A 113,839-nucleotide genomic window follows, 5' to 3' on the forward strand; every position below is an offset into this window, starting at 1 on the left:
GAAGCAGATCATCATGCCCAGCGCAGTGATAGTGTCTGCCAACACGTTCTCGCTAAGGGTGCGCATGGTCACGTAGAACAGGCCCGCAGCCACACCAGCGCAGATGGTGGCGTAACGCGGGGTCTGCGAACGCGGGCAGACGCTGGCGAACTTCTGCGGCACCGCACCGTAGTAACCCATGGCCAATAGGGTGCGCGCAGGCGACACGAAGGTCGACTGCAGCGACGCCGCGGTGCTGGCCAGCACCGCGATGGACATCAGAATCGCCAGCGGCCCCATGACCGGGCCGGCCAGGTGAGCAAAGACGTTTTCCTGGATGCGCGGGTTGTTCAGGCCCAGGCCCTGTTCGCTGATACCAGCAAACTGCAGGGTGGCAATGGCGGTGAACAGGTACAGGCCGAGGATCAGCAGCACGGTCCAGGTGGCCGCCTTGCCCGGCACCTCGTCACTGCCGACCGATTCCTCGCTGACGGTCAGGCATACATCCCAACCCCAGAAGATGAAGATCGACAGCGACAGCCCGGCGGCAAAGGCCGAGAACGATTCGACGCCGAACGGGTTGAACCAGGCGAAATCGAATTCCAGCGGTGGCGGCGCCGTGGTTTCGCCGAAAGCGGCAAAGGCAAAGCCGATCAGCACCAGCAACTGCAGGGCCACCAGGCCGTATTGCACGGTCATGGTGGTGGTCATGCCGCGACAGCAGATCCACACCGCCAGGGCGATGAACACGCAACAGGTGGTTATGTTGATGAGCAGGTTGTCGGCCAATGCCGCCAGCTCATGCTTGCCGGTGATCTGGCCAAGGAACAGGTAGAAGAAGTCGACCGCTACCCCTGCCAGGTTCGACAACACGATGGTGGTGGCGACCACCAGGCCCCAGCCACCGATCCAGCCGATCATCGGGCCGAAAGCACGCGCCGACCAGGTAAACGAAGTACCGCTGTCCGGCTCCGCCGAGTTCAGTTCGCGGTAGCCCAGGGCCACCAGCAGCATCGGCAGGAAGCCGACGATGAACACCGCCGGCAGGTGCGCGCCCACTTCACGCACGGTCGGGCCAAGGGCGCCGGTCAGGGTGTAGACCGGGGCGATTGTGGAAATGCCCAGCACCACGCTGGCCAGCAAGCCCAGCCGGCCCGTGGCCAGGCCCTTGCTGCGCTGGGTGTTGCCCGCGTCGGCCGCCACATCGGGTGGGCGGCCGGCTTCTGTGTAATTGCTCATGAGTATTTGCCGTAAATTTTGGAATTGTTTTCACGGGCCTTGCGTACAAGGCCCGCTTTCACTCATTGAAAGCTTGCTGCTGGGAACAAGTCATCCGAGACCTTCGGGTGACGTCAGAATGCCTCCTGCCGTGCGCCCTCCCGTGTAGCGTAAGCAATGCAGGCCTCGCGAAACGCCTGGAACAGGCGCAGCGAGACCGGGTTTTCGGTAAATCGCCACTCCGGGTGCCACTGCACGCCGAGCACAAAGCCCGGCGCCGCAGGCATGGACACCGCTTCGATCAGGCCATCCGGGGCCCGTGCCTCGACGCGCAGGCCCGGGGCCAGGCGGTCGATGCCCTGACTGTGCAGCGAGTTGACCTCGAACTGCGCAGCCAGGCCCAGGCGCTCGAACAACCCGCCAGGCTCGATGCCGACAAGGTGACGAGCGCCGTATTGCACCTCCAGGGGTGCGTCCTCAGGTTCACGGTGGTCAAGGTGGCCGGGTAGTTCCTGCACACGCTGGTGCAGGCTGCCGCCCAGGGCCACATTCAATTCCTGGTAGCCACGGCAAATACAGAACACCGGCACACCGGCGGCAATGGCCGCCTGCAACAGCGGCAGGGTCAGGCGATCGCGTGCCAGATCGTGCCGGGTACCCGCCGCGCTGGGGGCGCCATTGTAATGATGCGGTTCGATATTTGAAGGTGAGCCGGTAAAAACAATGCCGTGCAGACGAGCCAGCAACGCCTGCGTGTCACTGCCCCCGTCGCGGGCCGGCAAGATCAATGGCAAGCCGGCAAATCCGGCCGCCTCGACATACTTGTCGCCTACCGTATGCGACGAGTTCTTCCCCACCTGCTGGCGGCAGGCGCTGACACCGATCAAGGGGACCGCATTTGCGCTCATGGGCTTACACCGTGTGCAGGTACCAGTTGTACTCGAGGTCGGAAATCGACACTTCGAACTCGGCCAGTTCGCTTTCCTTGCAGGCCACGAAGATATCGATGTAGTCCGGGCTGATGTATTGATTGAGGACTTCGCTGTCGTCCAGGGCGCGCAAGGCATCGCGCAGGTTGTTCGGCAGGCTCTGCTCCAGCTGTTCGTAGGAGTTGCCTTCGATCGGTGCCTGCGGCTCGACCTGATTGGTCAGGCCATGGTGAACACCGGCGAGGATCGCCGCGAGCATCAGGTAGGGGTTGGCGTCGGCGCCGGCCACGCGGTGCTCGAGGCGCACGTTGTCGCTGCTGTCAGTGGGCACGCGCACGGCCACGGTGCGGTTGTCCAGGCCCCAGCTTGGCGCATTGGGCACGTAGAACTGCGCGCCGAAGCGGCGGTAAGAGTTGATGTTCGGGCAGAGGAAGGCCATCGAAGCGGGCATGGTCTCCAACACACCACCGATGGCGTGGCGCAACGCGTCGCTTTGCAGCGGATCGTCGCTGGCGAAGATGTTCTTCCCGGTTTTCTTGTCCAGCAACGAAATGTGCACGTGCAGGCCGTTGCCTGCCTGGCCTGGGTAAGGCTTGGCCATGAAGGTGGTGTCCATTTCATGGTCGTAGGCAACGTTCTTGATCAGGCGCTTGAGCAGGATCGCGTAGTCACAGGCCTTCAGCGGGTCAGCCACATGGTGCAGGTTGACTTCGAACTGTGCCGGGGCGCTTTCCTTGACGATGGCATCGGCGGGCAGGCCCTGCTCCTTGGCGGCTTCGAGCATGTCCTGCAGGCAGTCGGCATATTCGTCGAGGTCGTCGATCAGGTATACCTGGGTCGACTGCGGGCGCTTGCCGGAAATCGGCGAGCGCGGCGGCTGCGGGCGACCGTTGAGGTTGTCCTGGTCGATCAGGTAGAACTCAAGCTCGAACGCGGCGCAGATATCCAGGCCCAGGTCATCGAACTTGCTCACCACCTGGCGCAGCACTTCGCGCGGGTCGGCGAAGAACGGCTGGCCATCGAGCTCATGCATGGTCATCAGCAGCTGGGCGGTGGGGCGCTTCTGCCACGGCTCGTCCGACAGCGTGCCGGGGATCGGGAAGCAGATGCGGTCGGCATCGCCGATGTCCAGGCCAAGGCCGGTGCTCTCGACAGTGGACCCGTTGATGTCCAGGGCGAACAGCGATGCCGGCAGGTTGATGCCCTTCTCGTACACCTTGTGCAGGCTGGCCCGCTCGATGCGCTTGCCACGTACCACGCCGTTCATGTCGGAGATCAGCAGGTCGACGTACTGCGTGTCCGGATGGGCCTGGAGGAAGTCATTCATCTCGCTGGAAGAACTGGCGCACGGGGTTACCGACGTCATGGCTGTACATCCTTTGATTTGCTGCGGCGATGTGGGGGATACGGCTGGCGCCTCACGGGCGACGATGGTTGCAGCTGTTGTTCTTTTCACTTTCCCATCGTGGGGATTGGTTACCCGACCGGGCGCATTGATTCCCGGGGGCCGTTCCACTATAAAATGGCCAAAACGCAACAGACATTGGCAATTCGGCAAGCAGAGCGTGCACCAATGCAATATCAGATTACCCATGCCGACCTCTCCCTGGTCCTGGCCCTGGAACGTGGCCGCTCGCTGGCCAAGGCCGCCGAGCTGCTCAAGGTCGATGTGTCGACGGTCTTCCGCTCGATCCGCCGGCTGGAGTCGGCGCTGGGCACCGCCTTGTTCGTCAAGAGCCGCAAGGGCTACCTGCCGACTGACACCGCCCAGGCCTTGGCCGAACAGGCCGAGCGCGCCGAGCAGGCGCTGGAGGCGGCGCGCATCGCCATGACCAGTGGCGAGCAGGTGGTCAGCGGCACGGTGCGGCTGACCTGTACCGAGGCGGTGATGCATAGCCTGCTGCTGCCGGCTCTGGCCGAGTTCATGCCCAACTACCCGGCCTTGTCGCTGGAGATGGGCACCTCCAATACCTTCGCCAATCTCAGCCGGCGCGATGCCGACATTGCCCTGCGCCTGACCAACACGCCACCAGAGCACCTGGTGGGCCGCAACCTGGGGTCCACCTCCTACGTGGTCTGCGGCCAGCCGCAATGGCGCGAACGCCTGGCAGAGTCACCTGCCAGCGTGCCGTGGATCGCCCCCGACGACTCGATGCAGGACCACCCCACGGTGGTCTGGCGCAACCAGCAGCACCCGGGGTTGAGCCCGCGCTACCAGTGCAGCGGCATGTCGACCATCGCCCAGCTGGTCACGGCCGGGCTCGGCGTGGCAGCGTTGCCGGACTACATGGTGCACGCGCTGCCCGGGGTGGATGCGCTGAGCGGGCCGCTGCCGGGTTGTGACACCCAGCTGTGGCTGCTGACCCGGCCGGACTGCCGGGCGTTGCGCTCGGTGCAGACCCTGTTCGAGGAGCTGACCCCGCGGTTGCGTGACGCGATGCTCTGAGGTTATCGTCAGGCTCACGTATCGAGGGTGTCTGTTGCGGCCCTTTCGCGGCTGAAGCCGCTCCCACAGGGTGCGGTGATGGACCTGAGGACAATGCGGTCCCTGTGGGAGCGGCTTTAGCCGCGAAGAAGGCAACACAGGGCTTGAAGGTAACCACCCGACAAAACAGCGCTTCCCTATTGGCTGGTGATTTTTTAAACTATCGAGTCCGCCTGCCCATTATCGGGCTGCACGCCCACCGCAATTGCTACTGAGGAAGACCATGGCCCGCGTAACTGTTGAAGACTGCCTGGAACACGTGGATAACCGCTTTGAGCTGGTCATGCTCTCGACCAAGCGCGCTCGCCAGCTGGCGACCGGCGGCAAAGAGCCACGCGTTGCGTGGGAAAACGACAAGCCGACCGTTGTTGCCCTGCGTGAAATCGCCGAAGGCATCGTCACCAACGAGTTCATCGCCGCTGAAGAGATCGTCACCGAGGATCCGGTGTTCGCCGCGTTCGAGGACGAGAACAACGAGGCTGTCTGATTGATGCCAGGTCGACGTCGCACGGCGCAAGGCCCCCTTCCTCGGCAGGAGGTAAACCCATGCCGGGTATAGAAGCCTTGGCCGAACGGCTGTCGACCTATCTTGGCCCCGAACAGGTCAACCTGGTCCGGCGTGCCTATTTCTACGCCGAACAGGCCCACGATGGGCAGCGCCGCCGCAGTGGCGAGCCCTACGTGACCCACCCGCTGGCCGTGGCCAGCATCCTCGCTGACATGCACATGGACCATCAGAGCCTGATGGCGGCCATGCTGCACGATGTGATCGAAGATACCGGCATCGCCAAGGAAGCACTCAGCCAGCAGTTTGGCGAGACCGTGGCCGAACTGGTCGACGGGGTCAGCAAGCTGACCCAGATGAACTTCGAGACCAAGGCCGAGGCGCAGGCCGAAAACTTCCAGAAGATGGCCATGGCCATGGCCCGCGATATCCGCGTGATCCTGGTCAAGCTGGCCGACCGCCTGCACAACATGCGCACCCTGGAAGTGCTGTCTGGCGAAAAACGCCGGCGCATCGCCAAGGAAACCCTCGAGATCTACGCCCCCATCGCCAATCGCCTGGGCATGCACACCGTGCGCGTGGAGTTCGAGGACCTCGGCTTCAAGGCCATGCATCCGATGCGTTCGTCGCTGATCCACCGTGCGGTGAAAAGCGCTCGCGGCAACCGCAAGGAAATCGTCGCCAAGATCGAGCATTCGCTGGCCAACTGCCTGGCTGCCGACGGCATCGAGGGCGAGGTCAGCGGCCGACAGAAACACCTCTATGGCATCTACAAGAAGATGCGCGGCAAGCGCCGCGCCTTCAACGAAATCATGGACGTGTACGCCTTCCGCATCGTCGTCGACAAGGTAGACACCTGCTACCGCGTACTCGGTGCGGTGCACAACCTGTACAAGCCGCTGCCTGGCCGCTTCAAGGATTACATCGCGATCCCCAAGGCCAACGGCTACCAGTCGTTGCACACCACGCTGTTCGGCATGCACGGCGTGCCCATCGAAATCCAGATCCGCACCCGCGAGATGGAGGAGATGGCCAACAACGGCATCGCCGCGCACTGGCTGTACAAGTCCAATGACGACGAGCAGCCCAAGGGCAGCCACGCCCGCGCCCGCCAGTGGGTCAAGGGCATCCTCGAGCTGCAGCAACGTGCCGGCAACTCGCTGGAATTCATCGAGAGCGTGAAGATCGACCTGTTCCCGGACGAGGTCTACGTGTTCACGCCCAAAGGCCGCATCATGGAGCTGCCCAAAGGCTCCACGGCCGTCGACTTCGCCTACGCGGTGCACACCGACGTCGGCAACAGCTGCATCGCCTGCCGCATCAACCGCCGCTTGGCGCCGCTGTCCGAACCGCTGCAAAGCGGCTCGACGGTGGAAATCGTCAGCGCCCCGGGCGCACGGCCGAACCCGGCCTGGCTCAACTTCGTGGTTACCGGCAAGGCGCGTACGCACATCCGCCACGCGCTCAAGCAGCAGCGTCGCTCCGAGTCCATCAGCCTGGGTGAACGCCTGCTGAACAAGGTGCTCACCGGCTTCGACAGCAGCCTGGAGATGATCCCCCAGGAACGTATCCAGGCGATTCTCGCCGAGTACCGCCTGGAACTGATCGAAGACCTGCTCGAAGACATCGGCCTGGGCAACCGCATGGCCTACGTGGTCGCACGCCGCCTGCTGTCGGCCGAAGGCGAGCAGTTGCCAGCACCGGAAGGCCCGCTGGCGATCCGCGGTACCGAAGGCCTGGTGCTGAGCTACGCCAAGTGCTGCACGCCGATCCCGGGCGACCCGATCGTGGGCCACCTGTCAGCCGGCAAGGGCATGGTCGTGCACCTGGAAAACTGCCGCAACATCAGTGAAATCCGCCACAACCCCGAGAAATGCGTACAGCTCTCCTGGGCCAAGGACATCACCGGTGAATTCAATGTCGAGCTGCGTGTCGAACTGGAGCACCAGCGCGGCCTGATTGCCTTGCTGGCCAGCAGTGTCAACGCTGCCGACGGCAACATCGAGAAAATCAGCATGGACGAACGCGACGGCCGTATCAGCGTGGTCCAACTGGTGGTCAGCGTGCACGACCGCGTGCACCTGGCGCGTGTGATCAAGAAGCTGCGTACCCTGACCGGTGTGGTCCGCATCACCCGCATGCGTACGTAGTCCGCCAACCGCAAGGAGTCATCATGAGCAAGACCGTCATCAACAGCGACAAGGCCCCTGCCGCCATCGGCACCTACTCGCAGGCGATCAAGGCCGGCAACACCGTGTACATGTCGGGCCAGATCCCGCTGGACCCGAAGACCATGGAACTGGTCGAAGGCTTCGAAGCCCAGACCGTACAAGTGTTCGAGAACCTCAAGGCCGTGGCTGAAGCTGCTGGCGGTTCGTTCAAGGACATCGTCAAGCTGAACATCTTCCTCACCGACCTGAGCCACTTCGCCAAGGTCAACGAGGTGATGGGCCGCTACTTCGAGCAGCCTTACCCGGCCCGCGCCGCCATCGGCGTTGCCGCGCTGCCGAAAGGCGCCCAGGTCGAAATGGACGCCATCCTGGTCATCGAATGATGCCCCGGTGACGGGCGCCCTGCCCGTCACCTTCCCTTCTCTGCAAGGTTACCCCGTCATGCGTCAAGCACTGCCCCTAGCGCTGGCAGCCCTGCTTCTGGGCGGCTGCGCCAGCCACAAACCCGAAGATTTCAACGGCACCTGGATCAACCAGGACGCCATCAATGCGGCCGTCAAGGGCGGCAGCCTGCGCCAGGCGCTCAATGAGCACGGGCCGGTGTTCGAGTGGAAGCTCGACGTTGCCAGCCAACAGGCCAGCTACAGCAATGGTTTCGAAGCGGCCGACGGCCAGCTGAGCGCCACCGACAAGCAATGGCAGGCCAGCTTCCAGGGCGGCCAGACCGAACAGCTGTCGCTCGATGGCGACGAACTGCAGGCTGTCGATCAAAACGGCGGCAAGCAGACCTTCGTGCGCGCCAAAGCGCCGACGGCGGCCAATGCGCCACTGGGCAGCAGCTTCGAGAAAGCCCTGTACCAGGCCTATCTGGGCGGCAACTGGAAGATTGTCGAAGGCCAGGGCAAAGGTGCCAGCGTGCGCTTCGGCGACACCGGCAACGTCACCGGCCTGCCGGGGCCGGACCGTTTCGCCCTGTGCCTGGCGGGTGATTGCGCGACCATGGGTGGCAGCAACGACAGCCTGTGGCTGGAGCGCAACCAGCGTGGCGCGCCGTTCATCCTCAAGCGCGATGGCGACAAGCTGGAGATCTTCCAGGCGGTGAACCGTGCGCAGCCGGATGAAATGCCAGTGTTGGCGGCCGGTAAGCGCCAGTGGGTGCTGGAGCTGGATTGATACTTGCTGAATCGCGGCCGAACACACCGGCCTCTTCGCGGGTAAACCCGCTCCCACAGGTACACCGCCAGGCTTGAAACCAGTGGTATATCTGTGGGAGCGGGTTTACCCGCGAAGAGGCCATTAGCCTCAGCACAGGCCTTTCAGGATGGCCGCATAACCTTCCTTGTAGCTCGGATACACCGGCGCCCAGCCCAACGCCCGCGCCCGGGCATTGCTGCAGCGCTTGCTGCCGGTACGGCGCACTCGCTGCTCATCCGACCACTCCGTTACTCCCATGTACGCCCGCAGCCAAGCCACCACATCGGCCAGTGGCGCCGGGTCGTCGTCGACGCCGATGTAGCAGTCGTCCAGCACCTTGCCGTCGGCATCCGCCTGCAACAGGAACGCCAACAGGCCGGCAGCATCCTCGGCATGGATGCGGTTGCCATACAGCGGCGGCTCCTCGGCCACGCGGTAGCCCTGGCGCACCTGGCTGAGCAGCCACTCGCGGCCGGGGCCATAGATGCCGGTCAGGCGCACCACGCTGGCCGGGAGGCCGCTGGCCAGTGCCAGCCGTTCAGCCTCCAGCATCAACCGCCCGGAATAACCTTCAGGCTCGGTGGCCGCGCCTTCTTCGATCCACTCGCCGTCCTTCTGTGCATAAACGCTGCTGCTGGACACGAACAGCAGGCGCCGTGGGCGTTGGCCACGCTCGGTCAGCCAGGCCAGCACATGGCGCAAACCGTCGACATAGGCTGCCTGGTAACCCGCCTCGTCGTGCTGGCTGGCCGCCACGCAGTACACCAGGTAGTCCGGCGCGCGCTGCGGCCAGGCGTCGGGAACCGATGGCACGGACAAGTCCGCTGCCACCGGCACGACACCCGCAGGCAACTGCCCGACCGATCGACGCAGGCCGCTCACCTGCCAACCGCGCGCAAGCATCTGCCGGGCAAGGCGCCCGCCTACATCACCACATCCCACCACCATCACGGAAAGGCCTGACATCTCTAAACTCCCTAGACCAATTGATCAGCCCGACCACGCTACACGATGGATGGCTAGACCATAGGCGAAAAAAGCAACAAGATTACTTTTGTTAACAAGAATTACTTGCAATAATGCTCGCCAAATTGTTCTCGGCCTACCTCGAGGCCTTGGAGAACGCTCACTTCATTCTTCATCAGGTCCGGCCAGCATGACACGTACTCAACCTTCCGCTTCGCCAACCCCGTCGCGCACCTGGCGCGCCATTGCCGCGCTGACACTCAGCCTGGTGCTGGCCCCGGTGGCCATGGCCGATGAGCCAACTGCCAATGCTGCCACGCCTGCAGCCGCTACTGCACCAGCTGCCCCGGCAACTGCTCCAGTCGCAGCACCGGCTGACGGCGCAGTTGCCGCCACCCCGGCTGATGCCCCGGTCGCGGTAGACCCGAGCGTCGAAGCCCTGGTCGAAGACACCTCGCTGGGCATGGCCCACGACCTGTCCCCATGGGGCATGTACAAGAACGCCGACGTGGTGGTGAAGGCGGTCATGATCGGCCTGGCCATCGCCTCCATCATCACCTGGACCATCTGGATCGCCAAAGGCTTCGAGCTGATGGGCGCCAAGCGTCGCCTGCGTGGTGAAATCGCCCTGCTGAAGAAATCCGCCAGCCTCAAGGAAGCCAGCGAGGTTTCCAACAAAGAAGGCACCCTGGCCCACACCCTGGTCCACGATGCCCTCGAAGAGATGCGCCTGTCGGCCAACGCCCGCGAAAAAGAAGGCATCAAGGAGCGCGTCAGCTTCCGCCTGGAGCGCCTGGTACACGCTAGCGGCCGCACCATGAGCAGCGGCACTGGCGTACTCGCCACCATCGGCTCCACTGCGCCATTCGTCGGCCTGTTCGGTACCGTATGGGGCATCATGAACAGCTTCATCGGCATCGCCAAGACCCAGACCACCAACCTGGCCGTGGTTGCCCCGGGTATCGCCGAAGCCCTGCTGGCCACCGCACTGGGCCTGGTCGCAGCAATTCCGGCCGTGGTCATCTACAACGTCTTCGCCCGCTCCATCGCCGGCTACAAGGCCCAGGTGTCCGACGCCTCCGCCCAGGTGCTGCTGCTGGTCAGCCGTGACCTGGACCACCAGGGCAGCGATCGCGTTGCCCCGCACATGGTGAAAGTGGGGTAAGCCATGGGCCTGCATCTCAACGAAGGTGGCGACGACCTCGCCGAAAACCACGAAATCAACGTTACGCCGTTCATCGACGTAATGCTGGTGCTGCTGATCATCTTCATGGTCGCAGCCCCCTTGGCCACGGTCGACATCAAGGTCGACCTGCCGGCCTCGACCGCCAAGCCGGCACCGAGGCCCGAGAAACCTGTGTTCGTCAGCGTCAAGGCCGACCAGAAGTTGTACGTCGGTGACGATCAGGTCCCTGCCCCCGACCAGCTTGGCCCGATGCTCGATGCCAAGACCAAGGGCGACAAGGAAACCACCATCTTCTTCCAGGCTGACAAAGGCGTGGATTACGGTGACCTGATGGACGTGATGAACAACATGCGCACGGCCGGCTACCTGAAAGTCGGTCTGGTAGGTCTCGAGACGGCAGCCAAGAAATGACAAGAACGCGCTCTAACATGGCGCGCTACGGTGGCAGTCTGGCGATCGTGCTGGGCGTGCACGTGGTCGCCGTGCTGCTGACGCTCAACTGGTCGGTGCCCCAGGCCATCGAGCTGCCCCCGGCAGCCATGATGGTCGAACTGGCGCCGTTGCCAGAGCCTGCGCCACCACCGCCCCCTAAAGCGGCGCCGCAGCCACCGGCACCGGTCGAGGAACCGCCGCTGCCGAAGCTGGCCGAGGCCCCCAAACCCAAGATCGCCATTGCCAAGCCGCCCAAGCCGAAGGCCAAGCCGCAGCCGCCGAAGCCCGAGAAAAAGCCTGAGCCGCCGAAGGAAGCTCCACCGACCGAACAAACGGTTGACGCACCGCCCAGCAACACGCCACCGCAGAAGTCCGCGGCACCGGCGCCGAGCATTGCGTCCAACAGCAACGCCCTGCCGACCTGGCAGAGCGACCTGCTGCGTCACCTGGCCAAGTACAAGCGTTACCCGGAAGACGCGCGCCGTCGCGGCCTGCAGGGCATCAACCGCCTGCGCTTCGTGGTCGACGCCGAAGGCAAGGTGGTTTCGTACTCCATGGCCGGTGGCTCGGGTAGTGCCGCCCTGGACCGGGCGACACTGGAAATGATTCGTCGGGCCGGCACGGTACCCAAGCCGCCACCCGAGTTGCTGAACAATGGCACGATCGAAGTCGTGGCACCGTTCGTCTACTCGCTGGACCGCCGCTGAGACTTTTGCTTCTGTCACAAATCGGCAAGTCTGATAACGTGCGTCTATCGATTGCAGCCGCTATGCTGGGCTCGCAACTTCATGGACGCACGTTATGACCCTCACAGAATTACGCTACATCGTCACACTCGCCCAGGAACAGCACTTCGGCCATGCCGCCGAGCGCTGCCATGTGAGCCAGCCGACCCTGTCGGTCGGTGTGAAGAAGCTCGAGGATGAGCTTGGCGTGTTGATCTTCGAGCGCAGCAAGAGCGCGGTCCGCCTGACCCCGGTCGGCGAAAGCATCGTCGCCCAGGCACAAAAGGTGCTGGAGCAGGCCCAGGGCATTCGCGAACTGGCCCAGGCCGGCAAGAATCAGCTCACCGCCCCGCTCAAGGTCGGTGCCATCTACACCGTCGGCCCGTACCTGTTCCCGCACCTGATCCCGCAGCTGCACCGCGTGGCGCCGCAGATGCCGCTGTACATCGAAGAGAACTTCACCCATGTACTGCGCGAAAAGCTGCGCAACGGTGAACTGGACGCGGTGATCATCGCCCTGCCGTTCAACGAAGCCGACGTGCTGACCCTGCCGCTGTACGATGAACCGTTCTGCGCCCTGATGCCGGCCGACCACCCGTGGACGGCGAAAAAGACCATCGACACCGCCATGCTCAACGACAAGAGCCTGTTGCTGCTTGGTGAAGGCCACTGCTTCCGCGACCAGGTACTGGAAGCCTGCCCAACGCTGAACAAGGGCGGTGAAGGATCCAAGCACACCACGGTGGAGTCCAGCTCGCTGGAAACCATCCGCCACATGGTAGCCTCGGGCCTTGGCGTGTCGATTCTGCCGCTATCGGCGGTGCACAGCCACCATTACGCCCCCGGCGTCATCGAGGTTCGCCCACTGACTGCACCGGCTCCATTCCGCACCGTGGCCATCGCCTGGCGCGCCAGCTTCCCGCGGCCAAAGGCCATCGAGATCCTCGCCGACTCGATCCGCCTGTGCTCGGTCGCCAAAACCCCAGCGGAACAGCCGGCCTGAGTCATGAGTGAGCTGTCGAAGGTCCCGGTCACGGTACTCAAGGGGGTTGGCGAGGCCATGGCGGAGAAACTCGCCAAGGTCGGCCTGGAGAACCTGCAGGATGTATTGTTCCACCTGCCCCTGCGCTATCAGGACCGCACCCGCGTGGTGCCGATCGGCCAACTGCGCCCTGGCCAGGACGCGGTGATCGAGGGGGTAGTCAGCGGCGCCGACGTGACCATGGGCAAGCGCCGCAGCCTGGTGGTGCGCCTGGGTGACGGCACCGGTGTACTGAGCCTGCGCTTCTACCACTTCAGCAACGCGCAGAAGGAGGGCCTCAAGCGTGGCACCCACCTGCGCTGCTACGGCGAGGCCCGCCCCGGCGCTTCGGGCCTGGAAATCTACCACCCGGAATACCGCGCGCTGAACGGCGACGAACCACCGCCACCGGTCGAGCAGACCCTGACACCGATCTACCCGTCCACCGAAGGCCTCACCCAGCAACGCCTGCGCCTGCTGTGCCAGCAGAGCCTGGGCCTGCTCGGCCCGCGCAGCCTGCCGGACTGGCTGCCCGACGAACTGGCCCGGGACTACCAGCTGGCGCCGCTGGACGATGCCATCCGCTACCTGCACAACCCGCCGGCCGATGCCGACCTCGACGAGCTTGCCGAAGGCCAGCACTGGGCCCAGCACCGCCTGGCCTTCGAAGAACTGCTGACCCACCAGCTGTCGCAGCAACGCCTGCGCGAAAGCCTGCGCAGCCTGCGCGCGCCGGTGCTGCCCAAGGCCCAGCGCCTGCAGGCGCAATACCTGGCCAACTTGGGCTTCCAACCGACCGGCGCGCAGCAGCGGGTGGCCAACGAAATTGCCTACGACCTCAGCCAGCACGAGCCGATGATGCGCCTGGTGCAAGGCGATGTGGGTGCCGGCAAGACCGTGGTCGCCGCCCTAGCCGCGCTGCAGGCCCTGGAAGCCGGCTACCAGGTGGCCTTGATGGCGCCTACCGAGATCCTCGCCGAACAGCACTACATCACCTTCAAGCGCTGGCTCGAACCGCTGGGCATCGAAGTGGCCTGGCTGGCCGGCAAGCTCAAGGGCAAGGCCCGGGCAGCCGCCCTGGAGCAGATCGCCAACGGTGCGCCAATGGTGGTCGGCACCCACGCGCTGTTCCAGGAAGAAGTGAAGTTCAAGCACCTGGCCCTGGCGATCATCGATGAACAGCACCGTTTTGGCGTGCAGCAACGCCTGGCCCTGCGCAAAAAGGGCGTGGCCGGCGAATTGTGCCCGCACCAGCTGATCATGACCGCCACGCCAATTCCGCGCACCCTGGCCATGAGCGCCTATGCCGACCTGGACACCTCGGTGCTCGACGAGCTGCCGCCCGGGCGCACACCGGTGAACACCGTGCTGGTGGCCGACAGCCGCCGCTTCGAAGTGGTCGAGCGGGTGCGCGCCGCCTGCGCCGAAGGGCGCCAGGCCTATTGGGTGTGCACCCTGATCGAAGAATCCGAAGAACTGACCTGCCAGGCCGCCGAAAGCACCTATGAGGAGCTGGGCAGCGCCTTGGGCGAGTTGCGGGTGGGGCTGATCCACGGGCGCATGAAACCGGCGGAAAAGGCTGAGATCATGGCCGAATTCAAAGCCGGCAACCTGCAGTTGCTGGTCGCCACCACGGTCATCGAGGTGGGTGTGGACGTGCCCAATGCCAGCCTGATGATCATCGAGAACCCCGAGCGCCTGGGCCTTGCCCAGTTGCACCAGCTGCGCGGCCGGGTTGGTCGGGGCAGCGCCGTCAGCCATTGCGTGCTGCTGTACCACCCGCCACTGTCGCAGATCGGCCGCGAGCGGCTAGGGATCATGCGGGAAACCAACGACGGCTTCATCATCGCCGAGAAAGACCTGGAGCTGCGTGGCCCGGGCGAGATGCTAGGTACCCGCCAGACCGGCCTGTTACAGTTCAAAGTCGCCGACCTGATGCGCGACGCCGACCTGCTGCCGGCCGTACGCGACGCCGCCCAGGCCCTGATCGCACGCTGGCCAGAGCACGTCAGCCCATTGCTTGATCGCTGGCTGCGTCATGGCCAGCAATATGGCCAAGTGTGACGCTAGTCCCATAATGGATCCAGTTTTGCCCCTAGGCTGGTTATACTTCGCGTTTAAAAGAATCAGTGGATACGGACCATGACTGAAGTTGCCCTGGACACCGCAACCCCACACGCTCCCTCGGTCATCCGGCTGCTGCTCGACAAACTCGGCGTGGCCTACCGCGAGGTGGTCGAACATCCGCACCTGCCGGCAGCGGCGCGGGTACAGACCGTGCTGCTCGACGACGAGGTCGGCGCCATGATGGTGCTGTTCCCGCAGAGCCAGCTGCTGGACCTCGATCGCCTGGCGGAACTGACTGGGCGCAAGCTCACCGCGGTGTCGGTGCCGCGCCTGAAGCAGATGCTGGACAAGCACCAGCTCAAGGCATTGCCAGGTATCCCGGCGCTGACCAGCTCGCCGTGCCAGTACGAAAAAAGCCTGCTCGACGCCGAAACCGTGTTTATCCAGTCTGGCGAAGCCGGCCTGCTGCTGGAAATCGAACGCGCGCACTTCAAGCGCATGCTGGCCAAGGCAAGCGCCAGCAGCTTCGGTCAGGAAGTCGAGGCGATCAGCCCCAACCTCGATCGCCCCGATGATGACACTCGGGAAATCACCAATGCCGTCCAGGCCTTCACTGCCCGGCGCATCCACAAGCGCCTGGAAGAAACCATCGAAATTCCGCCGCTGGCCGACACCGCGCAAAAGATCATCAAGCTGCGGGTAGACCCCAACGCGAGCATCGACGATATCACCGGCGTGGTCGAGACCGACCCGGCGCTGGCTGCGCAGGTGGTGAGCTGGGCGGCATCACCCTACTACGCCTCACCGGGCAAGATCCGCTCGGTGGAAGATGCCATCGTGCGCGTGCTGGGCTTCGACCTGGTGATCAACCTGGCCCTTGGCCTGGCGCTGGGCAAGACCCTGAGCCTGCCGAAAGACCACCCGCAGCAGGCCACGCCGTACTGGCAGCAGTCGATCTACACCGCCGCGATCATCGAAGGCCTGACCCGCGCCATGCCACGGGCCGAGCGCCCCGAGGCCGGCCTGACCTACCTGGCCGGGCTGCTGCACAACTTCGGCTATTTACTGTTGGCGCACGTGTTCCCGCCGCACTTCTCGCTGATCTGTCGCCACCTGGAGGTCAACCCGCACGTTTGCCACACCTACGTGGAACAACACCTGCTGGGCATCAGCCGCGAGCAGATCGGTGCCTGGTTGATGAAGCTGTGGGACATGCCGGAAGAACTGTCCACCGCGTTGCGCTTCCAGCACGACCCGGCCTATGAAGGCGAGTTTTCGGCGTTCCCCAACCTGGTATGCCTGGCCACCCGCCTGCTGCGCTCGCGGGGGATTGGCTCTGGGCCGCAGCAGGAGATTCCGGACGAGTTGCTGGAGCGGCTGGGTATTACCCGGGACAAGGCCGAGGATGTGGTGAACAAAGTGCTCGAGGCAGAGAGCCTGTTGCGTGAGCTGGCTTCGCAGTTCCACGCACCGCACTGAGCATAAACGCGTAACCTGTGGGAGCGGGCGTGCCCGCGAACACCGGCGAAGCCGGTGCCATACACCGCGTCGTTTGTTTCGCGGGCACGCCCGCTCCCACAGGTAAAGCGCCAACATCCCCGTTGGGTTTCAGCCCTTCTTCTTCGGCTTCAGGTACTTCATCAACCCCTGGAACCACATCACCAGCGCCGGATTGCCCTTGATCTGGATGCTCTTGTCCTGAATCCCCTGCATGAACGCCAACTGCTTGTTACCTGCCTGCATGGTGGCGAAGCCATAGGCGGCGTCCTTGAAGGCAATGGCAAACGCCGGTTGCGGGTGCGCGCCGCCCTTGCTGCTGACGCGTTCGTTGCTGACGATGAAGTGCCGGGCGACCTTGCCGTCCAGGGTCTGCATCTGAAACACCAGGTCCTTGCCCTTGAGCTGCTGCTGGAACGCCGGGTTGTTGCGGCTGGCCCTGGCCATCAACAGCCCCATGGCCCAGAGAAGAAAGCGGAACTTCATCAACGCGCCTCGAATTAAAAGTGACTAAGGCGCGCAGTCTATCCTTTTCCAGAACTATTTATGCAAGTTCGAAACATTTTGCCTGCAGAAAGCACAACGGGCGCTCTAAGGCGCCCGCTTGGCTGACACTGGGGGTTGTCAGGGAGTGATCACTTGCCTTTCTTGGCCGGCTTGACGGGGGCGTTGACGCTGTCACGCAGGTTCTTGCCTGGCTTGAAAGCCACGGTATTGCTGGCCTTGATCTTGACCGGTTCACCGGTTTGCGGGTTCTTGCCGGTACGCGCACCGCGATGACGTTTTTCGAATGTGCCGAAACCGACCAGGGTCACGGTGTCCTTGTCCAGGGCACCCGTGATGCTGTCGAGAATCGCGTTCAAAACCTGATTGGCCTTTTCCTTGGTCAGATCGGCCTTTTCGGCGATGACGGCGGCGAGTTCTGGTTTGCGCATAGTGAAGCCTCTTTGACGGAATTCTTGTTGTTATGCCGTGCTGCCCTTGGAGCAGCGCTCAAGGCACCGCAGGCTCTAATCTGCGGCAGACGGAAGTGAGGATGGCACGTGCACAGGGGCCGCGCCAGTATCTGGGCGGCCATTGTGCAAGCAACAACAGGATAAATCCGACAGAACGCCCGCTATTTACGCCATCACGGCCGGCAGCTGGCGATTCAGGGCCAGCTTTTCCATCACGGCCGCCCCGGTGAGGGCGTAGCCCAGCAGCTTGCCGTCTGCATCAAGGCAAAGCACCTTGAGGTCACTGCCCTGTCCCTCCACCTGCCAGGTGCCTTCGTGGCCCTGGGGCGGCGGCGAGACCACCAGTGGGCAGGCCGGGGTTTTCACGGTGATCGGCATCGGCCCGTAGGCGACCGTTGTCGGCTTGCCGGCCAAGGTTTGCGCCAAGGCCCGGGCACAGCTCATCAGCGGCATCACATAGAGCAGGTTGATGCCATCGACTTCGGCACAGTCGCCAAGGGCAAAGATGTTGGCGTGCGACGTACGCAAGTGGCGGTCCACGCAAACGCCGCGGTTGGTCTGCAGGCCAGCGGCGGCGGCCAGGTCGGTGCGCGGGCGCAGGCCGATGGCCGAAACCACCAGGTCGCAGGCGATCACGCTGCCGTCGGACAGGTGCGCCTCAAGGCCCTTCGCCACCTGCTGCAGGCGGGTCAGTACCGGGCCCAGGTGAAAGCGCACGCCCAGGCCTTCCAGCCCGGCCTGCACGGCAGTGGCAGCGGCCGGGTGCAGCAGGGTCGGCATGATTTGCTCGCACGGCGCCACCACATCGACCTGAAAGCCGCCCAGGCTCATGTCGTTGGCGAATTCGCAGCCGATCAGGCCGGCGCCGAGGATCAGCACACGCTGTTTGCCGGCGGCAGCGGCACGGAAGCGCGCGTAATCTTCCAAGTCGTTGATCGGGAACACCTGTTCGCCGCCGTCGCCTTCGATCGGTACCTGCACGGTCTGCGCACCCCAGGCCAGCACCAGATCGCGGTATTCCACCGCCTCTTCACCAATCCACAAACGCTTGTGGCCCGGGTCGATGCCGCTGATACGGGTATGGGTGCGAATTTCGGCATTCAGTTGCTCGGCCATGGCGCCCGGCTCGGCCATGCACAGGCCGTCGGCGTCCTTCTGCTTGGCAAAGCCGGTAGACAGCATGGGCTTGGAGTAGGAACGACCGTCATCGGCGGTGATCAGCAGCAGCGGCGTCTGCGCATCAAGCTTGCGAAATTCACGGGCCAGGTTGTAGCCCGCAAGGCCGGTACCGATGATTACCACAGGGGACGTCATGTCGTGCTTTCCTCGATTAGCCGATGGAGATCATTTCAAAGTCGCTCTTGCCCACGCCGCAGTCGGGGCACAGCCAGTCTTCAGGCACATCTTCCCAGCGGGTGCCGGGGGCGATGCCGTCGTCGGGCCAGCCTTCGGCTTCGTCGTAGATCAGGCCACAGACAATACATTGCCACTTTTTCATGGGGGTGGGTTTCCTCGGTTCAGGCTGGGGCTTTGTGTTGCTGCTGATGGCCTCTTCGCGAGCACGCCCGCTCCCACAGGAGTCGTGCATAACCTGTGGGAGCGGGCGCGCCCGCGAAACGGCCAGCGCGCAATGCGTGGGGCTTTGTAGCGGCCCTGTCGGCAGTATGCAAGCAGTCAGGGCAATCATGCTAAGCTCGCCGCCTCTCTGGTTGTAACAAGCAGACCGACGTGTCGTACGAATCCCCGCAAGCAGCCGCTGTCGCGTGGCTGCCGTATTCACAGCTGGCGACCGATCTCGACCAGCCCACCCTTGACTGGCTGTTCGACGAGGGCTCGCTGACCCGCCGCCTGACCCGCCTGTCCAACGATCACTTCTCCGTCACCCCGCTGTTCGAGGGCTGGCAACCGCTGCGCGATGACGAATGCCAGGCACTGGGTATCGCCGCCGGCGCCGAAGGCTGGGTACGCGAGGTGTACCTGCGCGGCCATGGCCAACCTTGGGTGTTCGCCCGCAGCGTCGCCAGCCGCAGCGCCCTGGAGCGCGGCGGGCTGGACCTGGAAACCCTGGGCAGCCGTTCGCTGGGCGAGTTGCTGTTCTGTGACCAGGCGTTCATCCGCCACCCCATCGAGGTGTGCAGTTATCCCCAGGCCTGGCTACCGAGCGAAGCGGCCCACGCGGCGCTGTGGGGCCGCCGTTCGCGCTTTGAACGTGGCGGCCTGGACCTGCTGGTGGCAGAGGTGTTTCTGCCAGCATTGTGGCAAGCGGCCAAGGAGGAAAACCGCTGATGTACCTGCAACTGCTCAAGTCGCTCAACCACCTGCACCCGCGGGCCTGGGACTTCGTCCAGCTCAGCCGCATGGATCGACCGATTGGTATCTACCTGCTGCTGTGGCCGACCTTGTCGGCGGTGTGGATTGCCGGCAACGGGTCACCGACCCTGGCCAACGTGCTGATCTTCGGCCTCGGTGTGGTGCTGATGCGCGCCGCAGGTTGCTGCATCAACGACTTTGCTGACCGCAAGGTGGACGGCCATGTCAAACGCACCGCCGACCGCCCCCTGGCCAGCGGCCGGGTCCGCCCGCGCGAAGCACTGGCGCTGTTCGCCATCCTGGTCGGCGTGAGCTTCCTGCTGGTGTTGTGCACCAATAGCCGCACGGTGTGGCTTTCGTTCGGTGCGGTAGCACTGGCGTTCTGCTATCCGTTCATGAAGCGCTACACCTATTACCCGCAGGTGGTGCTTGGGGCAGCGTACTCCTGGGGTATTCCCATGGCCTTCACCGCAGCGGGTGGCGAACTGCCGGCCAGCGCCTGGCTGCTGTACATCGCCAACTTGCTGTGGACGGTGGGCTACGACACCTACTACGCCATGGTCGACCGTGATGACGACCTGAAGATCGGCGTGAAGTCGACCGCTATCCTGTTCGGCGACGCCGACCGCACCATCATCCTGACCTTGCAGCTGCTGTCGCTGGGCTGCCTGTTGCTGGCCGGCAGCCGCTTCGAGCTGGGTGGCTGGTTCCACCTGGGGCTGCTGGGCGCGGCGGCGTGCTTTGCCTGGGAGTACTGGTCGACGCGCAAGCTGGACCGGGAGTCGTGCTTCAAGGCGTTTCTGCACAACCACTGGGCGGGGATGCTGGTGTTCATTGGTGTGGTGCTGGATTACGCATTGCGCTGAGGATTCAGGGGGCTGCTTTGCAGCCCTTTCGCGACACAAGGCCGCTCCTACAGGGGATCGCGCATTCCTGTAGGAGCGGCCTTGTGTCGCGATGGGCCGCAACGCGGCCCCGGGATCTCAAGGCTTGGCAACGTGCCAGACGTCCTTCATGCCGTCACCGGTCATATCGCCGGCCTTCTTGTCCTTGATGAAGGTATACAGCGGCTTGCCGTCATAGGCCCACTGCTTGCTGCCGTCATCACGCATCACCACCGTCCACTTGTCCTTGGCCGGTTCGTCATTGGCCTTGACCATCAGCGGCGGCCAGTTGGTGGCGCATTCGCCATTGCACATGGACTTGCCGCCCGCATCCTTGTCGAAGGTGTACAGGGTCATGCCGGCATGGTCGACCAACATGCCGCCCTTCTCCATCGCATGGTCGGCAGAGGCCACCCCCGGTAGCGCCAGCGCAGTGAAAAGGGCCATCCAGCTCAGCGTTTGTCGTGTCATTGGATTCACCATTGTTTCGGGGGGATTGGGTTGAAATTGCCGCGATTGCGGCCCTTTCAAGCCTAGTTCAGTCATGGAATGTCGCCAGAACAGCCAACACCCTGTCACACAGCTGCAATAATTCCGTTATCTAATGCGGGCCAAGACACCGTATCCAGGAGAGGTTTTGAGCATGGTTGGCAGGAACATTCTGATCGTCGACGACGAAGCACCGATTCGCGAGATGATCGCCGTTGCCCTGGAAATGGCCGGCTATGACTGCCTGGAAGCGGAAAACTCCCAACAGGCCCACGCGATCATCGTCGACCGCAAACCGGACCTGATCCTGCTCGACTGGATGCTGCCGGGCACCTCCGGCATCGAATTGGCCCGCCGCCTCAAGCGCGACGAACTGACCGGCGACATCCCGATCATCATGCTCACTGCCAAGGGTGAAGAGGACAACAAGATCCAGGGCCTGGAAGTAGGCGCCGACGATTACATCACCAAGCCGTTCTCGCCGCGCGAGCTGGTCGCCCGCCTGAAAGCCGTGCTGCGCCGCACCGGCCCGAGCGACAGCGAGGCACCGATCGAAGTCGGCGGCCTGCTGCTCGACCCGATCAGCCACCGCGTGACCATCGACGGCAAGCCAGCCGAGATGGGCCCTACCGAATACCGCCTGCTGCAGTTCTTCATGACCCACCAGGAGCGCGCGTACACTCGTGGCCAGTTGCTGGACCAAGTGTGGGGCGGCAATGTCTATGTCGAAGAACGCACCGTCGACGTGCACATCCGCCGCCTGCGCAAGGCGCTGGGTGAAGCCTACGAAAATCTGGTACAAACCGTCCGGGGCACCGGCTACCGCTTCTCGACCAAGAGCTGATCGAGCCGAAAAGCGCCAAGCTGCACGTCGTTGTACAAGGACCGTCAATTGAACCAGAACCGGCACGCGACCCTGATTCGCCACCTGCTGCTGCTGATTACCGTCTGCCTGATCGGCGGGCTGGTCAGCGGCTACTATGGCTGGAGCCTGGCCATCGGCCTGGCGCTCTATCTGGGCTGGACCCTCAAACAACTGCTGCGCCTGCATGACTGGCTGCGCAACCACCAGCCCGACGAAGCACCGCCCGATGGCTACGGCCTGTGGGGCGAAGTGTTCGACAGCATCTACCACCTGCAACGCCGCGACCAGCGCGTGCGCGGCCGCCTGCAAGCGGTGATCGACAGGGTGCAGGAGTCTACCGCCGCACTGCGTGACGCGGTGATCATGCTCGACAGCGACGGCAACCTGGAATGGTGGAACCGCGCCGCCGAGACCCTTCTGGGCTTCAAGACCCCACAGGACGGCGGCCAGCAAGTGACCAACCTGGTGCGCCACCCGCGCTTCAAGGAATACTTCGAGGCGGAAAACTACCTCGAACCGCTGGAAATCCCCTCGCCGATCAACGACCGCATGCGCGTGCAGTTGCACATCACCCGCTATGGCAACAACGAGCACCTGATGCTGGTGCGCGATGTTACCCGCATCCACCAGCTGGAGCAGATGCGCAAGGACTTTGTCGCCAACGTTTCCCACGAGCTGCGCACACCGCTGACGGTGATCACCGGCTACCTGGAAACCCTGCTGGATAATGTCGAGGACGTGAATCCGCGCTGGAGCCGAGCCCTGCAGCAGATGAGCCAGCAAGGCTCGCGCATGCAGACACTGCTCAACGACCTGTTGCTGTTGGCCAAGCTGGAGGCCACCGACTACCCGTCGGACAACCAGCCGGTAGCGGTCGATGCCCTGCTCGCCGCGATCAAGAACGACGCCCAGGCCCTGTCCGGGCCCCGCAACCAGCGCATCACCCTGGAAGCCGCGCCCGGCGTGCAGTTGAAGGGAAGCGAGTCGGAGCTGCGCAGCGCCTTTTCCAACCTGGTGTTCAACGCGGTCAAGTACACCCAGGACGAAGGCAGCATCCGTATCCGCTGGTGGGCCGATGCCCAGGGCGCGCACCTTTCGGTGCAGGACTCGGGGGTGGGCATCGATGCCAAGCACCTGCCGCGCCTGACCGAGCGCTTCTACCGGGTCGATTCCAGCCGTGCGTCGAATACCGGCGGCACCGGGTTGGGACTGGCGATCGTCAAGCATGTGCTGATGCGCCACCGCGGCAAGCTGGAAATCAGCAGCGTGCCGGGGCATGGCAGTACCTTTACCTGTCACTTCGCGCCGGCACAATTGGCCAACGGCAAGGGTTGAGGGCCTCGGGGGCCGCTTCGCGGCCCCAAAAAATCCATCGCCCTTTGCTTTTACGGCCCCAGCCGCTACATTGGACCCCCTGTGCCAGCAAGAGCTGGCTCTTTTTTTCTCTCTATCTCGAAGACGGACCCCGTAAAAACTCCATCATGGACCCTTCCCCTGGTATCAGCCTCACCTCGTTATTCGCCGATTTCGGCATGATCATCTTTGCCTTGCTCCTGGTGCTGCTCAACGGCTTCTTCGTTGCCGCCGAGTTCGCCATGGTCAAGCTGCGCGCCACCCGCGTCGAGTCCATCGCCGAGCTGCACGGCTGGCGTGGCAGCATCCTGCGCAAGGTACACAACCAGCTCGACGCCTACCTGTCGGCCTGCCAGCTGGGCATCACCCTCGCCTCGCTGGGCCTGGGCTGGGTCGGTGAACCGGCGTTCGCCCACCTGCTCGAGCCGCTGCTGGCATACCTGGGCGTGGATACGCCCGAGCTGATCAAGGCCATCTCGTTCTTCGTCGCCTTCTTCGTCATCTCGTACCTGCACATCGTGGTCGGCGAGCTGGCGCCCAAGTCCTGGGCCATCCGCAAGCCCGAACTGCTGTCGCTGTGGACCGCCGTGCCGCTATACCTGTTCTACTGGGTGATGTACCCGGCCATCTACCTGCTCAATGCCAGTGCCAACGCCATCCTGCGCATCGCTGGCCAGGGCGAGCCCGGCCCGCACCACGAGCACCACTACAGCCGTGAAGAGCTCAAGCTGATCCTGCACTCCAGCCGTGGCCAGGACCCGAGCGACCAAGGCATGCGCGTGCTGGCCTCGGCCGTGGAAATGGGCGAGCTGGAGGTGGTCGACTGGGCCAACTCGCGCGAGGACATGGTCAGCATCGACGCCCATGCGCCGTTGAAGCAGATCCTGGCCCTGGTGCGCCGTCACAAGTTCAGCCGCTACCCGGTGTACGACGCCGAGCGTGAGGAGTTCACCGGCCTGCTGCATATCAAGGACCTGCTGCTGGAACTGGCCGAACTCGAGCACCTGCCTGAAACCATCGACCTCGACGACCTGGCCCGGCCACTGGAGCGCGTGTCGCGGCACATGCCACTGGCGCAGTTGCTGGAGCAGTTCCGCAAGGGCGGCGCGCACTTCGTGCTGGTGGAGGAAGCCGATGGCAAGGTAATTGGCTACCTGACCATGGAAGACGTGCTGGAAGTGCTAGTAGGCGACATCCAGGACGAACACCGCAAGACCGAGCGCGGCATCCTCGCCTACCAGCCGGGCAAGCTGCTGGTGCGTGGCGACACGCCGCTGTTCAAGGTCGAACGCCTGCTGGGCGTCGACCTTGACCATATCGAGGCGGAAACCCTGGCGGGGCTGGTTTACGAGTCACTCAAGCGAGTGCCTGAAGAAGAGGAAGTGCTGGAGGTTGAAGGGCTGCGCATCATCATCAAGAAGATGAAAGGGCCGAAGATCGTGCTGGCCAAGGTGCTCAAGCTGGATTGATGGCAAGGGGGCTGCTTTGCAGCCCATCGCGACACAAGGCCGCTCCTACAGGGGTTCGCGTATCCCTGTAGGAGCGGCCTTGTGTCGCGATAGGGCCGCAAAGCGGCCCCAAAAATCTCAAGGGTTACCCGCAGTGAAGTCAGGCAACCCTCCGATCGGCCTGTCGAACCGATAAGGTATCGACTCCAGCGCCAACCCCACATTGCGCTGCACCACGAAATGCAGGTGCGGCCCGGTGCTGTTGCCGGTATTGCCCGACTTGGCCAGCATCTGCCCCTGGCGCACTCGTTGCCCCTCCGCTACCACCACCGAACCGCGCATCAGGTGCAGGTACACGCCCATGGTGCCGTCCGGGTGCAGGACCCTGACGAAATTGCCTGACGGGTTGGGGCCGCGCCCGCTCTGGCTGTTCTCCGTCTTCACCACCACCCCTTCCCGCGCCGCGATGATGGTGGTGCCTTCGGGCATGGCGATATCCATGGCATAGCGCCCCTTGGGCCCAAAATGACTGACCCGGCCATTGGGGCCCTGGGTCACGCGGAACGGCCCGCCAATCCAGGGGAATGCATAGCGAAAGCCCTGGGGCCGCTTGCCCGGGTCGCCCATGGCCTGCAGCAGAGTCGAGCGGTAGTTCAACAGCAGCCCGGGCCGCCCCCGGAGCACGCTGAGCATTTGCGTGGTGCGCGGCGGCAGCACCCGGCGCACCGTGCGCGGGGCATTGCCACCTTGTGCGTTCACCAGATTGTCGAGGCGCAACTCAACCTCCACTGGCACATGCAGCTGGTTGCGGGCCGAAAAGCTCACGCCGCCGTTGAAGGTTATCGCGTTCAGCAGCACCTGGCCTTCGGGCACTTCCACCATGGGTACGCGCCGCACAAAGGTTTTGGCACCGGGGCCGGGCCGGTCGGAATAGGAGGTCACACGGCCATCATCGGTGATCTCGTAAATGGTCATGCCCAGGCTCGACGCCGAGGCCATGAGCAATGCACAGAACAGCAGCAGGCGGGCGGGCATGATAGTGGCTTTTTGACAGGTATGATCTGTCGAAGACTAGCAGCGGGTTTTGCGGCGGGTATTGCAGTTGGTCGGATGGCCGTGGGCTTTTGTAGGAGCAGCCTTGTGCTGCGAATGGGCTGCGAAGCAGCCCCGACATTTCTTGCGGCGGCATTGATACTTGGGGGCTGCATTGCAGCCCATTCGCAGCACAAGGCTGCTCCTACGAAAAGCGCGGTGTGAGGCTTGAGTCAGGCGCCGGGGGTGAAATGCTTCTGCGCCGTCCCACGAGCAATCAGCCGCGACAGGTAGTCGAGCTTCTGAGCATCCTGGTCGACGAACTTGAAAGTCAGTTGCAACCAGTCACTGTCGGGCTTGGGTTCCAGTGCCGCGACGGCATGCAGGTAGCCGTTTAGGCGCGCAACTTCGGCGTTCTCGCCCTGCTCCAGGTCCAGCACCGCGCCTTCCAGCACCTGGGGCAGCGCTTCGCCTCGGCGCACCACCAGCAGGGCCTCTTTAAGGCTCAGCGCCTTGATCACGCACGGCTGCATGCCACCGGCCAGGCGCAACTGGCCCTGGCCACGGCCGGTCGGCGCGGAAATGGCGGGCCGGGGGGCGTTGGCCACTGGCCGGGCGGGAGCCGGTGCAGGTGCCGGCGCCGCGACCTTTACCGCTTCAGGCTTGCCGGCTGTCAGCGCATTCAGCGAGTCATTGGCGAACGCCGAGTTGACCCGTGCCTGGCCGCTGGCCATGAGGCTGTCGAGCTTGCCGATCCTGGTCAGGGCCTTTTTCACCTTGGTCAGCAGCTGCTCGTTGGTGAACGGCTTGCCGACAAAATCGGAAACACCCGCCTGGATCGCCTGGATGACGTTTTCCTTGTCGCCACGGCTGGTCACCATGATGAACTGCAGGTTCTTCAACTCAGGCTGCTGGCGGCACCAGGTGAGCAATTCCAGCCCGGACATTTCCGGCATCTCCCAGTCGCACAGGACCAGGTCGAACGCTTCCTTGCCCAGCATGGCCATGGCCTTGCGACCGTTGACGGCGTCGTCGATGGTCATGCCCGGGAAGGCATTGCGCAGGCATTTGCGGACCAGATCACGGATAAACGGGGCGTCATCCACGACCAGCACATTCACTTTACTCATCGATACTCCTTCTGAATCCCGACTAGCCTACCGCCGAATAATGGCCACTTGCTACAACTTGGTCACGCCGGGACTTCTTCACATCGTTCGCGGGTGCCTGCCGGCTCCTCGACCGCAAACGAAAACGCCCGGCCAAGGCCGGGCGTCGATGCTCGGGAGCAACCTTATTTATCGTCAGGTTCGGTCGGAACATTAGCGTTTTCGCCATCGGAAACAGCTGTGCCCTGCACTTCTGCCGTCATGCGCTTGAGGCCCATGTGACGCACGTCGGTGCCGCGCACCAGGTAGATCACCAGCTCGGAGATGTTGCGCGCATGGTCACCGATACGCTCCAGCGAACGCAGGACCCAGATCACGCTCAGTACCCGCGAGATCGAGCGCGGGTCTTCCATCATGTAGGTCACCAGCTCACGCAGGGCGGTCTTGTATTCACGGTCGATAGTCTTGTCGTACTGGGCCACCGACAGTGCCAGGTCGGCGTCGAAGCGGGCAAAGGCGTCCAGCGCGTCGCGGACCATGTTGCGCACCTGGTCACCGATGTGGCGCACCTCGACATAGCCGCGCGGCGACTCGCCTTCCTCGCACAACTGGATGGCGCGACGGGCGATCTTGGTCGATTCGTCACCAATGCGCTCCAGGTCGATCACCGACTTGGAGATGCTGATGATCAGGCGCAGGTCGGAGGCCGCCGGCTGACGACGGGCGAGGATGCGCAGGCATTCCTCGTCGATGTTGCGCTCCATCTGGTTGATCTGCTCGTCGACTTCGCGCACTTGCTGGGCCAGGCCCGAGTCGGCTTCGATCAGCGCAGTGACTGCGTCGTTGACCTGCTTTTCGACCAGGCCGCCCATGGCCAGCAGGTGGCTGCGCACCTCTTCGAGCTCGGCGTTGAACTGCTGGGAAATGTGATGGGTAAGGCTTTCTTTGTTGATCATCGTTCGCTCCGCGAAGAAGCTGCAAGCTTCAAGTAATTCGTGTCGTTCCCTGGTCCACCCTGGCAAACACATCCTGTGGGAGCGGGTTCACCCGCGAACACCGGCGAAGCCGGTGCCAGACACCGCGGCGCCTGCTTCGCGGGTAAACCCGCTCCCACAGGGGCCAGGTACTGTCCCGAGCGGCGATCAGCCGTAGCGACCGGTGATGTAGTCTTCGGTCTGCTTCTTCGCCGGGTTGGTGAACAGGGTGTCGGTATCCCCGAATTCGACCAGTTTGCCCATGTACATGAACGCGGTGTAGTCCGAAACACGGGCCGCCTGCTGCATGTTGTGGGTCACGATGACGATGGTGTACTTGGATTTCAATTCGTAGATCAGTTCCTCGACTTTCAAGGTCGAGATCGGGTCCAGTGCCGAGCACGGTTCGTCGAGCAGCAGCACTTCCGGCTCCACGGCGATGGTGCGGGCAATGACCAGACGCTGTTGCTGGCCACCGGAAAGGCCCAGTGCCGACTCGTGCAAGCGGTCCTTGACCTCGTCCCACAGGGCCGCACCCTTCAGCGCCCATTCAACCGCTTCGTCGAGCACGCGCTTCTTGTTGATGCCCTGGATGCGCAGGCCGTAGACCACGTTTTCGTAGATGGTCTTGGGGAACGGGTTGGGCTTCTGGAACACCATGCCCACACGGCGGCGCAGCTCGGCCACGTCTTCGCCCTTGCGGTAGATGTTGTTGCCATACAGATTGATGGCGCCTTCCACGCGGCAGCCATCAACCAGGTCGTTCATGCGGTTGAAGGTACGCAGCAGGGTCGACTTGCCGCAGCCGGACGGGCCGATGAAGGCGGTCACACGCTGCTTGGGGATGTTCATCTGCACATCGAACAGCGCTTGCTTGTCGCCGTAGAACAGGCTCAGGCCTGGCACTTCGATGGCTACGGTTTCTTCGGCCAGGCGCAGGCTCTGCTTGTCGCGGCCCAGGGCAGACATGTCGATGCCGTGGGCATGGGATTCTTGCTGCATGGTCAACTCCATACGCTAACAATTCGTTTCAAAGGGCCGCCCGGCTCGTGGGCGGCACGCTTGCAATCAGGTTCAGCTGTCGAGGGCTTTGTACTTCTCGCGCAGGTGGTTACGGATCCACACGGCCGAGAGGTTGAGGGCCGCGATCACCAGCACCAGCAGCAACGCGGTGGCATAAACCAGCGGCCGCGCGGCCTCGACGTTGGGGCTCTGGAAGCCGACGTCGTAGATGTGGAAGCCCAGGTGCATGATCTTCTGGTCCAGATGCAGGTACGGGTAGTTCCCGTCCACCGGCAGCGACGGAGCCAGCTTCACCACGCCCACCAGCATAAGCGGCGCCACTTCACCGGCGGCGCGGGCGACGGCGAGGATCATGCCGGTCATCATCGCCGGGCTGGCCATCGGCAGGACGATCTTCCACAGGGTTTCGGCCTTGGTCGCGCCCAGGGCCAGCGAGCCTTCGCGCACGGTGCGCGGGATACGCGCCAGGCCTTCCTCGGTGGCAACGATCACCACCGGCACAGCCAGCAGCGCCAGGGTCAGCGATGCCCACAGCAAGCCCGGGGTACCCAGGGTTGGCGCCGGCAGTGCTTCGGGGAAGAACAGGCGGTCGATCGAGCCACCCAGCACGTAGACGAAGAAGCCCAGGCCGAACACGCCGTAGACGATCGCCGGTACACCGGCCAGGTTGTTCACTGCGATACGGATCAGGCGGGTCACCGGGCCCTGCCTGGCGTATTCGCGGAGGTACACGGCAGCCAGCACACCGAACGGGGTGACGATCACGGCCATGATCAGGGTCATCATCACGGTACCGAAGATGGCCGGGAAGATACCGCCCTCGGTGTTGGCTTCACGCGGATCGTCGCTGAGGAACTCCCAGACCTTGGTGAAGTAGGTGCCCAGCTTGGTGAACCCCGACATGGCATTCGGCTGGATGGCGTGCACCACCTTGCTCAGGTTGATTTCCACTTCACGGCCGTTGCCATCGCTGGCCACCAGGCTGTCGCGGGCGAAGGCCTGGTGCAGGCCAGTCAGACGGTCTTCGATGGCCTTGTAGCGGCTGTTCAGCTCGGCGCGATCAGCGTCCATGTCGGCCTGGGCAGCGGCGTCCAGCTTGCCCTCCAGCTCCAGCTTGCGGGCCTGCAGGCGCAGGCGCTCGAGGCCATGGTTGATGGCACCGATGTCTTTCTTCTCGAGGCTTTGCAGTTCGCTGTTGAGCTGGTTGGCGCGCTTCAGGCGGGCCTGCAGTTCGTTCCAGGCAGCAGCGCCTTCGGCGACCACGCGGCCTTCTTCCTTGACGCTGACCAGGTAGCCGTAGAAGTTGCCCCACTCGCGGCGCTCCAGGGCGATCAGGTCAGTCGGGTGCTTTTCGTCGATCAGCCAGTCGCCGACCACCCAGGTGAAGTCGCTGCCGTTGAGATCTCGGTTGCCCACCTTGATCAGCTCACGGGTCATGAACTCCGGGCCTTGGTCAGGCACTGGCAGGCCGGCGCCCTTCAGGCGGGCACGGGGTACTTCCTCCTTTTGCACCACTTCGCCAATGACAACGTGATCGGCCTGGCCCGGCACCTTGTAAGTGGCCTGGACAAGATCGGCCGGCCAGAAGTGGCCCAGCCCGCGCACGGCAATCACCGCCAGCAGGCCAACGGTCATGATCACTGCCATGGCCACCGCGCCGCCGCTCATCCAGACGCCTGGGGCGCCGCTCTTGAACCAGCCTTTGAGGGAATCCTTTTTCACGGATCGCTACCTTTCTATCAAAGCGACGAGTATTTCTTGCGCAGACGCTGGCGAATCAGCTCGGCCAAGGTGTTCATGATGAAGGTGAACATCAGCAGCACCAGCGCGGCCAGGAACAGCACGCGATAGTGGCTGCCGCCGACTTCCGACTCCGGCATTTCGACGGCCACGTTGGCGGCCAGCGTGCGCATGCCCTCGAACAGGTTCAGCTCCATCACTGGGGTGTTGCCGGTGGCCATCAGCACGATCATGGTCTCGCCCACAGCACGGCCCATGCCGATCATCAGCGCCGAGAAAATACCCGGGCTGGCGGTGAGGATTACCACGCGGGTCAGGGTCTGCCAGGGCGTCGCACCCAGGGCCAGAGAACCCAGGGTCAGGCTGCGCGGCACGCTGAACACGGCGTCTTCGGCGATGGAGTAGATGTTCGGGATGACCGCGAAGCCCATGGCGATACCCACCACCAGGGCGTTGCGCTGGTCGTAGGTTATCCCCAGGTCGTTGGTGATCCACAGGCGCATGTCGCCGCCGAAGAACCAGGTTTCCAGGTGCGGGCTCATGGTCAGAGCGAACCAGCCGGTGAACAGGATGACCGGGATCAGGATCGCCGCTTCCCAGCCATCCGGGATGCGCAGGCGAATCGACTCGGGCAGGCGGGTCCAGGCGAAACCGGCCAGCAGGATACCGAGCGGCATCAGCAGGAACAGGCTGAACACGCCTGGAAGGTGGCCTTCCAGGTACGGGGCGAGGAACAGGCCGGCGAAGAAGCCGAGGATCACCGTCGGCATCGCTTCCATCAGTTCGATCACCGGCTTGACCTTGCGGCGCATGCCCGGGGCCATGAAATAAGCGGTGTAGATGGCTGCGGCAATTGCCAGCGGGGCCGCCAGGATCATGGCGTAGAACGCGGCCTTGAGGGTACCGAAGGTCAGCGGCGACAGGCTCAGCTTGGGCTCGAAGTCGGTGTTCGAAGCGGTCGACTGCCAGACGTATTTCGGCTCGTCGTAGTTCTCGTACCACACCTTGCCCCACAGCGCGCTGAAGGAAACCTCCGGGTGCGGGTTGCGCAGGCTCAGCGGCAGCAGCTTGCCGCCCTCTTCGATGATGATGCGGTTGGCACGTGGCGACAGGGCCAGGATGCCGGGGCCTTCGGCGGCCGGCTCGACCAGCAGGGTACGGTGCGCAGTGCTGTGGAACACGCCCAGCTCGCCTGCGGCGTCGAGGGCGACGAAGCCCTTGCGGCGCTCTTCGGCGTCGATCTGCACGACCGCGGCCTTGCCCATCTGGAAGGTGCGAATCAGCTTGAAGCGCGATTCGCCATCCGGGTCACGGGCCATGAACCACTGGGCCAGACCGCCCTTGGAATCGCCGATGATCAGCGAGATGCCACCGACCAGCTGGGCGGTGGCGGTAATTTCGGTGTCGGCGCTTTCAGACAGCTTGTAGCGGCCGTTGAGGCTCTTGTCGCGCAGGTTGAAGACGTCCGCGGTGGCACGGCCGTTGATCACGTACAGCCACTGCTGACGCGGGTCGATGAAAATGTTCTTCACCGTTTCGGTCATCTGCGGCAGTTCGATGCGGTTCTGCTCGGTGGTGACCTCTTCGGTCATCATGTTTTCGGTGCGGGTCAGCTCGACCACCTGTAGGTGCGCGCCGGTGGAACCGGCCATCAGCAGGGTGTCGCCATTGGCGTTGACGCTGACATGCTCCAGCGCACGGCCCTGCTCGTCGAGCACGAACGGCTGTTCGCCATACGGGTAGTCGATGCCGGGAGCGATGGTTTTCTTGTTGTCCGGATAGGTGACCTTGTAGGTGTGATGGAACACCAGCGCCTGGCCGTTGGACAAGCCCAGCACCACCAGCGGGCTGCCCGGCTGGTCGGCACTGATCGAAGTGACCTGGGTGTCTGCCGGCAGCGGCAGGTCGACACGCTTGAGCTCGTTGCCGGTCTTGGTATCGAAGAACAGTGCCTGGCCCTTGTCCGAAACGCGCATGCCCACCAGGTTCTGCTCTTCAAGCGCGATCATCAGCGACTTGCCGGCATCCTGTTGCAGCCAGGTCGGCTCCAGGGCTTTCTTGCTGGTCAGCTCGGCGCCCTGGAACAGCGGCAGCACCACATAGGCCAGATAGAAGAAGATCAGGGTGATCGCCGCCAATACGGCAAGCCCGCCCACCAGTACATACCAGCGGGTCAGGCGATCCTTGAGCGCGCGCATGCGGCGCTTGCGTTGCAACTCCGGCGTATTGAAATCAATCCGCACGGGCGGGGAGTTTTGGGTCATGTTGGAGTTGGCCAGATCATTCATGCGCACACCCTAGCGGTCCCGTGTGACAAAAACATTACAAAGTGGTGACGCACGAAAGCCCGCCGCTCAGTAAACCTGGCTTCGGACTGGAAATTTCGTGGAAGAGGCCGGGCAGCAGCACCGGCCTCCTCCTCAGTTACTTACTTTTTTGCAACGTTACCCGCGTGGGACAGGCCCAGGTCAGCCAAGGTCTTGTCGACGACTTTGGCCGGCAGCGGGATGTAGCCGTCCTTCACCACTACCTGCTGGCCAGCTTGCGACAGCACCAGCTTGACGAACTCGGCTTCCAGCGGCGCCAGAGGCTTGTTCGGGGCCTTGTTGACGTATACGTACAGGAAGCGCGACAGCGGGTAGGTGCCGTTCAGGGCGTTGGTTTCGTTGTCTTCAACGAACTCGCCGCCTTCCTTCTTGGCCAGGGCCACGGTCTTGACGCTGGCGGTCTTGTAGCCGATACCCGAGTAGCCGATGCCGTTCAGCGAGGAGCTGATCGACTGCACGACCGAAGCCGAGCCAGGTTGTTCGTTGACGTTAGGCTTGAAGTCGCCTTTGCACAGGGCTTCTTCCTTGAAGTAGCCGTAGGTGCCCGATACCGAGTTACGGCCGAACAGCTGCACTGGCTTGTTGGCCAGGTCGCCGGTCACGCCCAGGTCACCCCAGGTCTTGACGTCGGCTTTGCCACCGCACAGGCGGGTGGAAGAGAAGATGGCGTCGACCTGGGCCATGGTCAGGCCTTTGATCGGGTTGTCCTTGTGCACGAACACAGCCAGGGCGTCTACGGCGACCGGGATGGCGGTCGGCTTGTAGCCGTACTTCTGCTCGAAGGCCTGCAGCTCGACGTCCTTCATCTTGCGGCTCATCGGGCCGAGGTTGGCGGTGCCTTCGGTCAGCGCGGGTGGCGCGGTGGAGGAGCCGGCAGCCTGGATCTGGATGTTTACGTTCGGATATTCCTTCTTGTAGGCCTCGGCCCACAGGGTCATCAGGTTGGCGAGGGTGTCCGAACCGACGCTGGAGAGGTTGCCCGAAACACCGGTGGTCTTGGTGTAGGTCGGGATCGCAGGATCGACAGCGGCTACCGCGTTGGCGGTTGCAACGCCAGCGGCGGCAAAGGTGAGGGCCGCCATCAAACGCTTCAGTTTCATGCCTTGCTCCTAGCAGGAATATTGGGGTGTTGGATGGAACGGGCCCAAGTATCTGCAGGCCGCATGAATACGATATGACTTGAATATGACAATTGGATGAAAGGCCATCACTGAAGAGCGCACGCTTTCTCGCCACAGACGCCGATCCTTGTGGGAGCGGCCTTGTGTCGCGAAAGGGCTGCAAGGCAGCCCCGGCAATTCATGCTTCTACACTGAGCACTTGGGGCCGCGCTGCGGCCCTTTCGCGACACAAGGCCGCTCCCACAATGACTGTGTCAGCCATGCCGATCAGCGCTTGTTGGCGAGCAGGTACAGACCCACGGCCAGACCAACGGCACACAGCCCCGCCACATAGTAGGCAGGCGCCATCGGGCTCACTTTCAGCAGCGCAGTCACCACCATCGGCGTCAGCCCGCCGAAGATCGCGTACGCCACGTTGTACGAGAACGACAGCCCGCTGAAGCGCACCACCGCCGGGAATGCCTTGACCATCACATAAGGCACCGCACCGATCACGCCCACACACAGGCCAGTCACCGCATACAGCGGGAACAGCAGCTCGGGCCGGGTCGGCAGGCTGTGGAAGAAGGTCCAGGAACTTGCCAGCAGCAGCAGGCTGCCGACCACGAACACCCGCCCCGCACCGAAGCGGTCTGCCAGGCTGCCAGCACCGATGCAGCCAAAGCTGAGCAGCACGATCGCCATGCTGTTGGCCTTGAGCGAGTCGATAGGGCTGATGTGGTAGATGCTCTGCAGCAGTGCCGGGGTCATCAGGATGACTACCACGATGGCGGCCGACAGCATCCAGGTCAGCAGCATCGACAGGATGATTGCACCACGATGGTCGCGCAGCACCGCGCGCAACGGCAGCTCCTCGGCCAGCGCCTTGCGCTGCTGCATCTCGGCGAACACCGGGGTTTCGTGCAGCCAACGGCGCAGGTACACCGAGAACAGGCCGAACACACCGCCAAGCAGGAACGGGATACGCCAGGCGTAATCGGCCACTTCTTCGGCGCTGTACACGCTGTTGATCAAGGTGGCCACCAGCGAGCCCAGCAGAATGCCCGCGGTCAGGCCCGCAGTCAGGGTGCCGCAGGCGTAGCCGGTGTTGCGCGCCGGCACGTGCTCGGACACGAACACCCAGGCGCCCGGTACCTCGCCACCGATTGCAGCGCCCTGGATCACGCGCATCAGCAGTAGCAGGATCGGCGCCAGCATGCCGATCTGTGCATAAGTCGGCAGCAAGCCCATGATCAGCGTTGGCAGGGCCATCATGAAGATGCTCAGGGTGAACATCTTCTTGCGCCCGAGCAGGTCACCGAAGTGAGCCATGATGATGCCGCCCAGCGGCCGCGCCAGGTAGCCGGCGGCAAAAATGCCGAAGGTTTGCATCAGGCGCAGCCATTCGGGCATGTCGGCCGGGAAGAACAGCTTGCCGACCACCGTGGCGAAGAACACGAAGATGATGAAGTCGTAGAACTCCAGCGCGCCGCCCAGGGCGGACAGTGAGAGGGTCTTGTAGTCACTGCGGGTCAGCGGCCGCGAGGGCTGCTCGATACTGCTCGGCACGGAAGTCATCGCTGATTGTTCTCTTTGTAGGCATGCAGGCCGCTTGGCACGCGGCTTCTGGATTGGGGAGACAAGCGAAGATAGCAAATTGCTGAGCTGCGCCGAAAGCGATACAAAATCCCTACACATATTCATGAATGCACGGTCGTCGCTGGCCGTTATGCTCTATATACTGGCAGTTCGTAGGAAAAGGTTGCTGCTAGCGTGGGATGTTGTGCGAAAACGCCGGTCTTTATGTCAGGCGGTTTCGCAGAGTTTCCCTACGGCCGCTCAGTGAAACGAAATCGGCGTAGTATGTTTCAAGCTGAATCGTTTACCCGGCCTTGCGCCACCCCAACGAAAGCGTCACGGGTCAGAGGCCCCATCGCATGATTGAGCTCGAACAAGAAGATCCTATCCCGCAAGGTGACCTGGCCTTGCAGATCACAGCCCTGCCGCGCGAGACCAACGGGTTTGGCGACATCTTCGGCGGCTGGCTGGTCGCCCAGATGGACCTGGCCGGTACCGCCATGGCCAGCCGCGTCGCTGGCGGCCGCGTGGCCACCGTGGCCATCGACCGCATGGCCTTTCTGGTCCCGGTCGCCGTCGGCGCTCAACTGTCGTTCTATACCCAGACCCTGGAAATCGGCCGCAGCTCGATCCAGATGATGGTCGAAGTGTGGAGTGACGACCCGCTGTCCAGCGAATGGCGCAAGGTTACCGAAGCCGTCTTCGTCTTCGTCGCCATCGACGGCAGTGGCCGCACCCGCTCCGTACCTCGTCGCTGAGCCGCGCCGGCGGTAAACTCATTGCATGTGCCCGGGTCCAAGGCCCACTGGCAATCAATGAGATGAATGCAATGGCTACCTTCCAGGTCGTAACCGAGCAACATGGCGAACTCAGCTGCTGGCGTATCAGCAGCGCCCACGCCGAACTACTGGTCGCCCAGCAGGGCGCGCAGATTCTCAGCTACCAGCGCGTTGGCCAGCCACCGCTGCTGTGGCTGAGCGACCAGGCCATCTTCCGTCAGGGCAAGTCGGTACGCGCCGGTGTACCGGTGTGCTGGCCGTGGTTCGGCAACCTGCAGCGCAACCCCCAGGCCGTGCAGGCCATGTACAACGGCGAACAGGCACCCGCGCATGGCCTGGCGCGGGCGCGCGGCTGGCAATTGCTGGGTATCGAGGAAACGGGCACGACCCTGCGGATCGAATTCGAGCTGCCTGAAGCGCAGGGTGAGCTTCCCGGCTGGCCGCATGATGTAGAGCTGAAGCTGGTGGTGGAGCTGGGTGAAGACCTGACCCTGAACCTGACCAGCCGCAATATGGGCAATACCCCCGTCACCATCAGCCAGGCCCTGCACAGCTACTTCGCGGTCAGTGATGTGCGCCAGGCGCGGGTCGAAGGGGTCGAGGGGCTGAGCTATATCGAGACCCTGGCTGACTGGGAGCAGCGCCAGCAGCAGGGGTCGTTGGGGTTTGCAGGGGAGACTGACCGGATCTACCTGGCGACCCCGCAAACCTTGAGCATCGTCGACCCGCATTGGGAGCGACGCATTACCTTGACCAGCAGCGGGTCGCGTTCGGCGGTGATCTGGAACCCTTGGACCGAACGGGCCAGGGAACTACCGGACATGGCCGATAATGGGTGGCAGCGGATGCTGTGCATCGAGACGGCGAATGTGTGGGATGACCTGGTGGAGTTGAAGCCAGGGGGAAGCAGTTCGCTGGGGGTCAGGATTGGCTGTGAAATGATCTGAGTTTTGCAGTGTCTGTTCGGGCCCCTTCGCGGGTAAACCCGCTCCCACAGGGTCTCCACGATATTCAAGGTTTGTGACGACCTGTGGGAGCGGGTTTACCCGCGAAAGGGCGGTACAGGCAATCAGAGGTCTGCGTCCTCCACCACCCTCACCTTCCCCGCATCCAGCGCATAGGCCGCATCGGCCAGGTCGTTGCTGACCTTTTCCACCTTCAGCTTGCCGCTGACCCACAGCGGTGTGTAGATATCATCGATCTTCAGGCCTTTCGGGTAGCGCACCAACACCAACTGGTTCGGCGGTGGTGGTGGCACATGGATGCACGCGCCCGGGTAAGGCACCAGGAAAAACAGCGTGCTGTTGCCCTTGGCGTCGCTCTCCAGGGGCACCGGGTAGCCGCCCAGGCGAATATCCTTGCCGTTCATGGATGCCACAGTCTTGGTCGAGTACATCACCGCCGGCAGGCCCTTGCTCTGCTTCAGGCCGCCCTTGTCGGTAAAGGTGCCCATGGCTTCTGGGGAGTTGTGGTCGATTTCAGGCATTTGCTCGAGCGCCTGCTGGTCCGACTTTGGCATCAGCTCCAGCCAGTCGGTTTCAGGCAGTTCGGCATGAGCCAGGGTACTGGCCAACAGCAGTGAGGCGAGGAAAAAGGCACGCATGAAAATGCTCGGCAACTCGAATGAATTGCCGGGCATTCTAACCAGTATTCAGCGTTTCTTGATGAATCCGTAGATCACCAGGAGGACGACTGCCCCCACCAGCGCGCCAAAGAAGCCCGCGGCCTCTCCGGCTTGATAGATACCCAGCGCCTGGCCGCCGTAGGTGGCCAACAGGGAGCCGGCAATACCCAGCAGGATGGTCATGATCCAGCCCATGCTGTCGTCGCCCGGCTTGATGAAGCGGGCCAGCAGGCCGACGATGAGGCCGATGAAGATGGTTCCAATGATGCCCATGGCGATCCCTCTGCAGTGATGATGGAACAAGCCAAAGCCTAGACAGCGCTCTGGCTTGTTGCCATTTCAGAGGGCAAGCCGCTGGTAGAAGTTCGATCAGTTGCCGATCAGGGCTTCTACTTCGGCAATCTTGCGTTCGAGAGTGGCCATGTCGTGGCAGCGCAGGGTGGCGTGGCCAACCTTGCGACCAACCTTGAAGGCCTTGCCGTAGTGGTGCAGGTGGCAGTCACCGATGGCAACCACCTTGTCCACTGCCGGCACTTCACCGATGAAGTTGAGCATCGCGCTTTCGCCCACCTTGGCGGTCGAGCCCAGCGGCAGGCCGGCGACGGCGCGCAGGTGGTTCTCGAACTGGCTGCATTCAGCGCCTTCGATGGTCCAGTGCCCGGAATTGTGCACACGCGGGGCGATTTCGTTGGCCTTGAGGCCTCCGTCGACTTCGAAGAACTCGAAGGCCATCACGCCCACATAGTCCAGTTGCTTGAGCACGCGGCCCACGTAGTCTTCGGCCAGAGCCTGCAGCGGGTGCGCCTGGCTGGCGACCGACAGGCGCAGGATGCCGCTTTCGTGGGTGTTGTGCACCAGCGGGTAGAAGCGGGTTTCGCCATCACGGGCACGCACGGCCACCAGCGACACTTCGCCGGTGAACGGCACGAAGCCTTCCAGCAGGCACGGCACGCTGCCCAGCTCGGCAAAGGTACCAACCACATCCTCAGGCGTGCGCAGCACCTTCTGGCCCTTGCCGTCGTAACCCAGTGTGCGGGTTTTCAGCACGGCCGGCAGGCCGATACTGGCCACTGCGGCGTCAAGGTCGGCCTGCGAGAGGATGTCGGCGAAGGCCGGGGTGGGGATACCCAGGTCGCGGAACATGCTCTTCTCGAACAGGCGGTCACGGGCGATGCGCAGCGCTTCGGCGCTGGGGTACACCGGCACGAACTGCGAGAGGAAGGCCACGGTCTCGGCCGGGACGCTTTCGAACTCGAAGGTGACCAGGTCGACTTGGTCAGCCAGCTGGCGCAGGTGGTCCTGGTCGCCGTAGTCGGCACGCAGGTGCTCGCCCAGCGGCGCGGCGCAGGCGTCCGGCGCCGGGTCGAGGAAAGCGAAGTTCATGCCCAGCGGGGTACCCGCCAGGGCCAGCATGCGGCCCAGCTGGCCGCCACCGATTACACCGATCTTCATGGGTTGAGCCTCAAGCCTGGCGCGGGTCTGGGTTGTCCAGCACGGTGTCAGTCTGCTCCGTGCGGAACTGCTTGAGCGCCGCGTGGTATTGCGGGTACTTGGCGCCGAGAATGCTGGCCGACAGCAGCGCGGCGTTGACCGCTCCGGCACGACCGATAGCCAAGGTGGCAACCGGCACGCCGGCTGGCATCTGCACGATCGACAGCAGCGAATCGACACCCGACAGCATCGACGATTGCACGGGCACGCCAAGCACCGGCAGGTGGGTCTTGGCAGCGCACATGCCTGGCAGGTGGGCTGCGCCACCGGCACCGGCGATGATCACCTCGATGCCACGGCCCTCAGCCTCCTCGGCATACTGGAACAGCAGATCCGGGGTGCGGTGGGCGGAAACCACCTTCACTTCGTAGGGAATGCCGAGTTTTTCCAGCATATCGGCGGTGTGGCTAAGGGTGGACCAATCGGACTTGGAGCCCATGATCACGCCAACCAGTGCACTCATCGTCGAGCCTCTTCGCTTGTGCGCCCTTGGGCGCGTCAAAAAACAACAAGCCACGCGGGACGACCGGCGTGGCTTGTTTGCTGATCAGACCGGACGCATCCGGTCGAAAGGCCGCGCAGTATACCGTAACCCAAGGCGTTGCTGGCACCCCTGGCGACCAACTGTCGCCCTTATTTTTCGGGGCTTTGGCTGACTCGAAAGTCAGCTGGCCATGAGGTTGCGCGCAGCGGAAGAGGTTCTATCTGCAACTCGACGGGCTCTACCCACATGCTGCTCCAACCCCCCCATGACACGGAGCCTGAAAATGAGCGATAGCAAAGAAACCCTGCACATCTGGCTGTATCTGCACGATGACGTTTCCGACATGAGTCTGATCAGCCTGGGCGATGACTACCTGATACCACTGAAGAATGAACTCCTCAGTTTCCTCGATCTCGATGTGAGGTTCATCATCGAAGACACTCATACGCCTGGCGTGACCGACTTCGACTACAAGATCGGCCCCGAGCAAGCCGTTGCTGACTGGGAAGAACGGTTGAAAGCCCGCGGCCTGATCACCCCGGGCCTGCACAAATATCTGCTGGTCACTCGGGACGACCTGGATTTCACGACCAAGGGTATTGCCAAGATTGAAGAGCAGGTCGGCATCGCCTCGATCAAAACCTACATGGCCATCGGCCATGAAGTCGGCCACATGCTCGGCGCCGTCCATGAGGATGCCGAGACCTTCTTCGAGGGAGGCTGGTGGAAAGACTCTTACACCAAGAGCTACAACCCTCTCAAAGGCAACGCACACCGCTACAGCGACGCCAATCGGAGAAACATCAAGCGCCATTTGGCAACCCTGACCGGGGAAAGCTGACCCGACCCAGGCGCCCTCATTCGGGCGCCATACCCGACTCGAGCTTGCGCCAGAGCAGCCGGACGTTGGCCTTGCGCACCAGGGCGCAGCGGTACAGGCGGATTTCCAGCGGTACGTGCCATTGGCTACCGCCGCATACTGCCAGTTCGCCGCGCTCCAGTTCGCCGCGCATCGACAGGCGCGGCACCCAGGCGATACCCATGCCCTCCAACGCCATGCTCTTGAGGCTGTCGGCCATGGCAGTTTCGTAGACCGTGGTGTAGCGCAGATTGCGCTGGCGCAACAGCAGATTGACCGAGCGGCCAAGGAAGGCGCCGGCGGTGTAGGCCAACAGCGGCACACTTCCCTCGCCTTCCAAGTCGAACAACGGCTTACCGTCAGCATCCACAGCGCACACAGGCAACATTTCGGTGGTACCCATGTGCAGCGACGGGAAGATTTCGGCGTCCATCTGCAGGGCGGCATCCGGATCATAGAAGGCCAACATCAGGTCGCAGCCTCCTTCGCGTAATGCATGCACGGCATCCCCGACGTTGGTCGCAACCAGACGGGTGGCGATGTTCAACCCATCGTTGCGCAACTGGGCCACCCAACGCGGGAAAAAGCCCGACGCCAGGGAGTGTGCCGCAGCCACCTGCACCACTTCGCCCTGCCCGCCTTCCAGATGATGCAAATGGCGCAGAATTTCGCTCAACTGGTCGACAACGGTACGTGCCGTGACAAGAAAAAGCTGGCCGGCCTCAGTCAGTTCGATTGGCGTGCGGGAACGATTCACCAACTGCAGGCCCAAGGCTGCTTCAAGGCTGCGAATACGCCTGCTGAAGGCGGGTTGAGTCACGAAACGCCGTTCTGCCGCCTGGGAAAAACTGCGGGTTGCTGCCAGCGCGCTGAAGTCTTCCAGCCATTTGCTTTCAAGGTTCACGAAGCACATCTCCCGGCGTGCACCAAAATGGAACACGCTCGAATGTCAATTGGCGTCACATGAAACACTATGCCGTTTGTGCATAGGTTAGCGTGCAACAGCATTGGCCGCAAAATCACCTTCAGGCCTAGGATTGGCGCCATTCCGGCATGTGCCGGGTCAAATTCGAGATGATATACATCATGTCCTCCGCTGCATCGTTCCGCGTCGAAAAAGATTTGTTGGGTACCCTTGAAGTTCCTGCAGATGCCTACTATGGCATCCAGACCCTGCGCGCTGCCAACAACTTCCACCTCTCCGGTGTTCCGCTGTCGCACTACCCGAAGCTGGTCGTGGCCCTGGCCATGGTCAAGCAGGCTGCTGCCGACGCCAACCGTGAGCTGGGTCACCTGAGCGATGCCAAGCACGCTGCCATCACTGCAGCCTGTGCCCGCCTGATCAAAGGCGATTACCACGACCAGTTCGTGGTGGACATGATCCAGGGCGGTGCTGGTACTTCTACCAACATGAACGCCAACGAAGTCATCGCTAACGTCGCGCTGGAGGCCATGGGCCACCAGAAGGGTGAGTACCAGTACCTGCACCCGAACAACGACGTGAACATGGCGCAGTCGACCAACGACGCCTATCCGACAGCCATCCGTCTGGGCCTGCTGCTGGGCCACGACGCGCTGCTGGCCAGCCTCGACAGCCTGATCCAGGCCTTCGCTGCCAAGGGCAAAGAGTTCGACCACGTACTGAAGATGGGCCGTACCCAGCTGCAGGACGCCGTACCGATGACCCTGGGCCAGGAATTCCGCGCCTTCGCCACCACCATGACCGAAGACCTGCAGCGCCTGCGCTCGCTGGCCCCGGAACTGCTGACCGAAATCAACCTGGGCGGTACCGCCATCGGCACCGGCATCAACGCCGACCCTGGCTACCAGGCCTTGGCCGTACAGCGTCTGGCTACCATCAGCGGCCAGCCGCTGGTACCGGCTGCCGACCTGATCGAAGCGACCTCCGACATGGGCGCCTTCGTACTGTTCTCGGGCATGCTCAAGCGTACCGCAGTCAAACTGTCGAAGATCTGCAACGACCTGCGCCTGCTGTCCAGCGGCCCGCGCACCGGCATCAACGAGATCAACCTGCCAGCGCGTCAGCCAGGCAGCTCGATCATGCCAGGCAAGGTCAACCCAGTTATCCCTGAAGCCGTCAACCAGGTGGCCTTCGCCATCATGGGCAACGACCTGGCCCTGACCGTCGCCGCCGAAGGTGGGCAGCTGCAGCTGAACGTGATGGAGCCGCTGATCGCCTACAAGATCTTCGACTCGATCCGCCTGCTGCAACGTGCCATGGACATGCTGCGCGAGCATTGCATCGTCGGCATCACCGCCAACGAACAGCGCTGCCGTGAACTGGTCGAGCACTCGATCGGCCTGGTCACCGCCCTGAACCCGTACATCGGCTACGAAAACGCCACCCGTATCGCCCGCGTTGCCCTGGAAACCGGCCGCGGCGTACTGGAACTGGTGCGCGAAGAGAAGCTCCTGGACGACGCGATGCTCGACGACATCCTGCGCCCGGAAAACATGATCGCTCCCCGTCTGGTTCCGCTGAAGGCGTAACCAGGCCGCTGTAAACAGTCTCACCAGGTCGAGGGACTAGACACCTCTCAACCTTTCCAAGGCCCGAGCCTATGCTTCGGGCCTTTTTTTTGCCTGCAGGATTTGGGGGCTGCTTTGCAGCCCATCGCGACGCAAGGCCGCTCCCACAGGGACCGCGGCTTGCCTGGAACCCAGCATTCCGGCACACAACTTGCTCCATAATGCGTCCCAGGCCAACGGGATTACCCAGCATGCTGCACAGCCACCTCACCACCCTCAACGCGGTTTCGCTGATCCTCAACGTATTCCAGGCAGACGGTTGCGAAGCGTCGGCGCTGCTGGCCGGCAGCGGCATCGGCCCGGCGGACCTGGGGCACGCCGATGCGCGCATCACCACCCAGCAGGAACTGCAGGTGTGTGCCAACGCCGTTGCCCGGCGCGAGGATATCGGCCTGGAACTGGGCCGGCGCATGCATGTGTCGTGCTACGGCATGCTCGGTTACGCCCTGCTCTCCAGTGCCACTTTGGGTGACGCCTTGCGCTTGGCGCTGCAGTATCCGGCACTGCTGGGAACAGTCTTCAAGCTGCGTCTGCTCGACGACGGCCAGCGCGTCTGGTTCAGCGCCAGCGACTACCACGACAGCCCGACGCTGACCGCCTTCAATGCCGAGTTCTGCCTGGTATCGCTGAAAGTCATCTGCGACGACCTGCTCGGCCGACCGCTGCCCCTGCTGGGCGCCCGCTTCGAACACCCACGCCCGGGCTACCATGCCCTCTATGCCGGTGCGTTCCAGTGCCCGATCGGGTTCAGTGCCGAGGACAACGCCTTTGCCTTTGAACGGCGCTGGCTGGACACGCCACTGCCGCTGGCCGACCCGATTACCCACAAGGCCATGAGCGAACGCTGCCGGCGCCTGAACCTTGAATTCACAGGCCGCCAGGCCTGGCTGGGGCGGATTCGCCAACTGCTGGCGCAACAACTGGATGCAGCGCCCGGGCTGGAAGGGCTGGCACGGCAGATGAACTGCTCATCGCGCACCCTGCGCCGGCATTTACAGGCGTTGGGCAGCAGTTATCAACAGCTGCTGGATGAATTGAGATTCGAACGGGCCAAGCAGTTGCTGGCTGATGAGCAGATGCCGATCTATCGGATTGCCGAGTCCCTGGGGTTCAGCGAGACCGCCAGTTTCCGGCATGCCTTCCAGCGCTGGAGCGGTGTGGCGCCCAGTCACTTCCGCGGTTGACCTGTACCGGCCTCTTCGCGGGCTTGCCCGCTCCCACAGGTTCAGCACAACTCCCCAGTGTTGTGGAATACCTGTGGGAGCGGGCGCGCCCGCGAAGAGGTCGGTACAGGCAAAGCGGGCCAGAGAGCTTGGCCACATCGATCCCCTTTTGGCCACTTGCGTCGTTCTCCCTCACTGGCCCACCCATGAAAATGGGCCCACGCCAGTACCCACCGGAGAACAATAATGCTGACGATCTATTCCGATGACCACCGCCTGCACCACGGCCGCTGCGAGCTGATCGACGGCAAGCTGATGCCCTGTTTCGAAATGCCGTCACGCGCCGACCATGTGCTCGACCAGGTAAAAAAGCGCAACCTCGGCGACATCCAGGGCCCCACCGACTTCGGGCGCGCACCGTTGCTGCGCATCCACAGCGCCGGCTATCTGGACTTTTTCGAAGGCGCCTGGGCGCGCTGGGCGGCACTGGGCCAGGAAGGCGACCTGCTGCCGTTCACCTGGCCCGCACGCACCCTGCGCAAGGTAAAACCCACCGGCCTGCACGGTGAATTGGGCTACTACAGCTTTGATGCTGGCGCACCGATCACCGCCGGAACCTGGCAGGCTGCCTACAGCGCCGCCCAGGTCGCCCTTACCGCCCAGGCGGCGATCCAGCAAGGCGCCCATTCGGCCTTTGCCCTGTGCCGCCCGCCAGGGCACCACGCCGCTGGCGAAGTCATGGGTGGCTATTGCTACCTGAACAACGCCGCCATCGCCGCCCAGGCCTTCCTCGACCAGGGTCGGCGCAAGGTCGCCATCCTCGACGTCGACTACCACCACGGCAACGGCACCCAGGATATCTTCTACCACCGCAACGATGTGTTCTTCGCCTCGATCCATGGCGACCCGCGCGACGAGTTCCCGTTCTTCCTCGGCCACGCCGATGAAACCGGCGAGGGTGCCGGTGAAGGCTGCAACATCAACTACCCACTGCCGGCCGGCAGCGACTGGGCCGCCTGGAGCGCCGCCCTGGAGGACGCCTGCCAGCGCATCGCCGCTTATGACGCAGATGTACTGGTGATCTCGCTGGGCGTTGATACCTTCAAGGACGACCCGATCTCGCAGTTCAAGCTGGACAGCCCGGACTACCTGGAAATGGGCAAGCGCATCGCCCAACTCGGCAAGCCGACCCTGTTCGTGATGGAAGGCGGCTACGCTGTGGAAGAAATCGGTATCAACGCGGTCAATGTGCTGGAAGGCTTCCAGCACGCCCAGCCAGGAGCCCGGTAATGGTCCGACTCAAGCGTCTGCTCGCCCCGTTCATCGCCGCTGCCCTGTTCACCGGTGCCCTGCAGGCCCAGGCCGAACAGCGCACCCTGCGGGTGTACAACTGGTTCGACTACATCACCCCGCAAACCCTCACCGAGTTCCAGAAAGACAGCGGGGTGAAGCTGGTCTACGACATCTTCGACACCAACGAGGCGCTGGAAGCCAAGCTGCTGACCGGCAACTCCGGGTATGACGTGGTAGTACCGTCGAACGTGTTCCTCGCCAAGCAGATCGAAGCGGGTGTGTTCCAGCCGCTGGACCGCAGCAAGCTGCCGAACTGGCAGCACCTGGACCCGGCGCTGATGAAGCTGATCGAGGCCAACGACCCCGGCAACAAATTTGCCGTGCCCTACATGTACGGCACCGTACTGATCGGCTTCAACCCGGCCAAGGTCAAGGCTGCGCTCGGCGACAACGCCCCGCTGGACAGCTGGGACCTGATCTTCAAGGAAGAGAACATCGCCAAGCTCAAGCAATGCGGCGTGGCCCTGCTCGACTCGCCGTCGGAGATCATGCCGCTGGCCCTGCAATACCTGGGCTTGCCACCGAACAGCGACAAACCGGCTGATTACAAGAAAGCCGAAGCGCTGATGCTGAAGATCCGCCCGCACATCACCTACTTCCATTCCTCGAAGTACATGGCTGACATCGCCAACGGCGATATCTGCGTGGCAGTGGGCTACAGCGGCAGCTTCTCGCAGGCCGCCAACCGGGCCCGCGAGGCGAAGAATGGCGTGGTGGTGGACATGCGCCTGCCCAAGGAAGGTGCACCGATCTGGTTCGACATGCTGGCGATTCCTAAGAACGCGGCCAACCCGGAAGATGCCCACGCGTTCATCAACTACCTGCTGCGGCCCGAGGTGATTGCGCCGATCAGCGACTTTGTCGGGTACCCGAACCCGAACAAGGACGCGACTGACAAGGTGAGCCCGGCGATTCGCAACAACCCCAACCTGTATCCGACGGCGGAGGCGATGGCCAAGCTGTATACCCTCAAGCCCCTGGCGCGGGATGCCGAGCGGGCTCGGACCAGGGCCTGGACGCGGATCAAGTCCGGAACCTGAGTGCCAACGGTCATGCATCAATTTTCTGGCCTGCGCGGACCTCGTAGGAGCGGCCTTGTGTCGCGATGGGCTGCAAAGCAGCCCCAGGGTCTTAGCGTAGATGCATAAAATGCTGGGGCTGCTTTGCAGCCCATCGCGACACAAGGCCGCTCCTACAACTGACCGCGTTAACCGATCAAGTGGGAGCGGGTTTACCCGCGAATAGGTCGCCAAGCCTTGCGTAAGCGCATCAATGCCTCGGCAATCTCCCCCTCTGGCACCGCTGCAAACCCCAGTACCAGCCCCGCGCGCTTATCCACAGGCTGATCACTGTCCGCCAGCCAGAAATTGCTTAACGGCGTCACCTCCACCCCCACCGCTTCGGCCTTGGCCACCAGCTCCTGCTCCCGTGCAAAGTTATCCACATCAACCTTCACATGCAGCCCCGCCGCCACCTCCGGCATGCCACCCAACCCCGGAATATCCGCAGGCCAGCCAGCCTTGAGCACATTACGCCTGCTCAACGCCGCCTTGCGCATGCGCCGGATATGCCGCTGGAAATGCCCCCGGGCCATGAACTCTGCCATCACGCACTGGCTACTGACCTCCGAATGCCGCACCGCCAGCGCCCTGCCCTGGCTGAACGCCTGCGCCAGTTGCGGCGGCAGTACCAGGTAACCCAGGCGCAACGCCGGGAAGGCGATCTTGCCAAAGGTACCGACGTACAGCACCCGCCCGTGGCGGTCGAGCGCCGCAAGCGGGGCCAAGGGCGCACCGCTGTAGCGGTACTCGCCGTCATAGTCGTCTTCGATGATCCAGCCATCGCTACGCTCGGCCCAGGCCAGTAGCTCCAGGCGTCGCGCCAGGCTCATCGTCACCCCGGTCGGGTACTGGTGGGCCGGCGTGACATAGGCCAGCCGGCAATCCGCCAGCTGCCCGAGCCGGCGACAGTCCATGCCGTCCTCGTCCACCGGCACGCCATGCAACCTGCCACCAGCGAGCGCAAAGGCATGCCCGGCTGCGCGGTAACCCGGGTTTTCCACAGCCACACCGTCGCCCGGCTGCAACAACAACTGTGCACAAAGGCTGATGGCTTGCTGCGCACCACTGGTGATCACTATTTGTTCAGCCGCACAACTCAGCCCACGCGAGCGACGCAGGTAGGCTGCAATCAGTTCACGCAGCAGCGGCTCACCTGCCGGGTCACCGTAACCCAGCTGCGCCGGAGCGGGGTTGCGCCAGAAACCCGCCTGCAGCTTGGCCCAGACGTCGAACGGGAACAGGTCGAACGCCGGAATACCGACGCGAAATGCACGCGGGGCACCGCTTCTTGGGGGCGGTAGATGGTTGCTTTTCAGGCGCTGCAAAGGCTCGCTGGACCATCGTTTGCTGGATAAATCCTCAGTATTTTCCAACGCAAATGTGGATAAGTCTGTTGATAAACCCCTGGATAACCCTGTGGATACTTGTGTGGATAGTTTTACATTGGAGAGTTTCGGCAACTGGCTGACATAGGTGCCATCGCCTACCCGGCTCTCGATGTAGCCCTCGGCATAGAGCTGGTCATAGGCCCGCACCACGCTGTTGCGTGACAGCGCCAGCATGGCGGCCAGATCACGGGTGGCAGGCAGCCGCGTGCCACTGCTCAGGCGCCCGTCCAGCACACGCGCACGTAGCGCCTGGTACAGCTGCTGGCTGAGCCCGCGACGGCGATCAAGGGCGATCCCGGCAGGGTCGAAAGGCAACACAAGGGGGCGCTCGCTCATGGCATTGGACCTATCAAAACAGCTTCTAATGGCTCTTACTATGAACCAATAGCCTGCCTAGGATGGAGCCATCGCACAAGGAAACCGAGCATGTACAACAGCAAACCCCATCAGGAACACGACCTCGGGCGCCTGCACCAGCATATGCTCGACACCCGCCTGGCCATCCTGGTAACCCAGGGCGAACAAGGCCTGCTGGCCACGCACCTGCCCGTGCTGGTCGATACCGCCGAAGGCGAATTCGGCACCGTCTATGCCCACCTGGCGCGAGCCAACCGCCAGTGGCACGACCTGGAGCATGGTGGCGAAGCCCTGCTGGTGTTCCCCGGCGCCGATGCTTATGTCAGCCCTGGTTACTACCCGAGCAAGGCCGACAACCCCAAGGTGGTGCCAACCTGGAACTACCTGGCCGTGCACGCCTATGGCCCGGCGGAAGTGATCCACGACGCAGAACCATTGCTGGCCATTGTCAGCCGCCTGACCGAGCGCCACGAACAAGGCCGCGACGAACCGTGGAAAGTCACCGACGCTCCGCGTGATTACATCGATGGCATGCTCCGCGCCATCGTCGGTGTTCGCCTGCCCATCGCCCGCCTGCAAGGCGCGCGCAAGCTCAGCCAGAACCGCTCCGAGCAAGACATCGCCGGCGTGCGTGAAGGCCTGAGCGCCAGCCCCGATTACCTGGATAACCAACTCGCGGCGCACATGCGCCAACTCTGAAGGAATAGCCCATGTCCAGCGTTACCCTGCGTCCCGTCACCAGCCAGGACCATGCTGCCTGGCTCGCCCTGTGGCAGGCCTACCTGCACTTCTATAAATCCGAATTGCCCGAAGAGGTCAGCCTCAGCACCTGGCAACGCCTGCTCGACCCGAACGAACCGACCCATTCGGCCCTGGCTTGGGTCGATGGCAAGGCAGTCGGCATGGTCAATTTCATCTACCATCGCACCAACTGGAGTATCGGTAACGCCTGCTACCTGCAGGACCTGTACGTGGACAGCGCGCAGCGTGGCCTGGGCATCGGCCGCCAGCTGATCGAGCATGTCTACACTGCAGCCAAGGCAGAAAACTGCAGCAAGGTGCACTGGCTGACCCACGAGACCAACGCCACCGCCATCAGCCTGTACCAGCAGGTTGCCGAGCGCTCGGGCTTCATCCAATTCCGCAAAGAGTTCTAAGCCGAACATGACCGACGCATTGAACTGGAAACCCGCCGCAGTCCCCCAGGCCGAGCCCATCGACGGCCGCTTCATCCGCCTGGAAAAGCTCGACCCGGCGCGCCATGGCGACCATCTCTGGGAGGCGCTGCAAGGTCCGACTGCCGACCCGGTGCTGTGGGACTACCTGCCCTATGGCCCGTTCACCGAACGTGCCGCCTTCAACCGTTGGCTGGAGGGCAACGCCGCCGGCCGCGACCCACTGTTCTACACCGTGATCGACCGCCCGAGCGGCCAGGCCCAGGGCATCCTCAGCCTGATGTCGATCGTACCCGAGCACGGCCGCATCGAGATCGGCCACGTCGCCTTTGGCGCCGCCATGCAGCGTACGCCCAAGGGCACCGAGGCGGTGTACCTGCTGGGCAAGCTGGGCTTCGAGCTGGGCAACCGCCGGCTGGAGTGGAAGTGCAACAACGCCAACGCCCGCTCCAAGCGCGCGGCGGAGCGGTTTGGCTTTGTATTCGAAGGGGTGTTCCGCAAGCATCTGGTGGTGAAGGACCACAATCGGGATACGGCGTGGTATTCGATTACCGATGATGAGTGGCCAGCGGTGGCTGCCGGGTTCGAGCGGTGGTTGAGCGATACCAACCAACAACCTGAAGGTCAGGTGGCAACACTTGAGGCATGCCGCAAAGGTTGAAAGCTGTGTTGGATCAGCCGGCCTCTTCGCGGGTAAACCCGCTCCCACAGGTACAACACTGGCCTCAGGCTTGTGGAGTCCTGTAGGAGCAGCCTTGTGCTGCGAAGAGGCCGGTGAATTCAGCCCAAAAAAAAAGGGGAGCATCCGCTCCCCAGAGGTTAACCGTTTGTAGATGAGGGCTTATCTCAGCCTTCGATCTCGATCAGGATCTCGCCCGGTGTCACACGGTCGCCCTTGGCTACATGAATGGCCACGACCTTGCCAGCGATACCCGCCTGCACTTCGGTCTCCATCTTCATGGCTTCGGTGATCAACACGGCCTGGCCGGTTTTGACCATGTCGCCTTCCTTGACCAGCACATCGACGATGTTGCCTGGCATGGTGGTGCTGACATGGCCCGGGGCACTGGCCTGCTTGCGCTTGCTGCCGCCACCGCCGACGAATTCGTTGAGCGGCTCGAACACCACTTCTTCCGGCATGCCGTCGATCGACAGGTAGAAGTGACGCTTGCCTTCGGCCTTCACGCCCACACCCGTGATGTCGACACGGTAGGTTTCGCCGTGAACGTCGATGACGAATTCGGTCGGTACACCTTCACCACTATGGGACGCCACTGCGCCCGCTTCAGGAATTGGCAGCAGGACTTCCGGGGTCAGGGTGCCGGCTTCGCGCTCTTCGAGGAACTTGCGGCCGATGTCCGGGAACATGGCGAAAGTCAGCACGTCTTCTTCGCAACGGGCCAGGGCGCCGATGTCGGCACGCAGCTTGGCCATTTCCGGCTTCAGCAGGTCGGCGGGGCGCACATCGATCACTTCTTCACTGCCGATCGCCTGACGGCGCAGCTGCTCGTTGACCACGCCCGGGGCCTTGCCGTAACCGCCTTGCAGGTACAGCTTCACCTCGTTGGTGATGGTCTTGTAGCGCTCGCCGGCCAACACGTTGAAGAACGCCTGGGTACCGACGATCTGCGAGGTCGGGGTCACCAGCGGCGGGAAGCCGAGGTCTTCACGAACGCGTGGGATCTCAGCCAGCACTTCGTTCATGCGGTTGAGGGCGCCCTGCTCCTTGAGCTGGTTGGCCAGGTTGGAAATCATGCCGCCTGGTACCTGGTTGACCTGCACGCGGGTGTCCACGGCGGTGAACTCGCTTTCGAACTGGTGGTACTTCTTGCGCACGGCATAGAAGTACAGACCGATTTCCTGCAGCAGCTCCAGGTCCAGGCCGGTATCGAATTCGCTGCCCTTGAGCGCGGCAACCATCGACTCGGTACCCGGGTGACTGGTGCCCCAGGCGAAGCTGGAGATGGCGGTGTCGATGTGATCGGCGCCGTTCTCCACAGCCTTCAGCTGGCACATTGCGGCCAGGCCGGCAGTGTCGTGGGAGTGGATGAATACTGGCAGCGACTGCTCAGCCTTCAGCGCCTTGACCAGTTCACCGGTGGCGAACGGGGTCAGCAGGCCGGCCATGTCCTTGATCGCCACCGAGTCGCAACCCATGGCTTCCATCTGCTTGGCCTGCTTCACGAAGGCTTCGATGGTGTGCACCGGGCTGGTGGTGTAGGCGATGGTGCCTTGGGCGTGCTTGCCGGCAGCCTTGACCGCTTCAATGGCCACGCGCAGGTTACGCACATCATTCATGGCATCGAAGATACGGAACACATCGATACCGTTGACCGCTGCCTTGGCGACGAACGCCTTGACCACGTCGTCGCTGTAATGGCGGTAGCCCAGCAGGTTCTGACCGCGCAGCAGCATTTGCAGGCGGGTATTGGGCAGGGCCGCACGCAGCTTGCGCAGGCGCTCCCACGGGTCTTCCTTGAGGAAGCGTACGCAGGCGTCGAAGGTGGCGCCACCCCAGACTTCCAGCGACCAGTAGCCGACCTTGTCGAGCTTGTCGCAGATCGGCAGCATGTCTTCGGTACGCATGCGGGTGGCCAGCAGGGACTGGTGGGCGTCGCGCAGGATCGTGTCGGTTACGTGAATTTTCTTGGACATTATTGGGTTCCTCACAGGCCTGCGTGGGCGGCGATGGCGGCGGCGATGGCCAGGGCCAGCTCTTCGGGTTTGCGCTTGATCGAGTAGTTGGTCAGTTCCGGGTGGCTTTCGACGAAGCTGGTGTTGAACTGGCCGCTACGGAATTCCGGATTGCGCAGGATTTCCTGGTAGTACGCGGCAGTGGTCTTCACCCCTTGCACGCGCATGTCGTCCAGGGCCCGCAGGCCGCGGTCCATGGCTTCTTCCCAGGTCAACGCCCACACCACCAGTTTCAGGCACATGGAGTCGTAGAACGGCGGAATGGTGTAACCGGTGTAGATCGCCGTGTCGGTACGCACACCCGGGCCGCCGGGGGCGTAGTAGCGGGTGATCTTGCCGAAGCTGGGCAGGAAGTTGTTCTTCGGGTCTTCGGCGTTGATACGGAACTGCAGCGCGTAACCGCGGTGCTGGATGTCTTCCTGCTTGACCGACAGCGGCAGGCCCGAGGCAATGCGAATCTGCTCACGGACGATGTCTATACCGGTGATTTCCTCGGTGATGGTGTGTTCCACCTGCACTCGGGTGTTCATTTCCATGAAGTACACTTCGCCATCGGCGAGCAGGAACTCCACGGTACCGGCGTTCTCGTAATTCACCGCCTTGGCCGCACGCACCGCCAGGTCGCCGATGTAGGCGCGCTGCTCGGGGGTGAGCTGAGGGCTCGGGGCGATTTCGATGAGCTTCTGGTTGCGGCGCTGGATCGAGCAATCGCGCTCGAACAGGTGCACGACGTTGCCAAAGCTGTCACCGAGGATCTGCGCCTCGATGTGCTTGGGATTGACGATGCACTTTTCCAGGAATACTTCCGCAGAACCAAAGGCCTTGGTAGCCTCGGAGATGACGCGCGGGAAATTCTGTTCCAGTTCTTCACGGCTGTTGCAACGGCGAATACCACGGCCGCCACCACCAGAGGTGGCCTTGAGCATGACCGGGTAACCGATGCGGTCACCTTCGCTCAGCGCTTCGTGAATATCGGCAACGTTGCCTTCGGTACCCGGGGTTACCGGTACGCCGGCGGCGATCATGGTGCGACGCGCTTCGGTCTTGTCGCCCATGCGGCGAATGACCTCGGCGGCCGGGCCGATGAACTTGATCCCGCGCTCGGCGCAGATCTCTGCCAGTTCAGCGTTTTCCGACAGGAAACCATAACCTGGGTGCAGGGCATCACAACCGGTTTCCACAGCCAGGTTCACCAGCTTGCGCGGGTTCAGGTAACCGGCCAGCGGCTCGGCACCAATGCTATGGGCTTCGTCGGCGCGCTTGACGTGCAACGCGTGGCGGTCGGCGTCGGAATAGATCGCCACCGAGCGAATGCCCATCTCGGCGCAGGCGCGCACGATCCGAACTGCAATTTCACCTCGGTTGGCGATCAGGATTTTTTTTATCACTGGAGTCTTCCCAAAGCCGTAGGAACAGTCGAGCCGGTTCTCCCGGTCGGCGCGTGACCAGACGTTGCTGGCCAGTCGCACATTCACCCTAGCGCTCTATGTTGATAAACAAAAATCAATATTTGTTAGGGGCTGTATTAGCAAAAGCTTATAGTGCGGTAACAAGGTGTTGCCGAAGGGCGGATAAAAATGCGTAAGTCCTTGATGCGTATGACGTTGCGTCAATTGCAGATCTTCAACGAGGTATGCGATTTACGTTCTTACAGCCGGGCGGCGGAAGAGATGGCCCTGACGCAACCCGCCGTTAGTCTACAGATCCGCCAGCTCGAAGAGCTGATCGGCCAGCCGCTGTTCGAGTACGTGGGCAAGAAGCTCTACCTGACCGAAGCTGCCGAGGCCCTGCAACGCGCCAGCCACGATATCTTCGGGCGCCTGGAGAGCCTGGACATGCAGTTGTCGGACATGCAGGGCTCATTGCAGGGGCAGTTGAAGCTGGCGATCGAGTCCAGCGCCAAGTACTTCGTGCCACACCTGTTCGCTGCCTTCAAGCAGCGTCACCCGGAGGTCAACCTGACCCTGACCGTGGTCAATCGCGCCCAAGCCATCCGCCGCCTGTCGGACAACCGCGACGACCTGATCATCATGTCCATGGTGCCGCAGGATATGGGCCTGGAGTTTCTGCCGTTCCTCAACAACCCGATCATCGCGGTGGCGCCGCCCGAGCACCCGCTTTGCAAGCTGGAACAACTGCGCCTGCAGGACCTTGAGCCTCATACCCTGCTGGTTCGCGAACAAGGTTCGGGCACACGCAAGGCTTGTGAGGAATACTTCAAGGACAAGCGCGTGCATTTCACGCAGACCCTGGAGGTGGCCTCGGCCGACGCCCAGCGAGAGTGCGTGATCGCCGGCCTGGGCATTGCCCTGCTGACCCGCCATGCGGTTAACCTGGAGCTGGCCACCGGTGTGTTGAGGGAGCTGCCCGTTGAAGAACTGCCGCTGTACCGCAGCTGGTGCGTGGTGCAGTCCAAGGCCAAACGGCAGTCGCCGGTGGCCTTGGCTTTCCTGGCGTTCATTCGCAGCGAACGTGCGTTGATCAGCGCGCTGGTTGAGCGTTTTTCGGGGAAGCCGCTGCCGACGCCTGCCAGACCGTGAGCTCTTGCAGCTCCGGGTAATCCACTAGCTCGCGGAGCAGTTGACGTTGGTCGCAATAGCTCTCGATCGCGCGGCGGTACTCCATGCGGCGCTGATCCTTTTCCTGCTGCTTGCGAGCCTTGGCGCTGGGTTGGTACGTACCGTCGAAGTCACGAGCCATTGCCTGTCTCCCAGATAGGATGCGGGAGTTTCAGACTGGCTTTGGCGGTTTACGGTTTGGCTGTGGAATGGTGACAAAACAGTGAAATTTATAGCACCTGTGCCGGCCTCTTCGCGGGTAAACCCGCTCCCACAAGTGCTCACCAGCCTCAAGGACGGTGCAGTACCTGTGGGAGCGGGTTTACCCGCGAAAGGGCCGGCACAGGCAATGCAGATCAGTCGTCGGTAGCCTTGATCGACTTGGGCGACAAGCGCAGGCTGCGCAAGCTGCGCTTCACGCTCTTCAGGTGGTTGACCAGGCTCGGCCCGCGCGCCATGGCCACGCCCATGGCCAGCACGTCAATCACCACCAGGTGGGCGATACGCGAGGTCAGCGGGGTGTAGATTTCGGTGTCTTCATGCACGTCGATTGCCAGGTTTACCGTCGAAAGCTCCGCCAGCGGTGTCTGGCTGGGGCACAGGGTAATCAGGTTGGCACCGCTCTCACGGACCAGATTGGCGGTGATCAACAGGTCCTTGGAACGGCCCGACTGGGAAATGCATACCGCCACATCACCCGGCTTCAGGGTCACCGCCGACATCGCCTGCATGTGCGGGTCGGAATAGGCTGCCGCACTGAGCAGCAGGCGGAAGAACTTGTGCTGGGCATCGGCCGCCACCGCACCGGAGGCGCCAAACCCATAGAACTCCACACGCTGCGCCTGGGCCATGGCAGTCACTGCCTGCTGCAGCGCCTGCGGGTCGAGGTGCTCGCGCACCTCCATCAGGGTGTGCAGCGTGGTGTCGAAGATCTTCAGGCTGTAGTCGGCGACCGAGTCGTCTTCATGGATGGCGAACTGGCCGAAACTGGCCCCCGCAGCCAGGCTCTGCGCCAGCTTCAGCTTCAGGTCCTGAAAGCCCGAACACCCGATCGCGCGGCAGAAACGCACGATGGTCGGTTCGCTGATACCCACGCTGTGCGCCAGGTCGGCCATGGAGCTGTGCATGACGGCAGCCGGGTCGAGTAGCACGTGGTCGGCTACTTTGAGTTCCGATTTGCGCAGCAGGTGGCGCGATTGGGCGATATGTTGCAACAGATTCACAGGCTGGACTCGGTTATGATCGGCTGGCCGGGTTGTAGCTATCTTGTAGTTATACTACATGGACGCCAACCCGCCCAGTTAAACGAACGTGGAGAGTGGTGGTTTGACTATTCCTTGCGACATTCTGGTCTTCGGCGGCACCGGCGATCTTGCCCTGCACAAATTGCTTCCGGCGCTCTACCACCTGTTTCGCGAGGCCCGTCTTGACCCTGCCGTGCGGATCATCGCACTGGCGCGACGCAACCTGCCACGCAATGACTATCTCAAGCTCGCCGAACGCCATTGCCGGGCCCAGATCGCCCGCAACGACTTCGACGAAGAGGTCTGGCAGCGATTTTCCGCGCGCGTCGACTATTTCGCCATGGATGCTTCGCAAAGCGCCGACTTTGGCCGCCTGGCACGCTACCTGGGCGAGCCCGGCGGCTTGACGCGCATCTTCTACCTGGCCACCGCCCCCAACCTGTTCGTGCCGATCGCCAAGCACCTGCACAACGCCGGCCTGGCCGACGCCGAAGCGCGCATCGTTCTGGAAAAGCCGATCGGCCACTCGTTGGAGTCGGCGACCGCCATCAACGAAGCGATCGGCGCAGTGCTTGAGGAAAACCAGGTATTTCGTATCGACCATTACCTGGGCAAGGAAACCGTGCAGAACCTCATGGCCCTGCGTTTTGCCAATGCCCTGCTGGAGCCGGTGTGGCGCAACAATCAGGTCGACCACGTGCAGATCAGCGTTTGCGAGACCCTGGGGGTAGAGAACCGCGGCGCCTACTACGACCGCGCCGGGGCGACCCGCGACATGCTGCAGAACCACTTGCTACAGCTGCTGTGCCTGGTGGCCATGGAGCCCCCCGCGCAGTTCGAGGCCGAAGCGGTGCGTGACGAGAAAGTGAAGATCCTGCGGGCCCTCAAGCCCATCACTGGTCAGGACGTTCAGGACAAGACAGTACGGGGCCAGTATGGCGCCGGGCATATCGGCGGCCAGGAAGTGCCGGCCTACTATTTCGAAAAGGACGTCGACAACGACAGCGACACCGAAACCTTCATCGCCATCGAGGCGCACATCGACAACTGGCGCTGGGCGGGCGTGCCCTTCTACCTGCGTACCGGCAAGCGCATGGCACGCCGCTCATCGCAGATCGTCATCCAGTTCAAGCCGGTGCCCCACGAGCTTTTCAATGGTGGCCAAGTCAACCAGCTGCTGATCCAGTTGCAACCGGACGAACGCATCAGCTTGCGCATGATGACCAAGAGCCCGGGCAAGGGCATGCGCCTGGAACCTGTGGACCTGGATCTGAACCTGGCCCAGGTGTTCAGCCAGACTCGCCGCTGGGACGCCTACGAACGCCTGCTTCTGGATGTGCTTGAGGGCGACTCGACGCTGTTCATGCGCCGCGACGAAGTGGAAGCGGCCTGGGCCTGGATCGACCCGATCATCAAGGGCTGTGAAGAGCACTTCCAGGCGCCGCGACCGTACCCGGCAGGCAGTAACGGGCCGGAGCAAGCCAACAGCCTGCTCGCCAGACACGGCAGGCATTGGCATAGCTGAAGCACTGCCCTGCTCCTGTGGCAGACGAATGGGCAGAAAGTAGCCCCAGCGCACTGGCGCTACTTTCAACCCGAGACAGGAACAGACAATGGCTATTATTACCAACCTCGTTGCAGTCAATGACATCGCCCACGGCAAGCAGGTGTTCAGGGTTCATGGCACCGTTACGGTCACCACCCCGGCCATCGAACCGTTGCTGGTCGAACCCAAGCTGCGCCACAGGGGTGGATGGGAAGTGCTGGAGCTTCAACTGCAAGATAGCGGCGCCATCGCGCCACAGGTGGTGACGGAAAAAACCGTGGTTTTCGAACGTGCAGGCGGCACTGGCTGGAAAACCGTGGAGGTCATCCATGCCGGCGATTCGCAGCGCTGCGAAATTCGCACCATCGAAGCGATTGACTGAGCCGCTGCCGGCCAGGTCGCCTGAACGGCGGCCTGGCACCTGCCATCGGCTCGATGAACGGGCATGCGGCAGGTGAATATTCATACAGTAGAAGTTTGCCCCATTTCCTGCTGCGCCCTAGAATGGCCCGATGCGCACAGACGACCTCTCCCTCCTGCTGAATTCCCTCAACGATGCCCAACGCCAGGCCGTAGCGGCCACGCTCGGGCGTCAACTGGTGCTTGCTGGCGCCGGTTCCGGTAAAACCCGCGTGCTGGTGCACCGCATTGCCTGGCTGATCCAGGTGGAGCAGGCATCGCCGCACTCGATCCTGTCGGTGACCTTCACCAACAAGGCCGCGGCAGAAATGCGCCAGCGGATCGAGCAACTGCTGGGCATCAACCCGGCGGGCATGTGGGTCGGCACCTTCCACGGCCTGGCCCATCGCCTGTTGCGGGCGCACTGGCAGGAAGCACGGCTGGTGCAGAACTTCCAGATCCTCGACAGCGACGACCAGCAGCGCCTGATCAAGCGGGTGATGCGCGAGCTGGGCCTGGACGAGCAGAAATGGCCGGCACGCCAAGCCCAGTGGTTCATCAACGGGCAGAAGGACGAAGGCCTGCGTCCACAGCATATCCAGGCCGGGGGCGACCTGTTCCTGTCGACCATGCGCGACGTCTATACCGCCTACGAGCAGGCCTGCGAGCGCGCCGGGGTCATCGACTTTTCCGAGTTGCTGCTGCGCGCCCTGGACCTGTGGCGCGACCATCCCGGCCTGCTGGAACACTATCAGCGGCGTTTCCAGCATGTGCTGGTAGACGAATTCCAGGATACCAACGCCGTGCAGTACGCCTGGCTGCGCCTGTTGGCACGCGGTGGCGCCAGCCTGATGGCAGTGGGCGATGACGACCAGTCGATCTACGGCTGGCGCGGTGCCAAGATCGAGAACATTCACCAGTACACTGCCGACTTCCCAGACGCCGAAATGATCCGCCTGGAGCAGAACTACCGCTCCACCGGCGGCATCCTCAAGGCGGCCAACGCGCTTATCGCCAACAACAGCGGGCGCCTGGGCAAGGAGTTGTGGACCGACTTGGGCGAAGGCGAACCGTTGACCCTGTATGCGGCCTACAACGAGCACGACGAAGCGCGCTACGTGGTGGAAACCATCGAAAGCCTGGTCAAGCAGGGCAACGCGCGTAGCGAGATCGCCATCCTGTACCGTTCCAACGCCCAGTCGCGGGTGCTGGAAGAAGCCCTGCTGCGCGAACGCATCCCCTACCGCATCTACGGTGGCCAGCGCTTCTTCGAGCGCGCCGAAATCAAGAACGCCATGGCTTACCTGCGGCTGATCGAAGGCCGCGGCAACGATGCTGCCCTGGAACGGGTGATCAACGTGCCGCCACGTGGCATTGGCGAAAAAACCGTCGAAGCCATCCGCGAGCATGCCCGTCATAGCCAGCTGTCGATGTGGGAGGCCATGTGCCAGCTGCTCGCTGCCAAAGCCCTGAAAGGCCGCGCCGCCAGTGCCTTGGGTGCGTTCATCGAGCTGATCGAGGGGTTGGCTGCCAAGGTCGTGGACATGCCACTGCATACCATGACCCAGACCACCATCGAGCGGTCCGGGCTGATCATCTATCACCAGGAAGAAAAGGGTGAAAAGGGCCAGGCACGGGTAGAAAACCTTGAGGAACTGGTCAGCGCAGCGCGCAACTTCGAGTCCACCGAAGAAGACGCCGACCTCTCGCCACTCTCGGCGTTCCTCGGCCACGCCTCGCTCGAGGCAGGCGACGCCCAGGCCGACGAGCATGAAGACAGCGTCCAGCTGATGACCTTGCACAGCGCCAAGGGCCTGGAGTTCCCGTATGTGTTCCTGGTAGGCATGGAAGAAGGCCTGTTCCCGCACAAGATGAGCCTGGAAGAGCCTGGCCGCCTGGAAGAGGAACGCCGCCTGGCTTATGTGGGCATCACCCGCGCCATGCGCCAACTGGTCATGACCTACGCTGAAACACGTCGCCTGTATGGGAGCGAGACCTACAACAAGGTGTCACGTTTCGTACGCGAAATTCCGGCGGGCCTGGTTCAGGAAGTGCGCCTGTCCAACAGCGTCAGTCGCCCGTTCGGCGGGACCAAGACGGCGACGAACAGCAACCTGTTCGCCAATGCCAGCATTCCGCAGACCGCGTTCAACCTGGGTCAGCGTGTGCAGCATGCGGTGTTTGGCGAGGGTGTGATCCTCAACTTCGAAGGCTCCGGCGCCCAGGCGCGGGTGCAGGTGAATTTTGCCGAAGGCAGCAAGTGGCTGATGCTGGGGTATGCCAAGCTCGAGGCCATCTAGAAGCCTGCGCAGGTCCTTGTAGGAGCGGCCTTTGTGGGAGCGGCCTTGTGTCGCGAAAGGGCCGCAAAGCGGCCCCACGATAGTGGCTTTGACGCTGATATCTTGGGTCTGCTTCGCAGCCCTATCGCGACACAAGGCCGCTCCCACAGGTATTGCGCCAGCATTCAAAAAGGCCGGTCCAGCCGGGCTTGTAACATTCAGGCAAAAGCTAGAAACATTATGTCGCTGGTCATGTGCCCGGGAACCTGTGCACCATGACGCGCGTGCAATCCACAACAGGGGATATCCCACTTATGCAACGTTTTCTTAGCATCGCTCTGGCGCTCTGCGTCGGCCTGACGCTGAGCCTGGACGCCAACGCCAAGCGTTTTGGCGGCGGCAAGAGCTCGGGCTCCGCGCCTATCCACCAGACCCGCCAGGCCACGCCAACCACGCCTGCCGCCGCGCCGACCGCACCTGGCCGTGCCGCTCCGGCCGCCAGCGGTGCTTCGCGCTGGTTGGGCCCTCTGGCCGGCCTCGCTGCCGGTGGCCTGCTGGCTTCCATGTTCATGGGTGACGGTTTCGAAGGCTTCCAGATCATGGACTTCCTGATCGTGGCGCTCATCGCCTTCCTGGTGTTCCGCTTCATCGCCGCGCGCCGTCGCCAGCAGCAGCCGCAAATGGCCATGCCAGGTCATGCACCGATGCAGCGTGAAGCTCACGGCCAGCCTGCCCAGCCGTCGATCTTCGGTGGTTCGGCCGCACCTGCTGCCGCAGCCGCCCCGGTGATCAACGCCCCGGCCTGGTTCAACGAGCAGAGCTTCCTGGCCGCTGCCCGTAACCACTTCCAGGCGCTGCAGCAGCACTGGGACGCCAACGAGATGGACAAGATCGCCGAGTTCGTCACCCCACAGATGCTCGAGTTCCTCAAGCGCGAGCGCGCCGAACTGGGTGATGGCTTCCAGTCCACCTACATCGACAACCTCGAAGTGCAGCTGGACGGTGTCGACGACCGCGCCGACCGCACCGATGCCACCCTGACCTTCCGTGGCGTGTCGAAGAACTCGCGCTTCGACCAGGGCGAAGTGTTCAGCGAAAGCTGGCACATGGTTCGCGCCCAAGGCGAAAACCAGCCTTGGCTGGTGGCCGGTATCCGTCAAAACGGCTAACCGCTGCGTGCTGCACAAAAAACCCCGGGCCTGTCCCGGGGTTTTTGCTTTTGCCAGAGTGGCCTACTAGGGTATAACGCGCAGCGTTGTCATCTAGGTCAGAGGAAGTGAACCGTGGAAGAAGTGATCGAACAACTCCGTGAAGCCAACGAGCCAGTGCCGGTGCCCCTTGAGCTTCCCGACGAGGACCAGCTGGTCGAGATCGAAGAAGAGCTGTTCATCAACATTCCGTTCGTGTTCAAGGAGTTCCTGCTGACCGTCAGTGACGTGGTGTATGGCTCACTGGAGCCGGTGACCGTTACCGACCCACAGTCGCATACCTACCTGCCGGAAGTCGCCGCCAACGCCTGGGATGCCGGCGTGCCACGTGACCTGATTCCATTGTGCCAGGACGGCGACAACTACTACTGCGTCGAAGAGGATGGCACCGTGGTGCTGTGGGATGCCGAAGAGGAAATTGTCGGCGAAGACAGCTGGGAATCGGTGTGGCACTGGGCGCGGGATGTCTGGCTGGAGAGCTGATCTCGATCGCTGATTGGATGCTGCCTGTGCCGGCCTCTTCGCGGGTAAACCCGCTCCCACATGTGTTGCACAGGTGCTGAGCATTGTGCAGTACCTGTGGGAGCGGGTTTACCCGCGAAGAGGCCGGCACAGGACGACGGTGAAATCTTGCGCAGGGAGCATTGCTCCCTTCAGTGCGTATTCTCGCGGCTGTTCTCCAGCGTCTCCAGCAAGGCAATCTGCATGCGCGTATGCACGCGGATAAACCAGCGCCACAGCAAGGCCACCACTACCGCAGCCACCACGGCAATCACCAGCAGCAACTCGCTGGTCGGCAGAATGCTCGCCGACAGCGCCGACAGCAGCAAAAAAATAACCAGCAGCGACAACAGCGGGATCACCTCGGCAATCACACGACGCACGCGCTGGGTATGCCGCCCGGCCATTTCCGGCTTGACGCCCATCTCTGCCAGTAGCATCGACAGTGCCTTGAGCTTGCGATAGGCAGCAATCAGGAATGGCAACGACAGCAATAACGCTGCGCCCCATATCAGCGCTTTCTGTTGGCTGGCATCGCTGACCCACTCGCTGAGCCAATTGCCGATCCGCCCTGCGAAATAGCCACCACTGAAGAAGATGGCGATCACCAGCGCAAGGTTCACCCCAACCTGCAACAGGATGCGCCGGATCATCGCCGCGAGCATGGCGCTCTCGCCCTGCGGCTGGATGCTGCGCAACCATTCGCCATACAACGACAGCACCCGCGCCAGGCGGCTGGGTACCACCTTGCCCAGCTTGAGCGACAGCGGGTCGGCGGCACGGATCAGGTAGGGTGTCAGCAGCGTGGTGATTGCAGATACCGCCACAGCCACCGGGTAGAGGAAGTCGCTGGTCACCTGCAGGGTCATGCCCAGCGCGGCGATGATGAAGGAAAACTCGCCGATCTGCGAAAGCCCCATGCCCACCCGCAGCGATGTACGCCCGTCATTGCCCGCAATGAACGCGCCCATGCCGCACGACAGCATCTTGCCCAACACCACCGCCAAGGTAATGACCACGATCGGCCAGGCGTAGTCGATCAGCACCTGGGGGTCGATCATCAGCCCGATGGCGACGAAGAAAATGGCGCTGAACAGGTCACGCACCGGTTCGATCAGGCTCTCGATCTTAAGCAACTGGCGCGATTCGGCCATGATCGCGCCAATCAGGAAGGCACCGAGCACCATGCTGTACTCCAGCTTGACCACCAGCAGGCAAAAGCCGAAGCACAGGCCCAATACGGTAATCAGCAACATCTCGTTGCTTTCGAATTTTGCCACGTAGGCCAGCAGGCGTGGCACCAGCAAGATGCCGATGACCAACGCGACGATCATGAACAGCGACAGCTTGCCGACAGTGGAGAACACCTCGCCCGAGCTGACCGTGCCGCTGACGGCGATGCCCGACAGCAGGGCGATGATGCCGATGCCAAGGATGTCCTCGACGATCAGTACGCCAAAGATCAGCTGGGCGAAGCGCTCGTTCTTCATCTTAAGGTCATTGAGCGCCTTGACGATGATGGTGGTCGAAGAAATCGCCAGGATGGCGCCGAGGAACAGCGAATCCATGGTGTTCCAGCCGAACCAGCGGCCAATCTCGAAGCCGATCCAGATCATCAGCACGATTTCCAGGAACGCCGCGATGAACGCCGTGGCGCCTACCTTGAACAGCTTGCGCAGGCTGAATTCGAGCCCCAGGCAGAACATCAGGAAGATCACCCCCAGCTCGGCGAGGATCTTGATGGTGTCTTCGTCGTGGATCAGGCCGAACGGTGGGGTGTGCGGGCCGATGATGAAGCCTGCGACGATGTAGCCCAGCACCACAGGTTGCTTGAGACGGTGAAAGAGAACGGTGACCACGCCAGCGACCAGCATGATGACTGCCAGATCCTGGATAAAGCTGATGGCATGCATGGCGTGATACTCCTTTTCTCGTCCGTTGCTGGATGCCTGGGCAGACCGCTCCTCTGCCAAGGCAACCCTGAGCGAGCAGCAAGTACATACTGTTTTGAATGCATGAAAAGCCCATGTTGCATGGGTGTAGTCAGGTTAACATCGCGCCCCGCCGCAAAAAGGCGGTGCAATATGCAGAAACAGATCGGCTGGAAAAGCGCCGCTGATGGCATGATCGGCGTGACGATGGAGCGTCAGCCAACGTCCCGTACCAGGAAGGCAAAATCAAAAGAGGGGAACACAAGTGTCTGCAGATAATGCCCCCCATTCGCCCGATTCAGCGCAACCTCACCGTGAGCACACTATGGAACCTGGAAACGCCCAGCTGAGCATGACCGTCCTGATGACCCCGGACATGGCCAACTTTTCTGGCAACGTACATGGCGGCACCCTGCTCAAGTACCTCGACGAAGTGGCCTATGCGTGTGCCAGCCGCTATGCCGGCAGCTATGTAGTCACCCTGTCGGTCGATCAGGTTATCTTCCGCGAGCCGGTGCACGTGGGTGAACTTGTGACCTTCCTGGCGTCGGTCAACTACACCGGCAACACCTCGATGGAGGTGGGCATCAAGGTGGTGACCGAAAACATCCGCGAGCGCTCGGTGCGTCATTCCAACAGCTGCTTCTTCACCATGGTTGCGGTCGATGACAACCGTCGCCCGGTGCCGGTGCCGCCACGCCAGCCGCAGAGCAGTGAAGAAAAGCGCCGCTTCCTTCAGGGCCAGCAGCGCCGACAGATCCGCCAGGAGCTGGAAAAGCGCTACCAGGACCTGAAAACCGACGCTATTTAAAGCGCCAGAAGCTGTGCCTCGAAGCGCACCCTCGGGTGCGCGATGCGGTCCTGGGCCCGCACCAACTGCAGTTCGTAGCTGGCGCAGGCCTGAGTTTCCAGCAGCACTTCGTGTACGGCCGCAGCGGTGAATTCGAACGCCTGGACCCAGCTGTCGCCGAGCAGGACGCGAGCCAGGAACAGGCCTGAGGTCAGGTCACCCACCCCCACCGGCTGCCGCGGAAACGCCAATAGCGGGCGGCGCAGGTGCCAGCTGTGCTCGGCGGTCACCAGCAGCATCTCGAACTGGTCCTCGGCGCGCCCGGGGTAGGCCAGGTGCTTGACCAGCACCACCTGCGGCCCGCGCTGCAACAGGCTGCGCGCCATGTTCACGCAGTCCTCCAACGACTGCGCCCGGCGGCCACAGAAACTGTCCAGCTCCAGCTGGTTGGGGCACAGGATGTCAGCCCTGGCGGCCGCCTCGTCGAGCAGGAATTCACTGACTTCCGCTGGCACGATGCAACCCTTCTCAGGGTGCCCCATGACTGGGTCGCACAGGTACAAAGCCTTTGGGTTCACTGCCTTGATCCGCTCGACGCCGGCCAGAATCGCCCGGCCTTGTTCGGCACTCCCCAGGTAACCGGACAACACCGCGTCGCAATGGCCCAGCTCGCCGATGTTGGAAATGCCTTCCACCAACGCAGGAATTTGCGCGGGAGCAAGCACTTCACCTGCCCACTGGCCATACTGTGTGTGATTGGAGAACTGCACGGTATTGAGCGGCCACACATTGACCCCGATACGCTGCATGGGAAATACCGCGGCACTGTTGCCGGCGTGGCCGAACACCACATGGGACTGGATGGCGAGCAAGTGCGGGGTACGTTTCATGCGGGAGGTTTCCAAAGCTGTTTCAGTGATTGTGCGCAAGGCAGTATGAACTCGATTGCCACCTGTACGACAGGCCAGGGACGCAGTTAAGCTGGATTGACCTGTTTGGAGCATATGCAAATGTTGACCCTGGAAAACCTCTTCGTCCTGATGCTGGTCGCCACGGCAGGCGCCTGGTTGTGGCACAACCACGGGTTGCGCGAGAAAGCCCTGGAACGGGTCAAACAGCATTGCACCAAGCTCGACCTCGAACTGCTCGACGATGCGGTCGCACTCAAGCGCATCGCCTTTGTCCGTGACGCCAACGGCCGCAAGCGCCTGGCGCGCGTCTATGCCTTCGAGTTCACCGTCACGGGCGAACAGCGCCACCCCGGTACCGTGACCCAGTTCGGCGCCCACAGTGTGCAGATTGAACTGGCCCCCTATCCGTTCGAGATCAAGACCCCACCGCGCGCCGACAATGTCATCGAGATGCAGCAGTGGCGCCAGGAGCACAACCGCTGGCGCAACTGATCAACTGATACGACATTCGCTCAACCCGGCCTGCAGCGCGGATTGCGATTGCGGCTGGTCGAAAATCAGCTCGATGCGCGTATCCCTGCGCCAGTCGCTGGGCTGCCAGGCGGGCATGTCCCCATTCAGGCCATTGAATGATTGCCAACCCTCCACGCTGTGGATAACCCCCTTGGCGCGTCGCCACGGCCAAGCCCGCAAGAACGCCTGCAGCCGCTGTGGATAAAACTGCTGGCCAGGGTGCCAGCGCCAGCCAATGCTCCAACCTCCTTCTCCCTGCTGGGCAAGACAGATCGGCTGGCCAGGGTCCGTCCATAGCGTCGCCGTTGGATTTCCAGGATTGTCGACAATACTGTTATCCACAAACGGGCTGTCGGCAATGCCATTGGGTACGGCCGGAAGGTCTGACAAGGGCAGCTTACCTTGAACGGTCCAGAACAGTCTTTTCCCAATTAATTTGTTTTTTATCAACAGCTTGTGTTTTTCATCCACAGCCTCTGATTTGTTCAATACGACGCTTTCAGCAGCCTCGAGCGCCTGCTGTTGAGCCTCCGGAAGCTGCTCGTACCGGACCATCGACTGGGCGTCCACAACCATCAGCAATGGCTGTATTGTCAGCACTCCAGCCCATGGGGCTTTTTGCAACTGAGCGAGCAACTGCAAGGGATGACCCAGCCCGGACGGCTCGATAAACAGCCGGTCAGGGCGGGAATTGCGCAGCAGTCGACCAAGGCCCACCTGGAACGGCATGCCATTGACGCAGCAGAGGCATCCACCTGCGACCTCGCCGATGGCAATGCCGTCTTCATCACGGCTGAGCAAGGCAGCATCCAGGCCTACCAGGCCAAATTCGTTTATCAATACAGCCCAGCGCTCATTGGCCGGGCGCTGGGCCAGCAGATGACGGATCAGGGTGGTCTTGCCGGCCCCCAGCGGGCCGGCAATCACGTGGGTAGGAATGTTCTGCAGCATGGGGCGGCTTCGGGCGATGGTGAGGCCTCACTATGCGCCGTCAGGCGAGCCAGTCAAGGCTGAGCAGCAGGCGCCCCTGCGGCCCCGAGGGCGAACGATGCACCAGCCCCGCGCCTTCGTTGCCTTGCCACTTCTCACCTTTGAGTACCGCCACATCGCCGGCTTGCAGGTGCTGGATGTTATCCACATGCAGTACTGCTGTGTGTAAGTCACCACGCGGGCTCGCATCCTCTTTCAGCCACTCGCTTCCTGGCCCAGCGTAAGTGGTGAGCAGGCGCAGCGGAACGTTATCCACATGGAAGCGCGGGCACATGGGGCCTGTCAGTACCCGTAGGCGCAAGCCGACCCGCTGCGCACCCACAAGGCAGGTATAGGCAGCCACCAACCAGGTCACATCCGCCACGAACGACTCGTAGCCGTGCAAGTCCGCCGCTTCGCGCAATACTTCGGTCAAAACCGGCATATGCTGCTCGTCCACGCCGATGACGCGCTGGTCTGCCAAGGGCTGGCCGAGGTTGACCACCAGCGCGGCAAATTCCTCAAGCTGCGCCGGCAAACGCCGGCGCCATACCGCCAGGTTCACGCCATCCTGCAGCACCTCGGTCAACACCTGCGGTGTTTCGCCAAATACCTGGAAAATATCCACAGGGTTGCGTGCGGGGTTCATGCTGCGGCCTCCTCATGCCATGGGCCGAACGGATCCGGCAGGCGCAACCAGCCCATGGGCCCCAAGTCCATTTCCTGATCAGTCAGCAGGCATGCTTCGAGTGCTGTGGATAATTTTTCGAAGTCGATATTCTGCCCTATGAACACCAGTTCCTGGCGGCAGTCACCACTCTCGGCAACCCAGTTCTTCAAGATCGCGGCAGTGTTATCCACATCCTGTGGCCACTGCTCGCGCGGTACGAAGCGCCACCAGCGTCCCGCCAGGCCATGGCGCATCATACCGCCTGCCTGCGACCAGCTGCCGGCCTCCTGGTACTTGCTGGCCAGCCAGAAAAAACCTTTCGAACGCAGCAGCCGCCCATTGCTCCAGGGCGTGTGGATAAAGTCGAAAAAGCGCTGTGGATGAAGGGGGCGCCGGGCCTGCCAGGTGGTGGAGGCAATGCCGTACTCTTCGGTTTCCGGCACGTGCTCGCCGCGCAACTCCTGCAGCCAGCCAGGGGCCTGGGCAGCCTGGTCGAAGTCGAACAGGCCGGTGTCGAGGATGCGTTCCAGCGGTACCTGGCCCATGACCATGGGCACGATCTGCGCCCGGGCATTGAGGCTGCGCAGAATCGCCATTAGTTCTTCGCGCTCGTGCTGGCTGATCAGGTCGATCTTGCTCAGCAACAGCACATCGGCGAACTCGACCTGTTCGATCAGCAAGTCACTGATCGAGCGCTCGTCCTCCTCACCCAGGGTTTCGCCACGGCTGGCCAGGCTGTCTGCTGCCTGGTAATCCCGCAGGAAGTTAAGGCCATCGACCACGGTGACCATGGTGTCCAGACGTGCCATGTCGGACAGGCTGCGGCCCTGTTCGTCACGGAAGGTGAAGGTCTCGGCCACCGGCAGTGGCTCTGAGATCCCCGTGGACTCGATCAGCAAATAATCGAAACGCCCTTCTTCGGCCAAACGCGCCACTTCCTCAAGCAGGTCTTCACGCAGCGTGCAGCAGATGCAGCCATTGCTCATCTCCACCAGCTTCTCCTCGGCACGGTTGAGGCTGACGTTGCGCTGCACCTCGCTGGCATCGATGTTGATTTCGCTCATGTCATTGACGATAACCGCAACCCGCAGGTTTTCGCGGTTACGCAGCACATGGTTGAGCAAGGTGCTTTTGCCGGCGCCAAGGAAGCCGGACAGCACGGTGACAGGGAGACGGTTGAACATGGCAAAACCTCTTCAGGCGAGCGCATTCGAAACGATGCATTGCACAATGTTATAAAGTAACAATACAATTTCGCCAAGACGTTCGTGACGGACGAGGAGCTAACGGGAAGAAAATGACCCTTGTGCATCCTCCCCTGCATTGCAGCTTGATCGGTAGTGGCTGCTGATCTCCCTTTTGTATGGAATGCCAGATGACCCAGCTCAAACTCCCCGACATTGCCGCACAAACCCAGGAATACGCCTTGCCTTTGAACTGGGTGGGTATGTGCGGAGTCGCCCAACCTGTGCGGTTCGAAGGGCGCACGGCAGCTGCTACTGTCGATGCTGGCGTTAGCCTGGTAGACGGCAGTTCACGCGGTATCCATATGTCGCGGCTTTATCTGGCGCTGGAGTCGTTGGAGCATCAGCCCCTGACGCCTCTCACTATCCGGCAACTGCTGGCTGACTTCCTCAGCAGCCATGAAGGCCTTTCTTCCGCAGCCTATCTGCGTCTGCGCTTTGAGCATCTGCTTAAAAGGCCTGCTTTGATCAGCCCGTTGGAGGGCTGGAAAAGCTATGCCGTGGCAGTCGATGCACGGATTGAAAATGAAATGTTCCACGTGGAACTATCCGTTTCAGTTCCTTATTCCTCGACCTGCCCCTGCTCAGCTGCACTTGCACGTCAGCTGATTCAGCAGCAGTTCCAGGCAGATTTCAGGCAGGAGCAGGTCGACACCACTGCAGTGCTGCAGTGGCTTGGCAGCGCCGAAGGCATCTTAGCGACGCCCCATAGCCAACGCAGTAGCGCCCAAATCCAGGTTAGGCTGCACAGCAAGCAGCAGGTTCTGCCAATCACCGAGCTGATCGACCGCATAGAAGCCAGCCTGGGGACAGCGGTGCAGACCGCGGTAAAGCGGGCAGACGAACAAGCCTTTGCCTTGGCCAACGGCCAGAACCTCATGTTCTGCGAAGACGCCGCTCGACGCCTGCATAAGGCGCTACGGCAAATAGAATGGAGCACGGCCTTCAAGCTGCGCGTGGAACATGCAGAAAGCCTGCATGCCCACGACGCTGTCGCTACCAGCCAGTGGCAATGGGATGTCAGCTGCGCGGCTTGACCGAACCGCAGTCATTGCCCAACCACACGGCACGGGTGTTCATGCTGCCTTGCTGCTGTACACCCGAGGCGTTGAACGTTCCATTGACCTGGGTGGTGAATTCCCGATCACTGAGGAAAGTCGCCTGGCCACTGCCCTGCGCTTTAGGGCAGCTGAACTGAAACTTCCACACATTACCGGTGCGGTCGGTGATCTTCTGGGTACACCCTGACTTCGGGTCCTGCAGCGGGATATCGTTGGTGGCCACCTGTTCTGGTGTCAGGCACGAGCGCACCCCCTTACCGCCAACAGTCACCCCCTGCTTGGCCAGCACCCCTTCCATCATCGCGCGCTGCTCCGGCGGCAGGTTCTTCAACTGGCCGAGCATGAACTCCATGTCGGGTAACGGCTTGCCATCGACCTGCATGTTGCTGGTGGTCAGCTCCCACAAACCCGGCTGTAGCATCTGAGCATGCACCAACGGGCTGCTCACACCTAGGGCCAACGCCAACAGTGGCAGACGAATCTTCATGGACGAACGCTCCTGGAAAAAAATCCGGCCAAGCGGGCCGGGCTGAGCCTTAGACGCCGAATCCACCTGCAGGTTGCAACGCGGACCGGGAACGTGTTCTGTTACTCAAGTGTACTCGGCCAGCAGGATGCATATGGACTACCACAGCCCCTACTTCTTCGGTTACCTACTCGGCCTGGTTCATCTGCTGGGTATCGTCGCTGCACTGCACGCGCTGTTCACCGTGCGTACTGCCCAGGGCGCAATCGCCTGGGCCATGCCGTTATTCTTCATCCCCTACCTCACCTTGATCCCTTACCTGGTCTTCGGCGCACGCTCGTTCTATGCCTACATCAAGGCCCGACGCCAGGCCAACCAGGAAATGCATGTGGCCATGGCCAACCTCAACTGGCGGCCCTGGGTAGAAGAAGCCCTCACCGCCCGCGAGTCGGAAAGCTATGCGGCGTTGCGCGCCATGCCCAAGCTCGGGCGCATGCCCTGCCTTGCCAATAACGAGGTGAAGCTGCTGATCGATGGCAAGGCGACATTCGATGCCATCTTCGCCGCTATTGAAAATGCCCGCGACGTGGTGCTGGTGCAGTTCTTCATCATCCATGACGACCGCCTTGGCAAAACACTGCAGCAACTGCTTCTGCGCAAGGCCGCCGAAGGAGTGAAGGTGTTCGTGCTTTATGACCGCGTAGGCAGCCATGCCTTGCCGGCCAGCTACAGCCAGCTGCTGCGCGACGGTGGCGTACAGGTTCATGCCTTCGCAACGCGTCGTGGCTGGTTCAACCGCTTCCAGGTGAACTTCCGCAACCACCGCAAGATCGTGGTGGTGGACGGCCTGCTCGGTTTCATCGGCGGGCACAACGTGGGCGATGAATACCTCGGTGACCACCCGCAGCTCTCACCCTGGCGCGACACCCATGTGCAGATCAGCGGGCCGGTGCTGGCCTGCCTGCAGGAGTCGTTCGCCGAAGACTGGTATTGGGCCACGCGCCAGCTCCCACCGCTGATTCTGCCGGACACCTACCCGGACAACGGCGTGCTGTGCCAAGCCTTGGCTAGCGGCCCGGCAGACCCACAGGAAACCTGCTCACTGTTCTTCCTTGAGGCGATCCATTCAGCCAACCGGCGCGTGTGGATCACCAGCCCGTACTTCATCCCCGACGAGGCGGTGTTCGCCGCTTTGCGTTTGGCGGTGCTGCGTGGGGTGGATGTGCGAGTGCTGATTCCGTCGCGCCCAGACCATCGCATCGTCTATGCCGCCTCCAGCCTCTTCGCCTTTGAAGCGGTACGTGCGGGTGTACGCATGTTCCGCTACCAACCGGGCTTCCTGCATCAGAAGGTGGTGCTGGTGGATGACGATGTCAGCGCGATCGGTAGTGCCAACCTGGATAACCGCTCGTTCCGCCTGAACTTCGAAATCACCCTGCTGACGGTCGACCGTGGCTTCGCTGACCAGGTCGAGAATATGCTGAACAATGACTTTGAACAGGCACGGGAAATTACTGCGGAGGACAGCCGCGATACTCATCGGCTGCAGCAACTGGGGATGCGGATTGCACGGCTGATTTCGCCGATTCTCTGACGTGTCGCGTACATTGTGGGAGCGGGTTTACCCGCGAAGACGTCAGCGGCTGTACCGACGCATTCGCGGGTAAACCCGCTCCCACAGGGTTCGGTGTCGCGCTTGCGTGCTTTGTCGCAATTCAGCGATACAGGTCTTCACGCGTCCAGGGCAGGTCATGATGCCCATCGGCGTAGGGCTTCACGGCCAGAATCTGGTGCAGGTTGATCCAGCCCTTCTGGAAGGCATAAGCACACCCGGCCAAGTACAGGCGCCAGATACGCAAAGTCTTCTCGGGCACCAGTGCTGCCGCTTTGTGCAGCTGGTTCTCCAGGTTCTCGCTCCAGTGGTGCAAGGTCTTGGCGTAGTGCAAACGCAAGCTTTCCACATCTACCACCTCTAGCCCCGCCTCACAGATGCTGGCACTGATCATCGACAGGTGCGGCAGCTCACCGTGAGGAAACACGTAGCGATCGATGAACTCGCCAGCACCACGCCCGACCGGGCGACCGTCGACATGCTTGGCCGTGATACCGTGATTCATCACCAGGCCCCCTTCCCTCACGGCACCGAATAGCTTCTGGCTATACAACGCCAGGTTGGCATGCCCGACATGCTCGAACATGCCAACGCTGACAACCTTGTCGAAGCGGCCATCCTGAGGCAGGTCACGGTAGTCGAGAATCTGCAGGTCGACCTTTTCGGCCAGCCCCTCTGCCTTCACCCGCTCGCGGCCGAGCTTGAGCTGCTCCTTGCTCAAGGTGATACCAAACACCTTGGCGCCATATTCGCGAGCAGCGAAACGCGCCAGCCCGCCCCAGCCGCAGCCAACGTCGAGCAGGTAGTCACCTGCGTCCAGGCGCAGCTTGCGGCACAGATGATCGAATTTGTCCTGCTGTGCCTGATCCAGCGTGTTGTCCGGCTCGCGGAAGTAGGCGCACGAGTAGGCCATGTCCTGATCCAGCCATAGCTGGTAGAACGCGTTGGATACATCGTAATGGTAGGAAATGGCTTCGGCGTCGGTGCTCTTGTCGTGGGCAAGCCGCTGCGGTGGGGTTTCGTCCTCATCGGTCAGCAGTGCTTCGCTCAGCTCATCGCATACCCGGATGGCTTCACCAATATCGCCTTCAAGCTCCAGCTTGCCTTCGACGAACGCCGTGCCCAGCTGGTCCATGCTCGGGTGGCTCAACTGGCTGATCAGCTGTGGTTCCTTGACCAGAATGGTGACCTGCGGGCTAGGCCCCAGATCGAACTGGTTACCGTCCCACAGTTTCAGCCGCAGCGGCAGATGCAAGCTCTGCAGTGCCGGTGGAAGTTGCGCAAGCATGAACGACCCTCCTGTCCGTATTTGGCCACGACGCCTGATAATTCGAACGTCGCCGGATCAGAGTAGTTCATTCGTGGGATGTTTCCTCTAAACGAGACCATGGTCTAGAACCAACTGATCTTATCCACACAGCAGATTGTATACAATTTTTGCATCTCAGCTTAACCTTGTGCCCCTCTTGCCTTCTTCATCCTGGAGTTGAACCCATGAAATCCTATGACGTGGTGATCATTGGCGGTGGCCCTGGCGGCTACAACGCAGCCATCCGTGCCGGCCAGCTGGGCCTGAGCGTAGCTTGCGTTGAAGGCCGTGCCACCTTGGGCGGCACTTGCCTGAACGTGGGCTGCATGCCCTCCAAGGCGTTGTTGCATGCTTCAGAGCTTTACGAAGCCGCCAGCGGTGACGAGTTCGCCCACCTCGGTATCGAAGTCAAACCTAACCTCAACCTCGCCCAGATGATGAAACAGAAGGACGAGAGCGTGACCGGCCTGACCAAGGGCATCGAGTACCTGTTCCGCAAGAACAAGGTCGACTGGATCAAGGGCTGGGGTCGCCTGGATGGCGTCGGCAAGGTCGTGGTCAGGGCCGACGACGGCAGCGAAACTGCACTGCAGGCCAAAGACATCGTCATTGCCACCGGCTCCGAACCTACCCCCCTGCCGGGCGTGACTATCGACAACCAGCGCATCATCGACTCGACCGGCGCGCTGTCGCTGCCACAGGTCCCCAAGCATCTGGTCGTCATCGGTGCCGGCGTGATCGGCCTCGAGCTCGGATCGGTATGGCGCCGTCTGGGCAGCCAGGTGACGGTCATCGAATACCTCGACCGTATCTGCCCGGGCACCGACGAAGAAACCGCCAAGACCCTGCAGAAGGCCTTGGCCAAGCAAGGCATGGTGTTCAAGCTGGGCAGCAAGGTGACCCAGGCCAGCGCCAGCGCCGATGGCGTGGACCTGACTCTGGAGCCGGCCGCCGGCGGCACTGCAGAATCGCTGCAGGCCGATTACGTACTGGTCGCCATCGGCCGCCGCCCATATACCAAAGGGCTGAACCTGGAAAGCGTGGGCCTGGAAACCGACAAGCGCGGCATGCTCGGCAACGACCACCACCGCACTTCCGTGCCGGGTATCTGGGTGATTGGCGACGTCACCTCCGGGCCGATGCTGGCGCATAAAGCCGAAGACGAAGCGGTGGCTTGCATCGAGCGCATCGCCGGCAAGCCCCACGAGGTCAACTACAACCTTATCCCTGGCGTGATCTATACCCGCCCGGAGCTTGCCACCGTGGGCAAGACCGAAGAACAGCTCAAGGCCGAAGGGCGTGCTTATAAAGTCGGCAAGTTCCCGTTCACTGCCAACAGCCGCGCCAAGATCAACCACGAGACCGAAGGCTTCGCCAAGGTCATCGCCGATGCCGAAACCGATGAAGTGCTGGGTGTGCACCTGGTCGGCCCGAGCGTCAGCGAGATGATTGGTGAGTTCTGCGTGGCCATGGAGTTCTCGGCCTCGGCGGAAGACATCGCCCTTACCTGCCACCCCCACCCGACCCGCTCCGAGGCCTTGCGCCAGGCGGCGATGAATGTGGACGGGATGGCAATGCAGATCTGATGCAAGATCGGCGGGGCTGCTTTGCAGCCCATCGCGACACAAGGCCGCTCCTACAGGAGAACGCAATTTCCTGTAGGAGCGGCCTTGTGTCGCGACGGGGCGCAAAGCGCCCCTGGCTTCTGGCTTACTCGACCGTAACCGACTTGGCCAGGTTGCGCGGCTGGTCCACATCGGTGCCCTTGAGCACGGCCACGTAGTACGACAGCAGCTGCAGCGGGATGGTGTACAGGATCGGCGCCAGGGCGTCGGCGATGTGCGGCACTTTGACCACATGGGTGCCTTCACCGTTGCTCATGCCGGCCTGCTCGTCGGCGAACACCACCAGCTCGCCACCACGGGCGCGCACTTCCTGCAGGTTGGACTTGAGCTTCTCCAGCAGTTCGTTGTTCGGCGCCACAGTAACCACTGGCATGTCGTTGTCCACCAACGCCAGTGGGCCGTGTTTCAGCTCACCTGCCGGGTAGGCTTCGGCGTGGATGTAGGAGATTTCCTTGAGCTTGAGCGCACCTTCCATCGCCACCGGGTACTGCGCACCACGGCCGAGGAACAGGGTATGGTGCTTGTCGGCGAACAGTTCGGCGATTTTCTCGACAGTGGCGTCCATGGCCAAGGCTTCGCCCAGGCGGGTCGGCAGGCGGCGCAGCTCTTCTACCAGCTCGGCTTCGACACCGGCTTCCAGGGTTCCACGCACTTGGCCCAGGGCCAGGGTCAGCAGCATCAGGGAAACCAGCTGGGTGGTGAAGGCTTTGGTCGAGGCAACGCCGATTTCCGGACCGGCCAGGGTCAGCAGGGTCAGGTCCGACTCACGCACCAGCGAGCTGATACCGACGTTGCAGATCGCCAGGCTGCCGAGGAAGCCAAGTTCCTTGGCGTTGCGCAGCGCGGCCAAAGTATCGGCGGTTTCGCCAGACTGCGAGATGGAGACGAACAGGGTGTCCGGCTGCACTACTACCTTGCGGTAACGGAATTCGCTGGCCACTTCGACCTGGCACGGGATCCCAGCCAGGCTTTCCAGCCAGTAACGGGCGACCATGCCGGCGTGGTAGCTGGTACCGCAGGCAACGATCTGCACGTTGCGCACCTTGGCGAACAGTTCAGCAGCCTGCGGGCCGAAGGCCTGGACCAGCACGTTGTCCTTGCCCAGGCGGCCTTCCAGCGTGCGCTGCACCACGCTTGGCTGTTCGTGGATTTCCTTGAGCATGAAGTGACGATAGGCACCCTTGTCAGCGGCTTCGGCGCCTTCGTGGTACTGCACGGTTTCACGCTGAACCTTATTGCCTTGCTGGTCCCAAATGGCGACCTGGTCGCGGCGGATTTCGGCGATGTCGCCTTCTTCCAGGTACATGAAGCGGTCGGTGACCTGACGCAGGGCCAGCTGGTCGGACGCCAGGAAGTTCTCGCCCAGGCCAAGGCCGATGACCAGCGGGCTGCCACTGCGTGCGGCTACCAGGCGATCAGGTTGCTTGGTGCTGATCAGAGCCAGGCCGTAAGCGCCATGCAGCCGCTTTACCGCAGCCTTCAGGGCATCGGTCAGGTCCGGAACGCTCTTCAAGGTGTGGTGGATCAGGTGGACGATGACTTCGGTATCGGTTTGCGAAGTGAAGACATAGCCAAGGCCCTTCAGCTCTTCGCGCAGTTCTTCGTGGTTCTCGATGATGCCGTTGTGCACCACGGCCACTTCATTGCCCGAGAAGTGCGGGTGGGCGTTGCCCTCGGTCGGCGCACCGTGGGTGGCCCAGCGGGTGTGTGCGATGCCCAGCTGGCCGGCCAGTGGCTCGGCGGCAACAGCAGCTTCCAGCTCACTGACCTTGCCGATACGGCGGCGGCGCTGCAGTTCACCGTTCTGGGTCAGGACGGCCAGGCCGGCGCTGTCGTACCCGCGGTACTCAAGACGCTTGAGGCCTTCGATCAGGATGGCTGTGATGTTGCGTTCGGCGACGGCACCAACGATTCCACACATGGTTTATTGCTCCTGGCTGATCGCGGCGCAGATCAGGTTGATGCCGCGGGCTTGAATTTGTTCGCGTGCCGCTGCGGGCAGGCGTTCGTCAGTAATAAGGGTGTGCACGCTGCTCCAGGGCAGCTCGAGGTTGGGGATCTTGCGCCCTACCTTGTCAGATTCGACCATCACGATCACTTCACGGGCGACCTCAGCCATTACCCGGCTTAGCCCGAGAAGTTCGTTGAAGGTGGTAGTGCCGCGGCCAAGATCGATGCCGTCGGCGCCGATGAACAGCTGGTCGAAATCGTAGGAGCGCAACACCTGCTCGGCCACCTGGCCCTGGAACGACTCGGAATGCGGGTCCCAGGTGCCACCGGTCATCAGCAGCACCGGCTCGTGTTCAAGGTCGCAAATGGCGCGGGCCACGTTCATCGAATTGGTCATCACCACCAGGCCAGGGTGGCGCCCCAGTTCGGGGATCATGGCCGCCGTGGTGCTGCCGCTGTCGATGATGATGCGCGCATGTTCACGGATACGTGCCACGGCAGCGCGGGCGATGGCCTTTTTATAGGAAGAAACCGGCTGGGCAGGTTCACCTAGCAGTTCTTGCGGCACCGGTACCGCGCCACCGTAGCGCCTTAGCAACAGGCCATTGGTTTCCAGGGCAGCGAGATCCTTGCGGATGGTGACTTCCGAGGTTGCGAAACGCTTGGCCAACGCGTCCACACTCACCTCGCCCTGCTCGCTGAGCAAAGCCAGTATGTTGTGCCGCCGCTGCGGGGTGTTTCGTTTCGACATGAGCGCTTAAGTTTCGATTCGAAAGATAATGATGGCAATCAAAACCTAAGATGAGCGATTCGTCAAGGTGTGGATAAATATCAGGGACAACCAGGCACCTGTGGGAGCGGGTTCACCCGCGAAGAATCCGACGCAGTGTGTGGCACCGGCTTCGCCGGTGTTCGCGGGTAAACCCGCTCCCACAGGGATCGTGTCGGCCCTGGGAAAAAGAGCAAGACAGTTGTTCGCGAAGGAATGATCCGCCCACAAAAAAGCCGACTTATTCACACAAGTCGGCTTTCGATCGAAACAGCTGTGTATAACTCAGCTCTTCTTGACTTTCTCCGGGCGCTTCCAGCCCGAGATGTTGCGTTGACGTGCACGGGCCACTGCCAGGTCACCTGCCTCTACGGTCTGGGTGATGGTCGAGCCAGCTGCAGTGGTCGCGCCCGACTTGATTTCCACAGGCGCCACCAACGAGTTGTTAGAGCCAATGAACACGTCCTCACCCATCACGGTCTTGAACTTGTTGGCGCCATCGTAGTTGCAGGTGATGGTGCCGGCGCCGATGTTGGTGCGTGCACCGATTTCGGCATCGCCCAGGTAGGTCAGGTGACCGGCCTTGGCGCCTTCCCCGAGGTGGGCGTTTTTCAGTTCGACGAAGTTACCCACATGGGCCTTGGCGTCCAGCACACTGCCCGGGCGCAGGCGGGCGAACGGGCCGGCATCGCTGCCCTCGCCCATCACGGCGCCTTCAAGGTGGCTGTTGGCCTTGACCACTGCGCCTTTGCGCAGGGTGGTGTTCTTGATCACGCAGTTAGGGCCGATCTGCACATCGTCCTCGATGACCACCTTTCCTTCGAGAATCACGTTGATGTCGATCAGCACGTCACGGCCAACGGTCACTTCACCGCGGACATCGAAGCGCGCCGGGTCGCGCAAGGTAACGCCCTGAGCCATCAGGCGACGGCCTTCACGCAACTGGTAGTGGCGCTCCAGCTCGGACAGCTGGCGACGGTCGTTGGCGCCTTGCACTTCCATCGGATCGTGCGGCTGTTCGGTAGCCACTACCAGGCCATCGGCCACAGCCATGGCAATGACGTCGGTCAGGTAATACTCGCCCTGTGCGTTGTTGTTGGACAGGCGACCCATCCAATCGGCCAGGCGCGCGGCTGGCAGGGCCAGAATACCGGTATTGCCTTCCTTGATAGCTTTCTGCGCATCGTTGGCATCCTTGTGCTCAACGATGGCAGTCACCTTGCCCTGCTCGTCACGCACGATGCGGCCATAGCCAGTCGGGTCGTCGAGAGTCACCGTGAGCAAGCCCAGCTGCTGCTCATTGGCCTTGGCCAGCAGACGCTGCAAGGTTTCCACTTCGATCAACGGCACATCACCGTACAGCACCAACACGGTTTCGGCAGTCAAAGCCGGCAATGCCTGGGCAACCGCATGGCCGGTACCCAGCTGCTTGTCCTGCATGACAAAGTTCAGGTCGTCGGCGGCCAGGCGCTCGCGAACCAGCTCGGCACCATGGCCAATGACCACATGAATACCTTGCGGCTGCAGCTGACGCGCGCTGTGGATAACATGGCCGAGCATGGAGTTGCCGGCTACCGGGTGCAGCACCTTGGGCAGCGCCGAGCGCATGCGAGTGCCTTGGCCGGCGGCGAGAATAACGATATCGAGTGACATTACTGGCTACCAATCCTGGGTGGTCAGTGAAATGACCGGTTTTATGGATTACAAAAAAGAAAAAGGGTAGCCGATGGCTACCCTTTTTCTCAATCTACATGAAGCCTGCGGAATTAACCGCCGAACTTCTTGCGGATCTGCTGGACGGTACGCAGCTGCGCTGCGGCCTCGGCCAGACGTGCGGATGCGGCACTGTAGTCGAAATCCGCGCCTTTCTCATGCAGGGCCTTCTCAGCTGCCTTGACGGCATCCTGAGCGGAGGCTTCGTCCAGGTCGGCTGCACGTTGCACGGTGTCGGCGAGTACCTTGACCATGTTCGGCTGCACTTCCAGGAAGCCACCGGAGATGTAGAACACCTCGCGCTCGCCGCCCTGCTTGGTCAGCGTGATCGGACCAGGCTTGAGATTGGTGATCAGCGGCGCGTGGCCTGGAGCGATACCGAGATCGCCCAGGTTGCCGTGCGCTACTACCATCTCGACCAGGCCGGAGAAGATCTCTCCTTCCGCGCTGACGATATCGCAATGGACTGTCATAGCCATCTGCTTGCCTCAACCTGATTAGCGCCCCTTTCGGGGCGCCGGGATTACAGTTTCTTGGCTTTCTCGATCGCTTCGTCGATGCTGCCGACCATGTAGAACGCTTGTTCTGGCAGGTGGTCGTAGTCACCTTTGAGGATGCCGCTGAAGCCAGCGATGGTGTCTTTCAGGGAAACGTACTTGCCTGGCGAACCGGTGAAGACTTCGGCCACGAAGAACGGCTGCGACAGGAAGCGCTGGATCTTACGAGCGCGGGCTACCAGTTGCTTGTCGGCTTCGGACAGTTCGTCCATACCCAGGATGGCGATGATGTCCTTCAGCTCTTTGTAGCGCTGCAGAACATACTGAACGCCACGAGCGGTCTCGTAGTGCTCGTTGCCGATCACGTTCGGGTCCAGCTGGCGCGAAGTCGAGTCCAGTGGGTCGACCGCTGGGTAGATACCCAGGGAGGCGATGTCACGGGACAGAACGACGGTGGCGTCCAGGTGGGCGAAGGTGGTCGCTGGCGACGGGTCGGTCAGGTCGTCCGCAGGTACGTATACGGCCTGAACGGAGGTGATCGAACCTTCCTTGGTGGAGGTGATGCGCTCTTGCAGAACGCCCATCTCTTCAGCCAGGGTCGGCTGGTAACCTACTGCCGAAGGCATACGGCCCAGCAGTGCGGATACTTCGGTACCGGCCAGGGTGTAACGATAGATGTTGTCGACGAACAGCAGAACGTCGTTACCTTCGTCACGGAACTTCTCGGCCATGGTCAGGCCGGTCAGCGCTACGCGCAGACGGTTTCCTGGTGGCTCGTTCATCTGACCGTAGACCAGCGCTACCTTGTCGAGAACGTTGGAGTCCTTCATCTCGTGGTAGAAGTCGTTACCCTCACGAGTACGCTCACCCACACCAGCGAACACGGAGTAACCGCTGTGTTCCATGGCGATGTTACGGATCAGTTCCATCATGTTCACGGTCTTGCCGACGCCGGCACCACCGAACAGACCAACCTTACCACCCTTGGCGAACGGGCAGACCAGGTCGATAACCTTGATGCCGGTTTCCAGCAGGTCGTTGCCGCCTGCCTGGTCAGCGAACGAAGGCGCTGGCTGGTGGATACCGCGACGCTCTTCTTCGCCGATCGGGCCGGCTTCGTCGATCGGGTTGCCCAGTACGTCCATGATACGGCCCAGGGTGGCCTTACCAACTGGAACGGAAATGGCAGCACCGGTGTCAACGACATCCAGACCGCGCTTCAGGCCTTCGGTCGAGCCCATCGCAATGGTACGAACCACGCCGTCGCCCAGCTGCTGCTGAACTTCCAGGGTGGTTTCCGCGCCTTGTACTTTCAGCGCGTTGTAAACACTCGGCACGACGTCACGTGGGAATTCCACGTCGATGACGGCGCCGATGATTTGAACGATACGTCCGCTACTCATAGCTGGATCCTCTGAATTTTTGAACCGTTAAACCGCGGCAGCGCCGCCGACGATTTCCGAGATCTCCTGGGTGATCGCAGCCTGACGCGCCTTGTTGTAGATCAATTGCAGCTCTTTGATCAAATCACCGGCGTTGTCTGTGGCGTTCTTCATGGCGATCATCCGGGCCGCTTGTTCAGCAGCGTTGTTCTCGACCACCGCCTGGTACACCTGCGACTCCACGTAACGCACCATCAAGCCGTCCAGCAGCTCTTTTGCGTCGGGTTCGTACAGGTAATCCCAGTGATGCTTGAGATCCTGATCCGGGGTTGCCACCAACGGTACCAATTGCTCGACCGTCGGTTTTTGGGTCATGGTGTTGATGAACTTGTTCGAAACCACCGAGAGGCGATCGATACGGCCGTCCAGGTAGGCGTCCAGCATCACTTTGACGGAGCCGATCAGATCGTTGATCGATGGCTCTTCGCCCAGGTGGCTGATCGCGGCTACGACGTTGCCGCCAAAGATGCGGAAGAAAGTCGCACCCTTGCTGCCGATCACGCACAGGTCGATTTCCACGCCCTGTTCGCGGTTTGCGTTCATGTCCTTGACCAGGGCCTTGAACAGGTTGGTGTTCAAGCCACCGCACAGACCACGGTCACTGCTCACTACGATATAACCGGCGCGCTTTACAGGGCGCTCGATCATGAACGGGTGGCGGTACTCCGGGTTGGCGTTGGCCAGATGACCGATCACCTGGCGGATACGCTCCGCGTAAGGACGGCTAGCAGCCATGCGCATTTGTGCCTTGCGCATCTTGCTGACCGCCACTTTCTCCATGGCGCTGGTAATTTTTTGCGTGCTTTTGATGCTCGCAATCTTACTGCGAATCTCTTTTGCGCCTGCCATGTATCACCTATCAGGTTAGCAAGCGGGGGCCGCAGCCCCCGCTGCGGCTTACCAGGTCTGGGTGGCCTTGAACTTCTCGATACCAGCTTTCATGCCAGCGTCGATTTCGTCGTTGAAGTCACCCTTCACGTTGATCTTCGCCATCAGTTCGGCGTGATCACGGTTGAAGTAGGCGATCAGAGCTTGCTCGAAGCTGCCGACCTTGGAGACTTCCACGTCAGTCAGGAAACCACGCTCAGCGGCGTACAGCGACAGTGCCATGTCCGCGATGGACATTGGCGCGTACTGCTTCTGCTTCATCAGCTCGGTTACGCGCTGACCATGCTCCAGCTGCTTGCGGGTCGCTTCGTCCAGATCGGAAGCGAACTGGGCGAATGCAGCCAGTTCACGGTACTGAGCCAGAGCGGTACGGATACCACCGGACAGCTTCTTGATGATCTTGGTCTGAGCGGCACCACCTACGCGGGATACCGAAACACCGGCGTTCACTGCAGGGCGGATGCCCGAGTTGAACATGGCCGATTCCAGGAAGATCTGACCGTCGGTGATGGAAATCACGTTGGTCGGAACGAACGCGGAAACGTCGCCAGCCTGGGTTTCGATGATCGGCAGGGCGGTCAGGGAACCGGTCTTGCCAGTGACTGCGCCGTTGGTGAACTTCTCGACGTACTCTTCCGAAACGCGCGATGCACGCTCCAGCAGACGGGAGTGGAGATAGAACACGTCGCCTGGGTACGCTTCGCGTCCTGGTGGACGGCGCAGCAGCAGGGAGATCTGACGATAGGCAACGGCCTGCTTGGACAGGTCATCGTAAACGATCAGAGCGTCTTCACCGCGGTCACGGAAGAACTCGCCCATGGTGCAGCCGGCGTATGGCGCCAGGAACTGCAGTGCGGCGGATTCCGAAGCACTGGCAACGACCACGATGGTGTTGGCCAGGGCGCCGGCTTCTTCCAGCTTGCGAACGATGTTGGCAACGGTGGAACGCTTTTGGCCGACAGCAACATAAACACAGAAAATACCGGAGTCTTTCTGGTTGATGATGGCGTCGATGGCCATGGCGGTCTTGCCGATCTGACGGTCACCGATGATCAGCTCGCGCTGGCCACGGCCGACAGGGATCATGGCGTCGACGGACTTGTAGCCAGTCTGTACAGGCTGGTCTACCGACTTACGCCAGATAACGCCCGGAGCGACCTTTTCGACCGCGTCGGTTTCGGTGGTGGTCAGAGGACCCTTGCCATCGATCGGGTTACCCAGAGCGTCGACGACGCGGCCCAGCAGGCCTTTGCCGACCGGAACTTCCAGGATGCGACCGGTGCACTTGGCGCTCATGCCTTCGGCGAGGGTGTCATAGGCACCCAGGATCACTGCACCTACGGAGTCTTGCTCCAGGTTCAGGGCCATGCCGAAAACGCTGCCAGGGAACTCGATCATTTCGCCGTACATGACGTCGGCCAGACCGTGGATCCGCACGATACCGTCGGATACCGAAACAACGGTACCTTCGTTACGGGCTTGGGAGCTCACATCGAGGTTGTCGATGCGGCCCTTGATGATTTCACTAATTTCGGAAGGATTGAGTTGCTGCATTGCTCTGCTGCCCCTTCAAACTCAAGATTTCAATGCTTCGGCCAGTTTCGCGATCTTGCCGCGAACAGAGCCATCGATTACCAGGTCACCAGCGCGGATGACGACGCCGCCAATCAGGCTGGCATCCTCCGACGCGTGCAGGCGCACTTCCTGGCCTAACCGTGCACTGAGAACCTTGGCGAGTTTGTCTTGCTGTTCTTGGTTCAACGCGAAGGCACTGGTGACTTCCACGTCCACGGATTTCTCTTGCTCGGCCTTGTACAGGTCGAACAGGGCGGCAATCTCCGGCAGAAGCAGGAGACGGTCGTTTTCCGCGGCAACATGAATGAAATTCTGTGCCTGTGCATTGAACTTGTCACCGCACACGTCAATGAACGTGGCGGCCTTTTCTGCGCTCGTCAGTCGCGGGGCCTTGAGCAGGCGCTGCATGGTGTCGTCTTGCGACACCGCAGCAGCCAGGCCGAGCATGGCTGACCAATTGGCCAGTTGCTGATGGGCCTGGGCATGCTCAAAGGCAGCCTTAGCGTAAGGTCGGGCCAACGTGGTCAGTTCTGCCATGATCGCCCTCGCTTAAATTTCAGCGGCCAGTTTGTTAACCAGCTCCGCATGCGCGTTTTGATCGATTGTGGCGCCAAGGATCTTTTCAGCACCGCCAACGGCCAGGGCACCCACTTGGGCACGCAGGGCGTCTTTAGCGCTGTTCAGTTCCTGTTCGATCTCGGCCAGAGCCTGAGCCTTCACACGGTCAGCTTCGACGCGGGCCTGATCACGGGCTTCCTCGACAAGCTGAGCAGCGCGCTTCTTGCTTTGCTCAATGATTTCGGCTGCCTGTGCTTTAGCTTCACGCAGTTGCTGACCCACTTTCTCTTGGGCCAGCTCCAGGTCGCGAGCTGCGCGGTTGGCAGCGTCCAAGCCGTCGGCAATCTTCTTTTGACGCTCTTGCAGAGCAGTGATGACCGGAGGCCATACGTACTTCATGCAGAAGAGTACAAAAATCAGAAAAGCAACGGATTGGCCAATCAGGGTTGCATTAATGTTCACGCCAACACCTCGCTCGGTCTTAATTCATCACAGCCATCAACTCGTGGGTACGAGTGATTAGCCGGCGATCTGACCAACGAAGGGGTTCGCGAAGGTGAAGAACAGAGCGATACCAACACCGATCATGGTTACGGCGTCGAGCAGACCGGCAACGATGAACATTTTCACCTGCAGCATTGGAACCATTTCAGGCTGACGAGCAGCGCCTTCCAGGAACTTGCCGCCCAGCAGGCCGAAACCAATGGCGGTACCCAGAGCACCCAGGCCGATCAGCAGAGCAACAGCGATAGCGGTCAGACCAACTACAGTTTCCATCTTTCCTCCCGACTTTTACGTCGTATTGGTTAGGTTTTTAGTTTGAAGCGGTAAAACAAATCGTTTGGTACAGCATGCCCTTGCGGACTTTTTAAGCCCTCCCCCCAAACGAGCGGGGAAGGCTATCAGACACGCCAGGCGGTCTTAATGGTTATCTTCGTGAGCCATCGACAGGTAGACGATGGTAAGCATCATGAAGATGAAGGCTTGCAGGGTGATGATCAGGATGTGGAACACAGCCCACGCCCACTGCAGCACCACACCCAGGCCGCTGAGCCAGAGGATGCCGGCGCCGAACATCACGGCGATCAGGATGAACACCAGCTCGCCGGCGTACATGTTGCCGAACAGACGCAGTGCCAGCGAGATCGGCTTGGCGATCAGGGTGACGAATTCCAGCAGGAAGTTCACCGGAATCAGCAGGATCTGCACGAAGATGTTCTTGCTGCCGAACGGGTGCAGGGTCAGCTCACCGAGGAAGCCGCCCAGGCCTTTGACCTTGATGCTGTAGAAGATGATCAGGGCGAACACGCAGAAGGCCATGGCCAGGGTCGCGTTCGGGTCGGTGGTCGACACGGCGCGGAACGGAATGTGCGGATCACCGGAGATCAGGATGGCCAGCTGAGGAATCCAGTCGACCGGTACCAGGTCGATGGCGTTCATCAGGAACACCCAGACGAAAATGGTCAGCGCCAGCGGAGCGATTACCGGGCTACGGCCGTGGAAGGAGTCCTTCACGCTGCCGTTGACGAAGTCCACCAGCACTTCGACGAAGTTCTGCAGGCCGCCAGGTTGGCCGGAAGTCGCCTTCTTGGCCGCCATGCGGAAGATGAACAGGAAGATCAGACCCAGCGCGACGGACCAACCCAGGGTGTCCAGGTGGAACGCCCAGAAGCCCATTGCCTTGGCTTCTGCAGCCGAATGGGCGAAGCCCCAGCTGCCGTCTGGTAGTTGACCGTAGGTCAGGTTCTGCAAGTGGTGCTGGATATAGCCCGAAGCGGTTTCTGCTGCCATGGTTGCCTCAAACGCCCTAAGGTCTCGAAAGTCTTTTATTCATCAGCAGGGGCGCGAACCAGCTGACCAAAAGGGTCAACACGAAGACGCCGAATACTGCTAACGGCGCCAGTGGCTTCACTCCTGCGAAGGTCAGTGCAAAAAGCACTGCCGTCAAAATCATCTTGCCTGCCTCGCCAGCGTAGAACGACTTGACGATGGCTTGTGCCGCCCGGGCCCCACTGAAGCGAAAAGCCTTCCAGGCGAAATACACGTTGGGTAGCCAGGCAATCAAACCTCCGCAAAGGCCTGAATATCCACTGACCGCCCCTTTCCACTGCCACAACACCAACGTTGCCAGCAGCAGTACGACGAATTGAGCCAGCAGTACCGGGAAAACCGCCCAGCGATGGAAAGGCAGGCGGTTTGGCGTGCGTATTTCCATCACAACTGCTCCTCGGAAGTCGACCACCAAGTCAGCTATGACTTGGCATAATTTGTGCCGACAAAATGCGCGCAGAGTATAGGGGTGGATTAACCCCTATTCAACTATTCGGTAGTGATTTCCGACTGCGCGCTACAACGGGAATTGTTTCAGCGGATGTGAGCAAGCACGCCTTGCAACTCGTCAAGCGAGTTGTAGCGAATAACCAATTGGCCTTTGCCCTTGTTGCCATGGCGGATCTGCACGGCCGAGCCCAGGCGCTCTGCGAGCCGCTGTTCAAGGCGTGCAATATCCGGATCAGGTTTGCTCGGTTCGACCGGATCAGGTTTGTCGCTGAGCCACTGACGAACCAGTGCCTCGGTTTGGCGCACGGTGAGGCCACGTGCGACAACATGACGCGCCCCCTCCTCCTGGCGATGTTCTTCCAGGCCGAGCAATGCACGGGCGTGGCCCATCTCCAGGTCGCCATGGGCGAGCATCGTCTTGATCGCGTCTGGCAGGGTGATCAGGCGCAGCAGGTTGGCCACGGTTACCCGCGACTTGCCCACGGCATCGGCCACCTGTTGCTGGGTGAGCTCGAACTCCTGCTGCAGACGCTGCAGGGCCAGCGCCTCTTCCAGCGGATTGAGGTCTTCACGCTGGATGTTTTCGATCAGCGCCATGGCGATGGCGGCTTCGTCGGGCACTTCGCGGACCATCGCCGGAATCTTGTCCAGGCCAGCCTGCTGGGTGGCGCGCCAGCGGCGCTCACCGGCGATGATCTCGTAGCGGTTGCCATCGATCGGGCGCACCACGATCGGTTGCATCACGCCATGGTTGCGAATCGAGTGCGCGAGCTCTTCCAGCGCCTGCGGGTCCATGTCCCGGCGCGGCTGGTATTTGCCACGCTGGATCAGTTCGACCGGCAGGTGTTGCAGTTCTTTCTGGTCGATCTTCACAGCCTGCTCTTCGAGCGCGCTGACGGAAGGACCACTGAGCAGTGCATCCAACCCACGTCCGAGACCCCGTTTCTTGACGGCCATACGGATTCCTTAAGTTGTTTGTGCAGTGCGTGATTGACGGCGTTGACGGCGTACCAGTTCCCCGGCCAGGGCCAGATAAGCCAGCGCGCCGCGCGATTGCTTGTCGTAAGCCAGGGCCGGCATGCCGAAGCTCGGGGCTTCGGCCAGGCGAATGTTGCGCGGAATGACCGTGTCGTACAGCTGCGGGCCAAAGTGCTCTTTGAGCTGCGCCGAGACATCGTTGTTCAGGCTCAGGCGCGGATCGTACATGGTCCGCAGCAGGCCCTCGATTTTCAGCTCCGGGTTCAACCGGGCGGCAATCCGCTTGATGTTATCCACAAGGTCGCTGAGACCTTCCAGTGCGTAATACTCGCACTGCATCGGGATGATCACGCCATCGGAGGCGACCAGGGCATTGAGCGTGAGCATCGACAACGACGGCGGGCAGTCGATGAGGATGAAATCGTAATTGTCGCGGATCGGTGCCAAGGCATTGCGCAGGCGGCTTTCCTTGACCTGCATTTCCAGCAGCACCACTTCGGCAGCGGTCAGGTCACGGTTGGCCGGCAGCAACTGGAAACCACCGTGTTCGGAGTAATGCATGGCCTGGGCCAGGTCGCATTCCCCGATCAACAGGTCGTAGACCGAATGCTCGAGCTCGTGCTTGTCCACACCGCTGCCCATGGTGGCGTTGCCCTGCGGATCGAGGTCGATCAGCAGCACACGACGCTTGGTCGCAGCCAGCGAGGCGGCGAGATTGATACAGGTGGTGGTCTTGCCCACACCACCTTTCTGGTTCGCGATTGCGAATACCTTAGCCATTGTTGCGTGTGTTCCCAGTCATGCCTTGCGGCGCAGTATCAGCAGATGGCGCTGGCCCTGGCAACCCGGAACGGTCAGGGCCTGCTCGCTTTCCACTGTGAAGTCTGCGGGCAATGCTACCAGTTCATCGGCAGGATGCAGCCCCTTCATTGCAAGCCATTGCGTCCCGGTGTCGCCCAGATGGCGGGTCCAGTTGGTGAAGTTCTCCATGCTGCTGAAGGCGCGGGAGATGATTCCGTCGAACGCTTGTATTGGCTGGAAGGCCTCGACCCGGCTGTGGATAACCGTGAGGTTGTCCAGCTTGAGTTCCATTTTCACCTGGGTCAGGAAGCGGGTCTTCTTGCCATTGGCGTCCAGCACCGTCACGCGTTTGTGCGGATGCAGGATAGCTAACGGGATACCGGGCATGCCACCGCCGCTGCCGACATCCAGCCAATTGTCACGCTCGCTGTGGATAAACGGCATGACACTGAGGCTGTCGAGCAGGTGGCGCGACACCATCTCGTCGGGGTCGCGCACGGCAGTGAGGTTGTAGGCTTTGTTCCACTTGATCAACAGGGCAAGGTAGCCGAGCAGCTTTTCGTGATGCTCTGCGGTCAGCTCGACACCGAGCTGGCGCGCACCTGTGGACAACTCTTCAGCGTGTTGTGGGGTGACCAGGGAACTCAAGCGCTTTGCTCCAATTCGCGGCCAGCGCCGCGTTTTTTCAAGTGAATCAGCAACAGGGAAATCGCCGCCGGGGTGACGCCCGGGATGCGCGAGGCCTGGCCCAGGGTCTCCGGACGGGTCTGGCCCAGCTTGCCCTGGATTTCCTTGGAAAGGCCGGAAATCGTCGAGTAATCGATATCCACAGGCAGGCGAGTGTCTTCGCTGGCGCGCAGACGGGCGATCTCATCCTGTTGGCGGTCGATGTAACCGGCGTACTTGGTGCGGATTTCGACCTGCTCGGCGACCTGTGGATCTATCGCTTCGCCGCCGGTTGCCTCGATCAGGCCGGCGTAGTCGATTTCCGGCCGCGCCAGCAGGTTCAGCAGGCTGTACTCATGGCTGAGCGGGGTGCCGAACTTATCCACAATGGCTCGGCCTTGCTCGGTGTTCGGGCGTACCCAGGTCGACTTCAGGCGCTGCTCCTCGCGTTCGATGCCGTCGCGCTTGGCGCAGAAGGCGGCCCAGCGCTGGTCGTCGATCAGGCCAAGCTCGCGGCCCTTTTCGGTCAGGCGCAGGTCGGCGTTGTCTTCGCGCAGGATCAGACGGTACTCGGCACGCGAAGTGAACATGCGGTACGGCTCCTGGGTACCCAGGGTAATCAGGTCGTCGACCAGTACACCGATGTACGCCTCGTCGCGGCGCGGGCACCAGCTATCACGGCCCTGCGCACGCAGTGCGGCGTTGGTCCCGGCCAGCAAGCCCTGGGCGCCGGCTTCTTCGTAACCGGTGGTGCCGTTGATCTGCCCGGCAAAGAACAGGCCGCCGATGACTTTGGTCTCGAGGCTGTACTTGAGATCACGGGGGTCGAAGTAGTCGTACTCGATGGCATAACCCGGGCGCACGATGTGGGCGTTTTCCATGCCGCGGATCGACCGCACCAGCTCCAGCTGCACGTCGAACGGCAGCGAAGTGGAAATACCGTTGGGGTACAGCTCATGGGTGGTCAGGCCTTCCGGCTCGATGAACACCTGGTGGCTTTCCTTGTCGGCGAAGCGATGGATCTTGTCTTCGATCGAAGGGCAGTAGCGCGGCCCGACACCTTCGATCACACCCGAGTACATCGGCGAACGGTCGAGGTTCGAGGCGATGATCTCGTGGGTGCGTGCATTGGTGTGGGTGATCCAGCAGCTCACCTGGCGCGGATGCATCTGGGCATTGCCCATGAACGACATCACCGGAATCGGCGTATCGCCTGGCTGCTCAGTCATCACCGAGAAGTCCACCGAACGGCCATCGATGCGAGGCGGGGTACCGGTTTTCAGGCGGCCAACGCGCAGCGGCAATTCACGCATGCGGTGGGCCAGGGCGATCGAAGGAGGGTCGCCGGCGCGACCACCGGAATGGTTTTGCAAACCAATGTGGATAAGGCCGCCGAGGAAGGTACCGGTGGTCAATACCACCGATTCGGCAAAGAAACGCAGGCCCATCTGGGTCACCACGCCTTTGACCTGGTCCTGCTCGACGATCAGGTCGTCGCAGGACTGCTGGAATATCCACAGGTTCGGCTGGTTTTCCAGGATTTCACGCACCACTGCCTTGTAGATGGCGCGGTCGGCCTGTGCACGGGTGGCGCGTACCGCCGGCCCCTTGCGGTTGTTCAGAACGCGGAACTGGATGCCGCTCTTGTCGGTTGCCAAAGCCATGGCACCGCCGAGGGCATCGATCTCTTTGACCAGATGGCTTTTGCCAATACCGCCGATGGCGGGGTTGCAGCTCATGTGACCGAGGGTTTCCACGTTATGGGTCAGCAGCAGGGTTTTCACACCCATGCGTGCAGACGCAAGCGCAGCCTCGGTACCGGCATGGCCGCCGCCGATGACGATCACTTCAAAACGGGAAGGGAAATCCACCACGCACCTCGTGCCTGTTTTTGCGAATAGAGAAGGTAAGCGGACAAGTATAGGGACTTCACCCCCTTTAAAGAAACCTTCTGAGCAAAATTTGACCAGCCTGTGGATGAGTGGCAGGTAACAGAAATCAAAGAGGAGAAATTTAAAAAAGCTTTGTTTTTATGTTTATTCTTATGCACAAGCTCTTCTGTGGATAAGGTTACGTAGGCCTTTGTTCATGCTGCCTAGGGAAAAATTAAACCCTGTGGCTGGAGTGCCATGAGGGCTATGGATAACACGATTTAGCCTGTGGATTAAATGGCTGTTTACCCACAGGCGGGTTTGTCCTCAGAAAAAAAGCCTGCTTATCAACGGACCTGAAGGCGAGTTTTCCACAGAGCTCCTGAGCACGGATTCGAGCCTGTGAATGGAAAAAAACATGGAGGTAGGGCTGGATACGGACAAGGTGGGAGCGGGCGAGCCCGCGAAAGCGTCGGTACAGCCACAGAGATTCAGGGCTTGTAAGGGCCTCTTCGCGGGCACGCCCGCTCCCACAGGTACCCGGTTATCCCCTGTAACGAATTACAGGCAAAAAAAAGCCGCTCCCGAAGGAGCGGCTCTTGGGCTTGCCTGGCTGTGGATTACTTGCCGATGCAGAAGCTGGAGAAGATCCTCCCCAACAGGTCGTCTGAGCTGAATGCCCCGGTAATTTCCCCCAGAGCCTGCTGCGCCTGTCGCAAGTCTTCTGCCAGCAGCTCACCCGCGCCTGCCAGGGTCAATTGTTTGCGGCCGTGCTCCAGGTACTCACTGGCCTGGCGCAGGGCATCCAGATGGCGCCGGCGGGCGCTGAAACCACTCTCGGCCGTCTGTTCATAACCCATGCACGCCTTCAGGTGGTCACGCAGCAGCTGCAGGCCTGCGTCGTCCCCTTTGGCACTGAGGGTGATCGTCACATGGCCGTCATCGCACTGTTCCAGCGCGACCCGCTCACCACTCAGGTCGGCCTTGTTGCGGATCAGCGTGACCTTGCCTGGGTCTGGCCGCTGGTCGAGAAATTCCGGCCACAGAGCGAATGGGTCGCTGGCCTCGGGCGCGGTGGAGTCCACCACCAACAGTACCCGGTCTGCCTCGCCAATGGCCTTCAGCGCACGTTCCACGCCGATCTTTTCCACATGGTCATCGGTGTTGCGCAAGCCGGCAGTATCGACCACGTGCAGCGGCATGCCGTCGATGTGGATATGTTCGCGCAGGATGTCCCGGGTGGTGCCGGCGATATCGGTGACTATCGCTGCTTCGCGCCCGGCAAGCTGGTTCAACAGGCTCGACTTGCCGGCATTCGGCCGACCGGCGATGACCACGGTCATGCCGTCACGCAGCAAGGCACCCTGCCCGGCTTCACGCTGCACCTTGGACAGCTCATCGCGCACCACATCGAGCATCGACAGTACGTGACCGTCGGCGAGGAAGTCGATTTCTTCCTCCGGGAAGTCGATCGCCGCCTCGACGTAGATGCGCAGGGCAATCAACGCCTCGGTCAGGAAATGCACGCGCTTGGAGAATTCCCCCTGCAGCGAACGGAGTGCATTGCGCGCGGCCTGGCTGGAACTGGCCTCGATCAGGTCGGCGATGGCTTCGGCCTGGGCCAGGTCGAGCTTGTCGTTGAGGAATGCACGCTCGCTGAACTCGCCTGGGCGAGCCAGCCGGCAACCCACTTGTACACAGCGCTGCAGCAGCATATCCAGCACTACCGGGCCACCGTGGCCTTGCAGTTCCAGCACATCCTCGCCGGTGAACGAATTCGGCCCGGGGAAAAACAGCGCGATACCTTCGTCCAGCACCAGCCCTTCCTCGTCGCGGAACGGGCCGTAATGGGCATGGCGCGGAGTAAGCGTACGGCCGGTAATCAACTGGCCGGCCTTGGCCGCCAGAGGGCCGGACAACCTGACAATACCCACACCGCCGCGGCCCTGGGCGGTGGCGATGGCGGCGATGGTTTCACGCACAGTGTTCATGCTCGAAAGCCTCTACGACAAAAACGACAGATAGCAAAAACGCCCCACTAGGGGGCGTTTTTTATTCACAGGCTAGCGCAGTAGCCTGTCAAGCAGCAGCTTTTTTGCTGGCTGCTTCGATGCTGCGGGTGATGTACCACTGCTGTGCGATCGACAGGCAGTTGTTCACAACCCAGTACAGCACCAGACCAGCCGGGAACCACAGGAAGAAGAAGGTGAAGATGATCGGCATCATTTTCATCACCTTGGCCTGCATCGGATCCGGCGGCGTAGGGTTCAAGCGCTGCTGGATGAACATGGTGGCGCCCATGATGATCGGCAGGATGAAGAACGGATCCTTGATCGACAGGTCGGTAATCCACAGCATCCATGGGGCCTGGCGCATTTCCACGCTTTCCAGCAGTACCCAGTACAGGGCCAGGAACACTGGCATCTGCACCAGGATCGGCAGGCAGCCGCCCAGCGGGTTGATCTTCTCTTTCTTGTACAGCTCCATCATCGCCTGGGACATCTTCTGGCGATCATCACCGAAGCGTTCCTTCAGTGCAGCGAGCTTCGGCGCAACGGCACGCATGCGCGCCATCGAACGGTAGCTGGCAGCCGACAGAGGGAAGAACAGGCCTTTGATCAGCATGGTCAGCACGATGATCGACCAGCCCCAGTTACCCAGCAGGCTGTGGATATGTTGCAGCAACCAGAAGATCGGCTGGGCGATGAACCACAGGAAGCCGTAGTCGACGGTCAGTTCCAGGCCTGGGGACAACTCTTTCAGCTTGGACTGGATTTTCGGGCCGGCATACAGCATGGCGCTGGTTTCGACCTTGCCGCCAGCAGGCACGCTGATGGCCGGGCCGGTGTAGCCGATGATGTAGTTGCCCTGGCTGTCCTTGCGGGTCTGGACAACATTGTTGTCCGACTTGGCCGGAATCCACGCGGTGACGAAGTAGTGCTGCAGCCAGGCAACCCAGCCGCCGGACACATTTTCTTTCAAACTACCTTTGTCGATGTCCTTCATCGAGACCTTTTTGTAGGGCTCGGAAGCTGTCCACAGGGCAGCACCCAGGTAGGTAGCGGTGCCGGTGGCAGTGCTCGACGACGGATCGGAGCTGGCGTCGCGCTTGAGCTGGGCAAACATGTTGCCGCTCCAGGCCTGGCCGCTCTGGTTGTCGATCAGGTAGCTGACGGTCAGGTCGTACTCGCCGCGCTTGAAGCTGAAGCGCTTGATGTAGTTGACGCCGTTGTCGCTGAACTTCAGGTCGACTACCAGTTGTTCCTGGCCATCAGCCAGCTGGTAACCCTTCTTGTCGGCAGCGTACAGAGGACGACCGGCAGGACGGGCATCCGGACCGTTGACACCGGTCAGGCCGCTTTGCGCCAGGTAGACACGCTCGCCACCGTTGTCGAACAGCTGGAACGGAATGTCCGGGTGGTCCTGGCGACGTGGGTACTGCGGCAGGTTCAGCTGGACGATGTCACCACCGACCGGATCGATAGCCAGGTCCAGGACATCGGTCTTGACCCGGATCAGGTCCTTGCTGACCGCAACCGGTGCCAGTTCGGCTGCGCTGGTTTCGGCGTTGGCGTTTGGCACATCGGCGCTGGCGCCGGCATTACCGGCCGGTACGCCATCCGGCAAACCCGGGGCAACGGTGCTGGCAGCAGTATTCTGAGTCGGCAGGGCAGCCTGGCCGTAGTCCTGGTTCCACTTGAGGACCATGACATAGGACACGATTGCCAGGGCGACGATCAGGATCGTGCGTTTAATATCCATGATTACTCGGCTATCGAAGAAGTTCGGGAGGAAGGAGCGGGAGGAACGGGATCGAAACCGCCGTCGTTCCACGGATGACAACGCCCCAGGCGACGAACGGCTAGCCACCCACCACGCCAGAGGCCGTGGTTTTCGATGGCTTCATAAGCGTAACAGGAGCAACTGGGGAAGAAACGACAGTGGCTGGCCATCAGAGGACTAATGGCATAACGGTAAAACTGGATCGGAACGAGCGCCAGTTTACGCATCTTGGCTGTCTACCCCTGCGGAATTGGCGGTAACTGCTGGAGTGGGCCGGCTGCGCGCCAGGCGTTTCCAGAGTTTGCCAAAGTGTTGGTGCAATTCCGGGTTTTCTATCTCACCCAATCCCTTGCGCGCGACGATCACAATGTCCAACCCGGCAAGCAATTGCTGGTTCAGGCGAAAGGAATCGCGCATCAAGCGCTTGAGGCGGTTGCGTTGAACGGCGAGCTTGACGCTCTTCTTGCCGATTACCAGGCCGAGGCGTGGGTGATCGAGGCCGTTCTCGCGAGCAAGGATCAGCAGGTTTTTCCCTGGAACCTTGCCGGTTGGGGAGTCGAAGACCGCTTTGAAATGTCGGGGTGTAAGCAGTCGCTTTTCCCGACTGAAGTCCTGACTCACCACCTGTGCCGAAAAATCAAATGGCCAGACGCTTACGGCCTTTGGCACGACGACGCGACAGAACAGCGCGGCCGTTCTTGGTAGCCATACGGGCACGGAAGCCGTGGGTGCGCGCGCGCTTGATGGTGCTTGGTTGGAAAGTACGTTTCATGGCGTGTTACCTGGTTTGTCGACGACGGGCCGGGATGGCCCCCTTTTTAAGAGACCGGCGATTCTAGAGAAAGCAAGCCCGTAGGTCAATTTCCAACCAGTCTTTCCATATAGAGCACGTGATGGACGGTGCGTGCTTGGCCAATACCTCACGGGTGCTTGATCGGGCACACGAATTGGGGACAACATGAAAAAAAAGAAGAGACATATAAAAAGCTTTTCTGAAGAATCTATAAATCTTAGGTGGATAACCTTCTGTGGATAACCGTCTCTAGCCCATAGAACATGGGCTGTACAGAGTTTTACAAGTGCGTTATCAACCCGTGCTGCGCTTGTTTTCTTCATGGTCGAAAGCTGTGGATTAAAACGCCGCTTATCCACAGGCGAGTTATCAACAGGTCTGAACCCAGGGTTGTGCATAGCGCTCATGTCCGGTTATCCACAGGGCTTATTCACAGCATGACGAAGCCGTTTTGGTCGATAAATGGCTGTTTTGTCATGGTTCCTAACGTGTCCACATGTGGATAACTGGACGCTCGACCGGTACAATGGCGGTTTGTTTTTGCCTCATCCGGCTTTCAAACTCAGGGGATATCCGTGTCAGTGGAACTTTGGCAGCAGTGCGTGGAGCTTCTGCGCGATGAACTGCCTGCCCAGCAATTCAACACCTGGATCCGTCCGCTACAGGTCGAAGCCGAAGGCGACGAGTTGCGCGTCTATGCGCCTAACCGTTTCGTTCTCGATTGGGTCAATGAAAAGTACCTGGGTCGTTTGCTCGAGCTGTTGGGCGAAAACGGCAGCGGCATTGCGCCTGCCCTTTCCTTGTTGATAGGCAGCCGTCGCAGCTCCGCGCCTCGTGCCGCACCCAACGCACCAGTAAGTGCTGCGGTGGCCGCCTCGCTGGCCCAGACCCAGACGCAGAGCCAGACACAGAAGGCCGTGCCGGCCGCGGTTGAGCCCGTCGCCATGGCGGCGGCCGAGCCTGTACTGGTCGATGAACTGGCCGAGCCATCCTCGCGTGATAGCTTCGATGCCATGGCCGAACCGGCTACTGTGTCGGCCGGCAATGCCCGGACCGAACAACGGACCGTGCAGGTCGAAGGTGCGCTCAAGCACACCAGTTATCTGAACCGCACCTTCACGTTCGACACCTTCGTCGAAGGCAAGTCGAACCAGCTGGCGCGCGCAGCTGCCTGGCAGGTGGCAGACAATCCCAAGCACGGCTACAACCCGCTCTTCCTTTATGGGGGCGTGGGCCTGGGTAAAACCCACCTCATGCATGCTGTGGGTAACCACCTGCTGAAGAAGAACCCGAACGCCAAGGTCGTGTACCTGCATTCGGAGCGCTTCGTCGCGGACATGGTCAAGGCGCTGCAGCTGAACGCCATCAATGAATTCAAGCGTTTCTACCGCTCGGTGGATGCGTTGCTGATCGACGATATCCAGTTCTTTGCCCGTAAAGAGCGCTCGCAGGAAGAGTTTTTCCACACCTTCAACGCCCTGCTCGAGGGTGGCCAGCAGGTAATCCTTACCTCTGACCGCTACCCCAAGGAGATCGAAGGCCTGGAAGAGCGCCTGAAGTCGCGCTTTGGTTGGGGCCTGACGGTGGCCGTCGAGCCTCCAGAGCTGGAAACACGCGTCGCGATCCTGATGAAGAAAGCCGACCAGGCCAAGGTCGAACTACCGCATGACGCGGCCTTCTTCATTGCCCAGCGTATCCGTTCCAACGTCCGTGAACTGGAAGGCGCATTGAAGCGGGTGATCGCTCACTCCCACTTCATGGGCCGCGACATCACCATCGAACTGATTCGTGAGTCGCTCAAGGATCTGCTGGCGCTGCAGGACAAGCTGGTCAGTGTGGATAACATTCAGCGTACTGTCGCCGAGTACTACAAGATCAAGATCTCCGATCTGTTGTCCAAGCGTCGTTCGCGTTCCGTAGCGCGTCCACGTCAGGTGGCCATGGCCCTGTCCAAGGAACTGACCAACCACAGTCTGCCGGAAATTGGCGACATGTTCGGTGGTCGCGACCATACGACCGTGCTGCACGCATGCCGCAAAATCAACGAATTGAAGGAATCCGACGCGGACATCCGCGAGGACTACAAGAACCTGCTGCGGACGCTGACGACCTGATGGCCGTCTGCGCAGCTAATTGAAGGCAAGGGACTAGACCATGCATTTCACCATTCAACGCGAAGCCCTGTTGAAACCCCTGCAACTGGTCGCCGGTGTCGTCGAGCGCCGCCAGACCTTGCCGGTCCTGTCCAACGTATTGCTGGTCGTACAAGGCCAGCAACTGTCGTTGACTGGTACCGACCTGGAAGTCGAACTGGTAGGCCGCGTGCAACTCGAAGAGCCGGCCGAGCCTGGCGAAATCACTGTCCCGGCACGCAAGCTGATGGACATTTGCAAAAGCTTGCCGAACGACGCCCTGATCGATATCAAGGTCGATGAGCAGAAACTTTTGGTCAAGGCCGGCCGCAGCCGCTTTACCCTGTCGACCCTGCCTGCCAATGACTTCCCTACCGTGGAAGAAGGCCCGGGCTCGCTAACCTGCAACCTGGAACAGAGCAAGCTGCGTCGCCTGATCGAGCGTACCAGTTTCGCCATGGCCCAGCAGGATGTGCGGTACTACCTCAACGGTATGCTGCTGGAAGTTTCCCGCAACACCCTGCGAGCTGTATCCACTGACGGCCACCGCCTGGCGCTGTGCTCCATGAGCGCACCGATCGAGCAGGATGATCGCCACCAAGTCATCGTGCCGCGCAAAGGTATCCTCGAACTGGCGCGCCTGCTGACCGACCCGGAAGGCATGGTCAGCATCGTCCTGGGCCAGCACCATATCCGCGCTACCACCGGTGAATTCACCTTTACTTCGAAGCTGGTGGACGGCAAGTTCCCGGACTACGAGCGCGTACTGCCCAAGGGCGGTGACAAGCTGGTGGTCGGTGACCGTCAGGCGCTGCGTGAAGCCTTCAGCCGTACTGCAATTCTTTCCAACGAAAAGTACCGCGGAATCCGCCTGCAACTGGCCGCTGGCCAACTGAAGATCCAAGCCAACAACCCCGAGCAGGAAGAAGCTGAAGAAGAAATCAGCGTGGACTACGACGGTAGCTCGCTGGAAATCGGCTTCAACGTCAGCTACCTGCTGGACGTGCTGGGCGTGATGACTACCGAGCAAGTTCGTCTGATCCTGTCCGACTCCAACAGCAGTGCTCTGCTGCAGGAAGCTGGCAACGACGATTCTTCCTACGTTGTCATGCCGATGCGCCTGTAATTCGTAGCAGGCGAAATGTCCCTTCGACGTATCATTGTCACCGCGGTGCGCAATCTGCACCCGGTGACACTCTCACCCTCCCCCCGCATCAACATCCTTTACGGCGCTAACGGTAGCGGCAAAACCAGCGTGCTTGAAGCCGTACATCTGCTCGGGCTGGCGCGTTCGTTCCGCAGCACCCGCCTGAATCCGGTTATCCAATACGAACAGCCTGCCTGTACCGTGTTCGGCGAGGTGCAACTGGCCGAGGGTGGCAGCAGCAACCTGGGTGTATCCCGGGAGCGGCAAGGGGAGTTCACTATTCGTATTGATGGGCAGAATGCGCGGAGTGCGGCGCAGCTGGCTGAGCTGCTTCCGCTTCAGCTCATCAATCCAGACAGTTTCCGCCTGTTGGAAGGCGCTCCAAAAATACGCCGCCAGTTCCTGGATTGGGGAGTGTTCCACGTGGAACCACGTTTCCTGCCAGCCTGGCAAAGGCTGCAGAAGGCACTGCGGCAGCGGAACTCATGGTTGCGGCATGGTACACTTGACCCAGCTTCGCAAGCCGCTTGGGACCGGGAATTATGCCTGGCCAGTGCGGAAATAGATGAATACCGTCGCAACTACATCAAGGCCTTGAAGCCCGTCTTCGAGCGAACCCTGAGCGAACTGGTCGAGCTGGACGGGTTGACCCTTAGCTACTACCGAGGCTGGGACAAGGACCGGGAACTGCAAGAAGTACTCGCGTCCTCTCTCCTTCGCGATCAGCAGATGGGCCACACCCAGGCCGGTCCGCAGCGCGCTGATCTGCGTCTTCGTCTGGCTGCCAACAATGCAGCCGACATCCTGTCGCGTGGTCAGCAAAAGCTGGTGGTGTGCGCATTGCGCATTGCCCAAGGCCACCTCGTTAGTCAGGCTCGCCGCGGTAACTGTATTTATCTCGTAGATGACTTGCCGTCCGAACTGGACGACCAGCATCGCCGCGCGTTGTGCCGCTTGCTTGAAGAATTACGCTGCCAGGTGTTCATCACCTGTGTAGATCACGAATTACTGAGGGAAGGCTGGCAGACGGAAACGCCAGTTGCTTTGTTCCACGTGGAACAAGGCCGTATCACCCAGACCCACGATCATCGGGAGTGAATGCATGAGCGAAAATCAAACGTACGACTCCTCCAGCATCAAGGTGCTGAAAGGTTTGGATGCCGTGCGCAAGCGCCCCGGCATGTACATTGGCGACACCGATGATGGTAGCGGCCTGCACCACATGGTCTTCGAGGTGGTCGACAACTCGATCGACGAAGCCCTCGCCGGTCACTGCGATGACATCACCGTCATCATCCACCCGGACGAATCCATCAGTGTGCGCGACAACGGTCGCGGCATTCCGGTCGACGTGCATAAAGAAGAAGGCGTTTCCGCAGCCGAGGTCATCATGACCGTGCTGCACGCCGGCGGTAAGTTCGACGACAACTCCTACAAGGTATCCGGCGGTCTGCACGGCGTAGGTGTTTCTGTTGTGAACGCCCTGTCCGAAAAGCTGGTATTGACCGTTCGCCGTAGCGGCAAGATCTGGGAACAGACCTACGTTCACGGTGTTCCACAGGCGCCGATGGCGGTTGTCGGTGACAGCGAAACCACCGGTACCCACATCCACTTCAAGCCTTCGGCTGAAACCTTCAAGAACATTCACTTCAGCTGGGACATCCTGGCCAAGCGTATCCGCGAGCTGTCGTTCCTCAACTCGGGCGTTGGCATCCTGCTGAAGGATGAACGTAGCGGTAAAGAAGAGTTCTTCAAGTACGAAGGCGGCCTGCGTGCTTTCGTCGAATACCTGAACACCAACAAGACCCCGGTCAACTCCCAGGTATTCCACTTCAACGTCCAGCGTGACGATGGCGTGGGTGTTGAAGTCGCCCTGCAGTGGAATGACAGCTTCAACGAAAACCTGTTGTGCTTCACCAACAACATTCCGCAGCGTGATGGCGGTACTCACCTGGTGGGTTTCCGTTCCTCGCTGACCCGTAGCCTGAACAGTTACATCGAACAGGAAGGTCTGGCCAAGAAGAACAAGGTGGCGACCACTGGCGACGACGCCCGTGAAGGCCTGACCGCGATCATCTCGGTGAAAGTGCCGGACCCTAAGTTCAGCTCGCAGACCAAGGACAAGCTGGTCTCCTCGGAGGTGAAAACCGCCGTGGAACAGGAGATGAACAAGTACTTCGCCGACTTCCTGCTGGAAAACCCGAACGAGGCCAAGGCCGTCGTTGGCAAGATGATCGATGCTGCCCGTGCCCGTGAAGCGGCACGTAAAGCCCGTGAAATGACTCGCCGTAAAGGCGCGCTGGATATTGCCGGCTTGCCAGGCAAACTGGCGGACTGCCAGGAAAAGGACCCTGCCCTTTCCGAACTGTACCTGGTGGAGGGTGACTCCGCGGGTGGCTCGGCGAAGCAAGGCCGCAACCGTCGTACCCAGGCAATCCTGCCGTTGAAGGGTAAAATCCTCAACGTCGAGAAAGCGCGCTTCGACAAGATGATCTCGTCCCAGGAAGTGGGCACGCTGATCACTGCACTGGGCTGCGGTATTGGCCGCGAAGAGTACAACATCGACAAGCTGCGTTATCACAACATCATCATCATGACCGATGCTGACGTTGACGGTTCGCACATCCGTACCCTGCTGCTGACCTTCTTCTTCCGTCAGCTGCCGGAGCTGGTCGAGCGCGGTTACATCTACATTGCCCAGCCACCGCTGTACAAGGTGAAGAAAGGCAAGCAGGAGCAGTACATCAAGGACGACGAGGCCATGGAAGAGTACATGACCCAGTCGGCCCTGGAAGATGCCAGCCTGCACCTGGACGAGTCGGCACCAGCGGTTTCCGGTGTGCAGCTGGAAGCACTGGTGAATGAGTTCCGCAGTGTCATGAAGACGCTCAAGCGTCTGTCGCGCTTGTACCCGGAAGAGCTGACCGAGCACTTCATCTACCTGCCGGAGGTGACCCTGGAACAGCTGGGTGACCACGCTGTGATGCAGGCCTGGCTGGCCCAGTTCCAGGAACGTCTGAACAACAGCCAGAAGTCCGGCCTGGTTTACAAAGCCAGCCTGCGTGAAGACAAAGAGCGCAACGTATGGTTGCCAGAAGTGGAAATTACCTCCCACGGCCTGGCCAGCTACGTCACCTTCAACCGGGACTTCTTTGGCAGTAATGACTACCGTACCGTAGTCAACATTGGTGCCAAGCTGTCCAGCTTGTTGGGCGAAGGTGCTTACGTGCAGCGCGGTGAGCGCCGCAAGGCAATCGTCGAGTTCAAGGAAGGCCTGGATTGGCTGATGAACGAAACCACCAAGCGCCACACCATCCAGCGATACAAAGGGCTGGGCGAGATGAACCCTGAGCAGCTGTGGGAAACCACCATGGACCCGACCGTCCGCCGTATGCTCAAGGTCACCATCGAGGATGCGATCGCTGCTGACCAGATCTTCAACACCCTGATGGGTGATGCGGTCGAGCCACGTCGTGATTTCATCGAGAGCAACGCGCTGTCGGTATCGAACCTGGACTTCTGATCCGGTGTAGGTTCACAGAAAAGCTGCACGCTTTCACAAATAGATGACCGGCCGGGCTTCAACCATGGCCCCTGTCGGTCACCATCAAGCCCGCCTTCGCGGGCTTTTTTTTGCCTGGAATTCCTGCCGGGGCGCCCTACTCCGCTCATTGGAAAATGATGCAGATGGGGGGATTTGAGGAAGTGATTTGATGGGGCGCTGGAAGTGCTGAGAGGGTCGGCGGGCGGATCTGAGCAGCAGAGAGATTGAGAGGACTTTAAAACTAATATTTGAACACCTTAATAGTTAATTAAGCGTACGTGTTAAGTATTAATTTGAACAATTTAGTATGGAAATGGAATTTGGTGGAAGTTGCCATTTTGGATTTTTTGTAGATTTCGAAGGGATGTTGGAATAAGATCTATGACCAACTTTTCCGCTTTGCACTGAAGATTTTCAGCCAAATCAGCTGTTTGAAGCGAGAGCTTCAGACCTGATCCAAATTGCTCCAGCGATCACGAAGTGGCCGTTTAGAAATAAAGAGAGCAAGCCGATTGCTTTAGATTCTGATCAGTCATGAGAGTCATGACCAATGAGAGAAAAGGAGACCTGAAAATGTAGAAAAACGCGATCAATCCCGAGAGGACTGACCGCGCTTAGCGAAGCAGACTTGCGTCCTCAGAACCCGCAATGTCTGCTTTTTCGAAGCGACTGTCAATCCTCTCCCATTTTTTCGACCTTAGCGAGGTTACTCGACGGCACAGTGTTGCCTGTCGAAAGGCCTCACTTCGCCCGCCCTGCGCCTTGATTTTTTGGCGCAGCGTCGGCGCTCGTTTCGAGATTTTCGGAGGTGTTTCATGACAGTACGAAAGGTGGTCACGCGGCGGTCCAACCATTACCGCGGCTACTTCCCATCGCTCAAAAATAAAAAGCCTGTGCCCTGGGAGTCCCAGCTCGAAGGCGCTCTTTTTCGGCTTCTTGAGCTGTCTCCTGCGGTCATCGGCTACGTCCCGCAGCCCAGTGAGGAACGTGTTCCATCGCTCCAGGGCTACTTCAAATATTACCCAGACGTACAGGTTTTCCTCGCGGATGGGCGCGAGTGGTGGTTTGAAGTGAAGCCTCACGACCGACTGAAGATTGCCAGCGTCAGGCAGCGACTGGATGCCGCTGAGCGCTACTTCAACGCCACTGCCCGTAACTTTTCGGTGATCACTGAAAAGTTAATTGAAGCTGAACCCCTGGCTACCAATCTTAGAAGGCTGATGTATCACCGGCGCGGTCCAGAGCTTTCGCATCAGGCGTTGGAGGAGGTAATGGCGACCTTCAACGAATGGCCGCCTATGACCGTTGCAGATCTGCTCTACGTGGTTGGTGAGGGGAAAGCCTGGCGCTTGTTAGGCCTTGGGGTGGTGGGCATTGACCTTGATAGGTCAATTGACACTGACTCCCCGGTCTTCCTGCAAGGGGGGCACCGTCATGCAAACCTTTTCCCTTAAGGTGAAATTGGTCGTCATCGTTCGTGGCGTACTGATGGTGCTTGAGAAGAGGCTTATTGACCGGAAGCTGCTCTTTTTCGATGAGCTTGGTGAGCCCACGAAGCTATCCGAGAAGGAGTTCTATGAGGCCTACGAGAAGCGCGAGATCGAGATCTCCGCTGATCAGCCATACCTTGGGAGGGTTCCGTATGTGCGGAACGTCCCTCCAGATATTTCATGCTTCCCCAAAAAACATGGAGATGAGGCATTGCGTCGACGCAAGTATCTGGACGACCTAACTAAGCGCGGTAAATACAAGCTACCGGGTGACGAAGACATGATCAAGAAGCTTAGAGATATCGCCAAAAAGATTGGGGATGCGTGCGCACCCTCGGTTTCCACTATTCGACGTTGGGCAGCCAAATACATTGGCCAGAACGTAGTAAAGCTTATCCCTCAGCATGCCAAAAAGGGTCGGGCTGCCGCGATACAGGGAGAGCTCGAAGTTATTCTTGAAGGGGTGATTAATAAAACCTACCTGCAGGATACGATTCCAGCGGTCAGCGTGGTCGTTTCAGAATTCGAGGATCAGATAAAAGAGAGGAACAAAAGTCGTTTGCCTTCGGATCAGCTCAAGATCCCAAGCGGAATGACTGTCCGAAGGTACATCGCCAAGCTGGATCCGTACCTTGTGGATAAGGAGAGGCTCGGAAAACACGCAGCAGACAAGAAGCACCGTGTTGCGGCGGGTGTCCTACGTGTCCATGAGATTTTGGAACGTTGGGAAATTGATCACACCTTGTTGGACGTCCAGCTTGTGGATGAAACCTCGGGGCTGTGCATTGGGCGCCCCTATCTGACGATCGTCCTCGACCGCTTCTCTCGAATGGTGATGGGATATTTGCTCCACCTGTCGGCGCCAAATACGGAAACCGTGCTTCGTGTGATCGAACGCTCAATCCGTCCAAAAGCCGAATTGCTGAAGCGCTTTCCGAAAGTGAGAAATGAATGGTGGGCACGTGGGCTGCCGGCTCGAATAGTCCCAGACAACGCAGCGGAATTTCACGCGGGCGATCTCATCATGGGATTCAACGAGTTGGGTATCGAGATCATGTATCCCGCTTCAAGGGCCCCTCAAAGGAAAGGTGCCGTCGAACGCTTTTTCAGCACACAGAACCTGGGGCTTATCCACAACCTCCCGGGTACCACCTTCTCGAATATCCAGCAGCGTGGCGATTACGACTCGGAGAAGAATGCATGTTTCACGCTCCCTCAATTGGAGGCGGTGGTAGTGAAATGGATCGTCGATGGTTACCACCAGACTCCTCATCGGGGGCTGGACAACAGAACACCGGCTCAAGTCTGGGGGACTAGCGAGGCGAACCATGTCATCAGCCTTCCCGTCGACCTGGACTCGTTGGAGTGCATTCTGGCCAAGCGGGCCTCGGTGAAGGTTCACCATTACGGCATCGAGGTTGCCAAAGTGGGCTACCACTCTACGGAACTTGCTGAGCTCCGTATGCGTTTGGCAGACGGAGAAAAGGTAAACGTCCGCTATCGAGACGAAGCCGGGCACGTTTGGGTTCACGACCGCTTCAGAAACTTGTTCTTCAAAGTGCCCGCCAAAGATGAGCGAATGGCCGGTAAGAGCAGGGAGGTGTGGAAGGCTGCCGAGAAAGCGCTGCGAGAAAAATATAATGAGCAGCCTAGCTTCGAGGCTACGCACAGGTGCTACCAGGAAATTATGGAAGATGCAGACGAGGCCCGCCGTTCGCAGACGCTCAGAAAACGACGCGCAGCTGCCATAGCGAAAATCGACAAGGAGGGTCGAGTGACCGAAAGCACGCCTCCACCCAAGGTACTCGCTGAAGTGGAATGGACCGGTGACTCTATTCCTAACATTCCGCCAGCAGCCTTCAAGGTCTCGGTTCGTCGCCCTGCTGGGAGTTCTAAGCCATGAACGCCATCAATCTGTACGAATGCTACGAGCATGGTGAATACAGCTTTACGCTCCGCGATCGTTTTATTCACAGCCCTCAAGTCGAGCGAGCGTTGACGCGACTAGGCGATATCCACGGCGATAGTCGGCGTACCAGAGCAAGTAAAGGGTTGCTGATCCAAGGTCCAAGCGGAGTGGGCAAGAGCACATTGGTCAAGGAGTACATTCGGTCATTGGAGGAATTGGAGAGCCATGACCCACAGAAGCGGACAGTTCTGTTCGTCGAGATGCCTTCGTCTCCAACCAAAAAGAACCTGGCAGCAGCCATTTTGGCAGAGCTGAAGGATCCCTTCGCAGAGGCACGAGGACATTCGGCAGAGGTTAAATTTGCGCGAGTAGTCCTGCTGCTGAAGAACCTTGGCGTGGAGATGTTGGTCCTCGATGAGGCGCAGCACCTGGTCGATTATCGTCGTAATGGTGCGTATGAGGCAGCAGACTGGATCAAGAGTCTGATGAATGAAACCAGTATCGCGTTTGTTCTGATTGGGCTGAAGCGCACCGAAAATCTCCTGCTAGCAAACGAGCAACTGCGACGCAGGTTTTCGGCCACGGTGGCATACGATCGCTTCACCTTCTCCGCTAATACGTCTCTTCATTTCGTGATGTTGTTGCAGGCAATCGAGGGCGAACTGCCTGTTCAAACCATCAGTTTTGTAGAGCCAGCGATGATTAAACGCTTCTACCTGGCTTCCTATGGATTGATCGACTACCTCATCAAGATTGTGGACAGGGCTGTTTGGCTGGTTCAAGTCCAGGACCTTGTCGGGATTGAACTTCCTGTGCTGGCCCAGGCTTTTGAAGACGAGGTTTGGAGCTACGCCACCGAGGATCGAAACCCCTTCAGTGCGAGCTTCAATTTCCAGCCTCTGTTCGGGAAGCGGGAGCCGTTTGAGACGTTCGAAGAGAGCAGTACCTGACGGCCAAGGGCCGGGCTTATCGGCCCGGCTCTACTCCCCTGATTTTTATGTCTTCGATTTCATGGATGTGTAGGAATGTTTGGTCTTTTAATCAACCCACGACCACACCAAGACGAAAGTCTTTTGGGGTACCTGCAGCGCCTGGCGAAAGCCAACGGATTACCCAGAAAGGAACTGCTCACCGCCTTTGCACGAGCCGACGAGACCGATGTTGCGGACTGGCTGCAGATGATGGAAGGACCACTGAGCTGGCCTGCGGTATCTGCTGAGTTTCGTGATCCAAGGCCCAAGGGGGTCAAGTTATGGACGACTCATCACGCTCGTTACTGTCCGATCTGTTTGGGCGAAGCCGGTTATTGGAGAGAAAGCTGGGGCTTGACCCTGGTTACGACGTGTTCTGTCCACGGCACTGAACTCCACGGGCGGTGCCCCAACTGTCTGAAGGAAACCGATCCAAGCGCAATGAGTGCGAATAGTTGCCAAGCGTGTGGCACCTCATTGAGTGGGACCAATTTTGAGATCGCGCCGGCGAGTGATACGGCCGCCTGGCTCACCTCTGGCTTTGAAGATAGGTTTTACGCCGACTCGTTGCCAGCTGACGCGGGATTGGCGGCCCTCACCTACGAACAGTTTCACGAGTTGTCATCGCGTCTCGCTGTCAGAAGTTTGCCTACGGAAAGAACCCAGCCGCTGAAGGTTGCTGATTCGGGTTCGCTAGAGATATCGCGGCTTATGGCAAACGCGGCGGGCGTGGTTCTCATGAACTGGCCTCTCGCATTCAGAGAACTGCTGAGTGGCCTCAAGGCAGTCCATTCCGATAACGAACATTGGACGCTCAGCAGATCGTTCGGCCCGATATACCACGACATCCACCGTGATCTGGATGACTCTTGTTTTGACTTTCTTCGTCGAGAGTTCGAATCATTTCTGCAGCATGCGTGGGAAGCACCGTTAGCGAAGCGAAATCGCAATTTGAGTGAGGAGACGATTGAGAGACATCGTTGGGTGTCGTTCGATTCTGCTGCTGAAGCTTGTGGTCTCGGGGTATCAGTCATAAAACGCCTTCATCAGGAGGGACAAATCGCCTATCGGGAGAAGGTCCATGAAGATCGAGTCTTTACGGTCGTGGACCTGGATCATTTGAAGGCAATCTCGCAGCATCTCCAGGGCGTGGCTGATATGAAAGAAACCTCGACTTTGCTAAGCCTCTGTCGCAATCGGGTTAGGCAGCTGCTAGCTGGTGGTACCCTCCAGTTCTTTGGTGGAGAACCGCGCCCAGGCGAAAGGTGGCTGATTGACTGCCGCTCGATCAACGAATTGATTGATGAGAAGCTGCCTACCAGCTCTGACCAGAGCCTGGTGTCGATCAACTACTTGGCCAAGCATTCTCTGCCCAAGGGGGGTGGGTTGGTCGAGTTGGTTCAGGCAATACGTGCAGGTGAACTTCGCGCTTACGGCCCAGCTGAGAATGGCTCGGTTGCGGTAGGGGCGTGGTTACTCAAGCCGCAAGATTTTGCAGCGTGGCAACAAGCCCGAGCTGAGAACAAGAGTCCGGTCTTTCCCGGCCTGTCGGTAGTCAAGGCTGCTGCGCTGTTAGGCGTCAAAGAACAATGCGCATACGCGTTCGTTCGACTGGGTCTGCTATGGAGCACTGCTGTCGAACGAGGCCGGCGTACGCAATTGATGGTTAAGCCTCAAGCCATCGACAGATTCAGGCGTGGCTATATCTTGGGACCGGAGATTGCGGTGTATTTGGGGAAGTCGACCAGGGAGGCGTTCAAGCACCTTTGGGAGGCCAGGTTTCGCCCCGTTGCGGGGCCATCCATTCCAAACGCGGCTTGCCGGCAGTACGTTTGGGTAAGAAGCAAAAAGCTGATCGATTACCTCGCAAGTGAAGCCGCCCAGATCGACGATCCTGAAGCCATCACGTTTTTATCCACACCGATCGCTCAGCCTCGTGATTGCCGATTCAGGCATGTGGGATCAAGATAGTTAGCACGCTTTCTTTCTTGATTGCTAAAATCATCGAACCCATTTTGGAGAATCTTATGTCCCGTCTCGCTGAATTCCGCCTGCTCGAACAACAGCTCGCAGCCCAACTGGCGGAGCTGGAAGCGCTGAAAAATGACTCTGCCCTGAAGCAGGAAATGGAATTTGAAACGAAGCTGCGCAGTTTGCTCAACGAGTATGGCTACGGCCTGCGCCAAGTGGTGCTGATCCTCGATCCGCAAGCGGTGGCTTCCACTGATATGGCCCCAAAAACCTCTCGGAAACCACGCGAAGTGAAGGTCTACAAGAATCCACACAGCGGAGAGGTTGTTGAGACCAAGGGTGGTAATCAGCGTACGCTTAAGGCCTGGAAAAACGAGTATGGCGCTGAGGTAGTCGAGTCTTGGCTCGCCAATTGATTGCACTGCAGGCGGCTTCTGGCACGAGATGAATCGTGGTGCGCCCCGAATGCAAATTCCCATTCTGGGGCGTGACGAAATTTTCTGCGGGTGGTGGATTTAGAGAATTAAAACTGTCGCTAGAGGGTCCCGTCTTTCGCGGCCTGCAGCCATTTGGAGAGGAAACGCAAAACTGTCGCAATCACCCAAAACGCCGGTTCAGACTGATTCGCTAGAGAATTAAAACTGTCGCAGCCTGAAACGACGCGGCTTTCACGTGTATTCAGAGCCATCATTATCGATAGCCTGCTTACAAACATGTAATTCCTGGATCACGTGGATGACAGCTCCCAGTCGGTAAGCTTCACTCATGTCTTCATGGAGTAACAGAAATGAACACCGCTAAAAGCATTGCCGCCCTCATGCTCGTAATCGCCTCCTCATCCGCTTTAGCTGAAGGAGGATCTGATCGCTTACACGGAAAGATGATTCAGGCAAATGAGCAAGCAATGCGTGCCTACGCCGCTGCCAATGGAAAAAAACCACCTGAAGTGATCCATTATCGCTACGGAATGAAACTGGATGTGGCGAGAGTTATCAGTATGACTTCGCTCAAAGGTAGCTGCGACGTGATGCCGACACAGATGAATTACGAGGACTCAACAGGTGAGTTGAAAATCCTCGAATATCGCTCTGCTGGAATTAACTGTAGAGGTCAAAACTGACCGAAGGGACAGGGTAAGTCTTGGAGTAAGCTGACCACGACCAGCGCTGCAGCTGGTCGGCTGGCCGGCAGAAGCCCTTCCCCCGGGGCATCTTGCATTACGTGTCAGGATAACTGGCAACTACTTGATCGTCCCCACTCTTGGTGAGGCCGATGACTTGATAGGCGTGTTTCATGCCATCAACCTCCATACCTGGTGAGCCAGCGGGCATGCCAGGTACCGCGACGCCTGCCAGGTCGTTGCGCTTTATGAGCTCCTGCACCTGGGCTGCGGGGACGTGACCTTCCACAAACTTGCCATCGATAACCGCGGTGTGACACGAAGCCAGCCTCGGAGCTACTCCTAGCTCTTGCTTCACCGCCCTCATGTCCGTTTCAACGTGGTCGACGACCTTGAAGCCGTTTGCCTCCAAGTGCGCTATCCATTTCTTACAGCAACCGCAATTAGCGTCCCGGTGCACATCGATAGTCAGGGGCTCCGCAGCAAAGGCGGCTGAGGCGATTAGAAGTGACGCTGCGGTACTTAAACCGAGGAAGCGGCGCTTACTTGTCATGAGTGTGCTCCTTCCCGTCTTTGTGCACATGGGTTTTGGGAGTAGAACCTGTGTGGTGGTCCGAGTGCGCCTCGCCGGACTCGTGTTCACCGTGGTGCTCCGCTACTGATGAAGACTCCGAATGCGAACTGCCATGATCATGACTTTCCTCAGCCACGCCGTTTGCTGCGGAATCATCATGATTTCCATGACCTGATTTCGCACCACCGTGTTGGCCTTCATGGTTATGCATATCGCTTTCGCCACCGCCATGTTGGTGACCACCACTGGAAGCGACCATCATCTGGTACTGCTCAGCATTGAGTTGCGGTAGCTGGTCCAGGAACGCGACGATTCCCCAGATGTACTGGTCGTCCATGCTCTTACCCCAGGCTGGCATGCCTGTCGCTTTGATACCGTGCTTGATGGTCCAAAACGCAGCAGCAGGGTCACCGCTTACACCTATCTCGGTGAGGTTTGGTGGGGATGGGTATAGGGCTTGGCTGAGTTCAGTTTTCTCCACCCCTGGCGCGAGGTGGCAACCGATACACATGGCGTTGTAGTTGCCTGCCCCTGCTTGGATGAGAGCAGGATCTTTAAGGTTTGGCACCTCAATGTCGCTTGCTCGGACTTCAATCGAGCGATCCCGCGCCATGGCCAAAAACGCATGCACAGCGGGGAAGTGTGGGTCGTCCGCACCAACGTTCACGAGACCGAAGTAAGCAGCACCTAGCACTGCTGCGCTAGTAACAGCACCTGCCGCCACCAGCGTTGTAATTGTTTTTTTCATGTTGAGTTCTCAAAACCACATCCGAATACCGGCCACAAAACGAGCTTCGTCCACGTCCCCGCCTTCATCCCGAATGAAATCGGCGGTTTTGCCGTAGGAACGGCTCCAGGTGACACCTATGTATGGCGCGAACTGGCGAACAATCTCGTACCGTAACCGCAGCCCGACTTCGGTGTTTGCCAGGCCAGAGCCGACGCCGCGTTCCGGGTCGTTCTTGCCATAAAAGTTGGCCTCAGCGGTTGGCTGAAGAATTAAACGATTGGTTAGCAAGATGTCGTACTCGCCCTCCAGACGGGCAGCGGTTTGACCGTTCTCGCCGATAAAGGCGGTGGCTTCAGCTTCGAAGTCATACAGGGCCAGGCCCTGAATACCGAACGCAGCCCAGGTCTGCGGATCCTCCGGTTTGAAATCCTGCCGGACGCCGGCGACAACATCCCACCACGGGCTTACCGAGCGGCCATAGAGGAGCTGCAGCTCAGCATCTTCAGTCACACCATTGGTTCGTTCACCTTCCGAGCGAATCCAGAGCCTATTGATATCGCCGCCCACCCAGCCGGATGCATCCCAAGCAAGCGTGCTACCTTCATCGGCATCTTGGTATTCCAGTTGGTCTAGCAAGAAAAAGCTGTTGAACCCGCTGTCATCCATTTTGTGCCCGTCAAGCGGGGGGAAGGCAGCCTGCCGGTCGGCATCAGTCAGCACCGGGATTGGCGTACGGCTGGTCGGGGTCGGCGAATCAGCGTTCCCGTTTCCCATCGTGGAATGACCCATCGCGCCATGATCCATGCCTTCCATGGACCCGTGATCCATGCCTTTCATGCTTCCATGGTCCATCTTGCTGTGGTCCATCGAGGCGGGTTTCGCTTTGGGCTGGCCATGGCCCATTTTGCTGTGATCAACGGGTGCAGGTTGCGTGGGTTGCTTGCTCGCGCCCATCTGGCTGTGGTCCATGCCCGGCATCGCAGCCTGTGATGAGGCGTGGTCCATCTGCATGGCACCGTGGCCCATTGCCGAGTGGTCCATTCCGGAATGATCCATTTCAGCGGCGAAGCTGGGCGAAACGCCCAGCACACCTAAAGAAACGGCGAATGCCAGCAGCGATGGTCGTGCAACGCTATTGGCCATTTTTCCCTGCCTTAGCTTTGTCGCTGCCATGCGATTCCATCATTTTGCTGTGATCCATTCCTTCCATGGAACCATGATCCATGCCCTCCATAGAGCCATGATCCATGCCTTTCATGGAGCCGTGATCCATGCCTTCATGGTTCATGCCCTGGGCTTGCTTGCTCTTCGAGCCGTTCGATTGCGCCGCGTTGGACGACTTTTGAGAGTGCTGATCATGGTTGTCACTGGACCAGGAAGACGGGGCGTACACCGCGAGCAGGCCAACCATCGCGGCAGAGAGGAAAAAGGCGCTTCGTTTCATTGGTTTGCTCATCTCGTATCTCCAGTTCATTCGTCCACGCGGACTTCTCGGAACATGCCCATCTCCATGTGGTACATGAGGTGACAGTGATAGGCCCAGCGCCCGAGTGCATCTGCGGTTACGCGATAGCTTCGTTTCGAGCCAGGCGGCATATCGATCGTGTGTTTTCGCACCATGAAATTGCCGTCCTCATCCTCCAGGTCACTCCACATGCCGTGCAGATGGATGGGGTGAGTCATCATGGTGTCGTTGACCAAGGTAATACGCAGGCGCTCGCCGTACTTGAGCCGCAGCGGCTCTGCGTCAGAAAACTTGATCCCATCGAAGGACCAAGCGAACTTTTCCATATGCCCGGTAAGGTGCAGTTCGATTGTCCGGCCAGGTTCCCGGCCGTCAGGGTCGATGAAGGTGCTACGCAAATCCGAATACGTGAGAACCCGACGCCCGTTATCGCGAAGCCCGATCCCCGGATCGCTCAGCTTTGGCGTAGGGGTCATGGTCTGCATATCGACCAGAGGGTTGTTTGTTTCGGAGGCGGGATGGTTCTGCATGGCACCGCTGGCGGCCATATTGCTTTGGTCCATACCGGTCATGTTGCCGTGGTCCATGCCAGCCATCTTGCTATGGTCCATACCGGCCATGCTGCCGTGGTCCATGCCAGCCATCTTGCTATGGTCCATACCGGCCATGCTGCCGTGGTCCATGCCAGCCATCTTGCTATGGTCCATACCGGCCATGCTGCCGTGGTCCATGCCAGCCATCTTGCTGTGGTCCATACCGGCCATGCTGCCGTGATCCATGCCACCCATGCTGCCGTGGTCCATCCCCATATCACTCATGGAGATGAGAGGCCTTGGATCTACAGC

The 113,839-nt window shown here is 60.9% G+C and carries 107 protein-coding genes (2 of these 107 running past the window's edge); 47 read left to right on the forward strand and 60 right to left on the reverse strand.

The features are described from left to right. From JV551A3_RS00285 to JV551A3_RS00295, 3 genes are all read right to left on the reverse strand, one after another. On the reverse strand, nt 1–1,218 hold the 5' portion of the coding sequence (locus tag JV551A3_RS00285) for an APC family permease (RefSeq protein ID WP_112249420.1). 324 nt of this gene lie to the left of the window's left edge; only the first 1,218 of its 1,542 coding nucleotides appear in the window; the start codon lies at nt 1,216–1,218; its stop codon lies beyond the left edge, outside the window. 113 nt (nt 1,219–1,331) lie between these two features. Further along, entirely contained in the window at nt 1,332–2,105 is a 774-nt protein-coding gene (locus JV551A3_RS00290; protein ID WP_133969741.1) for a gamma-glutamyl-gamma-aminobutyrate hydrolase family protein, read from the reverse strand. Nucleotides 2,106–2,109: 4 nt separating this feature from the next. Beyond that, the gene (locus JV551A3_RS00295; protein WP_015272334.1) at nt 2,110–3,492 is read right to left on the reverse strand and encodes a glutamine synthetase family protein; all 1,383 of its coding nucleotides are present in this window, start codon (nt 3,490–3,492) and stop codon (nt 2,110–2,112) included. Nucleotides 3,493–3,699: 207 nt separating this feature from the next. On the opposite strand from JV551A3_RS00295, the gene JV551A3_RS00300 reads away from it, so the two are divergent. The 5 genes from JV551A3_RS00300 to JV551A3_RS00320 all read left to right on the forward strand — a co-directional run bounded on the left by JV551A3_RS00300 (nt 3,700) and on the right by JV551A3_RS00320 (nt 8,460). Further along, entirely contained in the window at nt 3,700–4,572 is an 873-nt protein-coding gene (locus JV551A3_RS00300; protein ID WP_013974798.1) for a LysR family transcriptional regulator, read from the forward strand. Between the two features lie 262 nt (nt 4,573–4,834). Beyond that, nucleotides 4,835–5,098 carry a DNA-directed RNA polymerase subunit omega gene (gene rpoZ, locus JV551A3_RS00305; protein ID WP_003253383.1) on the forward strand — a complete coding sequence of 88 codons (264 nt, stop codon included), beginning with the start codon at nt 4,835–4,837 and terminating at the stop codon, nt 5,096–5,098. 59 nt (nt 5,099–5,157) lie between these two features. After that, nucleotides 5,158–7,266 carry a bifunctional GTP diphosphokinase/guanosine-3',5'-bis pyrophosphate 3'-pyrophosphohydrolase gene (gene spoT, locus JV551A3_RS00310; protein ID WP_013974799.1) on the forward strand — a complete coding sequence of 703 codons (2,109 nt, stop codon included), beginning with the start codon at nt 5,158–5,160 and terminating at the stop codon, nt 7,264–7,266. 23 nt (nt 7,267–7,289) lie between these two features. Then, nucleotides 7,290–7,670 (forward strand): RidA family protein, encoded by a 381-nt coding sequence (locus JV551A3_RS00315; protein WP_009684531.1) that lies wholly within the window; start codon nt 7,290–7,292, stop codon nt 7,668–7,670. A gap of 58 nt (nt 7,671–7,728) precedes the next feature. Then, nucleotides 7,729–8,460: a hypothetical protein gene (locus JV551A3_RS00320; protein ID WP_133969742.1), complete on the forward strand. Its 732-nt coding sequence runs from the start codon at nt 7,729–7,731 to the stop codon at nt 8,458–8,460. Nucleotides 8,461–8,589: 129 nt separating this feature from the next. Here the strand turns inward: JV551A3_RS00320 and JV551A3_RS00325 are convergent, their stop codons facing one another. Then, the gene (locus tag JV551A3_RS00325) at nt 8,590–9,447 is read right to left on the reverse strand and encodes an SDR family oxidoreductase (RefSeq protein ID WP_133969743.1); all 858 of its coding nucleotides are present in this window, start codon (nt 9,445–9,447) and stop codon (nt 8,590–8,592) included. A gap of 190 nt (nt 9,448–9,637) precedes the next feature. Here JV551A3_RS00325 and exbB point away from each other — a divergent pair, with 190 nt between their 5' ends. The 6 genes from exbB (at nt 9,638) to JV551A3_RS00355 (ending at nt 16,357) form a co-directional block, all read left to right on the forward strand. Beyond that, nucleotides 9,638–10,612: a tonB-system energizer ExbB gene (gene exbB, locus JV551A3_RS00330; protein WP_133969744.1), complete on the forward strand. Its 975-nt coding sequence runs from the start codon at nt 9,638–9,640 to the stop codon at nt 10,610–10,612. Nucleotides 10,613–10,615: 3 nt separating this feature from the next. Beyond that, complete coding sequence (gene exbD, locus JV551A3_RS00335; RefSeq protein WP_133969745.1) at nt 10,616–11,044, forward strand: TonB system transport protein ExbD; 429 nt, start codon at nt 10,616–10,618, stop codon at nt 11,042–11,044. Further along, complete coding sequence (locus tag JV551A3_RS00340) at nt 11,041–11,772, forward strand: energy transducer TonB (RefSeq protein ID WP_112249426.1); 732 nt, start codon at nt 11,041–11,043, stop codon at nt 11,770–11,772. Before exbD ends, JV551A3_RS00340 begins: the two co-directional genes overlap by 4 nt. A 94-nt stretch (nt 11,773–11,866) precedes the next feature. Then, nucleotides 11,867–12,793 (forward strand): hydrogen peroxide-inducible genes activator, encoded by a 927-nt coding sequence (locus tag JV551A3_RS00345; protein WP_133969746.1) that lies wholly within the window; start codon nt 11,867–11,869, stop codon nt 12,791–12,793. A gap of 3 nt (nt 12,794–12,796) precedes the next feature. Continuing rightward, nucleotides 12,797–14,875 (forward strand): ATP-dependent DNA helicase RecG, encoded by a 2,079-nt coding sequence (gene recG, locus JV551A3_RS00350; protein WP_133969747.1) that lies wholly within the window; start codon nt 12,797–12,799, stop codon nt 14,873–14,875. Nucleotides 14,876–14,953: 78 nt separating this feature from the next. Continuing rightward, entirely contained in the window at nt 14,954–16,357 is a 1,404-nt protein-coding gene (locus JV551A3_RS00355) for an aminoacyl-tRNA deacylase and HDOD domain-containing protein (protein ID WP_112249428.1), read from the forward strand. A 129-nt stretch (nt 16,358–16,486) separates the two neighbouring features. On the opposite strand, the gene JV551A3_RS00365 is transcribed toward JV551A3_RS00355, so the two are convergent. The 4 genes from JV551A3_RS00365 to JV551A3_RS00380 form a co-directional block, all read right to left on the reverse strand. Continuing rightward, the gene (locus JV551A3_RS00365; protein ID WP_112249429.1) at nt 16,487–16,861 is read right to left on the reverse strand and encodes a helicase; all 375 of its coding nucleotides are present in this window, start codon (nt 16,859–16,861) and stop codon (nt 16,487–16,489) included. Between the two features lie 149 nt (nt 16,862–17,010). After that, nucleotides 17,011–17,310, reverse strand: coding sequence for an HU family DNA-binding protein (locus tag JV551A3_RS00370; protein ID WP_013974808.1), 300 nt, complete (start codon nt 17,308–17,310; stop codon nt 17,011–17,013). Between the two features lie 186 nt (nt 17,311–17,496). Next, nucleotides 17,497–18,645 (reverse strand): NAD(P)/FAD-dependent oxidoreductase, encoded by a 1,149-nt coding sequence (locus JV551A3_RS00375; protein ID WP_133969748.1) that lies wholly within the window; start codon nt 18,643–18,645, stop codon nt 17,497–17,499. Between the two features lie 16 nt (nt 18,646–18,661). Next, nucleotides 18,662–18,829, reverse strand: a complete 168-nt coding sequence (locus tag JV551A3_RS00380) for a rubredoxin (protein ID WP_003253349.1) — start codon at nt 18,827–18,829, stop codon at nt 18,662–18,664. Between the two features lie 230 nt (nt 18,830–19,059). On the opposite strand from JV551A3_RS00380, the gene JV551A3_RS00385 reads away from it, so the two are divergent. Beyond that, nucleotides 19,060–19,617 (forward strand): chorismate--pyruvate lyase family protein, encoded by a 558-nt coding sequence (locus tag JV551A3_RS00385; protein WP_133969749.1) that lies wholly within the window; start codon nt 19,060–19,062, stop codon nt 19,615–19,617. Beyond that, nucleotides 19,617–20,507 carry a 4-hydroxybenzoate octaprenyltransferase gene (ubiA, locus tag JV551A3_RS00390; protein WP_133969750.1) on the forward strand — a complete coding sequence of 297 codons (891 nt, stop codon included), beginning with the start codon at nt 19,617–19,619 and terminating at the stop codon, nt 20,505–20,507. Before JV551A3_RS00385 ends, ubiA begins: the two co-directional genes overlap by 1 nt. 117 nt (nt 20,508–20,624) lie before the next feature. Here the strand turns inward: ubiA and JV551A3_RS00395 are convergent, their stop codons facing one another. Next, nucleotides 20,625–20,996: a COG4315 family predicted lipoprotein gene (locus JV551A3_RS00395; RefSeq protein WP_133969751.1), complete on the reverse strand. Its 372-nt coding sequence runs from the start codon at nt 20,994–20,996 to the stop codon at nt 20,625–20,627. Between the two features lie 172 nt (nt 20,997–21,168). Here JV551A3_RS00395 and phoB point away from each other — a divergent pair, with 172 nt between their 5' ends. The 3 genes from phoB to JV551A3_RS00410 all read left to right on the forward strand — a co-directional run bounded on the left by phoB (nt 21,169) and on the right by JV551A3_RS00410 (nt 24,701). Continuing rightward, nucleotides 21,169–21,858, forward strand: a complete 690-nt coding sequence (gene phoB / locus JV551A3_RS00400; RefSeq protein WP_003253341.1) for a phosphate regulon transcriptional regulator PhoB — start codon at nt 21,169–21,171, stop codon at nt 21,856–21,858. Between the two features lie 48 nt (nt 21,859–21,906). Beyond that, nucleotides 21,907–23,214, forward strand: a complete 1,308-nt coding sequence (gene phoR / locus JV551A3_RS00405; RefSeq protein ID WP_133969752.1) for a phosphate regulon sensor histidine kinase PhoR — start codon at nt 21,907–21,909, stop codon at nt 23,212–23,214. Between the two features lie 146 nt (nt 23,215–23,360). Further along, nucleotides 23,361–24,701 carry a hemolysin family protein gene (locus tag JV551A3_RS00410; RefSeq protein WP_133978220.1) on the forward strand — a complete coding sequence of 447 codons (1,341 nt, stop codon included), beginning with the start codon at nt 23,361–23,363 and terminating at the stop codon, nt 24,699–24,701. A 117-nt stretch (nt 24,702–24,818) separates the two neighbouring features. Here the strand turns inward: JV551A3_RS00410 and JV551A3_RS00415 are convergent, their stop codons facing one another. From JV551A3_RS00415 to JV551A3_RS00455, 8 genes are all read right to left on the reverse strand, one after another. Further along, the gene (locus JV551A3_RS00415; RefSeq protein WP_133969754.1) at nt 24,819–25,715 is read right to left on the reverse strand and encodes a M23 family metallopeptidase; all 897 of its coding nucleotides are present in this window, start codon (nt 25,713–25,715) and stop codon (nt 24,819–24,821) included. A gap of 230 nt (nt 25,716–25,945) precedes the next feature. Next, nucleotides 25,946–26,842, reverse strand: coding sequence for a response regulator (locus tag JV551A3_RS00420; RefSeq protein ID WP_133969755.1), 897 nt, complete (start codon nt 26,840–26,842; stop codon nt 25,946–25,948). 164 nt (nt 26,843–27,006) lie between these two features. Next, on the reverse strand, nt 27,007–27,777 hold the full coding sequence (gene phoU, locus JV551A3_RS00425) for a phosphate signaling complex protein PhoU (protein ID WP_133969756.1): 771 nt from the start codon (nt 27,775–27,777) through the stop codon (nt 27,007–27,009). Between the two features lie 186 nt (nt 27,778–27,963). Then, nucleotides 27,964–28,797, reverse strand: coding sequence for a phosphate ABC transporter ATP-binding protein PstB (pstB, locus tag JV551A3_RS00435; RefSeq protein ID WP_112249440.1), 834 nt, complete (start codon nt 28,795–28,797; stop codon nt 27,964–27,966). A gap of 72 nt (nt 28,798–28,869) precedes the next feature. Further along, nucleotides 28,870–30,486 (reverse strand): phosphate ABC transporter permease PstA, encoded by a 1,617-nt coding sequence (gene pstA, locus JV551A3_RS00440; protein ID WP_177421238.1) that lies wholly within the window; start codon nt 30,484–30,486, stop codon nt 28,870–28,872. A gap of 71 nt (nt 30,487–30,557) precedes the next feature. Continuing rightward, nucleotides 30,558–32,846 (reverse strand): ABC transporter permease subunit, encoded by a 2,289-nt coding sequence (locus tag JV551A3_RS00445; protein ID WP_133969758.1) that lies wholly within the window; start codon nt 32,844–32,846, stop codon nt 30,558–30,560. Nucleotides 32,847–32,986: 140 nt separating this feature from the next. Then, nucleotides 32,987–33,985 (reverse strand): phosphate ABC transporter substrate-binding protein PstS, encoded by a 999-nt coding sequence (locus JV551A3_RS00450; protein WP_056793940.1) that lies wholly within the window; start codon nt 33,983–33,985, stop codon nt 32,987–32,989. A gap of 288 nt (nt 33,986–34,273) precedes the next feature. Beyond that, on the reverse strand, nt 34,274–35,563 hold the full coding sequence (locus JV551A3_RS00455; RefSeq protein WP_133969759.1) for an MFS transporter: 1,290 nt from the start codon (nt 35,561–35,563) through the stop codon (nt 34,274–34,276). A 359-nt stretch (nt 35,564–35,922) separates the two neighbouring features. Between JV551A3_RS00455 and JV551A3_RS00460 the strand changes: the two genes are divergently transcribed. Next, complete coding sequence (locus JV551A3_RS00460; protein WP_003253317.1) at nt 35,923–36,321, forward strand: acyl-CoA thioesterase; 399 nt, start codon at nt 35,923–35,925, stop codon at nt 36,319–36,321. A 71-nt stretch (nt 36,322–36,392) separates the two neighbouring features. Continuing rightward, nucleotides 36,393–37,289, forward strand: coding sequence for a D-hexose-6-phosphate mutarotase (locus JV551A3_RS00465; protein ID WP_133969760.1), 897 nt, complete (start codon nt 36,393–36,395; stop codon nt 37,287–37,289). 122 nt (nt 37,290–37,411) lie between these two features. On the opposite strand, the gene JV551A3_RS00470 is transcribed toward JV551A3_RS00465, so the two are convergent. The 4 genes from JV551A3_RS00470 to purE all read right to left on the reverse strand — a co-directional run bounded on the left by JV551A3_RS00470 (nt 37,412) and on the right by purE (nt 39,920). Beyond that, a complete protein-coding gene (locus JV551A3_RS00470; RefSeq protein WP_166674200.1) occupies nt 37,412–37,945 on the reverse strand; it encodes a DUF3299 domain-containing protein in 534 nt (177 codons plus the stop codon). Between the two features lie 48 nt (nt 37,946–37,993). After that, on the reverse strand, nt 37,994–38,239 hold the full coding sequence (locus JV551A3_RS00475) for a GlsB/YeaQ/YmgE family stress response membrane protein (RefSeq protein ID WP_112249445.1): 246 nt from the start codon (nt 38,237–38,239) through the stop codon (nt 37,994–37,996). A gap of 96 nt (nt 38,240–38,335) precedes the next feature. Beyond that, nucleotides 38,336–39,418 (reverse strand): 5-(carboxyamino)imidazole ribonucleotide synthase, encoded by a 1,083-nt coding sequence (locus JV551A3_RS00480; protein ID WP_133969761.1) that lies wholly within the window; start codon nt 39,416–39,418, stop codon nt 38,336–38,338. Nucleotides 39,419–39,428: 10 nt separating this feature from the next. Further along, entirely contained in the window at nt 39,429–39,920 is a 492-nt protein-coding gene (purE, locus tag JV551A3_RS00485; RefSeq protein WP_003253304.1) for a 5-(carboxyamino)imidazole ribonucleotide mutase, read from the reverse strand. A 304-nt stretch (nt 39,921–40,224) separates the two neighbouring features. Here purE and JV551A3_RS00490 point away from each other — a divergent pair, with 304 nt between their 5' ends. Further along, on the forward strand, nt 40,225–40,782 hold the full coding sequence (locus JV551A3_RS00490; RefSeq protein ID WP_133969762.1) for a zinc metalloprotease: 558 nt from the start codon (nt 40,225–40,227) through the stop codon (nt 40,780–40,782). 16 nt (nt 40,783–40,798) lie between these two features. Here the strand turns inward: JV551A3_RS00490 and JV551A3_RS00495 are convergent, their stop codons facing one another. After that, a complete protein-coding gene (locus JV551A3_RS00495; protein ID WP_166674201.1) occupies nt 40,799–41,704 on the reverse strand; it encodes a LysR substrate-binding domain-containing protein in 906 nt (301 codons plus the stop codon). 182 nt (nt 41,705–41,886) lie between these two features. Between JV551A3_RS00495 and aspA the strand changes: the two genes are divergently transcribed. From aspA to JV551A3_RS00520, 4 genes are all read left to right on the forward strand, one after another. After that, entirely contained in the window at nt 41,887–43,311 is a 1,425-nt protein-coding gene (gene aspA, locus JV551A3_RS00500) for an aspartate ammonia-lyase (protein ID WP_112249494.1), read from the forward strand. Between the two features lie 230 nt (nt 43,312–43,541). Continuing rightward, nucleotides 43,542–44,534, forward strand: a complete 993-nt coding sequence (locus JV551A3_RS00505) for an AraC family transcriptional regulator (protein WP_133969763.1) — start codon at nt 43,542–43,544, stop codon at nt 44,532–44,534. Nucleotides 44,535–44,759: 225 nt separating this feature from the next. Beyond that, nucleotides 44,760–45,803: a histone deacetylase family protein gene (locus tag JV551A3_RS00515; protein WP_133969764.1), complete on the forward strand. Its 1,044-nt coding sequence runs from the start codon at nt 44,760–44,762 to the stop codon at nt 45,801–45,803. Then, the gene (locus JV551A3_RS00520; RefSeq protein WP_133969765.1) at nt 45,803–46,906 is read left to right on the forward strand and encodes a polyamine ABC transporter substrate-binding protein; all 1,104 of its coding nucleotides are present in this window, start codon (nt 45,803–45,805) and stop codon (nt 46,904–46,906) included. The genes JV551A3_RS00515 and JV551A3_RS00520 overlap by 1 nt, the downstream gene beginning before the upstream one ends. Before the next feature lie 191 nt (nt 46,907–47,097). Here JV551A3_RS00520 and pdxR read toward each other — a convergent pair whose 3' ends face one another. Continuing rightward, the gene (pdxR, locus tag JV551A3_RS00525) at nt 47,098–48,651 is read right to left on the reverse strand and encodes a MocR-like pyridoxine biosynthesis transcription factor PdxR (RefSeq protein WP_133978222.1); all 1,554 of its coding nucleotides are present in this window, start codon (nt 48,649–48,651) and stop codon (nt 47,098–47,100) included. A gap of 90 nt (nt 48,652–48,741) precedes the next feature. On the opposite strand from pdxR, the gene JV551A3_RS00530 reads away from it, so the two are divergent. Genes JV551A3_RS00530 through JV551A3_RS00540 form a run of 3 tightly spaced genes read left to right on the forward strand, consistent with a single transcriptional unit; the run spans nt 48,742 to nt 50,508 of the window. Then, entirely contained in the window at nt 48,742–49,371 is a 630-nt protein-coding gene (locus tag JV551A3_RS00530; protein ID WP_133969767.1) for an FMN-binding negative transcriptional regulator, read from the forward strand. A gap of 11 nt (nt 49,372–49,382) precedes the next feature. Next, nucleotides 49,383–49,829, forward strand: a complete 447-nt coding sequence (locus JV551A3_RS00535) for a GNAT family N-acetyltransferase (RefSeq protein ID WP_133969768.1) — start codon at nt 49,383–49,385, stop codon at nt 49,827–49,829. Between the two features lie 7 nt (nt 49,830–49,836). Next, nucleotides 49,837–50,508, forward strand: coding sequence for a GNAT family N-acetyltransferase (locus tag JV551A3_RS00540; protein WP_133969769.1), 672 nt, complete (start codon nt 49,837–49,839; stop codon nt 50,506–50,508). Nucleotides 50,509–50,693: 185 nt separating this feature from the next. Here the strand turns inward: JV551A3_RS00540 and oadA are convergent, their stop codons facing one another. Beyond that, nucleotides 50,694–52,502, reverse strand: coding sequence for a sodium-extruding oxaloacetate decarboxylase subunit alpha (gene oadA, locus JV551A3_RS00545; RefSeq protein ID WP_133969770.1), 1,809 nt, complete (start codon nt 52,500–52,502; stop codon nt 50,694–50,696). An 11-nt stretch (nt 52,503–52,513) separates the two neighbouring features. Then, nucleotides 52,514–53,929: an acetyl-CoA carboxylase biotin carboxylase subunit gene (locus tag JV551A3_RS00550; protein ID WP_013974837.1), complete on the reverse strand. Its 1,416-nt coding sequence runs from the start codon at nt 53,927–53,929 to the stop codon at nt 52,514–52,516. Nucleotides 53,930–54,133: 204 nt separating this feature from the next. Here JV551A3_RS00550 and JV551A3_RS00555 point away from each other — a divergent pair, with 204 nt between their 5' ends. Next, nucleotides 54,134–55,081 (forward strand): LysR family transcriptional regulator, encoded by a 948-nt coding sequence (locus tag JV551A3_RS00555; RefSeq protein WP_166674202.1) that lies wholly within the window; start codon nt 54,134–54,136, stop codon nt 55,079–55,081. Here the strand turns inward: JV551A3_RS00555 and JV551A3_RS30870 are convergent. Together JV551A3_RS30870 and hexR are read right to left on the reverse strand one after the other, a co-directional pair. Continuing rightward, a complete protein-coding gene (locus JV551A3_RS30870; RefSeq protein ID WP_080563834.1) occupies nt 55,023–55,241 on the reverse strand; it encodes a PA3496 family putative envelope integrity protein in 219 nt (72 codons plus the stop codon). The genes JV551A3_RS00555 and JV551A3_RS30870 overlap by 59 nt on opposite strands. Nucleotides 55,242–55,455: 214 nt before the next feature. Beyond that, a complete protein-coding gene (gene hexR, locus JV551A3_RS00565) occupies nt 55,456–56,322 on the reverse strand; it encodes a transcriptional regulator HexR (RefSeq protein WP_011536461.1) in 867 nt (288 codons plus the stop codon). 103 nt (nt 56,323–56,425) lie between these two features. Here hexR and zwf point away from each other — a divergent pair, with 103 nt between their 5' ends. The 5 genes from zwf to JV551A3_RS00590 all read left to right on the forward strand — a co-directional run bounded on the left by zwf (nt 56,426) and on the right by JV551A3_RS00590 (nt 62,258). Then, a complete protein-coding gene (gene zwf / locus JV551A3_RS00570; RefSeq protein WP_133969772.1) occupies nt 56,426–57,868 on the forward strand; it encodes a glucose-6-phosphate dehydrogenase in 1,443 nt (480 codons plus the stop codon). 88 nt (nt 57,869–57,956) lie between these two features. Next, a complete protein-coding gene (locus JV551A3_RS00575; RefSeq protein WP_133969773.1) occupies nt 57,957–58,271 on the forward strand; it encodes a hypothetical protein in 315 nt (104 codons plus the stop codon). A 130-nt stretch (nt 58,272–58,401) separates the two neighbouring features. After that, nucleotides 58,402–60,588 (forward strand): DNA helicase II, encoded by a 2,187-nt coding sequence (gene uvrD / locus JV551A3_RS00580; RefSeq protein ID WP_133969774.1) that lies wholly within the window; start codon nt 58,402–58,404, stop codon nt 60,586–60,588. 293 nt (nt 60,589–60,881) lie between these two features. After that, complete coding sequence (locus tag JV551A3_RS00585) at nt 60,882–61,736, forward strand: Tim44 domain-containing protein (protein ID WP_133969775.1); 855 nt, start codon at nt 60,882–60,884, stop codon at nt 61,734–61,736. A 114-nt stretch (nt 61,737–61,850) separates the two neighbouring features. Then, nucleotides 61,851–62,258 carry an SMI1/KNR4 family protein gene (locus JV551A3_RS00590; protein WP_025341149.1) on the forward strand — a complete coding sequence of 136 codons (408 nt, stop codon included), beginning with the start codon at nt 61,851–61,853 and terminating at the stop codon, nt 62,256–62,258. A 170-nt stretch (nt 62,259–62,428) separates the two neighbouring features. Here the strand turns inward: JV551A3_RS00590 and JV551A3_RS00595 are convergent, their stop codons facing one another. Next, nucleotides 62,429–64,189, reverse strand: coding sequence for a cation:proton antiporter (locus JV551A3_RS00595; RefSeq protein ID WP_133969776.1), 1,761 nt, complete (start codon nt 64,187–64,189; stop codon nt 62,429–62,431). A 343-nt stretch (nt 64,190–64,532) separates the two neighbouring features. On the opposite strand from JV551A3_RS00595, the gene JV551A3_RS00600 reads away from it, so the two are divergent. After that, complete coding sequence (locus JV551A3_RS00600; RefSeq protein ID WP_009683536.1) at nt 64,533–65,018, forward strand: acyl-CoA thioesterase; 486 nt, start codon at nt 64,533–64,535, stop codon at nt 65,016–65,018. Here JV551A3_RS00600 and pdxY read toward each other — a convergent pair. Further along, nucleotides 65,015–65,887 (reverse strand): pyridoxal kinase PdxY, encoded by an 873-nt coding sequence (pdxY, locus tag JV551A3_RS00605; RefSeq protein WP_133969777.1) that lies wholly within the window; start codon nt 65,885–65,887, stop codon nt 65,015–65,017. The two genes, JV551A3_RS00600 and pdxY, sit on opposite strands and share 4 nt — an antisense overlap. Nucleotides 65,888–66,007: 120 nt before the next feature. On the opposite strand from pdxY, the gene JV551A3_RS00610 reads away from it, so the two are divergent. Then, the gene (locus JV551A3_RS00610) at nt 66,008–66,400 is read left to right on the forward strand and encodes a DUF3301 domain-containing protein (RefSeq protein WP_112249467.1); all 393 of its coding nucleotides are present in this window, start codon (nt 66,008–66,010) and stop codon (nt 66,398–66,400) included. On the opposite strand, the gene JV551A3_RS00615 is transcribed toward JV551A3_RS00610, so the two are convergent. The 3 genes from JV551A3_RS00615 to zigA are packed head-to-tail and all read right to left on the reverse strand — an operon-like array spanning nt 66,401 to nt 69,244. Continuing rightward, the gene (locus JV551A3_RS00615; RefSeq protein ID WP_133969778.1) at nt 66,401–67,372 is read right to left on the reverse strand and encodes a CobW family GTP-binding protein; all 972 of its coding nucleotides are present in this window, start codon (nt 67,370–67,372) and stop codon (nt 66,401–66,403) included. A 40-nt stretch (nt 67,373–67,412) separates the two neighbouring features. Then, nucleotides 67,413–68,039, reverse strand: a complete 627-nt coding sequence (locus JV551A3_RS00620) for a DUF1826 domain-containing protein (RefSeq protein ID WP_133969779.1) — start codon at nt 68,037–68,039, stop codon at nt 67,413–67,415. Continuing rightward, nucleotides 68,036–69,244, reverse strand: a complete 1,209-nt coding sequence (gene zigA, locus JV551A3_RS00625; protein ID WP_133969780.1) for a zinc metallochaperone GTPase ZigA — start codon at nt 69,242–69,244, stop codon at nt 68,036–68,038. The genes JV551A3_RS00620 and zigA overlap by 4 nt, the downstream gene beginning before the upstream one ends. 191 nt (nt 69,245–69,435) lie before the next feature. Here zigA and folE2 point away from each other — a divergent pair, with 191 nt between their 5' ends. Further along, the gene (folE2, locus tag JV551A3_RS00630) at nt 69,436–70,341 is read left to right on the forward strand and encodes a GTP cyclohydrolase FolE2 (RefSeq protein ID WP_133978224.1); all 906 of its coding nucleotides are present in this window, start codon (nt 69,436–69,438) and stop codon (nt 70,339–70,341) included. Here folE2 and JV551A3_RS00635 read toward each other — a convergent pair. Then, nucleotides 70,325–70,852 carry a DUF3617 domain-containing protein gene (locus JV551A3_RS00635; RefSeq protein WP_015272374.1) on the reverse strand — a complete coding sequence of 176 codons (528 nt, stop codon included), beginning with the start codon at nt 70,850–70,852 and terminating at the stop codon, nt 70,325–70,327. The genes folE2 and JV551A3_RS00635 overlap by 17 nt on opposite strands. A gap of 133 nt (nt 70,853–70,985) precedes the next feature. Here JV551A3_RS00635 and cls point away from each other — a divergent pair, with 133 nt between their 5' ends. Beyond that, nucleotides 70,986–72,425: a cardiolipin synthase gene (cls, locus tag JV551A3_RS00640; protein WP_133969782.1), complete on the forward strand. Its 1,440-nt coding sequence runs from the start codon at nt 70,986–70,988 to the stop codon at nt 72,423–72,425. A 121-nt stretch (nt 72,426–72,546) separates the two neighbouring features. Here cls and cfaB read toward each other — a convergent pair whose 3' ends face one another. Beyond that, nucleotides 72,547–73,731: a C17 cyclopropane fatty acid synthase CfaB gene (cfaB, locus tag JV551A3_RS00645; protein WP_133969783.1), complete on the reverse strand. Its 1,185-nt coding sequence runs from the start codon at nt 73,729–73,731 to the stop codon at nt 72,547–72,549. A gap of 206 nt (nt 73,732–73,937) precedes the next feature. Between cfaB and lpdA the strand changes: the two genes are divergently transcribed. Beyond that, nucleotides 73,938–75,338, forward strand: coding sequence for a dihydrolipoyl dehydrogenase (gene lpdA, locus JV551A3_RS00650; protein ID WP_133969784.1), 1,401 nt, complete (start codon nt 73,938–73,940; stop codon nt 75,336–75,338). Nucleotides 75,339–75,462: 124 nt separating this feature from the next. Here the strand turns inward: lpdA and glmS are convergent, their stop codons facing one another. The 21 genes from glmS to rpmH form a co-directional block, all read right to left on the reverse strand. Further along, entirely contained in the window at nt 75,463–77,298 is a 1,836-nt protein-coding gene (gene glmS, locus JV551A3_RS00655) for a glutamine--fructose-6-phosphate transaminase (isomerizing) (RefSeq protein WP_133969785.1), read from the reverse strand. Nucleotides 77,299–77,301: 3 nt separating this feature from the next. Beyond that, nucleotides 77,302–78,078: a DeoR/GlpR family DNA-binding transcription regulator gene (locus JV551A3_RS00660; protein ID WP_112251652.1), complete on the reverse strand. Its 777-nt coding sequence runs from the start codon at nt 78,076–78,078 to the stop codon at nt 77,302–77,304. A gap of 303 nt (nt 78,079–78,381) precedes the next feature. Beyond that, on the reverse strand, nt 78,382–79,749 hold the full coding sequence (gene glmU, locus JV551A3_RS00670; RefSeq protein ID WP_133969786.1) for a bifunctional UDP-N-acetylglucosamine diphosphorylase/glucosamine-1-phosphate N-acetyltransferase GlmU: 1,368 nt from the start codon (nt 79,747–79,749) through the stop codon (nt 78,382–78,384). A 113-nt stretch (nt 79,750–79,862) separates the two neighbouring features. Next, the gene (locus JV551A3_RS00675; RefSeq protein ID WP_023383131.1) at nt 79,863–80,288 is read right to left on the reverse strand and encodes a F0F1 ATP synthase subunit epsilon; all 426 of its coding nucleotides are present in this window, start codon (nt 80,286–80,288) and stop codon (nt 79,863–79,865) included. A gap of 44 nt (nt 80,289–80,332) precedes the next feature. Beyond that, nucleotides 80,333–81,709 carry a F0F1 ATP synthase subunit beta gene (gene atpD, locus JV551A3_RS00680; protein ID WP_003253197.1) on the reverse strand — a complete coding sequence of 459 codons (1,377 nt, stop codon included), beginning with the start codon at nt 81,707–81,709 and terminating at the stop codon, nt 80,333–80,335. A gap of 27 nt (nt 81,710–81,736) precedes the next feature. After that, nucleotides 81,737–82,597 carry a F0F1 ATP synthase subunit gamma gene (gene atpG, locus JV551A3_RS00685; RefSeq protein ID WP_112251654.1) on the reverse strand — a complete coding sequence of 287 codons (861 nt, stop codon included), beginning with the start codon at nt 82,595–82,597 and terminating at the stop codon, nt 81,737–81,739. 48 nt (nt 82,598–82,645) lie between these two features. Next, nucleotides 82,646–84,190 (reverse strand): F0F1 ATP synthase subunit alpha, encoded by a 1,545-nt coding sequence (atpA, locus tag JV551A3_RS00690; RefSeq protein ID WP_063912289.1) that lies wholly within the window; start codon nt 84,188–84,190, stop codon nt 82,646–82,648. A gap of 21 nt (nt 84,191–84,211) precedes the next feature. Continuing rightward, nucleotides 84,212–84,748 carry a F0F1 ATP synthase subunit delta gene (locus JV551A3_RS00695; RefSeq protein WP_003253191.1) on the reverse strand — a complete coding sequence of 179 codons (537 nt, stop codon included), beginning with the start codon at nt 84,746–84,748 and terminating at the stop codon, nt 84,212–84,214. Nucleotides 84,749–84,760: 12 nt separating this feature from the next. Beyond that, nucleotides 84,761–85,231, reverse strand: a complete 471-nt coding sequence (locus JV551A3_RS00700; RefSeq protein WP_027917106.1) for a F0F1 ATP synthase subunit B — start codon at nt 85,229–85,231, stop codon at nt 84,761–84,763. 57 nt (nt 85,232–85,288) lie between these two features. Further along, nucleotides 85,289–85,546, reverse strand: coding sequence for a F0F1 ATP synthase subunit C (gene atpE, locus JV551A3_RS00705; RefSeq protein WP_003097235.1), 258 nt, complete (start codon nt 85,544–85,546; stop codon nt 85,289–85,291). Between the two features lie 144 nt (nt 85,547–85,690). Continuing rightward, a complete protein-coding gene (gene atpB, locus JV551A3_RS00710) occupies nt 85,691–86,560 on the reverse strand; it encodes a F0F1 ATP synthase subunit A (RefSeq protein WP_112251655.1) in 870 nt (289 codons plus the stop codon). 16 nt (nt 86,561–86,576) lie between these two features. Beyond that, the gene (locus tag JV551A3_RS00715) at nt 86,577–86,984 is read right to left on the reverse strand and encodes a F0F1 ATP synthase subunit I (protein ID WP_008092225.1); all 408 of its coding nucleotides are present in this window, start codon (nt 86,982–86,984) and stop codon (nt 86,577–86,579) included. 149 nt (nt 86,985–87,133) lie between these two features. After that, entirely contained in the window at nt 87,134–88,006 is an 873-nt protein-coding gene (locus JV551A3_RS00720) for a ParB/RepB/Spo0J family partition protein (RefSeq protein WP_085621457.1), read from the reverse strand. Between the two features lie 9 nt (nt 88,007–88,015). Beyond that, nucleotides 88,016–88,807 carry a ParA family protein gene (locus JV551A3_RS00725; protein ID WP_112251656.1) on the reverse strand — a complete coding sequence of 264 codons (792 nt, stop codon included), beginning with the start codon at nt 88,805–88,807 and terminating at the stop codon, nt 88,016–88,018. Nucleotides 88,808–88,825: 18 nt separating this feature from the next. Next, nucleotides 88,826–89,476: a 16S rRNA (guanine(527)-N(7))-methyltransferase RsmG gene (gene rsmG / locus JV551A3_RS00730; RefSeq protein WP_133969787.1), complete on the reverse strand. Its 651-nt coding sequence runs from the start codon at nt 89,474–89,476 to the stop codon at nt 88,826–88,828. Further along, nucleotides 89,473–91,365 carry a tRNA uridine-5-carboxymethylaminomethyl(34) synthesis enzyme MnmG gene (gene mnmG / locus JV551A3_RS00735; protein ID WP_133969788.1) on the reverse strand — a complete coding sequence of 631 codons (1,893 nt, stop codon included), beginning with the start codon at nt 91,363–91,365 and terminating at the stop codon, nt 89,473–89,475. Before mnmG ends, rsmG begins: the two co-directional genes overlap by 4 nt. Before the next feature lie 620 nt (nt 91,366–91,985). Beyond that, complete coding sequence (mnmE, locus tag JV551A3_RS00740; RefSeq protein WP_133969789.1) at nt 91,986–93,356, reverse strand: tRNA uridine-5-carboxymethylaminomethyl(34) synthesis GTPase MnmE; 1,371 nt, start codon at nt 93,354–93,356, stop codon at nt 91,986–91,988. Between the two features lie 88 nt (nt 93,357–93,444). Then, nucleotides 93,445–95,127: a membrane protein insertase YidC gene (gene yidC, locus JV551A3_RS00745; protein WP_133969790.1), complete on the reverse strand. Its 1,683-nt coding sequence runs from the start codon at nt 95,125–95,127 to the stop codon at nt 93,445–93,447. Nucleotides 95,128–95,129: 2 nt separating this feature from the next. Then, nucleotides 95,130–95,375: a membrane protein insertion efficiency factor YidD gene (gene yidD / locus JV551A3_RS00750; RefSeq protein ID WP_075046823.1), complete on the reverse strand. Its 246-nt coding sequence runs from the start codon at nt 95,373–95,375 to the stop codon at nt 95,130–95,132. Then, nucleotides 95,368–95,772, reverse strand: a complete 405-nt coding sequence (gene rnpA, locus JV551A3_RS00755) for a ribonuclease P protein component (RefSeq protein WP_003253166.1) — start codon at nt 95,770–95,772, stop codon at nt 95,368–95,370. The genes yidD and rnpA overlap by 8 nt, the downstream gene beginning before the upstream one ends. A gap of 13 nt (nt 95,773–95,785) precedes the next feature. Continuing rightward, on the reverse strand, nt 95,786–95,920 hold the full coding sequence (gene rpmH, locus JV551A3_RS00760; protein ID WP_003253163.1) for a 50S ribosomal protein L34: 135 nt from the start codon (nt 95,918–95,920) through the stop codon (nt 95,786–95,788). A 596-nt stretch (nt 95,921–96,516) separates the two neighbouring features. On the opposite strand from rpmH, the gene dnaA reads away from it, so the two are divergent. The 10 genes from dnaA (at nt 96,517) to JV551A3_RS00810 (ending at nt 110,225) form a co-directional block, all read left to right on the forward strand. After that, the gene (gene dnaA, locus JV551A3_RS00765) at nt 96,517–98,055 is read left to right on the forward strand and encodes a chromosomal replication initiator protein DnaA (protein WP_133969791.1); all 1,539 of its coding nucleotides are present in this window, start codon (nt 96,517–96,519) and stop codon (nt 98,053–98,055) included. A gap of 40 nt (nt 98,056–98,095) precedes the next feature. After that, nucleotides 98,096–99,199: a DNA polymerase III subunit beta gene (gene dnaN, locus JV551A3_RS00770; RefSeq protein ID WP_114167579.1), complete on the forward strand. Its 1,104-nt coding sequence runs from the start codon at nt 98,096–98,098 to the stop codon at nt 99,197–99,199. Between the two features lie 15 nt (nt 99,200–99,214). Beyond that, nucleotides 99,215–100,318: a DNA replication/repair protein RecF gene (gene recF, locus JV551A3_RS00775; protein WP_133969792.1), complete on the forward strand. Its 1,104-nt coding sequence runs from the start codon at nt 99,215–99,217 to the stop codon at nt 100,316–100,318. Between the two features lie 4 nt (nt 100,319–100,322). Then, nucleotides 100,323–102,743: a DNA topoisomerase (ATP-hydrolyzing) subunit B gene (gene gyrB / locus JV551A3_RS00780; protein WP_133969793.1), complete on the forward strand. Its 2,421-nt coding sequence runs from the start codon at nt 100,323–100,325 to the stop codon at nt 102,741–102,743. An 836-nt stretch (nt 102,744–103,579) separates the two neighbouring features. Continuing rightward, a complete protein-coding gene (locus JV551A3_RS00785; RefSeq protein WP_011953077.1) occupies nt 103,580–104,218 on the forward strand; it encodes a TnsA endonuclease N-terminal domain-containing protein in 639 nt (212 codons plus the stop codon). Then, nucleotides 104,199–106,157: a DDE-type integrase/transposase/recombinase gene (locus JV551A3_RS00790; RefSeq protein WP_133978226.1), complete on the forward strand. Its 1,959-nt coding sequence runs from the start codon at nt 104,199–104,201 to the stop codon at nt 106,155–106,157. The genes JV551A3_RS00785 and JV551A3_RS00790 overlap by 20 nt, the downstream gene beginning before the upstream one ends. Further along, complete coding sequence (locus JV551A3_RS00795; protein ID WP_010951429.1) at nt 106,154–107,113, forward strand: TniB family NTP-binding protein; 960 nt, start codon at nt 106,154–106,156, stop codon at nt 107,111–107,113. Before JV551A3_RS00790 ends, JV551A3_RS00795 begins: the two co-directional genes overlap by 4 nt. A gap of 75 nt (nt 107,114–107,188) precedes the next feature. Continuing rightward, complete coding sequence (locus JV551A3_RS00800) at nt 107,189–109,105, forward strand: TniQ family protein (protein WP_010951430.1); 1,917 nt, start codon at nt 107,189–107,191, stop codon at nt 109,103–109,105. 56 nt (nt 109,106–109,161) lie between these two features. Beyond that, nucleotides 109,162–109,521: a histone-like nucleoid-structuring protein, MvaT/MvaU family gene (locus tag JV551A3_RS00805; RefSeq protein ID WP_010951431.1), complete on the forward strand. Its 360-nt coding sequence runs from the start codon at nt 109,162–109,164 to the stop codon at nt 109,519–109,521. A gap of 371 nt (nt 109,522–109,892) precedes the next feature. Further along, nucleotides 109,893–110,225 carry a DUF2790 domain-containing protein gene (locus tag JV551A3_RS00810; protein ID WP_011953079.1) on the forward strand — a complete coding sequence of 111 codons (333 nt, stop codon included), beginning with the start codon at nt 109,893–109,895 and terminating at the stop codon, nt 110,223–110,225. 97 nt (nt 110,226–110,322) lie between these two features. Here the strand turns inward: JV551A3_RS00810 and JV551A3_RS00815 are convergent, their stop codons facing one another. The 5 genes in view from JV551A3_RS00815 to JV551A3_RS00835 are tightly spaced (at most 14 nt apart) and all read right to left on the reverse strand, a layout consistent with a single transcriptional unit that may run on beyond the window. Further along, a complete protein-coding gene (locus JV551A3_RS00815; protein WP_011953080.1) occupies nt 110,323–110,778 on the reverse strand; it encodes a DUF411 domain-containing protein in 456 nt (151 codons plus the stop codon). Further along, nucleotides 110,768–111,547, reverse strand: coding sequence for a c-type cytochrome (locus JV551A3_RS00820; RefSeq protein WP_011953081.1), 780 nt, complete (start codon nt 111,545–111,547; stop codon nt 110,768–110,770). Before JV551A3_RS00820 ends, JV551A3_RS00815 begins: the two co-directional genes overlap by 11 nt. A 9-nt stretch (nt 111,548–111,556) precedes the next feature. Further along, nucleotides 111,557–112,672, reverse strand: a complete 1,116-nt coding sequence (locus JV551A3_RS00825; protein WP_011953082.1) for a copper resistance protein B — start codon at nt 112,670–112,672, stop codon at nt 111,557–111,559. Continuing rightward, nucleotides 112,662–112,985, reverse strand: a complete 324-nt coding sequence (locus JV551A3_RS00830) for a hypothetical protein (RefSeq protein ID WP_012269845.1) — start codon at nt 112,983–112,985, stop codon at nt 112,662–112,664. The genes JV551A3_RS00825 and JV551A3_RS00830 overlap by 11 nt, the downstream gene beginning before the upstream one ends. A 14-nt stretch (nt 112,986–112,999) precedes the next feature. Next, on the reverse strand, nt 113,000–113,839 hold the final stretch of the coding sequence (locus tag JV551A3_RS00835) for a copper resistance system multicopper oxidase (protein ID WP_023377932.1). The gene runs 1,071 nt beyond the window's last position; only the last 840 of its 1,911 coding nucleotides appear in the window; its start codon lies off the right edge, out of view — the gene reads right to left on this strand; its stop codon occupies nt 113,000–113,002.

It is taken from the genome of Pseudomonas inefficax (assembly GCF_900277125.1).
GTDB lineage: Bacteria > Pseudomonadota > Gammaproteobacteria > Pseudomonadales > Pseudomonadaceae > Aquipseudomonas > Aquipseudomonas inefficax.

Coding starts and splice junctions, on each gene's coding strand:
- JV551A3_RS00290 (WP_133969741.1), bottom strand. CDS start 2,105: ATGAGCGCAAATGCGGTCCCCTTGATCGGTGTCAGCGCCTGCCGCCAG.
- JV551A3_RS00295 (WP_015272334.1), bottom strand. CDS start 3,492: ATGACGTCGGTAACCCCGTGCGCCAGTTCTTCCAGCGAGATGAATGAC.
- JV551A3_RS00300 (WP_013974798.1), top strand. CDS start 3,700: ATGCAATATCAGATTACCCATGCCGACCTCTCCCTGGTCCTGGCCCTG.
- rpoZ (WP_003253383.1), top strand. CDS start 4,835: ATGGCCCGCGTAACTGTTGAAGACTGCCTGGAACACGTGGATAACCGC.
- spoT (WP_013974799.1), top strand. CDS start 5,158: ATGCCGGGTATAGAAGCCTTGGCCGAACGGCTGTCGACCTATCTTGGC.
- JV551A3_RS00315 (WP_009684531.1), top strand. CDS start 7,290: ATGAGCAAGACCGTCATCAACAGCGACAAGGCCCCTGCCGCCATCGGC.
- JV551A3_RS00320 (WP_133969742.1), top strand. CDS start 7,729: ATGCGTCAAGCACTGCCCCTAGCGCTGGCAGCCCTGCTTCTGGGCGGC.
- JV551A3_RS00325 (WP_133969743.1), bottom strand. CDS start 9,447: ATGTCAGGCCTTTCCGTGATGGTGGTGGGATGTGGTGATGTAGGCGGG.
- exbB (WP_133969744.1), top strand. CDS start 9,638: ATGACACGTACTCAACCTTCCGCTTCGCCAACCCCGTCGCGCACCTGG.
- exbD (WP_133969745.1), top strand. CDS start 10,616: ATGGGCCTGCATCTCAACGAAGGTGGCGACGACCTCGCCGAAAACCAC.
- JV551A3_RS00340 (WP_112249426.1), top strand. CDS start 11,041: ATGACAAGAACGCGCTCTAACATGGCGCGCTACGGTGGCAGTCTGGCG.
- JV551A3_RS00345 (WP_133969746.1), top strand. CDS start 11,867: ATGACCCTCACAGAATTACGCTACATCGTCACACTCGCCCAGGAACAG.
- recG (WP_133969747.1), top strand. CDS start 12,797: ATGAGTGAGCTGTCGAAGGTCCCGGTCACGGTACTCAAGGGGGTTGGC.
- JV551A3_RS00355 (WP_112249428.1), top strand. CDS start 14,954: ATGACTGAAGTTGCCCTGGACACCGCAACCCCACACGCTCCCTCGGTC.
- JV551A3_RS00365 (WP_112249429.1), bottom strand. CDS start 16,861: ATGAAGTTCCGCTTTCTTCTCTGGGCCATGGGGCTGTTGATGGCCAGG.
- JV551A3_RS00370 (WP_013974808.1), bottom strand. CDS start 17,310: ATGCGCAAACCAGAACTCGCCGCCGTCATCGCCGAAAAGGCCGATCTG.
- JV551A3_RS00375 (WP_133969748.1), bottom strand. CDS start 18,645: ATGACGTCCCCTGTGGTAATCATCGGTACCGGCCTTGCGGGCTACAAC.
- JV551A3_RS00380 (WP_003253349.1), bottom strand. CDS start 18,829: ATGAAAAAGTGGCAATGTATTGTCTGTGGCCTGATCTACGACGAAGCC.
- ubiA (WP_133969750.1), top strand. CDS start 19,617: ATGTACCTGCAACTGCTCAAGTCGCTCAACCACCTGCACCCGCGGGCC.
- JV551A3_RS00395 (WP_133969751.1), bottom strand. CDS start 20,996: ATGACACGACAAACGCTGAGCTGGATGGCCCTTTTCACTGCGCTGGCG.
- phoB (WP_003253341.1), top strand. CDS start 21,169: ATGGTTGGCAGGAACATTCTGATCGTCGACGACGAAGCACCGATTCGC.
- JV551A3_RS00410 (WP_133978220.1), top strand. CDS start 23,361: ATGGACCCTTCCCCTGGTATCAGCCTCACCTCGTTATTCGCCGATTTC.
- JV551A3_RS00415 (WP_133969754.1), bottom strand. CDS start 25,715: ATGCCCGCCCGCCTGCTGCTGTTCTGTGCATTGCTCATGGCCTCGGCG.
- JV551A3_RS00420 (WP_133969755.1), bottom strand. CDS start 26,842: ATGAGTAAAGTGAATGTGCTGGTCGTGGATGACGCCCCGTTTATCCGT.
- phoU (WP_133969756.1), bottom strand. CDS start 27,777: ATGATCAACAAAGAAAGCCTTACCCATCACATTTCCCAGCAGTTCAAC.
- pstB (WP_112249440.1), bottom strand. CDS start 28,797: ATGCAGCAAGAATCCCATGCCCACGGCATCGACATGTCTGCCCTGGGC.
- pstA (WP_177421238.1), bottom strand. CDS start 30,486: ATGAGCGGCGGCGCGGTGGCCATGGCAGTGATCATGACCGTTGGCCTG.
- JV551A3_RS00445 (WP_133969758.1), bottom strand. CDS start 32,846: ATGAATGATCTGGCCAACTCCAACATGACCCAAAACTCCCCGCCCGTG.
- JV551A3_RS00450 (WP_056793940.1), bottom strand. CDS start 33,985: ATGAAACTGAAGCGTTTGATGGCGGCCCTCACCTTTGCCGCCGCTGGC.
- JV551A3_RS00455 (WP_133969759.1), bottom strand. CDS start 35,563: ATGACTTCCGTGCCGAGCAGTATCGAGCAGCCCTCGCGGCCGCTGACC.
- JV551A3_RS00460 (WP_003253317.1), top strand. CDS start 35,923: ATGATTGAGCTCGAACAAGAAGATCCTATCCCGCAAGGTGACCTGGCC.
- JV551A3_RS00465 (WP_133969760.1), top strand. CDS start 36,393: ATGGCTACCTTCCAGGTCGTAACCGAGCAACATGGCGAACTCAGCTGC.
- JV551A3_RS00470 (WP_166674200.1), bottom strand. CDS start 37,945: ATGCGTGCCTTTTTCCTCGCCTCACTGCTGTTGGCCAGTACCCTGGCT.
- JV551A3_RS00475 (WP_112249445.1), bottom strand. CDS start 38,239: ATGGGCATCATTGGAACCATCTTCATCGGCCTCATCGTCGGCCTGCTG.
- JV551A3_RS00480 (WP_133969761.1), bottom strand. CDS start 39,418: ATGAAGATCGGTGTAATCGGTGGCGGCCAGCTGGGCCGCATGCTGGCC.
- purE (WP_003253304.1), bottom strand. CDS start 39,920: ATGAGTGCACTGGTTGGCGTGATCATGGGCTCCAAGTCCGATTGGTCC.
- JV551A3_RS00490 (WP_133969762.1), top strand. CDS start 40,225: ATGAGCGATAGCAAAGAAACCCTGCACATCTGGCTGTATCTGCACGAT.
- aspA (WP_112249494.1), top strand. CDS start 41,887: ATGTCCTCCGCTGCATCGTTCCGCGTCGAAAAAGATTTGTTGGGTACC.
- JV551A3_RS00505 (WP_133969763.1), top strand. CDS start 43,542: ATGCTGCACAGCCACCTCACCACCCTCAACGCGGTTTCGCTGATCCTC.
- JV551A3_RS00515 (WP_133969764.1), top strand. CDS start 44,760: ATGCTGACGATCTATTCCGATGACCACCGCCTGCACCACGGCCGCTGC.
- JV551A3_RS00520 (WP_133969765.1), top strand. CDS start 45,803: ATGGTCCGACTCAAGCGTCTGCTCGCCCCGTTCATCGCCGCTGCCCTG.
- pdxR (WP_133978222.1), bottom strand. CDS start 48,651: ATGAGCGAGCGCCCCCTTGTGTTGCCTTTCGACCCTGCCGGGATCGCC.
- JV551A3_RS00530 (WP_133969767.1), top strand. CDS start 48,742: ATGTACAACAGCAAACCCCATCAGGAACACGACCTCGGGCGCCTGCAC.
- JV551A3_RS00535 (WP_133969768.1), top strand. CDS start 49,383: ATGTCCAGCGTTACCCTGCGTCCCGTCACCAGCCAGGACCATGCTGCC.
- JV551A3_RS00540 (WP_133969769.1), top strand. CDS start 49,837: ATGACCGACGCATTGAACTGGAAACCCGCCGCAGTCCCCCAGGCCGAG.
- oadA (WP_133969770.1), bottom strand. CDS start 52,502: ATGTCCAAGAAAATTCACGTAACCGACACGATCCTGCGCGACGCCCAC.
- JV551A3_RS00555 (WP_166674202.1), top strand. CDS start 54,134: ATGCGTATGACGTTGCGTCAATTGCAGATCTTCAACGAGGTATGCGAT.
- JV551A3_RS30870 (WP_080563834.1), bottom strand. CDS start 55,241: ATGGCTCGTGACTTCGACGGTACGTACCAACCCAGCGCCAAGGCTCGC.
- JV551A3_RS00575 (WP_133969773.1), top strand. CDS start 57,957: ATGGCTATTATTACCAACCTCGTTGCAGTCAATGACATCGCCCACGGC.
- uvrD (WP_133969774.1), top strand. CDS start 58,402: ATGCGCACAGACGACCTCTCCCTCCTGCTGAATTCCCTCAACGATGCC.
- JV551A3_RS00585 (WP_133969775.1), top strand. CDS start 60,882: ATGCAACGTTTTCTTAGCATCGCTCTGGCGCTCTGCGTCGGCCTGACG.
- JV551A3_RS00595 (WP_133969776.1), bottom strand. CDS start 64,189: ATGCATGCCATCAGCTTTATCCAGGATCTGGCAGTCATCATGCTGGTC.
- JV551A3_RS00600 (WP_009683536.1), top strand. CDS start 64,533: ATGGAACCTGGAAACGCCCAGCTGAGCATGACCGTCCTGATGACCCCG.
- pdxY (WP_133969777.1), bottom strand. CDS start 65,887: ATGAAACGTACCCCGCACTTGCTCGCCATCCAGTCCCATGTGGTGTTC.
- JV551A3_RS00610 (WP_112249467.1), top strand. CDS start 66,008: ATGTTGACCCTGGAAAACCTCTTCGTCCTGATGCTGGTCGCCACGGCA.
- JV551A3_RS00615 (WP_133969778.1), bottom strand. CDS start 67,372: ATGCTGCAGAACATTCCTACCCACGTGATTGCCGGCCCGCTGGGGGCC.
- JV551A3_RS00620 (WP_133969779.1), bottom strand. CDS start 68,039: ATGAACCCCGCACGCAACCCTGTGGATATTTTCCAGGTATTTGGCGAA.
- zigA (WP_133969780.1), bottom strand. CDS start 69,244: ATGTTCAACCGTCTCCCTGTCACCGTGCTGTCCGGCTTCCTTGGCGCC.
- folE2 (WP_133978224.1), top strand. CDS start 69,436: ATGACCCAGCTCAAACTCCCCGACATTGCCGCACAAACCCAGGAATAC.
- JV551A3_RS00635 (WP_015272374.1), bottom strand. CDS start 70,852: ATGAAGATTCGTCTGCCACTGTTGGCGTTGGCCCTAGGTGTGAGCAGC.
- cls (WP_133969782.1), top strand. CDS start 70,986: ATGGACTACCACAGCCCCTACTTCTTCGGTTACCTACTCGGCCTGGTT.
- cfaB (WP_133969783.1), bottom strand. CDS start 73,731: ATGCTTGCGCAACTTCCACCGGCACTGCAGAGCTTGCATCTGCCGCTG.
- lpdA (WP_133969784.1), top strand. CDS start 73,938: ATGAAATCCTATGACGTGGTGATCATTGGCGGTGGCCCTGGCGGCTAC.
- glmS (WP_133969785.1), bottom strand. CDS start 77,298: ATGTGTGGAATCGTTGGTGCCGTCGCCGAACGCAACATCACAGCCATC.
- JV551A3_RS00660 (WP_112251652.1), bottom strand. CDS start 78,078: ATGTCGAAACGAAACACCCCGCAGCGGCGGCACAACATACTGGCTTTG.
- glmU (WP_133969786.1), bottom strand. CDS start 79,749: ATGTCACTCGATATCGTTATTCTCGCCGCCGGCCAAGGCACTCGCATG.
- JV551A3_RS00675 (WP_023383131.1), bottom strand. CDS start 80,288: ATGGCTATGACAGTCCATTGCGATATCGTCAGCGCGGAAGGAGAGATC.
- atpD (WP_003253197.1), bottom strand. CDS start 81,709: ATGAGTAGCGGACGTATCGTTCAAATCATCGGCGCCGTCATCGACGTG.
- atpG (WP_112251654.1), bottom strand. CDS start 82,597: ATGGCAGGCGCAAAAGAGATTCGCAGTAAGATTGCGAGCATCAAAAGC.
- atpA (WP_063912289.1), bottom strand. CDS start 84,190: ATGCAGCAACTCAATCCTTCCGAAATTAGTGAAATCATCAAGGGCCGC.
- JV551A3_RS00695 (WP_003253191.1), bottom strand. CDS start 84,748: ATGGCAGAACTGACCACGTTGGCCCGACCTTACGCTAAGGCTGCCTTT.
- atpE (WP_003097235.1), bottom strand. CDS start 85,546: ATGGAAACTGTAGTTGGTCTGACCGCTATCGCTGTTGCTCTGCTGATC.
- atpB (WP_112251655.1), bottom strand. CDS start 86,560: ATGGCAGCAGAAACCGCTTCGGGCTATATCCAGCACCACTTGCAGAAC.
- JV551A3_RS00715 (WP_008092225.1), bottom strand. CDS start 86,984: ATGGAAATACGCACGCCAAACCGCCTGCCTTTCCATCGCTGGGCGGTT.
- JV551A3_RS00720 (WP_085621457.1), bottom strand. CDS start 88,006: ATGGCCGTCAAGAAACGGGGTCTCGGACGTGGGTTGGATGCACTGCTC.
- JV551A3_RS00725 (WP_112251656.1), bottom strand. CDS start 88,807: ATGGCTAAGGTATTCGCAATCGCGAACCAGAAAGGTGGTGTGGGCAAG.
- mnmE (WP_133969789.1), bottom strand. CDS start 93,356: ATGAACACTGTGCGTGAAACCATCGCCGCCATCGCCACCGCCCAGGGC.
- yidC (WP_133969790.1), bottom strand. CDS start 95,127: ATGGATATTAAACGCACGATCCTGATCGTCGCCCTGGCAATCGTGTCC.
- yidD (WP_075046823.1), bottom strand. CDS start 95,375: ATGCGTAAACTGGCGCTCGTTCCGATCCAGTTTTACCGTTATGCCATT.
- rpmH (WP_003253163.1), bottom strand. CDS start 95,920: ATGAAACGTACTTTCCAACCAAGCACCATCAAGCGCGCGCGCACCCAC.
- dnaN (WP_114167579.1), top strand. CDS start 98,096: ATGCATTTCACCATTCAACGCGAAGCCCTGTTGAAACCCCTGCAACTG.
- recF (WP_133969792.1), top strand. CDS start 99,215: ATGTCCCTTCGACGTATCATTGTCACCGCGGTGCGCAATCTGCACCCG.
- gyrB (WP_133969793.1), top strand. CDS start 100,323: ATGAGCGAAAATCAAACGTACGACTCCTCCAGCATCAAGGTGCTGAAA.
- JV551A3_RS00785 (WP_011953077.1), top strand. CDS start 103,580: ATGACAGTACGAAAGGTGGTCACGCGGCGGTCCAACCATTACCGCGGC.
- JV551A3_RS00790 (WP_133978226.1), top strand. CDS start 104,199: ATGCAAACCTTTTCCCTTAAGGTGAAATTGGTCGTCATCGTTCGTGGC.
- JV551A3_RS00795 (WP_010951429.1), top strand. CDS start 106,154: ATGAACGCCATCAATCTGTACGAATGCTACGAGCATGGTGAATACAGC.
- JV551A3_RS00800 (WP_010951430.1), top strand. CDS start 107,189: ATGTTTGGTCTTTTAATCAACCCACGACCACACCAAGACGAAAGTCTT.
- JV551A3_RS00805 (WP_010951431.1), top strand. CDS start 109,162: ATGTCCCGTCTCGCTGAATTCCGCCTGCTCGAACAACAGCTCGCAGCC.
- JV551A3_RS00810 (WP_011953079.1), top strand. CDS start 109,893: ATGAACACCGCTAAAAGCATTGCCGCCCTCATGCTCGTAATCGCCTCC.
- JV551A3_RS00815 (WP_011953080.1), bottom strand. CDS start 110,778: ATGACAAGTAAGCGCCGCTTCCTCGGTTTAAGTACCGCAGCGTCACTT.
- JV551A3_RS00820 (WP_011953081.1), bottom strand. CDS start 111,547: ATGAAAAAAACAATTACAACGCTGGTGGCGGCAGGTGCTGTTACTAGC.
- JV551A3_RS00825 (WP_011953082.1), bottom strand. CDS start 112,672: ATGGCCAATAGCGTTGCACGACCATCGCTGCTGGCATTCGCCGTTTCT.
- JV551A3_RS00830 (WP_012269845.1), bottom strand. CDS start 112,985: ATGAGCAAACCAATGAAACGAAGCGCCTTTTTCCTCTCTGCCGCGATG.